This is a genomic window from Rhodobacter sp. SY28-1 (genome assembly GCF_005222785.1).
Lineage (GTDB): Bacteria > Pseudomonadota > Alphaproteobacteria > Rhodobacterales > Rhodobacteraceae > Tabrizicola.
Genome location: NZ_STGH01000001.1, coordinates 108,936 through 221,713, shown reverse-complemented (window position 1 = coordinate 221,713; position 112,778 = coordinate 108,936). Strand labels below are relative to the sequence as shown.

Annotated in this window: 103 protein-coding genes, 1 tRNA gene and 1 riboswitch (2 of these 105 cut by a window edge); of the genes, 56 read left to right on the top strand and 48 right to left on the bottom strand. The window is 65.2% G+C overall.

Annotated features, from left to right (window positions below):
* Both E8M84_RS01075 and E8M84_RS01070 read left to right on the top strand, forming a co-directional pair.
* On the top strand, positions 1-1,178 hold the 3' portion of the coding sequence (locus E8M84_RS01075; protein WP_170971807.1) for a sensor histidine kinase. 67 nt of this gene lie to the left of the window's left edge; only the last 1,178 of its 1,245 coding nucleotides appear in the window; its start codon lies beyond the left edge, outside the window; it ends in the stop codon at positions 1,176-1,178.
* Positions 1,175-1,906: a response regulator transcription factor gene (locus tag E8M84_RS01070; RefSeq protein WP_137109327.1), complete on the top strand. Its 732-nt coding sequence runs from the start codon at positions 1,175-1,177 to the stop codon at positions 1,904-1,906. The genes E8M84_RS01075 and E8M84_RS01070 overlap by 4 nt, the downstream gene beginning before the upstream one ends.
* Here the strand turns inward: E8M84_RS01070 and E8M84_RS01065 are convergent.
* Positions 1,903-2,790 carry a GntR family transcriptional regulator gene (locus E8M84_RS01065; protein ID WP_137109326.1) on the bottom strand — a complete coding sequence of 296 codons (888 nt, stop codon included), beginning with the start codon at positions 2,788-2,790 and terminating at the stop codon, positions 1,903-1,905. The two genes, E8M84_RS01070 and E8M84_RS01065, sit on opposite strands and share 4 nt — an antisense overlap.
* A gap of 113 nt (positions 2,791-2,903) precedes the next feature.
* Here E8M84_RS01065 and E8M84_RS01060 point away from each other — a divergent pair, with 113 nt between their 5' ends.
* From E8M84_RS01060 to E8M84_RS01050, 3 genes are all read left to right on the top strand, one after another.
* On the top strand, positions 2,904-3,956 hold the full coding sequence (locus E8M84_RS01060) for an ABC transporter permease (RefSeq protein ID WP_205914554.1): 1,053 nt from the start codon (positions 2,904-2,906) through the stop codon (positions 3,954-3,956).
* On the top strand, positions 3,953-4,714 hold the full coding sequence (locus E8M84_RS01055) for an ATP-binding cassette domain-containing protein (RefSeq protein WP_137109325.1): 762 nt from the start codon (positions 3,953-3,955) through the stop codon (positions 4,712-4,714). The genes E8M84_RS01060 and E8M84_RS01055 overlap by 4 nt, the downstream gene beginning before the upstream one ends.
* A gap of 70 nt (positions 4,715-4,784) precedes the next feature.
* Positions 4,785-5,705 carry a sugar ABC transporter substrate-binding protein gene (locus E8M84_RS01050; RefSeq protein ID WP_137109324.1) on the top strand — a complete coding sequence of 307 codons (921 nt, stop codon included), beginning with the start codon at positions 4,785-4,787 and terminating at the stop codon, positions 5,703-5,705.
* Positions 5,706-5,754: 49 nt separating this feature from the next.
* On the opposite strand, the gene E8M84_RS01045 is transcribed toward E8M84_RS01050, so the two are convergent.
* Positions 5,755-6,657 carry a GntR family transcriptional regulator gene (locus E8M84_RS01045; RefSeq protein ID WP_137109323.1) on the bottom strand — a complete coding sequence of 301 codons (903 nt, stop codon included), beginning with the start codon at positions 6,655-6,657 and terminating at the stop codon, positions 5,755-5,757.
* Positions 6,658-6,831: 174 nt separating this feature from the next.
* Here E8M84_RS01045 and E8M84_RS01040 point away from each other — a divergent pair, with 174 nt between their 5' ends.
* The 3 genes from E8M84_RS01040 to E8M84_RS01030 all read left to right on the top strand — a co-directional run bounded on the left by E8M84_RS01040 (position 6,832) and on the right by E8M84_RS01030 (position 9,270).
* On the top strand, positions 6,832-7,611 hold the full coding sequence (locus tag E8M84_RS01040; protein WP_137109322.1) for an SDR family oxidoreductase: 780 nt from the start codon (positions 6,832-6,834) through the stop codon (positions 7,609-7,611).
* 63 nt (positions 7,612-7,674) lie between these two features.
* On the top strand, positions 7,675-8,415 hold the full coding sequence (locus E8M84_RS01035; RefSeq protein ID WP_137109321.1) for an SDR family oxidoreductase: 741 nt from the start codon (positions 7,675-7,677) through the stop codon (positions 8,413-8,415).
* A 9-nt stretch (positions 8,416-8,424) separates the two neighbouring features.
* Positions 8,425-9,270: a fumarylacetoacetate hydrolase family protein gene (locus E8M84_RS01030; protein ID WP_137109320.1), complete on the top strand. Its 846-nt coding sequence runs from the start codon at positions 8,425-8,427 to the stop codon at positions 9,268-9,270.
* 16 nt (positions 9,271-9,286) lie between these two features.
* On the opposite strand, the gene E8M84_RS01025 is transcribed toward E8M84_RS01030, so the two are convergent.
* Positions 9,287-9,976 (bottom strand): GntR family transcriptional regulator, encoded by a 690-nt coding sequence (locus E8M84_RS01025; RefSeq protein ID WP_137109319.1) that lies wholly within the window; start codon positions 9,974-9,976, stop codon positions 9,287-9,289.
* A 212-nt stretch (positions 9,977-10,188) separates the two neighbouring features.
* Here E8M84_RS01025 and E8M84_RS01020 point away from each other — a divergent pair, with 212 nt between their 5' ends.
* The 8 genes from E8M84_RS01020 to gltB all read left to right on the top strand — a co-directional run bounded on the left by E8M84_RS01020 (position 10,189) and on the right by gltB (position 21,604).
* Positions 10,189-11,169 carry a substrate-binding domain-containing protein gene (locus E8M84_RS01020; protein ID WP_205914553.1) on the top strand — a complete coding sequence of 327 codons (981 nt, stop codon included), beginning with the start codon at positions 10,189-10,191 and terminating at the stop codon, positions 11,167-11,169.
* A 57-nt stretch (positions 11,170-11,226) separates the two neighbouring features.
* Positions 11,227-12,003, top strand: coding sequence for an ATP-binding cassette domain-containing protein (locus E8M84_RS01015; RefSeq protein WP_137109317.1), 777 nt, complete (start codon positions 11,227-11,229; stop codon positions 12,001-12,003).
* The gene (locus E8M84_RS01010; protein ID WP_137109316.1) at positions 12,000-13,058 is read left to right on the top strand and encodes an ABC transporter permease; all 1,059 of its coding nucleotides are present in this window, start codon (positions 12,000-12,002) and stop codon (positions 13,056-13,058) included. The genes E8M84_RS01015 and E8M84_RS01010 overlap by 4 nt, the downstream gene beginning before the upstream one ends.
* Positions 13,058-14,140 carry a mandelate racemase/muconate lactonizing enzyme family protein gene (locus E8M84_RS01005; protein ID WP_137109315.1) on the top strand — a complete coding sequence of 361 codons (1,083 nt, stop codon included), beginning with the start codon at positions 13,058-13,060 and terminating at the stop codon, positions 14,138-14,140. Before E8M84_RS01010 ends, E8M84_RS01005 begins: the two co-directional genes overlap by 1 nt.
* Positions 14,141-14,384: 244 nt before the next feature.
* Positions 14,385-15,821 (top strand): NAD(P)-dependent oxidoreductase, encoded by a 1,437-nt coding sequence (locus E8M84_RS01000; protein WP_137109314.1) that lies wholly within the window; start codon positions 14,385-14,387, stop codon positions 15,819-15,821.
* A 105-nt stretch (positions 15,822-15,926) separates the two neighbouring features.
* A complete protein-coding gene (locus E8M84_RS00995; protein ID WP_137109313.1) occupies positions 15,927-16,622 on the top strand; it encodes a hypothetical protein in 696 nt (231 codons plus the stop codon).
* Complete coding sequence (locus tag E8M84_RS00990) at positions 16,612-17,055, top strand: GFA family protein (protein ID WP_137109312.1); 444 nt, start codon at positions 16,612-16,614, stop codon at positions 17,053-17,055. The genes E8M84_RS00995 and E8M84_RS00990 overlap by 11 nt, the downstream gene beginning before the upstream one ends.
* A gap of 10 nt (positions 17,056-17,065) precedes the next feature.
* Complete coding sequence (gltB, locus tag E8M84_RS00985) at positions 17,066-21,604, top strand: glutamate synthase large subunit (RefSeq protein ID WP_137109311.1); 4,539 nt, start codon at positions 17,066-17,068, stop codon at positions 21,602-21,604.
* 44 nt (positions 21,605-21,648) lie between these two features.
* Here the strand turns inward: gltB and E8M84_RS00980 are convergent, their stop codons facing one another.
* Complete coding sequence (locus tag E8M84_RS00980; RefSeq protein WP_137109310.1) at positions 21,649-22,155, bottom strand: hydrolase; 507 nt, start codon at positions 22,153-22,155, stop codon at positions 21,649-21,651.
* Positions 22,156-22,248: 93 nt separating this feature from the next.
* Positions 22,249-23,274, bottom strand: coding sequence for an L-glyceraldehyde 3-phosphate reductase (gene mgrA, locus E8M84_RS00975; protein ID WP_137109309.1), 1,026 nt, complete (start codon positions 23,272-23,274; stop codon positions 22,249-22,251).
* A gap of 86 nt (positions 23,275-23,360) precedes the next feature.
* On the opposite strand from mgrA, the gene E8M84_RS00970 reads away from it, so the two are divergent.
* The gene (locus E8M84_RS00970) at positions 23,361-24,194 is read left to right on the top strand and encodes a YihY/virulence factor BrkB family protein (protein WP_137109308.1); all 834 of its coding nucleotides are present in this window, start codon (positions 23,361-23,363) and stop codon (positions 24,192-24,194) included.
* On the opposite strand, the gene E8M84_RS00965 is transcribed toward E8M84_RS00970, so the two are convergent.
* On the bottom strand, positions 24,195-24,746 hold the full coding sequence (locus E8M84_RS00965) for a DUF4202 domain-containing protein (protein ID WP_137109307.1): 552 nt from the start codon (positions 24,744-24,746) through the stop codon (positions 24,195-24,197).
* 433 nt (positions 24,747-25,179) lie between these two features.
* On the opposite strand from E8M84_RS00965, the gene urtA reads away from it, so the two are divergent.
* From urtA to urtE, 5 genes are all read left to right on the top strand, one after another.
* Positions 25,180-26,415 (top strand): urea ABC transporter substrate-binding protein, encoded by a 1,236-nt coding sequence (gene urtA / locus E8M84_RS00960; protein ID WP_394347393.1) that lies wholly within the window; start codon positions 25,180-25,182, stop codon positions 26,413-26,415.
* A 56-nt stretch (positions 26,416-26,471) separates the two neighbouring features.
* Positions 26,472-28,409 carry an urea ABC transporter permease subunit UrtB gene (gene urtB, locus E8M84_RS00955; protein WP_137109305.1) on the top strand — a complete coding sequence of 646 codons (1,938 nt, stop codon included), beginning with the start codon at positions 26,472-26,474 and terminating at the stop codon, positions 28,407-28,409.
* Positions 28,410-28,585: 176 nt separating this feature from the next.
* Positions 28,586-29,818, top strand: a complete 1,233-nt coding sequence (urtC, locus tag E8M84_RS00950; RefSeq protein ID WP_137109304.1) for an urea ABC transporter permease subunit UrtC — start codon at positions 28,586-28,588, stop codon at positions 29,816-29,818.
* Positions 29,815-30,558: an urea ABC transporter ATP-binding protein UrtD gene (urtD, locus tag E8M84_RS00945; protein WP_137109303.1), complete on the top strand. Its 744-nt coding sequence runs from the start codon at positions 29,815-29,817 to the stop codon at positions 30,556-30,558. The genes urtC and urtD overlap by 4 nt, the downstream gene beginning before the upstream one ends.
* Positions 30,558-31,253, top strand: a complete 696-nt coding sequence (gene urtE, locus E8M84_RS00940; RefSeq protein ID WP_137109302.1) for an urea ABC transporter ATP-binding subunit UrtE — start codon at positions 30,558-30,560, stop codon at positions 31,251-31,253. The genes urtD and urtE overlap by 1 nt, the downstream gene beginning before the upstream one ends.
* Before the next feature lie 15 nt (positions 31,254-31,268).
* Here the strand turns inward: urtE and E8M84_RS00935 are convergent, their stop codons facing one another.
* The 3 genes from E8M84_RS00935 to E8M84_RS00925 all read right to left on the bottom strand — a co-directional run bounded on the left by E8M84_RS00935 (position 31,269) and on the right by E8M84_RS00925 (position 36,213).
* Positions 31,269-32,852 carry an FAD/NAD(P)-binding protein gene (locus tag E8M84_RS00935; RefSeq protein ID WP_137109301.1) on the bottom strand — a complete coding sequence of 528 codons (1,584 nt, stop codon included), beginning with the start codon at positions 32,850-32,852 and terminating at the stop codon, positions 31,269-31,271.
* A 104-nt stretch (positions 32,853-32,956) separates the two neighbouring features.
* Positions 32,957-35,002 carry a glycogen debranching protein GlgX gene (gene glgX, locus E8M84_RS00930; protein ID WP_137109300.1) on the bottom strand — a complete coding sequence of 682 codons (2,046 nt, stop codon included), beginning with the start codon at positions 35,000-35,002 and terminating at the stop codon, positions 32,957-32,959.
* The gene (locus tag E8M84_RS00925; protein WP_137109299.1) at positions 34,999-36,213 is read right to left on the bottom strand and encodes a glucose-1-phosphate adenylyltransferase family protein; all 1,215 of its coding nucleotides are present in this window, start codon (positions 36,211-36,213) and stop codon (positions 34,999-35,001) included. The genes glgX and E8M84_RS00925 overlap by 4 nt, the downstream gene beginning before the upstream one ends.
* Before the next feature lie 197 nt (positions 36,214-36,410).
* On the opposite strand from E8M84_RS00925, the gene E8M84_RS00920 reads away from it, so the two are divergent.
* Positions 36,411-36,905, top strand: coding sequence for a DUF2383 domain-containing protein (locus E8M84_RS00920; RefSeq protein ID WP_170971806.1), 495 nt, complete (start codon positions 36,411-36,413; stop codon positions 36,903-36,905).
* An 84-nt stretch (positions 36,906-36,989) separates the two neighbouring features.
* Here the strand turns inward: E8M84_RS00920 and E8M84_RS00915 are convergent, their stop codons facing one another.
* The 14 genes from E8M84_RS00915 to E8M84_RS00850 all read right to left on the bottom strand — a co-directional run bounded on the left by E8M84_RS00915 (position 36,990) and on the right by E8M84_RS00850 (position 55,594).
* Positions 36,990-37,907, bottom strand: a complete 918-nt coding sequence (locus E8M84_RS00915) for a LysR substrate-binding domain-containing protein (protein WP_137109297.1) — start codon at positions 37,905-37,907, stop codon at positions 36,990-36,992.
* 12 nt (positions 37,908-37,919) lie between these two features.
* A complete protein-coding gene (locus E8M84_RS00910; protein WP_137109296.1) occupies positions 37,920-39,128 on the bottom strand; it encodes an FAD-binding oxidoreductase in 1,209 nt (402 codons plus the stop codon).
* The gene (locus E8M84_RS00905) at positions 39,125-39,946 is read right to left on the bottom strand and encodes an NAD(P)-dependent oxidoreductase (RefSeq protein WP_137109295.1); all 822 of its coding nucleotides are present in this window, start codon (positions 39,944-39,946) and stop codon (positions 39,125-39,127) included. The genes E8M84_RS00910 and E8M84_RS00905 overlap by 4 nt, the downstream gene beginning before the upstream one ends.
* Entirely contained in the window at positions 39,943-41,556 is a 1,614-nt protein-coding gene (locus E8M84_RS00900) for a hydantoinase B/oxoprolinase family protein (protein WP_137109294.1), read from the bottom strand. The genes E8M84_RS00905 and E8M84_RS00900 overlap by 4 nt, the downstream gene beginning before the upstream one ends.
* Positions 41,553-43,640: a hydantoinase/oxoprolinase family protein gene (locus tag E8M84_RS00895; protein ID WP_137109293.1), complete on the bottom strand. Its 2,088-nt coding sequence runs from the start codon at positions 43,638-43,640 to the stop codon at positions 41,553-41,555. The genes E8M84_RS00900 and E8M84_RS00895 overlap by 4 nt, the downstream gene beginning before the upstream one ends.
* Entirely contained in the window at positions 43,637-45,301 is a 1,665-nt protein-coding gene (locus tag E8M84_RS00890; RefSeq protein WP_137109292.1) for a thiamine pyrophosphate-dependent enzyme, read from the bottom strand. Before E8M84_RS00890 ends, E8M84_RS00895 begins: the two co-directional genes overlap by 4 nt.
* A 139-nt stretch (positions 45,302-45,440) precedes the next feature.
* Positions 45,441-46,472 carry a proline racemase family protein gene (locus E8M84_RS00885; RefSeq protein ID WP_137109291.1) on the bottom strand — a complete coding sequence of 344 codons (1,032 nt, stop codon included), beginning with the start codon at positions 46,470-46,472 and terminating at the stop codon, positions 45,441-45,443.
* Positions 46,473-46,568: 96 nt separating this feature from the next.
* Positions 46,569-48,236 carry a glycoside hydrolase family 3 protein gene (locus E8M84_RS00880; RefSeq protein ID WP_240790254.1) on the bottom strand — a complete coding sequence of 556 codons (1,668 nt, stop codon included), beginning with the start codon at positions 48,234-48,236 and terminating at the stop codon, positions 46,569-46,571.
* Positions 48,237-48,336: 100 nt separating this feature from the next.
* Positions 48,337-49,638 (bottom strand): xylose isomerase, encoded by a 1,302-nt coding sequence (gene xylA, locus E8M84_RS00875; RefSeq protein ID WP_137109290.1) that lies wholly within the window; start codon positions 49,636-49,638, stop codon positions 48,337-48,339.
* On the bottom strand, positions 49,635-51,074 hold the full coding sequence (gene xylB, locus E8M84_RS00870) for a xylulokinase (protein WP_137109289.1): 1,440 nt from the start codon (positions 51,072-51,074) through the stop codon (positions 49,635-49,637). The genes xylA and xylB overlap by 4 nt, the downstream gene beginning before the upstream one ends.
* On the bottom strand, positions 51,074-51,838 hold the full coding sequence (locus tag E8M84_RS00865) for an ATP-binding cassette domain-containing protein (protein WP_137109288.1): 765 nt from the start codon (positions 51,836-51,838) through the stop codon (positions 51,074-51,076). The genes xylB and E8M84_RS00865 overlap by 1 nt, the downstream gene beginning before the upstream one ends.
* A gap of 12 nt (positions 51,839-51,850) precedes the next feature.
* Positions 51,851-53,242 carry a sugar ABC transporter permease gene (locus E8M84_RS00860; RefSeq protein ID WP_137109287.1) on the bottom strand — a complete coding sequence of 464 codons (1,392 nt, stop codon included), beginning with the start codon at positions 53,240-53,242 and terminating at the stop codon, positions 51,851-51,853.
* 151 nt (positions 53,243-53,393) lie between these two features.
* A complete protein-coding gene (locus tag E8M84_RS00855; protein ID WP_137109286.1) occupies positions 53,394-54,419 on the bottom strand; it encodes a substrate-binding domain-containing protein in 1,026 nt (341 codons plus the stop codon).
* A 149-nt stretch (positions 54,420-54,568) separates the two neighbouring features.
* The gene (locus E8M84_RS00850) at positions 54,569-55,594 is read right to left on the bottom strand and encodes a substrate-binding domain-containing protein (protein WP_137109285.1); all 1,026 of its coding nucleotides are present in this window, start codon (positions 55,592-55,594) and stop codon (positions 54,569-54,571) included.
* Between the two features lie 213 nt (positions 55,595-55,807).
* Here E8M84_RS00850 and E8M84_RS00845 point away from each other — a divergent pair, with 213 nt between their 5' ends.
* Positions 55,808-57,088 (top strand): ROK family transcriptional regulator, encoded by a 1,281-nt coding sequence (locus tag E8M84_RS00845; RefSeq protein ID WP_137109284.1) that lies wholly within the window; start codon positions 55,808-55,810, stop codon positions 57,086-57,088.
* Positions 57,089-57,094: 6 nt separating this feature from the next.
* On the opposite strand, the gene E8M84_RS00840 is transcribed toward E8M84_RS00845, so the two are convergent.
* Entirely contained in the window at positions 57,095-57,940 is an 846-nt protein-coding gene (locus tag E8M84_RS00840; RefSeq protein WP_137109283.1) for an SDR family oxidoreductase, read from the bottom strand.
* A 90-nt stretch (positions 57,941-58,030) separates the two neighbouring features.
* Between E8M84_RS00840 and E8M84_RS00835 the strand changes: the two genes are divergently transcribed.
* The 5 genes from E8M84_RS00835 (at position 58,031) to E8M84_RS00815 (ending at position 62,008) form a co-directional block, all read left to right on the top strand.
* Positions 58,031-58,666 (top strand): class I SAM-dependent methyltransferase, encoded by a 636-nt coding sequence (locus tag E8M84_RS00835; RefSeq protein ID WP_137109282.1) that lies wholly within the window; start codon positions 58,031-58,033, stop codon positions 58,664-58,666.
* Between the two features lie 79 nt (positions 58,667-58,745).
* Positions 58,746-60,224, top strand: a complete 1,479-nt coding sequence (locus E8M84_RS00830) for an AMP nucleosidase (protein WP_137109281.1) — start codon at positions 58,746-58,748, stop codon at positions 60,222-60,224.
* A 163-nt stretch (positions 60,225-60,387) separates the two neighbouring features.
* Positions 60,388-60,675 carry an HU family DNA-binding protein gene (locus E8M84_RS00825; protein WP_137109280.1) on the top strand — a complete coding sequence of 96 codons (288 nt, stop codon included), beginning with the start codon at positions 60,388-60,390 and terminating at the stop codon, positions 60,673-60,675.
* A 69-nt stretch (positions 60,676-60,744) separates the two neighbouring features.
* Positions 60,745-61,107 carry a VOC family protein gene (locus tag E8M84_RS00820; RefSeq protein ID WP_137109279.1) on the top strand — a complete coding sequence of 121 codons (363 nt, stop codon included), beginning with the start codon at positions 60,745-60,747 and terminating at the stop codon, positions 61,105-61,107.
* Between the two features lie 31 nt (positions 61,108-61,138).
* Positions 61,139-62,008 (top strand): DMT family transporter, encoded by an 870-nt coding sequence (locus tag E8M84_RS00815; protein ID WP_137109278.1) that lies wholly within the window; start codon positions 61,139-61,141, stop codon positions 62,006-62,008.
* 4 nt (positions 62,009-62,012) lie between these two features.
* Here the strand turns inward: E8M84_RS00815 and E8M84_RS00810 are convergent, their stop codons facing one another.
* The gene (locus tag E8M84_RS00810) at positions 62,013-62,633 is read right to left on the bottom strand and encodes a glutathione S-transferase family protein (protein ID WP_137109277.1); all 621 of its coding nucleotides are present in this window, start codon (positions 62,631-62,633) and stop codon (positions 62,013-62,015) included.
* Positions 62,634-62,702: 69 nt separating this feature from the next.
* On the opposite strand from E8M84_RS00810, the gene E8M84_RS00805 reads away from it, so the two are divergent.
* The 7 genes from E8M84_RS00805 to E8M84_RS00775 all read left to right on the top strand — a co-directional run bounded on the left by E8M84_RS00805 (position 62,703) and on the right by E8M84_RS00775 (position 70,684).
* Entirely contained in the window at positions 62,703-63,407 is a 705-nt protein-coding gene (locus E8M84_RS00805) for a YafY family protein (protein ID WP_137109276.1), read from the top strand.
* A 52-nt stretch (positions 63,408-63,459) separates the two neighbouring features.
* A complete protein-coding gene (locus tag E8M84_RS00800; protein ID WP_137109275.1) occupies positions 63,460-64,371 on the top strand; it encodes a glycosyltransferase family 2 protein in 912 nt (303 codons plus the stop codon).
* A 20-nt stretch (positions 64,372-64,391) separates the two neighbouring features.
* Entirely contained in the window at positions 64,392-65,204 is an 813-nt protein-coding gene (locus E8M84_RS00795; protein WP_240790253.1) for a hypothetical protein, read from the top strand.
* On the top strand, positions 65,201-66,991 hold the full coding sequence (locus E8M84_RS00790) for a glycosyltransferase family 2 protein (protein WP_137109274.1): 1,791 nt from the start codon (positions 65,201-65,203) through the stop codon (positions 66,989-66,991). The genes E8M84_RS00795 and E8M84_RS00790 overlap by 4 nt, the downstream gene beginning before the upstream one ends.
* Positions 66,992-67,359: 368 nt before the next feature.
* Positions 67,360-67,460: riboswitch (TPP riboswitch) on the top strand.
* A gap of 35 nt (positions 67,461-67,495) precedes the next feature.
* Positions 67,496-68,479, top strand: coding sequence for a thiamine ABC transporter substrate binding subunit (gene thiB / locus E8M84_RS00785; RefSeq protein WP_137109273.1), 984 nt, complete (start codon positions 67,496-67,498; stop codon positions 68,477-68,479).
* Positions 68,455-69,999 (top strand): thiamine/thiamine pyrophosphate ABC transporter permease ThiP, encoded by a 1,545-nt coding sequence (locus E8M84_RS00780; RefSeq protein WP_137109272.1) that lies wholly within the window; start codon positions 68,455-68,457, stop codon positions 69,997-69,999. The genes thiB and E8M84_RS00780 overlap by 25 nt, the downstream gene beginning before the upstream one ends.
* The gene (locus tag E8M84_RS00775) at positions 69,986-70,684 is read left to right on the top strand and encodes an ATP-binding cassette domain-containing protein (protein ID WP_137110785.1); all 699 of its coding nucleotides are present in this window, start codon (positions 69,986-69,988) and stop codon (positions 70,682-70,684) included. Before E8M84_RS00780 ends, E8M84_RS00775 begins: the two co-directional genes overlap by 14 nt.
* Positions 70,685-70,732: 48 nt before the next feature.
* Here E8M84_RS00775 and E8M84_RS00770 read toward each other — a convergent pair whose 3' ends face one another.
* The 10 genes from E8M84_RS00770 to E8M84_RS00725 form a co-directional block, all read right to left on the bottom strand.
* Positions 70,733-71,521: a cytochrome c1 gene (locus tag E8M84_RS00770; protein WP_137109271.1), complete on the bottom strand. Its 789-nt coding sequence runs from the start codon at positions 71,519-71,521 to the stop codon at positions 70,733-70,735.
* A gap of 13 nt (positions 71,522-71,534) precedes the next feature.
* Positions 71,535-72,857 (bottom strand): cytochrome b, encoded by a 1,323-nt coding sequence (gene petB, locus E8M84_RS00765; protein WP_137109270.1) that lies wholly within the window; start codon positions 72,855-72,857, stop codon positions 71,535-71,537.
* An 11-nt stretch (positions 72,858-72,868) separates the two neighbouring features.
* Positions 72,869-73,441, bottom strand: a complete 573-nt coding sequence (petA, locus tag E8M84_RS00760) for a ubiquinol-cytochrome c reductase iron-sulfur subunit (RefSeq protein ID WP_137109269.1) — start codon at positions 73,439-73,441, stop codon at positions 72,869-72,871.
* Between the two features lie 179 nt (positions 73,442-73,620).
* The gene (locus E8M84_RS00755) at positions 73,621-74,229 is read right to left on the bottom strand and encodes a glutathione S-transferase (protein WP_137109268.1); all 609 of its coding nucleotides are present in this window, start codon (positions 74,227-74,229) and stop codon (positions 73,621-73,623) included.
* Entirely contained in the window at positions 74,226-74,531 is a 306-nt protein-coding gene (locus E8M84_RS00750; RefSeq protein WP_137109267.1) for a hypothetical protein, read from the bottom strand. The genes E8M84_RS00755 and E8M84_RS00750 overlap by 4 nt, the downstream gene beginning before the upstream one ends.
* Before the next feature lie 319 nt (positions 74,532-74,850).
* A complete protein-coding gene (locus tag E8M84_RS00745; RefSeq protein ID WP_137109266.1) occupies positions 74,851-75,321 on the bottom strand; it encodes a sodium/calcium exchanger protein in 471 nt (156 codons plus the stop codon).
* Positions 75,318-75,938 carry an FMN-binding negative transcriptional regulator gene (locus E8M84_RS00740; RefSeq protein WP_137109265.1) on the bottom strand — a complete coding sequence of 207 codons (621 nt, stop codon included), beginning with the start codon at positions 75,936-75,938 and terminating at the stop codon, positions 75,318-75,320. Before E8M84_RS00740 ends, E8M84_RS00745 begins: the two co-directional genes overlap by 4 nt.
* A 142-nt stretch (positions 75,939-76,080) precedes the next feature.
* Positions 76,081-76,827, bottom strand: a complete 747-nt coding sequence (locus E8M84_RS00735; RefSeq protein WP_137109264.1) for a hypothetical protein — start codon at positions 76,825-76,827, stop codon at positions 76,081-76,083.
* A 78-nt stretch (positions 76,828-76,905) separates the two neighbouring features.
* Positions 76,906-77,031 (bottom strand): type B 50S ribosomal protein L36, encoded by a 126-nt coding sequence (ykgO, locus tag E8M84_RS00730; RefSeq protein WP_023666132.1) that lies wholly within the window; start codon positions 77,029-77,031, stop codon positions 76,906-76,908.
* A 72-nt stretch (positions 77,032-77,103) separates the two neighbouring features.
* Positions 77,104-77,178: transfer RNA gene (locus E8M84_RS00725), tRNA-Val, on the bottom strand.
* 178 nt (positions 77,179-77,356) lie between these two features.
* Here E8M84_RS00725 and E8M84_RS00720 point away from each other — a divergent pair.
* Positions 77,357-78,220: an N-formylglutamate amidohydrolase gene (locus tag E8M84_RS00720; RefSeq protein ID WP_137109263.1), complete on the top strand. Its 864-nt coding sequence runs from the start codon at positions 77,357-77,359 to the stop codon at positions 78,218-78,220.
* Between the two features lie 275 nt (positions 78,221-78,495).
* Here E8M84_RS00720 and E8M84_RS00715 read toward each other — a convergent pair whose 3' ends face one another.
* From E8M84_RS00715 to E8M84_RS00705, 3 genes are all read right to left on the bottom strand, one after another.
* Positions 78,496-79,263 (bottom strand): TerB family tellurite resistance protein, encoded by a 768-nt coding sequence (locus E8M84_RS00715; RefSeq protein WP_137109262.1) that lies wholly within the window; start codon positions 79,261-79,263, stop codon positions 78,496-78,498.
* Positions 79,264-79,701, bottom strand: a complete 438-nt coding sequence (locus E8M84_RS00710; protein ID WP_137109261.1) for a hypothetical protein — start codon at positions 79,699-79,701, stop codon at positions 79,264-79,266.
* Positions 79,702-79,857: 156 nt separating this feature from the next.
* Positions 79,858-81,114, bottom strand: coding sequence for a DNA polymerase IV (locus E8M84_RS00705; protein ID WP_137109260.1), 1,257 nt, complete (start codon positions 81,112-81,114; stop codon positions 79,858-79,860).
* A gap of 116 nt (positions 81,115-81,230) precedes the next feature.
* On the opposite strand from E8M84_RS00705, the gene E8M84_RS00700 reads away from it, so the two are divergent.
* From E8M84_RS00700 to E8M84_RS00670, 7 genes are read left to right on the top strand one after another with little or no spacing between them, the layout of a single operon-like run.
* Complete coding sequence (locus tag E8M84_RS00700; protein WP_137109259.1) at positions 81,231-82,325, top strand: GSCFA domain-containing protein; 1,095 nt, start codon at positions 81,231-81,233, stop codon at positions 82,323-82,325.
* Positions 82,318-83,061 (top strand): hypothetical protein, encoded by a 744-nt coding sequence (locus E8M84_RS00695; RefSeq protein WP_137109258.1) that lies wholly within the window; start codon positions 82,318-82,320, stop codon positions 83,059-83,061. Before E8M84_RS00700 ends, E8M84_RS00695 begins: the two co-directional genes overlap by 8 nt.
* 59 nt (positions 83,062-83,120) lie before the next feature.
* Positions 83,121-83,867 carry a hypothetical protein gene (locus tag E8M84_RS00690; RefSeq protein ID WP_137109257.1) on the top strand — a complete coding sequence of 249 codons (747 nt, stop codon included), beginning with the start codon at positions 83,121-83,123 and terminating at the stop codon, positions 83,865-83,867.
* On the top strand, positions 83,848-84,810 hold the full coding sequence (locus tag E8M84_RS00685) for a hypothetical protein (RefSeq protein ID WP_137109256.1): 963 nt from the start codon (positions 83,848-83,850) through the stop codon (positions 84,808-84,810). The genes E8M84_RS00690 and E8M84_RS00685 overlap by 20 nt, the downstream gene beginning before the upstream one ends.
* A 51-nt stretch (positions 84,811-84,861) precedes the next feature.
* Positions 84,862-85,752, top strand: a complete 891-nt coding sequence (locus E8M84_RS00680) for a glycosyltransferase family 2 protein (RefSeq protein ID WP_137109255.1) — start codon at positions 84,862-84,864, stop codon at positions 85,750-85,752.
* Positions 85,752-87,167: a hypothetical protein gene (locus E8M84_RS00675; RefSeq protein WP_137109254.1), complete on the top strand. Its 1,416-nt coding sequence runs from the start codon at positions 85,752-85,754 to the stop codon at positions 87,165-87,167. The genes E8M84_RS00680 and E8M84_RS00675 overlap by 1 nt, the downstream gene beginning before the upstream one ends.
* The gene (locus E8M84_RS00670; RefSeq protein WP_137109253.1) at positions 87,167-89,479 is read left to right on the top strand and encodes a sulfatase-like hydrolase/transferase; all 2,313 of its coding nucleotides are present in this window, start codon (positions 87,167-87,169) and stop codon (positions 89,477-89,479) included. The genes E8M84_RS00675 and E8M84_RS00670 overlap by 1 nt, the downstream gene beginning before the upstream one ends.
* Positions 89,480-89,542: 63 nt before the next feature.
* On the opposite strand, the gene E8M84_RS00665 is transcribed toward E8M84_RS00670, so the two are convergent.
* Positions 89,543-90,565 carry a TerC family protein gene (locus tag E8M84_RS00665; protein ID WP_137109252.1) on the bottom strand — a complete coding sequence of 341 codons (1,023 nt, stop codon included), beginning with the start codon at positions 90,563-90,565 and terminating at the stop codon, positions 89,543-89,545.
* A gap of 306 nt (positions 90,566-90,871) precedes the next feature.
* On the opposite strand from E8M84_RS00665, the gene aroC reads away from it, so the two are divergent.
* The 4 genes from aroC (at position 90,872) to E8M84_RS00645 (ending at position 95,448) form a co-directional block, all read left to right on the top strand.
* On the top strand, positions 90,872-91,972 hold the full coding sequence (gene aroC, locus E8M84_RS00660) for a chorismate synthase (protein WP_137109251.1): 1,101 nt from the start codon (positions 90,872-90,874) through the stop codon (positions 91,970-91,972).
* 567 nt (positions 91,973-92,539) lie between these two features.
* Positions 92,540-93,565 carry a TRAP transporter substrate-binding protein gene (locus E8M84_RS00655; RefSeq protein WP_137109250.1) on the top strand — a complete coding sequence of 342 codons (1,026 nt, stop codon included), beginning with the start codon at positions 92,540-92,542 and terminating at the stop codon, positions 93,563-93,565.
* A 48-nt stretch (positions 93,566-93,613) separates the two neighbouring features.
* Positions 93,614-94,138, top strand: a complete 525-nt coding sequence (locus E8M84_RS00650; protein WP_240790252.1) for a TRAP transporter small permease — start codon at positions 93,614-93,616, stop codon at positions 94,136-94,138.
* Entirely contained in the window at positions 94,135-95,448 is a 1,314-nt protein-coding gene (locus E8M84_RS00645; RefSeq protein WP_137109249.1) for a TRAP transporter large permease, read from the top strand. Before E8M84_RS00650 ends, E8M84_RS00645 begins: the two co-directional genes overlap by 4 nt.
* Before the next feature lie 57 nt (positions 95,449-95,505).
* On the opposite strand, the gene pobA is transcribed toward E8M84_RS00645, so the two are convergent.
* Positions 95,506-96,669 (bottom strand): 4-hydroxybenzoate 3-monooxygenase, encoded by a 1,164-nt coding sequence (pobA, locus tag E8M84_RS00640; protein ID WP_137109248.1) that lies wholly within the window; start codon positions 96,667-96,669, stop codon positions 95,506-95,508.
* Between the two features lie 82 nt (positions 96,670-96,751).
* On the opposite strand from pobA, the gene E8M84_RS00635 reads away from it, so the two are divergent.
* The 3 genes from E8M84_RS00635 to E8M84_RS00625 all read left to right on the top strand — a co-directional run bounded on the left by E8M84_RS00635 (position 96,752) and on the right by E8M84_RS00625 (position 99,727).
* Positions 96,752-97,603, top strand: coding sequence for a helix-turn-helix domain-containing protein (locus E8M84_RS00635; RefSeq protein WP_170971805.1), 852 nt, complete (start codon positions 96,752-96,754; stop codon positions 97,601-97,603).
* Between the two features lie 188 nt (positions 97,604-97,791).
* Entirely contained in the window at positions 97,792-98,730 is a 939-nt protein-coding gene (locus E8M84_RS00630) for an aldo/keto reductase (RefSeq protein ID WP_137109246.1), read from the top strand.
* A 10-nt stretch (positions 98,731-98,740) separates the two neighbouring features.
* A complete protein-coding gene (locus E8M84_RS00625; protein WP_137109245.1) occupies positions 98,741-99,727 on the top strand; it encodes a bile acid:sodium symporter family protein in 987 nt (328 codons plus the stop codon).
* A 15-nt stretch (positions 99,728-99,742) separates the two neighbouring features.
* Here the strand turns inward: E8M84_RS00625 and E8M84_RS00620 are convergent, their stop codons facing one another.
* The 6 genes from E8M84_RS00620 to E8M84_RS00595 form a co-directional block, all read right to left on the bottom strand.
* On the bottom strand, positions 99,743-100,714 hold the full coding sequence (locus E8M84_RS00620; protein ID WP_137109244.1) for an acetylxylan esterase: 972 nt from the start codon (positions 100,712-100,714) through the stop codon (positions 99,743-99,745).
* Between the two features lie 413 nt (positions 100,715-101,127).
* A complete protein-coding gene (locus tag E8M84_RS00615) occupies positions 101,128-102,537 on the bottom strand; it encodes an amidase (RefSeq protein WP_137109243.1) in 1,410 nt (469 codons plus the stop codon).
* Between the two features lie 161 nt (positions 102,538-102,698).
* On the bottom strand, positions 102,699-103,727 hold the full coding sequence (locus tag E8M84_RS00610) for an extracellular solute-binding protein (RefSeq protein ID WP_137109242.1): 1,029 nt from the start codon (positions 103,725-103,727) through the stop codon (positions 102,699-102,701).
* A gap of 21 nt (positions 103,728-103,748) precedes the next feature.
* The gene (locus E8M84_RS00605; RefSeq protein ID WP_137109241.1) at positions 103,749-104,552 is read right to left on the bottom strand and encodes an ABC transporter permease; all 804 of its coding nucleotides are present in this window, start codon (positions 104,550-104,552) and stop codon (positions 103,749-103,751) included.
* On the bottom strand, positions 104,545-105,456 hold the full coding sequence (locus E8M84_RS00600) for an ABC transporter permease (RefSeq protein WP_137109240.1): 912 nt from the start codon (positions 105,454-105,456) through the stop codon (positions 104,545-104,547). The genes E8M84_RS00605 and E8M84_RS00600 overlap by 8 nt, the downstream gene beginning before the upstream one ends.
* A 1-nt stretch (position 105,457) precedes the next feature.
* A complete protein-coding gene (locus E8M84_RS00595; RefSeq protein ID WP_137109239.1) occupies positions 105,458-106,519 on the bottom strand; it encodes an ABC transporter ATP-binding protein in 1,062 nt (353 codons plus the stop codon).
* Between the two features lie 87 nt (positions 106,520-106,606).
* Between E8M84_RS00595 and E8M84_RS00590 the strand changes: the two genes are divergently transcribed.
* Genes E8M84_RS00590 through E8M84_RS00570 form a run of 5 tightly spaced genes read left to right on the top strand, consistent with a single transcriptional unit; the run spans position 106,607 to position 111,112 of the window.
* Positions 106,607-107,287, top strand: a complete 681-nt coding sequence (locus tag E8M84_RS00590) for a TetR/AcrR family transcriptional regulator (protein ID WP_137109238.1) — start codon at positions 106,607-106,609, stop codon at positions 107,285-107,287.
* Entirely contained in the window at positions 107,284-108,933 is a 1,650-nt protein-coding gene (locus tag E8M84_RS00585) for an amidohydrolase (protein ID WP_137109237.1), read from the top strand. Before E8M84_RS00590 ends, E8M84_RS00585 begins: the two co-directional genes overlap by 4 nt.
* Entirely contained in the window at positions 108,923-109,408 is a 486-nt protein-coding gene (locus E8M84_RS00580) for a DUF3237 family protein (RefSeq protein ID WP_137109236.1), read from the top strand. Before E8M84_RS00585 ends, E8M84_RS00580 begins: the two co-directional genes overlap by 11 nt.
* Before the next feature lie 16 nt (positions 109,409-109,424).
* Positions 109,425-110,675 carry a flavin-dependent oxidoreductase gene (locus E8M84_RS00575; RefSeq protein WP_137109235.1) on the top strand — a complete coding sequence of 417 codons (1,251 nt, stop codon included), beginning with the start codon at positions 109,425-109,427 and terminating at the stop codon, positions 110,673-110,675.
* The gene (locus E8M84_RS00570; protein ID WP_137109234.1) at positions 110,672-111,112 is read left to right on the top strand and encodes a DUF3237 domain-containing protein; all 441 of its coding nucleotides are present in this window, start codon (positions 110,672-110,674) and stop codon (positions 111,110-111,112) included. The genes E8M84_RS00575 and E8M84_RS00570 overlap by 4 nt, the downstream gene beginning before the upstream one ends.
* A gap of 37 nt (positions 111,113-111,149) precedes the next feature.
* On the opposite strand, the gene E8M84_RS00565 is transcribed toward E8M84_RS00570, so the two are convergent.
* Complete coding sequence (locus E8M84_RS00565) at positions 111,150-112,553, bottom strand: aminomethyltransferase family protein (RefSeq protein WP_137109233.1); 1,404 nt, start codon at positions 112,551-112,553, stop codon at positions 111,150-111,152.
* Between the two features lie 79 nt (positions 112,554-112,632).
* A protein-coding gene (locus tag E8M84_RS00560) for a GntR family transcriptional regulator (protein WP_137109232.1) crosses the window boundary here: on the bottom strand, positions 112,633-112,778 show its final stretch. It continues 538 nt past the right edge of the window; 146 of the gene's 684 nt are visible here — the last part of the coding sequence; its start codon lies off the right edge, out of view — the gene reads right to left on this strand; it ends in the stop codon at positions 112,633-112,635.

Sequence of the window (112,778 nt, the reverse complement as noted above, 5' to 3'; positions counted from 1 at the left end):
AGCTGAACTTTCGCGCCGTGATCCGGGCGGCCTCGAACGAGATCGCGGGCCTTCTGCCGCACGACCATGTGGACATCGCGCTGATGTCGCCGGATGGGCAGGCGGTCACGGCCTGGGAGACGGGCCTTCACACCGAATGGGATGCCGAGACGACGGCGACAAAGGCGGTCGATGTCAGTCCGATCCGAGATCTGTTTCGCGGTCGGGTGGATCACATCATCACCAATGATGCACAAAGCGACCCGCGGTTTCATTTCGAGGGCGCCTTCTCGACCCCGATCTTTGCCGTCGGCCTGCACAGCCGCCTGCATGTGCCGCTAAAGGTTGAAGGGCGGGTGTTTGGCGCGCTGTCGTTCTCGACGCAAGAGATCGGCAGCTATCTGGCCGAAGACATCGGCAATGCCCGGATCGTGGCGGACATCCTGTCCGGGTATATCTACGCGCTGCGTCAGGGCGAGCTGGCCCGCAAGATCGCTGTCCAGCAGGCCGAAACCGAGGCGCGGGCCGAAGGGTTGCGGTTGGGCGCGCGGCAGCTGGCCGAAGCGATGGAAGAGGCGCGGCGCACCATCGGCATGGACCTGCATGACCAGACGGTTGCCGACCTGTCGCGGATTTCCCGGAACATCCGGCGGTTGGCCGAGCGGGGCGGGGCCGTCGGGGGCGAGCTTGAGGCGCTGGAAGACGATGTCAGCCATTGCCTGCGTGAGCTGCGGGTGATCGTCGATGACGCGCGGCCGTCGGTCCTGGAGCTGTTCGGGTTCGTCGAGGCGGTCGAGGCCTTGATGAGCCGCTCCGCCTCGCAGACGGCAGGCCCGGTAAACTGGCAGATGACGGACGACAGCGGCGGGATGATCAACCGGATGCCGGCCCGGGTTCAGGTTGCCCTGTACCGGATCGTGCAAGAGGCGCTGAACAACGCCTTCCGGCATTCCGGGGCGGAACGGATTGCGGTTCGCATTTCCGCTGTCGGCCCGCGCGTGACGATCCGGGTGCAGGATGACGGCACCGGGTTGGCACCCGAGTCGCGGCGGCCCTCATCCGGCATCGCGAACATGCGGACGCGAGCTGCCCTGATCGATGTCGGCTTCAAGCTGAAATCCGGACCGCAAGGCACCGAGATCCGGCTTGAGATCGACAACGCTGCCGCCTTGCAGACCGCTGAAAGCGAGAAGACATGACGACCTTCCTGATCGCCGAGGACGACCCCCTGCACCGAGGCTTTCTGCGTGAGGTGCTTGGTCAGTGCGACATCGGAGACTATCGGCTGATCGAAGTCGACAATGGCGAGGACGCCATCCGGCAGATGGAAGAAGAGGACGCACGCGGCGTGATCCTGGACTTGCAGATGCCGCGTCAGACGGGGGTGCAGGTTGCCCGCTGGCTCTGGGCGCGGTCCCCGACGACCCCGATCCTGTTCTGGTCCAACTATGCGGACGAAGCCTATGTGCGCGGCATTTCCCGGATCGTGCCTGCGAACACTGCCTACGGCTATCTGCTGAAATCCGCGTCGCGGGACCGGCTGTCGCGCGCGATCCAGTGCGTCTTCGTCGATGGCCAGAACATCATCGACCGCGAAGTCCGTTCGGTGCAGGAACGGCGTCAGGCCCGCACCTCGTCGCTGAGCGAAACCGAATACGAAGTGCTGCTGGACATCGCGATCGGGCTGACCGACCACGCGATTGCCGAACGCCGCCACATCTCGCTTCGGTCGGTGCAGGGGCGGTTGCAGCAGTTGTACCTGAAGCTTGGCCTTGACGAACGCCCGCCCCCGGGCGCCGCGCCCGCCGTCTACAACAGCCGGGGACGGGCCGTGGCACTGGCCCTGATCCGGCGGTTGATCAACGGGCGGACGGTCGAGATCGCCGAGACCGAATATGCAGAGGAACTGAAGAAGACGCGCAGCTAGCCCCGGGTCGCGCGCAACAGGGTGTGTCGCGCCGAAGCGAGGTGCGCCTTGCAGGCGGCCTCGACCCTGTCGGGGTTGCGGGACACAAGCGCGTCGATGTAGGCGACGTGTTCGGCCAAGGCGACGGCGTTCCGCTGCCGTTCGTCCGCCTTGTTCCATTGGTAGTGATAGTGGAAGATCAGCGTGATGATGTCGAAGAAGCCCTCGATGAACCGGTTGGGATGGGCGGCATTGATCAGCTGATGGAATGCGCTGTCCAGGTCCGGAAACTGCGCGAAATCCCGTTCGATCCGGGCCATGAGCGAAACATGCCGGTCCCGCAGGTCGATCAGGCTTGACCAGAACGGATCGCCCTCGGGCAGTGCCGCCGCCAGGCGGGCGGACCGCAGTTCGAACATCTCGCGGATCTCGAACAGTTCTATGGCAAAGCGGGCTGTGAAGCCCTTGAACACCCAGCGGCCGTTGGGTCGTTTGTCGATCAGGCCGACGCGCTGAAACCGATTCAGGAATTCGCGGACCAGGGTCGTCGCCACGCCGAAGCGGCGGGCCAGGTCGAGCTCGTTGATCAGCGTCCCCGGCCTTGCATTGTCGCGCAGAAGGTAGGTCATCACCTCCTGCTCGAACCGTTTTGCGCGGGGGATCGTCTCGGATTCCTGGAACCGGATCGAGCTTGCCGCGGCGGTAGGCAGGCGCCGCTTGGTGGCGGGATCGGAGATCAGGCTGGCTTCGGCCAAGGCCCGCAGCACCTTGCGCACCGTCGTGCGGCTGACGTCCAGCGCCAGACACAACCGCACTTCCGACGGCAGGCAGTCCCCGGGCGGGACCTTCGCCACTAGGTCAAGCGCGTCGTTGTAGGACCGTTTGAAGATCGTATCGGCTTTCATGGCTGCGCCCGTCCGTACCAGCAGGGTCAGTATTTTACCGGGAAAGATACAGTTTGTTTTTTGTCTGACAAATAGGATTTTATTAGAGAAGAAACTGAGCGGGAGTGCCCCTTGTGGCGCGTCAGACGGAAAATGGTCTTGGGACGACGAACCTTGCCCAGTCGGCGCAGGGTCCCAAGGGGGACGCGACGACCAGACTGGCTCTGCGGCTGCTTTCTGCCGGGCCGTTGCTGATCCTTGTGCTTCTGGTCCTTGGCATCGCGGCCGTGACTCCGGCCTTCGCCAAGCCGATCAACCTGGGCAACATCCTCGCGCAGACCTCGGTCATCGCAATCGTTGCGATGGGGCAGCAGCTGGTTATCCTGACCCGCGGCATCGACCTGTCGGTCGGGTCCAATCTGGCCCTGTGCACGGTTGTGGGCGGTCTGGCGTATCAGGCCACGGGTGGCACCCTGCCTGTCGTCCTGGCCATGCTTGCGACCGGCGCACTGGTCGGTGCGGTCAACGGGTTGGTCTATGTCCATGGCCGCCTGCCGCATCCGTTCATCATCACGTTGGCAACGCTGTCGATCTGCCGCGGCCTAGCCCTGGCGCTGGCCCCTGGCCATACGACGATGCGCGGGATGCCCGACCCGATTGCCGCGCTGGGGTCCCAGACGGTCCTCGGACTGCCGCTGGGTGTTCTGGTCGTGGTGCTGGTGGCTGGCCTTCTTCTGGTGATGACCCGGATGATGGTGGTCGGGCGCTGGATCACGGCAGTTGGCGGCAACCCGCAGGCGGCGCTTGGCATGGGGATTCCGGTCAAGGGTGTGCTGGTTGCGGTCTATGTGATCTCGGGCCTCTGCGCCGGGATCGGAGCCGTCGTCTTGGCAGGGCGGACCGATGCGGCCAGCCCGGTCTACGGGCAGCTTCTGGAACTGGACACCATCGCGGCGGTCATCATCGGGGGCGCCAGCTTTCTTGGCGGGCGCGGTCACCTTGGGCACGCGCTGATCGGGGCCGTGCTGATCGGGGTGATCCGCAACGCGCTGAACCTGCACAACGTCGAGGTGTTCTACCAGATGGTCGCCATTGGGCTCATCATCGTCCTGGCGGTCGAGGCCGATGTCCTGCGGTCCCACCTCGAAGCCCGGGCGCGGGTCCAGCAGGCGCGGGGGACGGCATGACCGAGCCATCGCAGCCTGTCCTGTCGATCCGCCATGCGCACAAGCGGTTTGGCGCGATTCATGCCTTGCAGGATGTCAGCCTGGATGCCTGGCCGGGGGAAGTGCTGGCGCTTCTGGGTGACAATGGTGCAGGCAAATCGACCCTGGTCAAATGCATAAGCGGACTCCATGCGCTGGATGAAGGCGAAATCCACCTGCACGGTCGCCCCGTGACACTGGCCTCGCCGACCGCAGCGCGGGCTGCCGGGATCGAGACGGTGTACCAGGACCTGGCCCTGTTCGATAACCTGTCCCCGGCCCAGAACTTCTATGCGGGACGCGAGCTGTCCTATCCAGCCTGGCTGCCGCGCCCGCTGCGGTTTCTCGACAAGGCGGCGATGCGGAAGACTGCGGCCGAGGTGATCGACCGGCTTCAGGTCAGGCTGCCGCATCCGGATGCGCCGGTGGCGATGATGTCGGGCGGACAACGGCAGGCCATTGCTGTCGCCCGCGCCACGGTCTTTGCCCGCAACATCGTTCTGCTGGACGAACCCACTGCGGCTCTTGGCCTCCGTGAGGCCCGCAAGGTGCTTGAACTGATTGCCCGGCTGCGGGCCGAAGGCAACGCGGTGATCCTGATCACCCACAACATGGATCACGTCACCGAACTGGCGGACCGCGCGGTGGTGCTGCGGCAGGGCCGCAAGGTCGGCGATCTGAAGCCGGACCAATCCAGCCGACAGGACCTCGTCTCGCTGATTGTCGGAGGCGAGGCGTGAAAGACCCACGTTCGTTCCGGGCGTGGCAAGGCAATGGATGCCAAGGGCATCCGCAACATGGGAGGACAGGATGAGACGACTGGGACGACAGCTCGTCGCCTTGGCGCTTGCGGCATTCGCGGCAGGTCCGGTGGCGGCACAGGATGCAGTGAAGATCGGGTTCATTACCAAGTTCCCGGTGCCCTTCTTCGCGTCGATGGAGGATGCCGCAAAGGCCTATGCCGCGGCGAATCCGGGCGTTGAGATCACCTTCGGGCAGGGCGCCTCGGCCACGGACATCGAAGGGCAGATTGCCCTGATCGAGTCCATGGTGGCGCAGGGTGTGCAGGGCATTGCTCTGACCCCCGTCGACCCGACCGTGGCTGCAGCGCTGGACAAGGCGGTGGCGGCCGGCGTCAAGGTCGTGCTGATGGACAACAACATCCCGGACTGGACGAACGGCACGGCGCTGGCCACGACCAACAACTATGAGGCAGGCAAACTGGCCGGGCAGTACCTGGCGACCGTCCTGAAGGAAGGCGACACGCTGGGAATCCTGGAGGGTGTCCCCGGTGTCCCGGCGCTGGATGATCGGGTCAATGGAATGCTGGAAGGGCTTGGCGGGCTGAAGGTCGAGATCGTCGGTCGCGGCGCCACCAACTGCACCGAAGAGCTTGGCATAAGTGTGGCCGAAGACCTGCTGACCAAGACGCCCGAGCTGAAGGCGATCTATGCCGCCTGCGGTCCGCCGGCCGCCGGGGCCGCCCGTGCGGTCGCCAATGCCGGGATCGCCCCCGATGCGATCCAGCTGGTCGGCTTTGACTTCTGCTGCGGCGAGGCTGAGGCGATGGCCGATGGCCTTGAAGACGCGACGATCGCGCAGTTCCCGACCAAGATGGCCGAGTACGGCGTCGATGCGCTGGTCAAGGCGATCCGTGGCGAAACGGTCCCGTCCCTGATCGATTCAGGGGCGGCACTGGTCACCAAGGCCAACATGGCCGAGTTTCAGTAGGTCACGATCCGGGCCCTGTCCGATTTCGTCGGGCAGGGCCTTTTCCCGGCTAGCCCAGCCGGTTGGCCCGGAACGACGCGATCAGGGTCTTCTTCGAGGTCGCCAGATGCGTCTGCATCGCTAGTTGCGCCATGTCCGGATCACGGGTGCGGATCGCCCGGATGATGGCGCGATGTTCGCCGATGGCCGCGCGGTTCCGCTCACGCTGGCCGCTTTTGTCCCACTGATAATGATAGTGGAAGATCAGCGAGATGACCTTCTGGAAATGCGTGACGAAGCGGTTCTTGACCAGGGCGATGATCGTGACGTGAAACCGTTCGTCAAGTTGCGAGAAGTCGCGGAAGTCGGTGTCGATCCGTCCCAAAAGGTCGTGGTGCAGCCGCTCAAGCTCTTCCAGTTCCGCCCAGAAGGGATCGCTTTCTGGCAGGGTGCAGGCGGTGCGGACAGCGTTCACTTCCAGCAGGGTGCGGAAGTCGGACAGCTCCATCGCGTAGTCCACGGTGAAGCCCAGAAGACGCCAGCCCCCGCGCGGACGTCTTTCGACCAGACCGAAGTGGCCAAGGCTGGCCAGAAACTCTTGCAGAAGGTGCGGCGGGACGGAAAACTGCTTGGCCAGTTGCGCGACGCTTAGCGGCGTGTCCGGTGGGATGTCGAACCGAAGGACCCAGTTCAGAAAGCGGCTTTCAAGCTGGGCCAGTGAGATGTACTCGTCGGGTTCGACCAGAAAGTCCGCCTCACGCGGGACCCGCAGCAGCGGCTTGCGTCGCCCGTCCAGGCGGACGATCCCCTGCGCATCCAGTCGCTGCAGGATCGCCCTGACGACAGTCCGGCTGACCTTCAGCCGCTCGGCAAGCTTCAGCTCGGACGGCAGCGACGTGCCGACCGGCATGTCCGCAAGGCTGGAAAGCGTCAGGTTGTAAGCGGCACGAAAGCGGATGTCGGTGCGGGCCACGCGCTGGTCTTTTGTACGATTTCGATTAAAAACAATTTACATCGCTGCTGCCCCCCGTCTAGTCCTCATCAGGATTGACGCCCGTTTCCTGGGGGATGGCCAGAGTGACCGCAATGATGGTTTCCGGCTCCTCAAGGATAGCGGGCACGGACCTGGACAGTCGGGGAGTGTGCCATGGACCTGGGGCTTGGGGGAAAGGTTATCGTCGTGACCGGCGGTGCCGCGGGCATCGGGCAGGCGATCTCGGAAGATCTGGCGGCCGAAGGTGCGGTTCCCGTGATTTTCGCCCGCCGCGCACCGGATGCGGCATGGTTGGCAAACCTTGGGCCGCGGGCCAGTTGGGTCGAGGTTGAACTGTCTTGCGATGACCAATGTCGGCGGGCGGTCGCAGAGACCAAGGCGCGCTACGGCACAGTCTACGGCCTCGTGAACAACGCCGGCGTCAATGACGGCATCGGGATCGAGGCGGGGCCAGAGGCGTTTCGCGCGTCGCTCGACCGCAACCTGATCCATTACTACACGATGGTTCACCTTCTGGCGGATGACATCAAGGCGGCCTCTGGCGCGATCGTGAACATTAGCTCGAAGACCGCCGTGACCGGGCAGGGCAACACGTCGGCCTATGTCGCGGCCAAGGCCGCGCAACTGGGCCTTACCCGGGAATGGGCGGCGGCCTTCGCGCCCTATGGTGTGCGGGTGAACGCCGTCCTACCCGCAGAAGTCATGACACCGCTTTACGACCGCTGGATCCGGACCTTTGACGATCCGGAGGCCAAGCTTGCCGAAATCACCGCTCGCATTCCCCTTGGTCAGCGCATGACCGAGGCTGCTGAAATCGCCGCAATGACGGTCTTTGCCCTGTCCGACCGCGCGCGGCACCTGACCGGGCAGTGGCTTTTCGTGGATGGCGGCTACGTCCATCTTGACCGCGCCCTGGCCGGGGTCAGCAAGTGACGTGCAAGCGCATCTTGCCCAAGATTGTGCGAAGGGCGGGCCAAACCGAAGGAGGGCTTCATCTTGTCTGAACGGTTGAAGGGAAAACGCGTGCTGGTCACGGCGGCCGGTCAGGGGATCGGGCGTGCCAGCGCATTGGCGATGGCACGCGAAGGTGCACATGTCCTAGCCACGGACATCAATGCGGCCACGCTGGACAGCCTGAAGGACCATGGCATCGAAACCCGTCTGCTGAATGTGCGCGACCCGGCCGAGATCGCCAGGACGGTCGAGGCCGCCGGACGGGTGGATGTCCTGTTCAATTGCGCGGGATTTGTCGCAAACGGCACCATCCTGGACTGTGACGACGACCAATGGGCCTTCAGCGTCGATCTGAACATGACGGCCATGTACCGGATGTGCCGGGCCTTCCTGCCCGGGATGCTGGCGCAGGGGGGCGGGTCCATCATCAACATGGCCTCGGTCGCGTCCTCGGTGATCGCGGCGCCCAACCGCTTTGTCTACGGTGCGACCAAGGCCGGGGTGATTGGCCTGACCAAATCCATCGCCGCCGACTTTGTCGGCAAGGGTATCCGCTGCAATGCCATCTGCCCGGGGACGGTGGAAAGCCCGTCGCTGGATGATCGTCTGCGTGCGATGGGAGACTATGACGCGGCGAGAGCCGCCTTCGCTGCGCGACAGCCCATCGGCCGCATGGCGCGGGCGGAAGAGATCGCGGCGCTTGTCGTCTACCTTGCGTCCGACGAAGCCTCGTATACCACTGGCGTCGCACATGTGATCGACGGCGGCTGGGCCAACATCTGAGGATATGACATGAAGCTTTTGCGTCACGGGACCGCAGGGTCCGAAAAGCCCGGACTGCTGCATACTGACGGCACGATCCGCGATCTAACCGGCCTTGTGCCCGACATCGGCGGCGGCGTTCTGTCGGATCCCGGACTTGCGATGCTGCGCGGTGTCGATGCCGGAGCGCTTCCCGTGGTGGATGCCAGCACGCGGCTTGGTCCCTGTGTCGCGGGCACGGGCAAGTTCATTTGCATCGGCCTCAACTACGCTGATCACGCGGCGGAAAGCGGCATGGCGGTGCCACCCGAGCCGGTGATCTTCATGAAGGCCACCAGCGCCATCTGCGGACCCAACGATCCGATCATCATTCCGCGCGGGTCGCAGAAGACCGACTGGGAAGTCGAGCTTGCGGTCATCATCGGGACCAGAGCGAAGTACGTCAGCGAAGCGGATGCGATGGCGCATGTCGCGGGTTTCGCGGTTGCCAACGACGTCAGCGAACGCGCTTTCCAGGCCGAGCGTGCGGGTCAATGGACCAAGGGCAAAAGCTGCGACAACTTCGGTCAGATCGGCCCCTGGCTGGTGACGCGGGACGAGGTTGCGAACCCTCAGGCGCTGGACATGTGGCTGACGGTAAACGGCGAGAAGATGCAGAACGGCTCGACCCGGACCATGGTCTACGGCGTGGCGCATCTGGTCAGCTATCTGTCGCAGTTCATGACGCTGCATCCCGGCGACGTGATCTCGACTGGCACGCCGCCCGGCGTGGGACTTGGGCAGAAACCGCCGCGCTATTTGAAAGCCGGGGATGTTGTGGAGCTGGGAATCGCCGGTCTTGGCCAGCAGCGGCAGGACGTGATCGCGGACAGCTGACCACTCGTCGGGGCGCCTAGAACAGACCGATGTGCCTCTGGAACGCGGCAGCGAAATGCGCCTGCACCGCCGCGTCCGCTGCGTCCCCGTCGCGGGCGGTACAGGCGGCAATGATCGCCAGATGCTCGCGCAACGACTTGAGCGCAATCGGCGGCGTCAGCTTGCGGTCCAGCCGCACCAGCCGCAGGTAGTTGTGAATCCGCCGGTAGCTGGATTCGATCAGCGGGTTGTCCAGAATGTCGACAATCGACCCGTGCAACGACACCTCAAGCCGCTCCAGTTCGGCCAGCGTGTCCTGGTCTAGCCCCTTGGCCTCGATCTGCCGACACAAGGCCTCGTGTTCGGACGCAAGCTCCTCGAACACCCTCGCCTGTGCCGTCTCGGCAAAGATGCGCACGGCCGCCCGTTCGATGATGGTACGGAACTGATAGGTGGAGCGGGTCAGCTCCAGGCCCGGCTTGACGAATTCGATCCCGGACCGGGGGTGAATGGTCACCACACCCTCGGCTTCCAGGACCCGCAGGGCATCACGAATCGGCGCGACCGGAACGTCGAGCAGGGCCACCAGATCGGCCTGCGACAGGAAGGCGCCCGCAGGAACCCGCCGCGCATACAAGGCCTCAAGGATGCGTTCGTACGCCAGATCGCTGAGCGTGCGATTGGCAGACGGACCTGTCCGCCCTGCGGCCGTCTTTACCACTTGCATCCTGCCGCCCCCATCTGATAGGTCTGACAGCCAATCTGATATATCAGATTCGGATCGTGATCCATCTACCTGTACTCGTTCTGCTACATTTGCGAAGTTCTGGCAGATCAGAGGGTGCGCGGCAAGCGATGGAGCACTGTCGGCAACAGCAGGCGCCGGAGCCAACCGGTCGTGTCACAGCGGACGCTCTGCACAGAGCACGGGAGGAAATGATGCTGAAGAAATCCATGCTTGCGGCTTGTGCCGTTCTTGCCCTCGTCGGCCAGTCCGGTGCCGACACGCTGCGCGACGACTGGTGCAGCGGCGTGAAACTGCGGTTCTTTGCTGGTGGCGCGGAAGGCGATGCCTTCGCCTCGATCGTCTACAATGGAGCGGTTCAGGCGGCGGCCGACACCGGGGCTGACGTTGAGTATGTCTTCTCGGGCTGGAGTTCCGAAAAGATGGTGCAGCAACTGCGTGAGGCCCTGGCGGCCGGACCGGCTGGTATCGCGATGATGGGGCATCCGGGCAACGCGGCGATCATGCCGCTGGCCAAGGACGCCGCAGAGGCCGGGATCAAGATGATGTACCAGAACGTCCCGGTCGATGAGGTGACGGCTGCCTTCGGGGGTGGATATGTCGGCGCGCAGCAGAACCCGCAGGGTCGCGCACTGGGGGAAGAGGCCATCCGCCGCTTTGGCCTGAAGGAAGGCGACGTGGCCATCGTCCTTAGCGACTGGTCGCAGGAAGAACGGTCCGAGCGCGAACTGGGCACGATCCAGGCGTTTGAGGCCATCGGCATGAAGGTGGTCAAGCTGCAATCGCCGCAGGAGCTTGGCACCGACCCGAACACCGGCATCCCGGTCATCACCGCAGCGATCACCGCCAATCCCGACGTCAAGCTGATCGCCTATCCCGGCGGCCAGCCCCTGGGGAATGCCAAGGTCTACATGGAGGCCGCCGGCAAGGGGCCTGGCGACATCATCAACATCGGCTTCGACACCAGCCCGCAGATCGTCGAGGCGTTCAAGGGCGGCTGGGTGCATCTGACCTCGGACCAGCAACCGTTCCTGCAAGGCTACATGCCGGTCCTGAGCCTGTGCCAGCAGGTGGTCTATGGTCTGGGTGCGATCAACGTCGATACCGGCGCGGGCTTCGTGACGGCGGACAACGTCGATGCCGTTGCCGGGTTGGCTGCGGAAGGCCTTCGTTGATGCGTTAAGATCGGGCCGGGCGTTGCGCTCGGCCCACCTCTGGCTGTGCAGGCAAGAATGACAGATCGCATCATCGAACTTCGCGACATCCGCAAATCCTATGGTCAGGTCTATGCCCTGGGCGGGGTCGACCTGCATGTGGACCAGGGCGAGGTCGTGGGTCTGGTCGGGGACAACGGCGCGGGCAAGTCCACGCTGATCAAGATTCTCGCTGGCGCCGTCCGACCGACCAGCGGCGAGATCCTGGTGCGCGGCAGGCCGGTACACGGCTGGGACGCCGCCCAGTCCCGCGCCGCCGGGATCGAGACGGTCTTCCAGGATCGCGCCTTGGCCGTCCAACAGTCGATCACCTGGAACATCTTCATGGGCCGGGAAATCACCGGGCCCTTTGGTTTTCTACGGGCGGGAAAGCAGCGCGAGGAAGCATCACGGCTGATGCGAGAGATCGGGTTCACCTCCAAGGTCTTCGGGCCGGATTCCATCGTCGGGCAGTTATCCGGTGGCGAACGTCAGGGCGTGGCCATCGCCCGGGCAATCTACAACCGAAGCGACCTGATCATTCTTGATGAGCCCACCACCGCCTTGTCCCTGACCGAGACGGCAAAGGTCTTCCACTTCGTCGAACAGGCGCGGGCGGCGGGCCGGTCGATCCTGTTCATCGGCCACAACATCCACCACGTCTACGACATCTCTGACCGGTTCGTCGTACTGGATCGGGGAAGGGTCGCCAGCCAGATCACCAAGGCCGAACTTGGCAGTGCGGATGCGCTGGTCCGGTTCATGGAAGAACTGGCGCACCCGTCGCCGAAGACAGAAAAGGCCGGAAAAGCATGAGCTTGAACCCCACCGATGATCCGGTCTCGCAAGCTCCGCAAAAACTGGACGCAAATGCTGTCCGGCGCGTGGCCGAAGGGCGCCATGCCGATCAAAGCCCCCTGCGCCGGTTCTTGCGCGCCAACCGTCCCGCCTTGGGCGCGCTGGCGGTCGCGGTGCTGATGCTGCTGATCTTCCTGATCGGTGACCCCACGGTCTTTACCAGCTGGAACGTCTACCGCGCCGTGCTGATCGGCCTGCCGGTGGTGATCTTCGTCGTCGTGCCCCTGGTCTTTGTCGTGACCGTGGGAGAGATCGACCTGTCCTTCCCGGCCACCATCGGGATGACCGGCTGGGTCTTTGCCCTGATCGTGCAGGCGGGGTTTGATCCCTTCCTTGGCCTTCTGGGGGCAATGGTGACGGGCGTCGGGCTTGGGTTCTGCGTCGGCTGGCTGGTGGTCTATGCCAACCTGTCGTCGCTGATCGCCACGCTGGGGATGAACTTCATGCTGCGCGGGCTGATCCAGATCCGGACCGAGGGCAAGTCCATCGCGCTGCCCAATCTACCCGACAGCCTCGCCTACCGCATCTTCGCGGATCAGTACCTGGGCATTCCGGTCAGCGTGTTCTGGATCGTGATCTTCGTTGCCGTCTGCTCGCTGATCTACAACCGGCACCGCTTTGGTTTGCGGGTCCATGTCGTGGGTGACAACCCCGATGCGGCCCAGCAGATGGGGATCAATGTGCGCCGGGTGCGCCTGCTGACCTTCGCCTTTGTCGGCTTCGGGGCAAGCCTGGCCGGGGTTTTCGCGGTCTTCATCAACTACACCTGGTGGCCCACCTCGGGTGAAAGCTACCTCTTGCCCGGTCTCGCCTCGGTCTTCGTCGGAGGCACCGCACCCTGGGGCGGGATCGGCACGGTCATCGGCAGCGCCATCGGGGCCTTCACCGTGTCCTTCATCCAGACCGGGGTGGTCGGCGTCGGGTTGTCAGGCTTCTACGTCCAGTTCTTCTACGGCCTCATCATCATCCTGTCCCTGCTGGGCCACCGCTGGAACCAGATCCGGTATCGCTGATGCGCATCGTCGATTTCCGCATCACCCGTATCCAGTTTCCCCGCGACCGGGTGATCGGGGACAGCCAGGTCCGGACCGACCTGGTCAGCATCGCGGCGCTGGAACTGATCGACCAGAACGGCCAGTCGGGCCTTGGCTTCATGCAGTCCCTGTTCACGCCGATGCCGGCCCAGGCCGAAATGGAGCGGTTGTTCCTGCAGGACGTCTGGCCCGGGCTGGACGGGCAGCATCCGGCGGGGCTTGTCCACCGGATCAACCGCCCGCGGGGTGGAAACATCCGGCCGTTGTCCCTGCCTGCACACGAGGCAGTGCAGGTCGCGCTGTGGGATCTTGCGGGCAAGCAGTTGGGTCTGCCGCTGTGGCAGCTTCTGGGGGGCATCGCTCCGAAACCCGTGCCCGCCTACGCCAGCGGCTTGGACTTCCATCTGTCGGATGACGACTTCTGCGACCTGTTTGGCAAGGCAAATGCGCAAGGCTATTCGGCCTTCAAGATCAAGGTTGGTCATCCCGTCTTCGAGCGTGACCTTCACCGACTTGCACTGTTGCAGAAGACCGTGCGCAAGGGCGCAAGGATCATGGTCGACGCAAACGAGGCCTGGGGGGCCAAGGAAGCGGCGGTCAAGGTAACTGCGATCCGTGACGCGGGCTTCGACCTGACTTGGGTCGAGGATCCTATTCTGCGGAACGACTTCGAAGGCCTGCGCCTGCTGCGAAAGACCCTGCCGTTCACGATGATAAATTCGGGTGAATACCTGGATGCCTCGGGCAAGTTGGCCCTGATGAAGGCCGGTGCAACCGATGTCCTGAATGTGCATGGCCAGATCAGCGACGTGATGCGGGTCGCCTGGGTTGCGGCAGAGTGGGGCGTACCGATCAGCCTGGGCAATACGTTCCTTGAGGTCGGGATTCACCTCGCCCTTGCGCTGCCCGAGGTTGGCTGGCTGGAGTATTCGTTCCAGAACTTCGATCACCTTGTCGACCAGACGCTTTCCATCCGCGACGGGGTGGTCGGTATCCCCGAAGCCCCGGGTCATGGCCTGACCCTGAGCGAGGCAGGCCGGAAAAGCGCCCGGGATTTGTGAGGCCACGGGCCGAACTGCCCGGCGCAACAGATTCCCCGAAACCGGATTCTCCCTGTGAATCCGTGCAGAAGGACCTCTCGCCAGGTCATTTCGGAAACCATGCTGACCTATTTTGCGAAAAATGGGGCAATATTTCTGCCGTTTTCAGATTAAAACCGATATATAGGTCAATCATACTGACTTTTACTCTGGTGCGATCCGCTGTATCCAGCAGGCCCGACAGATTCCGGTGAAAGGCGCAGCCATGGCCACGCAGAAGATGCTGAAGTTCGTCACGGTCGGCAAGGAGATGCCGGAAAAGCGTGACGCATCCTCGCGCGCGCAGGATTTCCACGAGATTTACCGGGAGTACGCGGATCGCAAGGCCGCCGAGCAGGCCAGCCGCTGCAGCCAGTGCGGCGTGCCCTACTGCCAGTCGCATTGCCCCCTGCACAACAACATCCCCGACTGGCTGAAGCTGACCGCCGAGGGCCGTCTGCAAGAGGCTTACGAGATTAGCCAGGCCACCAACACCTTCCCGGAGATCTGCGGTCGCATCTGCCCGCAGGACCGCCTCTGCGAAGGCAACTGCGTGATTGAGCAGTCGGGGCATGGGACCGTCACCATCGGGTCGGTCGAGAAATACATCACCGACACGGCGTGGGAGGAAGGCTGGGTCAAACCGATCCGCCCCCATGCCGAGCGGTCGGAGTCAGTCGGCATCATCGGCGCGGGGCCAGGGGGTCTGGCGGCGGCGGACATGCTGCGGCGGCAGGGCGTGCAGGTCACGGTCTATGACCGCTATGACCGCTCGGGCGGGCTAATGACCTATGGCATTCCCGGATTCAAGCTGGAGAAGGACGTGGTGGAGCGTCGGAACGCCCAGCTGGCGGACGGGGGCGTGAACTTTGTCCTGAACTGCAACGTGGGCGAGGACATCACCTTTGACGCGATCCGCGGCCAGCACGATGCGGTGTTGATCGCGACGGGCGTCTACAAGGCGCGGGACATTGAGGCTCCGGGTGTGGGCGCGAAGGGGATCGTGAAGGCGCTGGACTATCTGACAGTGTCGAACCGCAAGGGCTTTGGCGACGACGTTCCGGAGTATGAGAGCGGAGAGCTGAACGCCTCGGGCAAGCGGGTGGTGGTGATCGGCGGCGGCGACACGGCGATGGACTGCGTGCGGACGGCGATCCGGCAGGGCGCGCTGTCGGTGAAGTGCCTCTATCGCCGCGACCGGGCGAACATGCCGGGGTCGCAGCGCGAGGTGCAGAACGCTGAAGAAGAAGGCGTTGAATTCGTGTGGCTTTCCGCGCCGAAGGGGTTCACCGGCGGGACGGAAGTTGACGGCGTGATGGTGCAGAAGATGCGCCTTGGTGCACCCGATGCCACGGGCCGCCAGACGCCCGAGATCATCGAAGGTGCGGATTATGTCGAACCCGCCGATCTGGTGATCCAGGCGCTGGGCTTCGAGCCGGAGGAGCTGCCGACGCTCTGGGGGGTGCCAGAGCTGAAGGTCACCCGCTGGGGCACGATCAAGGCTGACTTCCGCACCCATGAGACCAGCCTGCCGGGCGTCTATGCGGCGGGGGATATCGTGCGCGGGGCGAGCCTGGTCGTCTGGGCGATCCGCGACGGGCGCGAGGCTGCGGAGGCGATCCTGGGGTATCTGAGCCAGACTGGGGCCGTGGCGGCAGAGTAGGCTACACCCCGTCTACAACGCGTATGCATCCCATGCATACGCGCGTAGGAGGCGGGAAGCGTTAAACGTCAGGTGTATTGACCTGATTGCAGTGGTGAAACGGCGATGCGGAAAGTTCTGATCCTTGCCTGCCTGACCGCCCCGGCCGCCCCAGCGCTGGCCGGCACCTGGACGGCGCCCGTGGGGTGCGAGGCGTTTCTGACCGTGCAGTCCAAGGCCTGCCGCGTGTCGCACTACTACCGCTGTGCGGCGGACCAACCGGGCGACCAGTGGCGGGTCGACATGGATCAGGAGGGGCCATTCTTCTATTCGAAGATCGACGCCGAGGGGCAGTGGGTCGAAAGCTACGATCCGATCAAGCAGACGCTCGACCCCGCCCCTGCCGATCCGGCCAGCATGACCGAGTTGATCGGCGAAGGCATGGATACCTGGAGCTTCAGCCTGTCGAAGGCTGACGGGACGGGCAGCCGGGCCGAGGGCTATGACCGGCTGACCGGGAAATCGGTGCTGATCGACGGCATCACGCTGAGCCAGACCGAGGTCGACTTCACCGAATACGATCTGTCTGGCAACGTCCTGCGCCGGTCGCGGGGCAACGAATATATCCACCCAGACTGGCGGCTGTTCTTTGCGGGGCCGGGCGAGACCGATCTGGGCGATGGCCAGTGGCTGCCGATTGATGGCTCGCCAGTGCAGTTTGTCTTCCCGGGGGAGGAGGGGTTTCTCGCGATGCAGCCGATCTACGACTGCGACGCACTGACCGCCTCGCTTCCGGTCTGGAGGGTGAGCCATGAGCCTTGAACGCGAGGGCGGTTGCCTCTGCCGCGCGGTGCGGTTCAAGGCCACGCTGACGGGGACGAATTTCGGCGTCTGCCACTGCCCCATGTGCCGGAAGTGGACCGGCTCGGCGCTGTTGGGGATCACGGTTCCCACCGCAAGCGTGGAGTGGACGGGCCTTGAGCATGTGGCCAAGCGCCAGTCCTCGGCCTGGGGCGAGCGGGCCTGGTGCGCCGATTGCGGTTCGGCCCTGTGGTTCCGGGTGACGGCGGACGGGCCATACGCGGGCAACCTGGAACTGCCGATTGGCACGTTCGACGATGCGAACGGGCTGACCATGACGAATGAGATCTACATCGACCACAAGCCCGACAGCTATGCTTTCGCGGGGACCGGTCGGAACGTTTTGACGCGAGCGCAGTGCGTGGAGAAATTCCCGCTTCTGGCCAGTGAATGAGGGGCAAGCCATGACCAAATACGATGCCGCCTGGGTAAAGGCCGAAGAGGAAAAGCGCGCTTGGCTGGACGCGAACGGGCTGTACAAGACCGAGGATGAGCATTCGTCCTGCGGCGTGGGGCTGGTGGTTTCCATTTCGGGCAAGCCGTCGCGCAAGGTGGTTGAGAACGGCATCAATGCGCTGAAGGCGGTCTGGCACCGGGGCGCGGTGGATGCGGACGGCAAGACCGGCGACGGGGCGGGGATCCATGTGCAGATCCCGGTGCGGTTCTTCTATGATCAGGTGCGTCGGACGGGGCACGAGCCAGATGTCAACAAGCTGATCGCCGTGGGGCAGGTCTTCCTGCCGCGGACGGACTTTGGCGCTCAGGAACGCTGCCGGACCATCGTGGAGACCGAGGTCCTGCGGATGGGGCATTACATCTACGGCTGGCGGCATGTGCCGGTGGATGTCTCGGTCCTGGGCGATAAGGCCAATGCGACGCGGCCCGAGATCGAACAGATTCTGATCCGCTGCGAGAAGGACATCGATCAGGAGCAGTTCGAGCGCGAGCTGTACATCATCCGGCGGCGGATCGAGAAGGCGGCGACGGCGGCGGGCATCCAGGGGATGTATCTGTGTTCGCTCTCCTGCCGGTCGATCATCTACAAGGGGATGATGCTGGCCGAGCAGGTGGCGACCTTCTACCCCGACCTAATGGACGAGCGGTTTGAATCCGCCTTCGCGATCTATCACCAGCGGTATTCGACGAACACCTTCCCGCAGTGGTGGCTGGCCCAGCCGTTCCGGATGCTGGCCCACAACGGCGAGATCAACACGCTGAAGGGCAACGTCAACTGGATGAAAAGCCACGAGATCCGGATGGCTTCGAACAACTTTGGCGAGGCGGCCGAGGACATCAAGCCGATCATCCCGGGCGGCACGTCGGACTCGGGTGCCCTGGACGCGGTGTTCGAAGTTCTGGTGCGGTCGGGGCGGTCGGCTCCGATGGCCAAGACGATGCTGGTGCCGGAAGCCTGGTCGAAGCAGACGGTGAACATGCCCAAGGCCTGGGCGGACATGTATTCCTACTGCAACTCGGTTATCGAACCGTGGGATGGGCCGGCGGCTTTGGCCATGACCGATGGCCGCTGGGTCTGCGGGGGTCTTGACCGCAACGGTCTGCGGCCGATGCGCTATGTGGTGACCGGCGACGGGATGCTGATCGCGGGGTCGGAGGCCGGGATGGTGCCGGTCGATGAGTCGACGATTCGCGAAAAGGGCGCGCTGGGGCCGGGGCAGATGATTGCTGTCGATATGGCCGAGGGCAAGCTGTACCACGATGTGGAGATGAAGGACAAACTGGCGGCCGCGCAGCCGTACAGCGAATGGGTCGGCAAGATCGTCGACCTGAACAGCCTGCTGAGGGACGTGCCGGAGACGCAGACATTCACGGGCGGTGAGCTGAGGAAGCGCCAGATCGCGGCGGGGTTCACCATCGAGGAGTTGGAGCAGGTTCTGGCCCCGATGGCCGAGGATGGGAAAGAGATGGTCGCCTCGATGGGTGATGACACGCCGCCTGCGGTGCTGTCGTCGGTCTATCGGCCGCTGTCGCATTACTTCCGGCAGAACTTCAGCCAGGTGACGAACCCGCCCATCGACTCGCTGCGCGAGGGGCGCGTGATGTCGCTGAAGACGCGGTTCGGCAACCTGCGGAACGTGCTGGACGAGAACAACAGCCAGACCGAAATCCTGGTCCTCGAAAGCCCCTTCATCGCGAACCGCGAGTTCGACGTGATGGTGCAGCGTTTTGGCGATCAGGTGGCGTTCATCGACTGCACCTTCCCGGTGGGCGAGGGGCTGGATGACCTGCGGCAGGGGCTGGAGCGCATCCGGGCCGAGGCCGAGGATGCGGTGCGGTCCGGCGCTGGGCAACTGGTCCTGACGGATGAGCATCAGGGGCCGGACAAGGTCGGGATGCCGATGATCCTGGCAACCTCGGCGGTGCATTCCTGGCTGACGCGGAAGGGGTTGCGGACGTTCTGCTCGATCAACGTGCGGTCGGCGGAATGCATCGACCCGCATTACTTTGCCGTCCTGATCGGCTCGGGCGCGACGACAGTGAACCCTTACATCGCGCAGGACTCCATTGCCGACCGGATCGACCGGGGGCTGCTGGACGGCTCGCTGACCGACGCAATGCGGCGGTATCGGGATGCCATCGACGCGGGGCTTCTGAAGATCATGTCGAAGATGGGGATCTCCGTAATCTCCTCCTATCGCGGCGGTCTGAACTTTGAGGCCGTGGGGCTGTCCCGTGCGATGGTGGCTGAGTATTTCCCGGGGATGCAGGCGCGCATTTCGGGCATCGGCCTGACTGGCGTGGAGCAGAAGCTGGAGGAAGTCCACAAGCGCGGCTGGCTGGGTGGGGCGGACGTCCTGCCCATCGGCGGTTTCTACAAGGCGCGGCGGTCGGGCGAGAAGCACGCTTGGGAAGCGCAGACGATGCACATGCTGCAATCGGCCTGTGACCGGGCGTCTTATGACATCTGGAAGCAGTATTCCGCCGCGATGCGGGCGAACCCGCCGATCCATCTGCGGGACCTTCTGGACATCAAGACCCTGGGCAAGCCGGTGCCGATTGAGGAGGTGGAGAGCATCACTTCGATCCGCAAGCGGTTCGTGACGCCGGGGATGTCGCTGGGGGCGCTGTCGCCCGAGGCGCACAAGACTCTGAACGTGGCGATGAACCGGATCGGGGCGAAGTCGGACAGCGGCGAGGGTGGCGAGGACCCGGCGCATTTCACGCCGGAGCCGAACGGGGACAACCCCTCCGCCAAGATCAAGCAGGTCGCGTCGGGGCGCTTTGGCGTGACGGCGGAGTATCTGAACGCCTGTGAAGAGCTTGAGATCAAGGTCGCGCAGGGCGCGAAGCCCGGTGAGGGCGGCCAGCTGCCGGGGATGAAGGTCACGGCGCTGATCGCGCGGCTGCGGCATTCGACGCCGGGGGTGACCCTGATTTCCCCGCCGCCGCACCACGATATCTACAGTATCGAGGACCTGGCGCAGCTGATCTACGACCTAAAGCAGATCAACCCGCGCGCCAAGGTTACGGTGAAGTTGGTGTCGTCGTCGGGCGTTGGCACGATTGCGGCGGGGGTGGCGAAGGCCAAAGCCGACGTGATCCTGATCTCGGGCCATAACGGCGGGACCGGGGCTTCGCCTGCGACCAGCATCAAGTATGCGGGCCTGCCGTGGGAGATGGGCCTGACCGAGGCGCATCAGGTTCTGGCGATGAACAACCTGCGCGAGCGGGTGACCTTGCGCACGGACGGTGGGCTGCGGACCGGGCGCGACATCGTCATGGCGGCGATGATGGGGGCCGAGGAATACGGGATCGGCACCGCCGCGCTGATCGCGATGGGCTGCATCATGGTGCGCCAGTGCCAGTCAAACACCTGCCCGGTGGGGGTCTGCACCCAGGACGAACGCCTGCGGGCGAAGTTCACCGGGTCTGCGGACAAGGTGGTGAACCTGATCACCTTCTATGCGCAGGAAGTGCGGGAGATCCTGGCGTCCATCGGTGCGCGGTCGATGGACGAGATCATCGGGCGGGCCGATCTGCTGACGCAGGTTTCGCGCGGTGCGGCCAACCTTGACGACCTTGACCTGAACCCGATGCTGATCAGCGTCGATGGGGCGCGGTCGATCACCTATGACCGGTCGAAGCCGCGGAATGCCGTGCCGGATACGTTGGACGCCGACATCATTCGCGACGGGCATCGCTTCTTCGAAGACGGCGAGAAGATGCAGCTGTCCTATGCCGTGCGGAACACGCTGCGGACCATCGGGACGCGGGCCTCATCACACATCGTGAAGAAGTTCGGGATGCGGAACGCGCTGCAGCCGGACCATCTGACGGTGAAGCTGACCGGGTCTTGCGGGCAGTCGCTGGGCGCGTTCAGCGTCCGGGGGCTGAAGCTGGAAGTGCAGGGCGATGCCAACGACTATGTCGGCAAGGGCCTGTCGGGCGGCACGATCACGGTGCGGCCGCTGATGTCCTCGCCGCTGAAGGCCGAGGAGAACACGATCATCGGGAACACCGTTCTGTACGGGGCGACCGACGGGTTCCTGTTCGCCAGTGGTCGGGCCGGGGAGCGCTTCGCGGTGCGGAACTCGGGTGCTTCGGTGGTCGTGGAAGGCTGCGGGTCGAACGGGTGCGAGTACATGACTGGCGGTGTCGCGGTGATCCTGGGCCGGATCGGCGCCAACTTCGGGGCGGGGATGACGGGCGGGATGGCCTATGTCTACGATCCCGACGGCGTGGCCGAGGACTTCATGAACCTGGAGTCGATCCTGACCTGCGCGGTGGAGCATCCGCACTGGGAGATGCAGCTGAAGGGCCTGATCGCCCGGCATCTGGAGGAAACCGGCAGCCGGATCGCCGACCGTATCCTGCAGAACTGGGACCGCGAGCGGCTGAACTTCCTTCAGGTCTGCCCGAAGGAGATGGTGGACCGGCTGCCCTATCCGCTGTCGGACGAGGTGGCGAAGGTTCCGGCCGAGTAAGACATTCAAGGGCGGCTCGATTGCTTCGGGCCGCCCTCTGGACCTCAGACTTCGGCCAGGCCGACGACGTAGTTGCTGCCATAGGCCTTCGCGCAGTTCGGGCATGTCGTGTAGAAGAACCACACCTTGCCGTCTGGCTTCCCGTGGCTGGCGCTGAGGGCCTTGAGTTCCCCATACCAGTCCTTGGCATCGCTGTAGGGCCCTTCGAATACCTTCGTGACATAGTCACCGGACAGGCGGGTCATCTCTTCCTCGGGCACGTCCTTGGTGACTGCGAACAGGTGTTCGCCCTTGAAGGCCGAGAGGTCGCGCGACAGGACGATCACCTGTTCAGGGTCCATCGCGGCAGCGTCGTCGATATGGCCCTGCACGCGGGTGAAGACCTTGCCCATGTTCAGCGGGATGTGCATCGCGGACAGGGTTTCGGCTCGCAGGAAGGGCTTGTCGCGGAAGTGAAGCTCGGCCCCGTCCCAGCCTTCCGGGTTGAAACGAGGGCAGCAGCCGGTGGTGTTCACGGACTGGTCGTATCTGGGAAGTGCGTTGGTTTGCATCGTCCTTCTCCTTCGGCGGGTTGCCGACTGGAAGGTTAGCCGAACGCCGGGCTGGCCGCCTTGACGGGGGTCAAAACGGCCAGTCGATCGGGCCTAGTCCTCGGAGGACCGGGCCCAGAGGTTGATGTCCTTTTCTTCCGAGATGGCGTCGATCTGGGCCAGTTCCTTGGCGGTGAAGTCGAGCTTTTCCAGCGCACCGACGCAATCCACCACCTGCTCGGGCTTCGACGCCCCGATCAGGGCGCTGGTGATGCCGCCGTTTCGCAGTACCCAGGCCAGCGCCATCTGCGCCAGCGTCTGGCCGCGGGCTGCGGCCATGTCGTTCAGCTTACGCACCGACCCAAGCGCCTTTTCCACTACCGACGGGTGCAGCGACTTGTCCTGCGTCGCGCGGCTCCCTGCGGGGATGCCGTTCAGGTACTTGTTGGTCAGGATGCCTTGCGCCAAGGGCACGAAGGCGATGGAGCCGACGCCAAGTTCCTTCAGCGTGTCCTTCAGCCCGTCGGTTTCGACCCAGCGGTTCAGGATGTTGTAACTGGGCTGATGGATCAGCAGGGGAGTCCCCAGATCCTTCAGGATCGCCACCGCCTCACGCGTGCGCTGGGAGTTGTAGCTGGAAATGCCGATGTACTGCGCGCGGCCCGACCGGACGATGTGGTCCAGCGCACCCATGGTTTCTTCCAGCGAGGTGTCGGGGTCGAAGCGGTGGGAATAGAAGATGTCGACATAGTCGAGGCCCATCCGCTTGAGGCTCTGGTCGCAGGAGGCGATGACGTACTTCCGGCTGCCCCATTCGCCGTAGGGGCCATCCCACATCAGGTAACCGGCCTTGGAAGAGATGACGAGTTCGTCACGATGGGAACGGAAGTCGGTTTTCAGAAGTTCCCCAAAGGCTTCCTCGGCGCTGCCGGGTGGGGGGCCGTAGTTGTTTGCGAGGTCGAAGTGGGTGATCCCGAGGTCAAAGGCGGTGCGGCAGATCGCCTGTTTCGTGGCATGTGGCGTGTCGTGACCGAAGTTGTGCCAGAGGCCGAGGCTGATCGCCGGAAGCTTGAGGCCCGACGTTCCACAGCGGTTGTAGATCATCCGCTCATAGCGGTTGGCGGCGGGGATATAGGTCATGGGGGTCCTCCTGTTGGGGTCAGCATTCCACGCGAAGACGGCGGCTACAAGTTGCGCGGCGCGACGATCCGGGGGAAGGTAGAGACATGAAGCAGCTTCGGCAGGTTTGGGACTTTCTGGGTGCCGTGGCTTTGCGGGTCAGCGACGGGCATTTTGGTCTGATCGCCGCCGGAGTGGCCTTCTTTGCGATGTTTGCCGTTTTCCCCGGTCTTGCAGCCGCCGTGGCAGTCTGGGGGATGTTTGCCGATCCGGGCATCATCCAGGGCTACCTGACCGTGGCAGAGCGGTTCCTGCCGCCCGAGGCTGGCACTTTGATCCACGATCAGGTGATGGGCTTGATCACCGCTCCGCGGACGGCATTGCAATGGACGACACTTCTGTCGCTGATGATTGCGCTTTATTCTGCGCGGGCCGGGGTTTCGGCCCTGGTGCAGGGGCTGGATGTCGTTCACCGTTCAACCCCGCGCGGCTGGATCAGGGGCTGGGCCGTCGATTTCCTTCTGACCGGCGCGCTGATCGGCGCGCTGTTCGTGGCTTTGGTGACAGTCGTGGTGGTGCCCATCCTTCTGTCCTACGTCACATTCGGTACGTTCGAGGCCTGGTTGATCAGGGTGCTGCCTTGGGCGGCGATGTTCCTTCTGGTCGTGACGTGCCTGTCGATCCTGTATCGGTTCGGACCTAACGTGCCGGGCGGATTCCGGTCGCCCTGGATCACGGTGGGGGTGCTTGTGGCGTCGCTGGCCTGGGCGGGCGTGTCGATCGGGTTTTCGGTCTACCTGGCGAACTTCAACAGCTACAACGCGATCTACGGGTCGATTGGCGCCGTGATCATTCTGATGATGTGGTTGTACCTGAGCGTCTGGGCCGTCCTGCTGGGCGGCGCGATCAACGCCGAGCTGGACGCGCGGATGCGGCGTTGATCAGGTAGGGGCGAAGGCGGCGGCCAGTGGCGCGGGCAGACTAAACTCGGCCAGAACGCGGGCGCGACCGGCCTCGGACATCTTCCGCGCGGTCTTTTCGACGATTTCGAGCACCTGAGTTTCTTCGTGCTTTGCGGCGAAATCGGCGAAGTACCAGCGCAGGAAGACGAAACAGATCACATCCTCCAGCGCCTGAACCTCGGGGTCGCGCTTGATCCCTTCCTTGCGCAACAGGACACCCACCCGGACGCAGACGGCTTGGGGGTAGCCCGCAGCCTCCATGATCCCGGCGACGCGCTCGGCATGGCGTCGGCCCTGCTCTCGGCGCCATTCCAGATATCCCGCCTTGCCGTCCGGGTAGTCCGAGCGTGGCAGAAGCCAGCGTTCCACATGCTGGCCGCGCGCCGCGATCTGCAACACGTCCGAGGCTTGCGGGAACAGCCTGTTCAGTTCGGCCGTCATCCGTTGGCCATAGGACAGCGCCTCGCCCTTGGGATCGGCAGAGTTTGCCGCGTCGATCTGTGCAAGCGCAGTCTGCAGCCGGTCTGTCATGGCGTCCCCGTAGATGGTTCAAATCCCTGCGGTCAAAGTCTGACGGCAGACGCGGTTCTGTGCAACTCTGCCCGAAAGCAGGGGCGCGTTCGCCTTTGGGCGCCTTGCCCGGGAATCAGGCGGAGGTCCCAATACCGCCCATTTTCTGCACCGCAGCGACGAGTGGCAGCCCCTTTTTTGGGCAAAGGGGCCGAATCCCCCGGAATCTGCTGCTGGCTTGCTGGGCAGAATTTGCCGGTTGCCGCCTGCGCCAAGCATCACTGTCGCTGACGCGGGGGAAACCGTCGCGCCTTGACCGCCTAGCGGGGTAACCAGCTGCCCGGGATGGTCCCGTTCCTTCACGGACGGATCGCCACGGAAAGCCCAAACGGGGATAGTCCAAATGAAACTCAACAGACGTGCACTTCTTGCCTCCGGCATCGCGGCCCTTGCCATGCCGCGTGTGTCCTTTGCTCAGGCCGAAACCATCAAGGTCGGGGTCCTGCATTCGCTGTCCGGGACGATGGCGATTTCGGAAACCACGCTGAAAGACACCATGCTGATGCTGATCGAGCAGCAGAACGCCAAGGGCGGGCTGCTGGGCAAGCAGCTGGAAGCCGTCGTGGTCGATCCGGCTTCCGACTGGCCGCTGTTCGCCGAAAAGGCGCGGGAACTCCTGACCGTGTCGAAGGTCGACGTGATGTTCGGTTGCTGGACCTCGGTGTCGCGCAAGTCGGTGCTGCCGGTGATCGAAGAGCTGAACGGCCTTCTCTTCTACCCCGTCCAGTACGAGGGTGAGGAATCGTCGAAGAACGTGTTCTACACCGGCGCTGCGCCGAACCAGCAGGCGATCCCGGCGGTCGACTACTATCTGGAAGAGCTGGGCGTGCAGAAGTTCGCGCTTCTGGGCACCGACTACGTCTACCCGCGCACGACGAACAACATCCTGGAGGCCTACCTGATTTCCAAGGGCATTCCGAAGGAAGACATCTTCGTCAACTACACGCCGTTCGGTCACTCGGACTGGTCGAAGATCGTGGGCGACGTGGTGGCGCTGGGCGCGGATGGCAAGAAGGTCGGTGTCATCTCGACCATCAACGGCGACGCAAACATCGGTTTCTATAAGGAACTGGCCGCGGCTGGCGTCTCGGCGGAAACCCTGCCGGTCGTGGCCTTCTCGGTTGGCGAAGAAGAACTGTCTGGTCTCGACACCTCGAACCTCGTCGGGCACCTCGCGGCCTGGAACTACTTCATGTCGGCCGACACCCCCGAGAATGCGGCGTTCATCGAAGCCTGGAAGGCCTTCATAAAGGACGATAAGCGCGTCACCAACGACCCGATGGAGGCGCATTACATCGGCTTCAACATGTGGGTGAACGCGGTGACCGCCGCCGGGACCACCGAAGTTGACGCCGTGTCGGCGGCGATGATCGGCCAGGAATTCCCGAACCTGACCGGTGGGATGGCCAAGATGCTGCCGAACCACCACCTGACCAAGCCTGTGCTGATCGGCGAAATCCGCGCCGATGGCCAGTTCGACATCATCAGCCAGACCGAGCCGGTCCCCGGCGACGCATGGACCGACTACCTGCCGGAATCGGCGGTGCTGGAGGCCGACTGGGCCGAGCTGAAATGCGGGATGTACAACACCGAGACGTCCACCTGCGTCCAGCTGAAGTCGAACTACTGAGCCTTGCCTGCGGGAGGGGGTCACCCCCCTCCCGCACCCTTCATCCCGGATGTCCCATGCGCCTGACCGCCCTTCTTGTCGCGGCCCTGACGTGGCTTGCGCCGTTGCCTGCCCTTGCGCAGGAGGCCGCCGCCATCGTGGCGGAAAACCGCGACATGATCGAAAAGCCCTCGCGCCAGACCATCGGCCCGGTGATCTCGGCGATTGCCGTCAGCGGCGACCCGATGGCCGACGACATCCTGTCCGCCTGGGCCGACAAGCGTCTGGTGATCCGGAAATCCGACGATGCGATGTTTCTTGCCGCGCCAGAGGGGGACGGGTTTGCCCTGACGGACCTCGATGGCTCGACCGCAGGGAACGCCGCGAAAGGTGATTTCACCGAGCTTAAGCCCAACGCCGGGGTGCGCGGGCTGATCGAGACGGCGCTGGTCCAGTTCACCCTGTCCGACCCCGATCCTGCCCGCCGCACTGCCGCGCTCACCTCCATTGCCCGCGACCCGACGCCAGAGGCGCTGGAACCGCTGCGTGCCTCGCTGGCAACCGAGGAAGACCCGGCCCTGAAGGCGCAGAAGGAACGGCTGGAGCGGTTTCTGACCCTGCGCTTCGATCCTGACCCCGCCGCCCGTGTCACGGCGATCGAGAGCCTGGCCGGGGATATCTCACTGGACACCCGCGGCGCGCTGAACCCGCTGGTCGCCACTACCCGCGCGGCCTTTGCGGGCGATCCCGCCGGCAACGTGGCGCGCACGCTGGCCGTAGGCCGCGACCTGACCGAGGCGGAGGCTTATGATCTGCTGGTTGCGGCCAACCTTGCCCCTGCCCGCCTGACGCTGGAGGAACAGCGCGCGGCGCTTGCGGCGAACATCGTGGACGGCTTCGTCGGGGGCATTCCGGTGGCCGAGCTGAATATGCAAGCCGCCCGCGACCGCGCCTATACTGCGCTGGAAGCCGCGGGAACCGTCCCCAGCGCTGCCACCGACGACGAGGCGAAGGCTGCGCTTGCCGCCCATCGGTTCTTCGAGGTCTTCGTCGAGCCGGATGCGACCGTCACCACTGCCGCGACCGCAACCCTGGCAAGCATCGACCGCAAGGTCGCCGCGATGCAGGCCGCCGATCTTGGCCTCGATGCCCTGTCGCTGGCCGCGATCTACTTCCTGGCCGCCATCGGCCTTGCCATTACCTTCGGCGTGATGGGCGTCATCAACATGGCGCATGGCGAGTTCATCACCATCGGCGCCTATACCGGGTTCGTGGTCCAGCTGTATGTGCCGGACTACACGCTGTCGATCCTGATCGCTCTGCCCTTGGCCTTCGCCGTGACCTTCGCCGCCGGGGTCGCGATGGAGCGTTTGGTCATCCGTCACCTCTACAAGCGCCCGCTGGAGACGCTGCTGGCTACCTTCGGCATCTCCATCGCGCTGCAGCAGATCCTTAAGAACGTCTTCGGGACGCAGGCCCGCCCGCTGACGGCCCCCGGCTGGCTGGACGGGGCGCTGACCTTCAACGATGTCGTGTCGATCAGCTATATCCGGATCGCGATCTTCGTGCTGGCGCTGATCTTCCTTGGCTTCTTCCTGTATCTGATGAAGCGCACCCGACTGGGACTGGAAGTCCGCGCCGTGACCCAGAACCCCGCAATGGCGGCAAGCATGGGCATCAACCCTGACCGCATCAACATGCTGACTTTCGGCCTCGGCTCGGGCATCGCGGGCATCGCCGGGGTGGCCATCGGGCTGTACGCCAAGGTGACCTCGGAAATGGGCGCGGACTACATCGTCCAGTCCTTCATGACCGTCGTTGTGGGCGGGGTCGGCAACGTGTGGGGCACGCTGGCTGGGTCGACGATGATCGGGTCGCTGCAAAAGGTGATCGAGTTCCTGAACCCCTCGAACACCCTCGCGGCCCAGACCTACATGATCCTCTTCATCATCCTCTTCATCCAGTTCCGGCCCCGGGGGATCATCGCGCTCCGCGGCCGCGCGGCAGGAGACTGAGCCATGGACCTGTTCCTGACTGGCCGATTGGGGCCGCCCGCCTCCCATCCGTGGAGCGAGGATGGTGAGCAAGGTGGAGCCAGGCGCGGCGCGACTGACCGCATCCCCACGGCCCCGTCCCAAGGCAAGGCGTCAGACCTCGCATCGTGGCGCGCGCTGCTCCGAGAGTTGGCTCCATGACCCGCAGCTTCTTCGCCCGCAATCCTTCGGCGCTGATCTTCATCGCCTTCCTTGCCCTCTTTACCCTGGCCGTGACCCTGATGTCCGAAGGGCTTGGCGCGGGCCTCATCTCGACCTCCTTCGTCAAGACGCTGGGCAAGACCCTGTGCCTCTGCCTTGTCGCGCTGGCGATGGACCTGATCTGGGGCTATGCGGGCATCCTGTCCCTTGGTCACATGGCGTTCTTCGCGCTGGGCGGATACATGATCGGCATGTGGCTGATGTATGCCCGGACCGAAGAGATCGTGGTCGCGGCGCTGTCACAGGGTGGACTGCCCGCCACGCCCGAGGAGGTGCAACAGGGCATCGCCACGCAGATTTTCGGGGTCGTCGGGTCATCGGACCTGCCCGCGATCTGGAGCTTTGCCCACAGCCTGCCCTTGCAGCTGATCCTTGCGCTGGCGGTTCCCGGCCTTTTGGCGCTGGTCTTCGGCTGGCTTGCCTTCCGCAGCCGGGTGACCGGGGTCTACCTGTCGATCCTCACGCAGGCGATGACGCTGGCCCTTGCGCTGTACCTGTTCCAGAACGACAGCGGTCTGCGCGGCAACAACGGGTTGTCCGGCTTGCAGAATCTTCCCGGCCTTGGGCAGACCTCGCAGGACCTGATTTCGATCTGGTTCTTCTGGGCCTCGGCCCTGGCCCTTGCGCTGGGCTACCTGACGCTCAACTGGGTTGTCTCGGGCAAGTTCGGCAGCGTGATCCGTGCCATCCGCGATGACGAAGCGCGGGTGCGCTTCCTTGGCTATCCGGTCGAGACCTACAAGCTGTTCGTCTTTACCCTGACCGCGCTGATCGCGGCGCTGGCGGGGGTGCTTTACTACCCGCAGGCGGGCATCATCAACCCGGCGGAATTGGCGCCCATCGCAAGCATCTACCTGGCGGTCTGGGTCGCCATCGGCGGGCGCGGGCGGCTGTATGGCGCGGTGATCGGCGCGGCCTTCGTGTCGCTTCTGTCCAGCCTGTTCACCTCGGGCCGCCTGCCGGACATTCCCCTCGGCCCCGTCTCGCTCAACTGGGTCGACTGGTGGCTGGTGCTTCTTGGACTTGCCTTCGTTGCTGTCACGCTTCTGGCGCCGAAGGGCATCGGCGGGCTGTTCGACCGGTTCCAGGGCGTCATCCCGCCCGACCGCAAGGGTGCCCCGCTTGGCCCCGATGACGGAAGCCTGCAGGAACAGGAGGCGCAGCAATGACCGCACTGCTTGAGGTTTCGGGCGTCTCGGTCACCTTCGACGGCTTCCGCGCCATCAACAACCTGTCGTTCGAGATCGGGAACGCGGAACTGCGCGCCATCATCGGGCCGAACGGGGCGGGCAAGACCACCTTCATGGACATCGTCACCGGCAAGACCCGGCCGGACCAAGGCAGCGTCACCTTTGGCGAACGCTCGATCCCGCTGATCGGCATGAACGAGTCGCGGATCGCCCGCGAAGGCATCGGCCGCAAGTTCCAGCGCCCTACGGTGTTCGAGGACCAGACAGTCGAGGCGAACCTGATCCTGGCGCTGAAAGCCAACCGCAGCCCGTGGCGCGTGCTGTTCTGGCGCCCGAAGGCTGCTGATCTGGAGCGGGTGAAAGAGCTGGCGCAAGAGGTGGGTCTTGGGGAGCATCTGCACCGCAAGTCGGGCGAACTGAGCCACGGCCAGAAGCAATGGCTGGAAATCGCGATGCTGCTTGCGCAAGAGCCGCGCCTTCTTCTTGTCGATGAACCCGCCGCAGGGATGACCCCGGCGGAACGTGAACAGACGACGGATCTGCTGGTCAGCCTTGCCAGGACCCGCGCGGTGGTGGTGGTCGAGCACGACATGGAGTTCATCCGCCGCCTGAACTGCCGGGTCACCGTCCTGCATGAAGGCTCTGTCCTGGCCGAAGGCTCGCTGGACCATGTCACCCGCGATCCACAAGTGATCGCCGTCTATCTGGGGCGCGGCTGATGCTTACGACGACCGGACTTACCCTGCACTACGGCGGCAGCCAGATCCTGCACGAGATCGACTTTCAGGCGAAGGCGGGCCAGATCACCTGCATCATGGGGCCGAACGGGGTGGGCAAGACCTCATTCCTCAAGGCGCTGGCCGGGACGCATCCCAGGTCTGGCGGCTCGATCACGCTGGATGGCCAGAGCCTGCCGGTGTCCCGCGCCCAGGACATGGCGCGGCGGGGGTTGTCGGTTGTGCCGCAGGGCAGGATGATCTTTCCGCTGCTTACCGTGCGCGAGAACCTGGAAACCGCCTTTGCGGTCCTGCCGCGATCCGAGCATCGCATCCCGGACGAGATGTTCACCCTGTTCCCGATCCTGAAGGACTTCCTGGATCGTCGCGGGGGCGACCTGTCCGGCGGGCAGCAGCAGCAGCTTGCCATCGCGCGGGCGCTTATCATGAAGCCGAAGGTCCTTCTTCTGGACGAGCCGACCGAAGGCATCCAGCCCAGCATCATCCAGGACATCGGCCGCGTGCTGACCTATCTGAAGGCCAAGGGCGATATGGCGATCATCCTGGTCGAGCAGTATTTTGAATTCGCCTGGGGCCTGGCGGATCAGGTCTATGTCTTCCGCCGCGGGTCCGTATCGGTGCATGGCCGGGCCGAGGAACTGGACAAGGCCGAGGTGCGGGCGGCGGTTTCCGTCTAGACTGGGGCGGAGTTTTCAGGCCGGGCCGTCAGGTCCTAGAATACCCGCGACAACGGTGGCGGCCATGTCGGCGCTGGCGGTGATCCCCTGCACGAAGGGCAGTCTGGACAGAAGGTAGGGCGCGGCAGGCAGGAAGATCCGGCCCTCGCCCAGGTTTTTCAGCGCAAAGTAGTGGTCTACCGCGACGTCGCCGTTCTCCAGCGCGGCACGCAGGCTGGGAAACGGAAGGTCCTCGGCCTGCAGCGCCTGTTGGCCTCGGGCGTCGATCAGGACGTCGAATTCGGTCGTGCTGCCGGTTTCGGTGACGACCCGGGTCACGTCGCCGACCTTGTCCATCCGGTAGTCGTTCCCAAGGGACAGGACCTTCAGGCAGCCCGCCCGATGCAGGGCCAGTAGCCGCCGGATCGACTGCGGCGGCACGGCGGCGTAGTTGTCGATGGACACGCGTTTCAGCGCGTCGAAACGGGTGCGGTCGGTATCGGTCAGATGCGCGACCATGCGTTCCATCGGTTCGTGAATCCGCAGGATCGCATAGCGCCATTCGACCACGCGGCGGGACCTCGCGTTCTGCAGCGTCTCGGCCAGGTTGGCCTTGGCCCAGGCGAAGGGATCGGTCGTCAGGCGCTGGGCGAAATAGGTCTCGGCAAACCCTTCGACAGACAGATGCGCGACGCCGGTGGATTCGGTCCAGGCCGGATCGACCAGAGCGAATTCCGCGACCATCAGCTGCCAAAGCCGGTCAAGCAGCCCATCGGTGCCAGCCTGCAGTGCGCGATCAAGCGCCGCCTCGGTAAAGCGTTGCAGGGGGCGGTAGGGCAGCGGGCACCAGAAATCCGCCTCGGGCAGAAGTCCCTGCCGCGACATCAGCGTGACCTGCAGCGTCTCGGCCCCCGGTTCAAGCTGGAAGGACTGGGTGTCGTCATCGAACCTGCCGTGCTGGCAGGCCACCGCCATCGCCGCGTCGATCGCGCTGAGCGAGGTGCCGATCACCCCGACCCGTCCGGGAGGGATCGGCGTGTCGATCAGGCCGCTCCAGGGTGAAACGAAAAGCCTGCCGTCATCGGGGTCCTCGGGCCAGCTGTGCCCGGTCGCAAGGATCACATGGGTGAACAACTGGCTGTCCTCGCCCCGCGCGTCCTGAAACGTCACGCGGATGTCCGGGTCGGCCATGGACACATCCGTCACCCGTGTCGCCTCACGCAGGGCAACGCGATGGCCGCGGTCGGGGGCGGCGGCAAGCATGCTTTCCAGAGCGTCGCGAAACCAGGCGCCCAGAAGGAGTCGCGGCAGGAACTGGCGGTCGTGCAGGGTGGCGGGGTCGACACCGTAAAGCCGCAAGACGGCTTCGGGCTGGCGTTGCAGCCAGTCGAGATAGGGTTCGGCCAGCGGTGGAATCTCGATGCTGGCGATGTTGGCAAGCATCGTGACAGCCGCGGACTCAGGACTGTAGGGCGAGCCTACGCCGGCCAGAAGACCAGCCTCGAACAGGGTCACGCTCAGGGGCCGGTCGCACCGCAAGAGATGGTCCAGCACGTAAAGCCCGGTTGGCCCGGTGCCGACGATGGCGACATTGAGGAAGGCAGGCGCATCGGCGGGCATGGTATGTTGCGTTCCGTTGGAGGTGATTGGCGTTCACTGTGGACTGGCGGTGGTGATGTCAGGAAAGGCCCCCGCGTCGACAAGACACGGAAGCATTCGTTTCATCACGGGGCGACGGACTGAAAGACCACGACGCTTTGCCAGCCGATCGCCACGCTGCCGCTTTCGACGACATCCACCGTGACGGGGTCCTGCGCGGTGTCGATGCGGCGCTGCCAGTCGCCCTCGGGCAAGGTGATCGTCGCATCGTCGCCCGCGTTCAGCACGATCAGCAGGTCGGGCGCATCCGCGCGGTGATAGCGCAAGGCGAATGGCGCGTCGCTGCCCCAGTCCCCCTCGGCCATCGGGCCATCCGCACCGCACCAGGTGATCGCAGGCCCCTCGCCTTCGCCCGGGGCACGGGCAAAGCGGGCGTCGGCAAGGCCAGCCTCGCGGCGGAAGGCCGTCAGGGCCGCGACTGTGCCGACCAGCCGGTCATCGGCCCGGTCCCAGTGCAGCCAGGCCACCTCGCTGTCCTGGGCATAGGTGTTGTTGTTCCCGCCCTGGGTCTGGCCGAACTCATCCCCCGCCAGCAGCATCGGCACGCCCTGAGACAGCAGCAGCGTCGCCAGCATCGCCTTGGATCGGCGGTGCCGCGCCTCAAGGATGCGGGGGTCGTCGGTCTTCCCTTCGGCGCCAAGATTGTGGCTGAGGTTGTGGTCGTGGCCGTCGCGGTTGTCCTCGCCATTTGCCTCGTTGTGCTTGCCGTCATAGCTGACCACATCGCGCAGGGTGAACCCGTCATGCGCGGCCAGGAAGTTGATCGACGAAGTTGCGGGCCGCTGCGAATGGTCGAACTGGACGGGCGAGCCCAACAGCCGCTGCGCCAGATCGCCCTTCAGCCCCGGGTCGCGCCGCCAGAACGCGCGCATGTCGTCGCGCGCCTTGTCGTTCCATTCCCGGAACGGGAAGGGGAAGCCGCCGACCTGATAGCCACCTTCGCCGATGTCCCAGGGTTCGGCGATCAGCTTGACCTGCGCCAGCACCGGGTCCTGCCGGATCGCGGCGAAGAAGGCGCCTTCGCGTTCGAACCCCTGTGCCTCGCGGCCAAGGGTCGACGCGAGGTCGAAGCGGAAGCCGTCGACATGGCAGACCTGCACCCAATAGCGCAAGCTGTCGATCACCATCCGCAGCACCATCGGATGCGCGACGTTCAGGGTATTGCCGCAACCCGTCGTGTCGAAACAGTGGCGCTTGTCTTCCGCCAAAAGGTAGTAGCTGGCGTTGTCGATGCCGCGGAAGGACAGAGTCGGCCCCAGCTCGGACCCTTCGGCGGTGTGGTTGTAGACCACGTCCAGGATCACCTCGATCCCGGCCTTGTGCAGGCGACGCACGACAGACTTCACCTCATCGGCGCGGCCGGTCTTCAGGTAGGCGCGCTGGGGGGCGAAGAAGGACAGGGTGTTGTAGCCCCAGTAGTTCTTCAGCCCCTTGTCCAGCAGCATCTGGTCATGCAGGAAACCGTGGATGGGCAAAAGCTCGACCGCCGTGACGCCGATCCTCTGCAGATGGTCGATCACCGCGTCCGACGCGAGGCCTGACAGGAACCCGCGGTCGCCTTCCGGGACATCGGGATGCAGCATGGTGGCCCCCTTGGCATGGGCCTCCCAGATCAGCGTCTCTTCCCAGCGGTGATGCAGGGCCTTGTCGGCGTCCCAGTCGAACTCGGGATCTGCGACGACGGCTTTCGGCACGAAGGGGGCGGAATCGCGATCATCCCGCGTCAGGTCATCGCCCACATGGCCGAAGACCGCCGGGTCCCAGACCATGTCGCCGCGGATTTCGCGGGCATAGGGGTCGAGGAGCAGCTTTGCCGGGTTGAAGCGATGGCCCGCCTCGGGCTCCCACGGGCCATGGACGCGGTAGCCGTAGACCTGACCGGGACGGATGCCGGGCAGGTAGCCGAACCAGATGCCACCCTGCATTTCGGGCAGGTCGTGGCGGGCGGTTTCGGTCTTGCCCTCGGGATCGTAGAGGCAAAGCTCGACCCGCGTCGCGCTCTCCGAAAAGAGGGCGAAGTTTGTGCCTTCGCCGTCAAAATTCGCGCCAATCGTGTCGGGCCGCCCTTTCGTCGGGTCAAAGCCGGTGGAGGGCAGGGTATCGTGGATCATGATGTTCTCATTCTGCTGCGAAAGAGGCCCGGTTTCAGCGCGAGGATGCTGTGACTGCGGGGCCGAAGTGCGCCGCGACGCGCCAGCATCGCGACTGTGACCAGCGTGGTGTCCCCGGCGATGCGGAACCAGCGGCGATCCTCGTCGGGGTCCTCGCCGATCTGTATGCCGTCGGCGATGATCGCACCCGGTCCCACGATGACGTTGGTCAGCCGGACCCCGGGCCCGATCTGGGCGCCGGGCATCAGGATCGATCGGTCGAGAGCGGCCCACCGGACGGTATCCGCGCTGCCCAGAAGCGGGGACATCAGCTTGAGCCCGCCCATCGTGACGCGGGCGCGAAAGCGGTCGCGGGCCAGGAAGTGGTCCAGATCGGGCAGCGACATGCCCGGGACGAGCGGTCGTCGGCAGGGCGTCGGCCCGGTGTCGAAATCAAGCCAGCTTTCGCGCAAGGCATCCAGCGTGCCGACATCGCGCCAGTAGCCGCTCCAGCGGAAGGCTGCCGCATCGCCTTGGGCGACGGCGTGTGGAATGACGTCCATGCCGAAATCCTGCTGCTGCGGGTCCTGCAGCGCGGCCTTCAACCAGGGCCAGTCAGCGACGTAGATCCCCAGCGAGGCAAGCGACAGCTCCGGCTCGCCCGGAATGGATTCAGGTATCGCCGGTTTCTCGGCAAAGCGCGCGATGCGGCCGTCAGGTCCTGGGGTGACGATGCCGAACCGGCCCGCGTCCGCAATCGGCACGGGCATGGCGGCCAAGGTCACGGCAGCGCCGCTTTGCCGATGGCTGGCGACGAGGTGCCGGTAATCCATCGAATAGACGTGGTCCGCCGCAAGGATCAGGATCTCGCGGGCACCCATCTCGTCCAACAGCGCGGCGTTGGCGCGCAACACGTCTGCCGTGCCGCGATAGCCCTGCCCCGGGGCCACGTCGGGACCATGCCGCAGCATCAGCTTGCCGTCTGCGACAGACTGCCCCCAGGTCGACATGATATGAGAGTTCAGATTGGCGGGGCAGTATTGCGTGGCAAGGATGGTCCGGCCGACGCCCGACCGCTGCAGCCCCGCCATCGCGAAATCGACGATGCGGTGAAAGCGGGTGAAGGGCAGCGCGGGCTTGCAATCCCGCTGGGTCAGCTCGTGCAGCCGACTTCCCTGGCCGCCGGCCAGAACGACGGCCATGGTTCCGGAAAGGTCGACATCTTCGAACATCGTGGCCTCGCTTTTGGCTCGGGAATTTCAGGACGGGTCGCGGCACAACGACGAAACTCTTGGGACGGTTCCAGAATTTCGAACGCTGCGCTCCAGCCAGCGCATATTCGCGCCTGGTCTGCGGACAGCGCAGCCAACGGAACCGGCGGGCTGTCCGACACGTTCTTGGGCCAGACCCGAACCCGATGGAGAGCCCGATGCCCGTACCCCCGATGCCCGTATCCCCGATGATCGACGCGACCCTTCCGGGGTCTGAACCCGAGGCCACCGCCGCGCGCAACAGGGCCTGGGAGGCCGTCGCCATCGCCCGCACCCGAACGCTGGACGCGCTGGCTGGTTTCGAGAAGATGGCCGAGCATGCGGAGCCCGATTTCGCCCCCATCGTCCGCGCCTTTGTCGAACTGCACCGCCGTCACGGCGAAGAGTTCACCCGGCTTCTGGCCGACAATGCCGTAGCGCCCGACGAGGGCGGTTCGATCATGGGCACTGTGAACCGCGTCGTGGTCGCGACCCGTGCGCTGTTCGACGAGATTGACGAGGACGTGCTGACCCAGATTCATTCGGGTGAGCGCCATGTGGTGGATGCCTACGCGGAGGCCGCTGACACCAATCTTCCCGAGACCGCGCGCGACAAGGTCGCGGAGATGCTGGTCGAACTGCGCGAAATCCTTACGGACACGCGCCCAAGCTGAGGCGTGTCTCTGCCGCGTCACCGAAGAGGAGTGGGCGCCCCAAATGACTCGGGCGGTCGGGCACAAAGGCCCGATCCGCCCGGATCAAGGGGCGTCCGTGCTCCAGTCCTGGGCAGAAAGCCAGTCACAGAAGGCGGCGATTGTCTTCACCCTCCGATGCGCCTTGGGCAGGATCAGGTAGAAGCCGGGGATTTCCGCTTCCGGCATGGTCATCATCACGTCCTTGCCGAAGGGCGCGACGAGGCGACCCAGCTGCAGATCCTCGGTCGCGTCGATCGTCGACAAGAGACCGATCCCAAGCCCTGCCAATGTGGCGCGTCGCGCAGTCGAGGCGTCCTGCAACTGCATGTCGGCCTTGGACGGGCCGCGCTCGACGCCAAGATGGCGCAGGACGTTCGGCCAAAGCTCGGGCGAGAGGACGGGATGCAGAAGCGGCATGCCCGCAAGATCGGTCGCCCCTGCCATCCGCCGTGCGAGGTCGGGTGTGCAGCAGATCACCTTGTAGTCGCGGACGAGAAGCATCGCCTCCACCCCGCGCCAGCCGCCATAGCCCCACTGGATCGCCACATCCACGTCGTCGGCCACGAAATCCGGCAGGTCCACCATGGTTGTCAGGCGCAGGTCCGCGTCCGGCACCAGATCGCGGAACCGGGTGATCCGGTCCAGCAGATAGCGGATCGCAAAGTAGGGGCTGGCGTTCACGTTGATCCGGTTGCGGTGGTCCTGTCGCGCGACGCGACGGACGCCCTCGGACAATTCGTCAAACGCTGCCTGTACGAAGTGCTGCAACAGGATCGCCTGTTCGTTCGGCTCGACACTGCGGCCCTTGCGTTCGAACAGGGTCAAGCCAAGCGTGTCTTCCAGAAGCTTGATCTGTTGGCTGACCGCCTGCGGGCTGACCGACAACTCCTCGGCGGCACTGCGAAAGCTGCGATGCCGCACGACGACGTGGAACACGCGCAGAGCGTTGAGGGGCGGAAGTCGTCTGGTCAGGTCGATCATCCTGGCCCCCTGTCAGATCACGGCTTTTTCCAGGAAGGGACGGTTTGCCAAAATGCGGTCGTAGCCGACTTCGGACAGGTCCAAGGTGCGGAACTGGCCATAGGTGATCCACTCGCTGATCGCCCGTCCAACAGCCGGACCTTGCTGAAGCCCGTGCCCGGAAAAGCCGTTGGCGAACAGGAAGTTCGGCACCTCGGGATGCGGGCCGACGATCAGGTTGTGGTCCAGCCGGTTGAAGTCGTAGTGCCCGGCCCATTGGTTCACCAGCTTGATGGCCTCGAACGCGGGGGATCTTTGGGCAAGGGCGGGCCAGACGATGTCTTCGAATTCCTCCCAGCGCGGCTCGAAGTCGTCCCAGTTGACGGCGGGGTCCTCGACCGGGGGCGCCCCGCTCAGGAAGTAGCGACCTTCCGGGCGGCAGAAGACACCCGTCGGGTCGATCATCAGCGGCAGCCGCCCACCGTTCACCGTGGCGCTGCCTTCGGGAGAGGCGGCGCAGTCAAACACAAAAACAGTGCGCTTGCGGGGTTCGACCGGCACATCCAGCCCGGCCATGCGCGCGGTCAGGGCGGCACGGGGGCCGGAGGCGTTGACGACCGTCCCGGTCACGATGACCGCCCCGGTTTTCAGCGTGATAGAGGTGACGCGCGCACCGTCGCGCCCGATTGCCACGACCTCATCGGTCACATAGTCCGCGCCCAGTTCGCGCGCCTTGGCTTTGAAGCCGTTCATCAGCCCGGTGTTGGAAAACCAGCCCTCGCCCGACTGGCCGTAGCTTGCCAGAAGGATGTCATCGACTTTCAGATGCGGGAAGGCGCGGGCAAGCTGGTCCTGATCCCACAGCACTACATCCGCCCCGCAGGCCCGCTGCACTTCGTTGTTCTCGCGCAGGATGGTCGCGCCGTCTTCGCTATTGGCCAGGAACAGGTAGCCGCCGGGATGGAAGTTCAGGTCGGGCGGCGCCTCTCCCGTCACCTGCATAGTTTGTGCGAAATCCTGGATGAAGGCCGATCCGAACTGGCTGATCTTCACGTTGATCGGGTTGGAAAACTGCACCCGGATCGAGGACGCTGACAGTGAGGTTGACGCAAAGCGATAGGTCGGGTCGCGCTCCACCACCAGGACCGAACCGTTGAAGTCGGGGTTTGCCATCAGGAAATAGGCCACCGCCGATCCGATCACCGCCCCGCCGACTATGACAACGTCATACTGCGGTTTCATGCCTTGGCCTTGTCGTCCGGATGGCCAAGGTCGATGAACCAGCCGCCAAGGTGCTGGACGGATGGAGCCTTGGGATCAGGTGTCGGAGTATTCGCCTCGACCCCGGCGCGGAAGGTTTCGGTGTTGTCCTGCGGGTGAAAGCCAAGATGGCCAGCCAGCCGGTTGTCGACCGGCTTGACTGTATTGTCCGAGATGCCGAAGGACGTGGTGAACCCTACACGCGGAGCCGTGACGGCGGCAGTCACCAGCCGGATGCAATCCTCGAACGACAGCCAGGACCACAGCATCCGCCGGTCCCCCGGTTCGGGAAAGCTGGAGAAGATGCGCAAGGCAGCCGTCTCGATCCCGAACTTGTCCCAGTACAGGCGGCCAAGGTCTTCGGCAAAGCACTTCGACAGACCATACAGCCCGTCGGGACGATGCGGGGCGTTGGCGTCGATCTGATCCTCAAGCCGGTGGTAGCCGATGGCGTGGACCGAACTGGCATAGACCACGCGCCCGACGCCGTGCTGCCGCGCGCCTTCGTAGACGTGATAGCTGCCGCGGATATTGGCGTTCAGGATCGCGTCCCAGCCTGCCTCCATGGCGATGCCGCCGAAGTGGACGATGGCATCGACGCCTTCGCAGGACGCCACCGTCGCCGCCATGTCGGCGAGGTCGAACTGCAGCGCGGTCTCGTTCGATTGCAGGTCGGTGATCGGGGCCATATCGGCCAGCCGCAACTGATTGCACAAGGGGGCGAGGCCCCGGCGCAGATGGGTGCCCAGCCGACCTGCGGCTCCGGTCAGAAGGATGCGGTTGTAGCGGGGAGAGGTCATTTCGTCACATAGCCCTTCGACAGATCGTTTGCCCGAGCCTCCCGCTCGCGTCCGGCGGGATCGCCAAAGCCGCCGCCGCCGGGCAGGTGCAGCACCAACCGCCGCCCGGCAGGCACATGCTGCCATCCCTTCGGTTTCAACTGTGTGCCGTCGTCCAAAGCCACGCCGCCCGGCGCGCCGGGTTGTCCGCCGTCGCGCCCCTTGGCGGCGTGACCGACCCGGTCGAACATGGCGGAAAAGTCGAACTCATGCCCCGGGGCGGGTTCGATCTCGATGATCTGGCCCAGACCCCCGCGATGCGTCCCGTCACCGCCGCTGTCGGGCCGCAGCTCCTTGCGCCAGATCACCACCGGGCCGGTCTGTTCCGTCGCCTCGATCGGCATGGTCATCACGCCGGACGGAAAAGCGGTGGCCGACAACCCGTCCAGCCCCGGCCGCGCGCCCATGCCGCCCGAGTTGAACATCAGGATCTCGGCACGGCGCCCAGCCTGACCGGCAACGGGGCGCACCGACATATGGATGTTCCACAGTGCCGCCGCGCCTTCGGCGAGCACCTGACCGGGAAGCGCCTGCGCCAGTGCGCCCAGCACCAGATCGGGGACCAGATGGCCGATGACGTGGCGCACCGACACCGGGGCGGGCCGGGGGGCGTTCAGGATATTCTCGGGCGAGGTGATCGTGAACGCCTCCAGCGAGGCCCAGTTGTTCGGGATGTCCGGCGCGACGACGCATTTCAGCGCGTAAGAAGCATAGGCCTTGGTGTAGATCACCGGCACGTTGATGCCCTTGGCGTTCACCGGATCGGACCCGGCGAAGTCCACATTCACCCGGTCGCCACCGATGGTCACCGCACAGGCCAGCCGCACCGGGCTGTCATAGCCGTCGGTCAGAAGATCGTTGGACCAGCTTCCGACCGGCAGCGCGCGGATGCGGTCCAGCGTGGCGTTGCGCGTGCGGGTGAAGATGAAATCGCCCAGCGCATTCAGCGTTTCCAGCCCGATCTCCTCCATCATCGCGATCAGGCGGCGGTGGCCGACATCGTTGCAGGCGGCCAGCGAGTAGAAGTCGCCCACTACCTGATTGGCCTCACGCACGTTGGCGCGCAGAAGCTGGATCAGGACGCTGTTCACCACCCCCCGTTCGGCGAACTTCATGATCGGGATCTGGATGCCTTCCTCGTAGACCGACTTGCCGTCGGCCCCGAACCCGCGCCCGCCCACATCGACGACATGCGCCGTGCAGGCAAAGAACCCGACCAGCCGGTCGCCCTTGAAGCTGGGCGAGACCATGGTGATGTCGTGCAGGTGGCCGGTCCCCTTCCAGGGATCGTTGGTCACATAGGTATCGCCCGGGAACATGTTCTGCCGACCGATTTCGTCGATGAAATGCAGGACCGCCTCGGCCATCGTGTTCACATGGCCCGGCGTGCCCGTCACCGCCTGCGCCAGCATCCGGCCTTCGGGGTCGAAGACTCCTGCCGACAGATCCCCCGCCTCGCGCACAGAGGTCGAAAAGGCGGTACGGAGCAGCGTCATCGCCTGTTCCTCGACGACCGAGATCAGCCGGTTCCACATCACCTGCATGCGGATCTCAAAAGTGGCGTCGGTCATTTGACCATCTCCTTGCGGATCAGCAGCAAGCTGCCATCGCTTTGCATCACCACGTCGAAGGGCGACGTGACGACGGTCGAGGTTTCGCGTTCCACCACCACGGCCGGGCCGGGCAACCTGTCGCCCGGTTTCATCGCATCGCGCTCGACGATACGGGTCGCGATGGCCTTGCCTTGGGTCGGGTCGAACACGGAACGTGAGAGCGTGTTGCCCTCCGTGATCCGGCCCAAGTTAATCTTATGACGGTCCGGGGCAGGGCGGATGTCCTGCGCCTTGACCGAGAAGGTGACGATCTCGATCTCCAGATCCTCCAGCCCGTCGATGGCGCGACCGAAGAAGCGGGCATAGGCCGCCTGGAATTCGCGGCGCAGTGTCGCGGCATCGCCTTGGACAAACGCACGGTCAGGCAGGGGCAGCGGAATCTCCCAGCCCTGCCCGACATAGCGCATGTAGGCGGTGATCTCACGCTGGATGGTGCCCGAGGTGCCCGAGCGGACAAAGCCTTCCGCCGTGGTCTTCAGATCGGAAATCAGCCCATTCATCGCATCGGCATCAAAGATGGACAGCCGGATGATCCTGGAGGCCAGCGCCTCATACGCGAAGGGGGCTTTCAGGAACCCGATGGCAGACCCTACCCCCGCACCCGGCGGGATCAGGCACTGGTCGATCCCCAGCTTTTCGCACAGCCGCGCGGCATGCAGGGGGGCGGCACCGCCAAAGGCCACCATGATGTTGTCCGAGATGTTCTTGCCGTTTTCCACCGCGTGGACGCGCGCGGCGTTGGCCATGTTCTCGTCCACCACCTCGACGATGCCGAAGGCCGCCGCTTCCGCCGCAAGGTTCAGCCGGTCGCCCACATCGCGGGTGATTGCGGTTCGCGCCGCGTCCAGCGACAGCCGGATCGCGCCACCGGCAAAGTTGTCGGGGTCCAGCTTTCCCAGCACCAGATCGGCATCGGTGATTGCAGGCCGGAGGCCGCCGCGCTGGTAACAGGCCGGTCCCGGCTCCGACCCCGCACTTTCCGGGCCGGTCTGGATGCGACCCAGACTGTCGACCCAGGCGATGGATCCGCCCCCCGCGCCGATCTCGATCATCTCGATCACCGGGATCGAGATCGGCATGCCCGACCCCTTGGCAAAGCGGGTGGACCGGGCAACCTCGAAGGTGCGGGCGGTCTTCGGCTGATAGCCCTCGATTAGGCAGATCTTGGCCGTCGTGCCGCCCATGTCATAGCTGACCACCTTCTCCAGCCCGAAGCGCTGCGCTACGTCGGCGGCAAAGATCGCCCCGCCCGCAGGCCCGGATTCGACCAGCCGCACCGGGAACTCGGCGGCGGTCTCGACGCTGATCAGCCCGCCGCCGGAGTGGATCATGAAGACCGGGCACGTCGCGCCCTTTTCACGCAGACGGGTCTGCAAGCGGCCAAGGTAATCGGCCATCTGCGGCCGCACATAGGCATTGGCGCAGACCGTGTTGAAGCGTTCGAACTCCCGCATCTGGGGCGAGACTTCTGACGAAATCGAGATCGGCAGGGCAACCCTCGCTGCGATGATCTCGCGCGCCCGGCGTTCGTGCGCGGGGCTGGCATAGGAATGGATGAACCCGATGGCGACCGCGCCATAACCCCCGGCCGCAATCCGGTCGGCCAACGCCACCAGCGCCACCTCATCAAGCGGGGCAAGTTCCTGCCCCTGTGCGCCGATCCGGCCCTTGATCGGGAACCGGTCTTCGCGCGGGACCAGCGGGGTCGGCAGCACCAGGTTCAGGTCGTATTGGTCAAACCGGCTTTCGGTCCGCATCTCGATCACGTCGCGGAAGCCTTCGGTCGTGACAAAGGCAACCTTCGCCCCGCGCCGTTCGATCAGGGCATTGGTGGCCAACGTCGTGCCGTGGATCAGGATATCCAGATCGCCATAGCCGATCCCCGCCTCGGCCAGCACGATGTCCATGCCGTCAAGGATGGCCTGTTCCGGCGCTGCATAGGTCGTCAGCACCTTGGTCGAGTGCATCGCGCCGTCCTGTTCCAGCGCGACGTCGGTGAAGGTGCCGCCAATGTCGGCCCCAAGTCTGATCTGGCGGGTCATTCTCTTGCCTTCGCGGCCAGTGCGGCGGCACGCATCTGCGACAGGGTTTGCCGGGGTGTCAGCGCCTCGGCCGAGATGGCAAGGTCCAGGACCGCGCCGGAGCGGCTGGCCCGGGCGCGGGCGAAAGCGGCGGGGAAGTCCTCGGTCCGCTCCACCTTCTCGGCGTGGAAACCGTAGGACTGCGCCAGCATGACGAAGTTTGGGTTTTGCAGGTCGGTGCCCGAGACCCGCGCCGGGTAGTGGCGTTCCTGATGCGCGCGGATCGTGCCGTAGGTGCCGTTGTTCAGGATCAGGATGATCGGCTGGGCGCCGGCCTGCATCGCCGTGCCAAGCTCCTGGCAATTCATCTGAAAATCGCCGTCCCCGGCAAAGCAGACCACGGTGCGGTCCGGGCAGGCGACCTTGGCCGCGATTGCGGCGGGCACGCCATAGCCCATTGCACCAGACTGTGGGGCCAAGAGGCGCCCCTTGGGGCCGAACTTGAAGAACTTGTTCGGCCAGACCGTGAAGTTCCCGGCCCCATTGGTCAGGATGGCATCCTCGGGCAGCACCTCGCGCAGGTGGGCGGTGACAAGGCCCATGTCGACGGGTGAGGGCTGCGCGGGCAGGGTGAAGGTTGTCTCGTAATCCGCACGCGCGCGTTTGCGCCACTCGGCCCAGTTGCCCCGGACCGGGGGCAATGCCGCGACAAAGGCGTTGGGACCGGCGGGGATGCCCAGTGTGGGGATATATACCTTGCCGATCTCGGCCGCCGAGCCATGCACATGAATGATCTTCTGGCGCGGGGTCGGCACTTGGAACAGCGTGTAGCTTTCGGTCGAAATTTCGCCGAACCGGGTATTCAGCGCGAGGATCACGTCGGCCTCGGCCATCGTCTTGCGCACACCCGCCGCAAGGCCCAGACCCAGATCGCCCGCATAACAGGGCGAGTGGTTGTCGAACATGTCCTGATAGCGCAGCGCCGCCACGACAGGGATATCCGACGCCTCGGCAAAGGCTTGCAGGGCGGCCTTTCCGGCTTCGGTCCAGTTGCAGCCACCCAGCAGGATCGCGGGGCGTTCGGCCCCCGCAAGCAGCGCCAGCGCCTCGGCCAGTGCCGCAGGCTCGGGCGCGGGCTCAGTGATGCGGGCGGGGCCGGTCAGGGGCAGGGCGGTGGCAGGGCCGCTCAGCATGTCTTCGGGCAGGGCGATGACCACAGGGCCGGGGCGGCCCGTCGTGGCGGTGATCCAGGCGCGGGACAGGATTTCGGGAAGACGATCCGCATCGTCGATCTCGACCGCCCACTTGGCCATCGTGCCAAACACCGCGCGATAGTCGATCTCTTGAAACGCCTCGCGCCCGCGCATGTCGGTGCCGACTTGCCCGACGAAGACGATCATCGGTGCGGAATCCTGCATCGCGGTGTGGATGCCGATCGAGGCGTTCGTCACCCCCGGCCCCCGCGTCACAAAGCACAGGCCCGGCTGGCCGGTCAGCTTGCCCCAGGCCGCCGCCATGAAGGACGCGCCGCCCTCGTTCCGGCAGAGGACGAAGTCCAGCTTGCCTTGGGTATCGTGCAGCGCGTCCAGCACTGCCAGATAGCTTTCCCCCGGCACGCCAAACCCGTTCGTCGCGCCTAGCGCAACAAGGCATTCCACCAAAAGCTGCCCGCCGTTCTTCATCTGATTGCCCAACCCTGCTGCTGCGGCAGTCTTGCACCCCGCGTCGGTGACAGAAAACCAAGAAATTCCGAGAACCGACAAGATTTACTTGTCAGAGATGCATAGAGGAGTGGCCTGAGGCAGTCCGTCCGGGACGGGCCTAAAGGATGTCTTCCACCCCCGGACCCCAGGTATCCGAGAGCGCAAAGCCTCGCGGGAAGGGGTCTGACGGGTCAAGCCCCAGCTGCGAAATACCATAGACCCAGGCCCGCCCCGTCACCCGAGGCAGGACAGCGGCGCGGTTGCCGACGGTGGTTTCGCCCAGCATCTCAACCCGGAAGCGCGAGCCGATGATGGATTCAGAGGTCAGCACATCGCCCGTCCTTACCTGCCCCCGTGCATGCATCGCCGCCAGGTTCGCCGAGGACCCGGTTCCGCAAGGCGACCGGTCCACCCGGCCCGGCTTCAGCACCGTGCAAGTCTTGACCGTGTCGCCGCGCCTGTCACGGAACATGGCATAGGAGAACTGGTTGATCTTCGGCCGCTCGGGATGCTGGACCGGAACCTTTGCCATCAGGTCGTTCAGGATCGACACCCCGGCCAGCATCAACGCCTGCGCATTCTTCGGCTCGATGGTCAGGCCGACCTGATCCACGTCGATCAACCCGTAGAAGCAGCCGCCATAGGCCACGTCCACCTTGATCCGGCCGAACCCCGTCGTCTCGACCACAAGGTCCAGGTCCTGCACGAAGGACGGCGAGGTGTTGATCGAGGCCGAGGTCACCTTGCCGTCCTGACAGGCTGCCGTCACCGTCACCAGCCCGGCCGCGGTGTCCAGGCGCAGCACCGTTTCGGGTTCCCGCATCTCCAGCATCCCGGTCTCCAGCAGTGCTGTCGTGACGCAGATCGCGTTCGACCCTGACATCGGATGCGCCCGGTCGGGCTGCAGCACGATGAACCCCGCATCGGCATCCGGGCGCGTCGGCGGCAGCATCAGGTTGACCGACATCTGCGCAAAGCCGCGCGGTTCAAAGCAGACCATGCGGCGCAAGGAGTCATCCACGGTGTTCAGATGCACCAGCTTGTCCAGCATGGTCGCCCCGGGCACATCCAAGGTGGTCGAAGTGATGACCTTGCCGATCTCGCCCTCGCAATGGACATCGACAACCTGCAGCGTCTTCTTCCAGCGCATTGCGGCCTCTCGGGGCTGGCATTGTGTAGACTGGATGTAGACACAAATCCGCTCTAGCCCGCAAGAGGCTCCGGCCCCACGGTCAGGAAGCAGCTGTCAGTAGCGGGCGTCAGGCAGGCCGCAGAACGGGTCCACCGGATTCTTGCCCCGGAACGGCGCTCGGCCAAGGATGCAGTCCAGCACCGCGCGCTGCATGCTGTCCATCGTGGCATAGGCGTTGACCACGCAGGGCATCCGGGGGGCGTCGTACAGGTAATAGGGATAGCCGAACGAGATGAGCATCGTCGGCACTTCGTGCCAATGCCGCGCCATTGCGCCGAACATTCCCCCGGTCAGCCGGTTCCAGTCCAAGAAGATGCGGCCCCGGGTCAGCAACGTCTCTTCGGCCATCAGGTACAGGACCAGATCGAACGCGCGTTGATCCTGCCGCGCTTCGGGCGAATAGAACGAGACCTCGAACCCCTCGGCGCGCATCAGGTCGGCGAAGATCATCTCCTGCCCCATGCCATGCAGCGGGGTGACGATCCCGGTGGTATAGACCAGCACCCGACGGTGACGGTCGGGCGACAGCGGCAAGATTCCCTGCACGTCCTTCACCAGCGTCGGGGCGCGGGCCGTCACCTCCTTGGCAATGGCGGCGTTCCTCGGGTCGAACAGCCTGTCGCGGCGGGCAGGGTCACGCCCCGTGCGATGCAGCCCCAGCGCGGCCTTCAGCCCAAGCACCCGGATTATTGCCTCGTCCAGCCGGGCCGAGGTCAGGCGGCCGTCGTCCAGTGCCGCCTCGATCCGGGCGATGTCCGCCTCGGGTTCGTCAGAGAACAGGATGACATCGCACCCCGAGGACACAACTTCGGGCAGGGCCACATCCCGGTGCGCCCAGGCCCCAAGGCCCGCCATCGACGTGGCATCCGACACGATCACCCCGTTGAACCCCAGCTCCTCGCGCAGCAGCGTCTGGTTCAAGAGGCGCGATACCGAAGCCGGACGATAGGCCTCGACCCCCGCGTTCGGGTCATGGTCCAGCACATAGGCCGGCAAGGCGATATGCGCCGACATGACCGACATCACCCCCGCCTCGATCGCCGCACGGTAGAGGGCACCGTGGGTGGCGTTCCACTCTTCCATGGACAGAGGGTTGATCGTCGTCACCAGGTGCTGGTCGCGGTCGTCATGCCCCTCGCCCGGCCAGTGCTTCACCGTCGCCGCCACTCCGTTCGCCTGCAGCCCGGCGATATGGGCCAGCGCATGAGCGCGGATTCGGGCGGGGTCGGAGCCGAGGCCGCGCGTTGCGACGATGGGCGAGCGGAACAGCGCGTTGATGTCGATCACCGGAGTAAACGACCAGTTCACCCCAGCCGCCCGCGCCTCTTCGGCCATGATCCGGGCGATGGTGCCTGACGCCTGCACATCGTCCACCGCCGCCAGCGCCAGCGGGTTCGGCACCTCGGTCCCGAAGGGCGGGCTCATCCGGCTGCCTTCCAGATCGGCGCTAACGAGGTAGGGGATCGCCGCTGCGCCGCGCAGGGCGTCCAGCGTGTCGAGTTCCGCTTGCGCATCCGGACCGAAGAACTTGGTGAACCCGCCGGGGGCGAGGGCAGTGATGCGGTCTACCACCTCGGGCCCGGTGCCAAAGCAGATGTGGACGAAAAGCTGGCGCACCTTCGCCGCCCGCTCCATCGCGCCAAGTGTGGACCGCACCCAGCCGCGCCCCTCGGCGTCAAGGTTGAACGGCGCGGCGGAAAGGATGCGGTCGATCTGGTCCAAATCAAGGTCCTCGGCTTGGCGATGTGCGTGGTGTCGAAAGATATGCACCGGAGCCTAGACAGGCCCCGGTGCAATGTCTTGGTCGAATTCGCCGTCTTCGTCAGACGTAGCGGTTCCAGAGGTTCTCCAGCCGCTCCTGACGGCCAGACTTCGGCTGTGGCTCGATCTTCTCGTCGATCACCCGCGCCGCTGCGGCCTCCAGCGAGCCCTTCAGCATGGCTTGCGCCTTCGGATCATTCCAGCCCGCGTAGCGTGCCTTGACCGCGGCCTCCATCTCGTCCGATTCCAGCAGCGCCGCCGCCGATTTCAGCGCGCGGGCGCAGGTGTCCATGCCGCCGACATGGGCCAGAACCAGATCTTCCGGGTCGAGCGACTGACGGCGGATCTTGGCGTCAAAGTTGGTGCCGCCAGTGGTGTAGCCGCCCGCCTTGAGGATCTCGTAGAAGGCCACCGCCTTTTCGGCGTGGTTGTTCGGGAACTGGTCGGTGTCCCAGCCGGACTGATAGTCGTTCCGGTTCATGTCGATCGACCCGAAGATCCCCAGCGCGGCGGCCAGACCGATTTCGTGTTCGAACGAGTGACCGGCCAGAATGGCGTGACCCTGTTCGATGTTGGTCTTCACTTCCTTTTCCAGACCGAAGTCCTTGAGGAAGCCGTAAACCGTCGCCACGTCATAGTCGTACTGGTGCTTCGACGGTTCCTGCGGCTTGGGCTCGATCAGGATCGTGCCCTTGAAGCCGATCTTGTGCTTGTATTCGACGACCTGCTGCAGGAAGCGACCGGCATGGGCGCGTTCGGCCTTCAGGTCGGTGTTGAGGAGCGTCTCATACCCCTCGCGCCCGCCCCAGAGGACATAGTTCTGCCCGCCTAGACGATGCGTCACGTCCATGTTCGCCTTCACCGTCGCGGCGGCGTAGGCATAGACATCCGGATCGGGGTTGGTGGCCGCGCCCGACATCCAGCGGCGGTGGCTGAACAGGTTCGCCGTGCCCCACAAGAGCTTCGCCTTGTGCTTGGACTGCTTCTCCTGAAGGTAATCGGCGATCTCATTCAGGTTCTTCAGGCTTTCCGCGAAGGTTGCGCCCTCGGGCCGGGCGTCGGCGTCGTGGAAGCAGTAGAACGGCACGCCAAGGATATCGAACAGCTCGAACGCGACATCGGCCTTGAGCTTGGCCAGCGCCATGCCGTCGCCGAACCAGGGTCGCTCGAACGTCTGACCGCCGAACGGGTCACCGCCAGGCCAGGCAAAGCTGTGCCAGTAGGCGACGGCAAAGCGCAGGTGGTCCTCAAGCCGCTTGCCCAGAACGACCTCATCGGGGTTGTAGTGGCGGAAGGCGAACTCGTTCTTTGACGAGGGGCCTTCGTATTTGATTTGCGGGATGCCTTTGAAAAAGTCTGTCATTTCAGATCCTTGATAGCTGCCTGGGCGGCGCGGAAGCGGGCATGCCCCGCGTCAAATGCGTCTGTGAGGGTCGGGTCGGGTTCAACGACCCGGGCGATCTGGGGGAGGGTGGCGATCTCGGCCCCGGCCCCGGTCGCGGCCATCAGGCCCAACCGGGCGGCCCCGTAGGCACCGCCGAAATCCCCGGCGACCGGCAGTTGCACCGGGCAGTCCAGCGCCGTCGCGATCAGCCGCAGCCAGTAGTCCGACCGCGACCCGCCGCCGACGGCCAGGAGATGCTCCAGCTTGGTGCCCGTGGCCGCCAGCGCATCGCGGCTGTCGCGGATGGCAAAGGTCACGCCTTCCAGCACCGCGCGCGTCGCGGACTGACGGTCGGTCGCATGTTCCAGCCCGGTGAACGCGCCCCGGACGCTGGCCGAATTCAGCGGCGTCCGTTCACCGCCCAGATAGGGCAGGAACACCGTCTTGCCCGGCTCGCGCAGCGGCCCAAGTTCCCGCGTCAGGGTCGAAGCGTCCGACCCGACCAGCTTGGCATACCAGTTCAGGGCATCCGTCGCGGCAAGGATCACACCCATCTGGTGCCAGGTGTTCGGCAGCGCGTGGCAGAAGGTATGCACCGCCGTCTCTGGATCGGGCTGGTAGCCGTCGTTCGCAGCGAACAGGACGCCCGAGGTGCCAAGCGACACGAACGCCTCACCCGCCCGCACCACGCCGACGCCCACGCCCGAGGCCGCGTTGTCGCCGCCGCCCCCGGCCACGACCACGCCTTTCGGCAGGCCCCAGCGGGTCGACAAGGCTTCTCGCAGGTAGCCCGAAACCTCGGACCCTTCGACCAGGCTCGGCATGTGACTGCGCTCAAGCCCGGTGGCCTGCAGAAGATCGTCCGACCAGTCCCGCTTGCCGGTATCCAGCCAGGAGGTCCCGGCTGCATCGGACATCTCGCCGACATGCTCTCCGGTCAGCCAGAGCCGCAGATAGTCCTTGGGCAACAGCACCTTCGCCAGCCGCTCCCGGATCGCGGGCTCGTGCTTGGCCACCCAGACCACCTTGGGGGCGGTAAAGCCCGGAAACACGATGTTGCCGGTCAGCCGCCGGAACATCGGGTCGCCGTCCAGTTCGGCTGCCTCTTCAAAGCTGCGGGTGTCGTTCCACAGGATGCAGGGCCGCAGCACCTCGTCCGCGGCATCCAGCAGCGTCGCGCCGTGCATGTGACCCGACAGCCCGATCCCGCGGACCTGTCCCAGCGACTTCTGTGCGGCAAGCCGGTCGAACACCGTCTCGGCTGCCGAAATCCAGTCCGAGGGGGCCTGCTCGCTCCACCCTTTTGCCGGTCGCTGAACCGTCAAGGGGGCCGTGGCTTCGGCAAGGAGCTGCTGGTCCTCGCCGATCAGGATCCCCTTGATCCCTGACGTCCCGAGATCGAGCCCGATATACATCACGCGGCCAGATGCTGGGGTTTCTTGCCCAGAATGATCATGCCCAGGATGTCGTCGTCGGTGACCTCATCCACGTTCACCGTGCCGACCAGCTGGCCGTTCTTCATCACCGAGGCCCGGTCGCAAAGCTTCATCACGTTGTGGATGTCATGCTCGATCAGGAAGATGCCCAGGCCCTGCGCCTTCAGTTCCTGGATCAGTTCGGCCACCATCTGGGTCTCGTGCGGACCAAGCGCAGCGGTCGGTTCGTCCATGATCAGGATCTTGGCGTTGAAGTACACCGCACGGGCGATGGCGACTGACTGGCGCTGCCCGCCCGACAGCATGTTCACCGGCACGTTGAACTTTCGGAAGTTCGGGTTCAGGCGACCCATGATCTTCCGCGTCTCGGCCTCCATCTTCGATTCGTCCACGAAGCCGAAGCTGTTCACCAGTTCGCGCCCAAGGAACAGGTTCGACGCCGCATCAAGGTTATCCGCCAGAGCGAGCGTCTGGTAGATCGTCTCGATGTTCTGCGCGCGGGCGTCGCGGGGGTCCTTGATCTCGACCTCCTGGCCATTGATCAGGATCTGGCCGCTGTCCTTTTGATACGCGCCCGACAGGCACTTGATCAGCGTCGACTTGCCTGCGCCGTTGTGGCCCAACAGGCCCACGACCTCGCCGGGGTAAAGGTCGACCGTGACGTGGTCCACGGCCTTGATCCCCCCGAAGGAAATCGAGATGTCGCGCAGTTCGACAAGCGGGGTTCCGGTTCTGTCTACCATGATATCAGCCCCTTACTTGATGCGTTTGCGGTAAACGATGTCGAGCCAGACGGCCAACACCAGTGCGATGCCGATCACGATGCGCTGGTAGGACCCGTCACCGAAGCCGATCAGGACCATGCCGGTCTGCAGGCTGGTCAGGATCAAGGCGCCGATGATCGCGCCGTAGATCGTGCCCACGCCCCCGGCCAGCGAGGTGCCGCCGACCACGGCCGCCGCGATGACGTACAACTCGTCAAGGTTGCCCATCGCGTTGGTGGCGCTGTTCTGGCGGGCCGCGCCGATCACGGCGGCGACCCCGGCAAGCGCGCCCATCAGGGTGAAGATCTTCACCGTCATGGCACGGGTGTTGATGCCCGACAGGGCCGCGGCCTCGGGGTTGCCCCCGATGGCAAAGACATAGCGGCCGAACCGGGTCCGGGTCATCAGGATCGTCATGCCGATGGCCACGATGATCATGATGAGAACTGGATAGGCAAAGCCGTGGCCAAAGCTGGCGCAGACGTCCGAGTAGATGTCACCGCCCCGCTCGGCGCAGGCCGGGATCTCCTGGCCCAGGGCCTGGTAGTATTTCTGGATGTTGCCGGTCGGCCAGATGTAGGAATTGACGATGGCTGCCGCCCCCAGGATCACCGCGCAGACCAGACCTATCACGAAGGTCTCGGCCCAGACCGGGCGCAGGGCGAAGCCGTGGGTCTTGCGCGCCCGGCGGCCGTTCAGGAAGGCCCAGACCACAAAGACGCAGGCGATGATTGCGAAGATCCAGCTTCCCGTCTTGCCCAGGGCCCCGAAGGACCCGCCGCCGATCAGGGCGAAGGTGTCATCCAGCGGTGCAATGGTCTTGCCGCCTGCCACCAGGAAGGCCGCGCCGCGCCAGACCAGCAGGCCGCCCAGCGTGACGATGAAGGCCGGAATTCCAAGGAAGGCGATCAGCACGCCCTGGAAGGCCCCGATCAGCGCACCCATCGCGATGCCGAAGATCACCGTGATGATCCAGATCGACGGGTGACCCAGGCCAAGCGCGGGCGTCAGATATTCCACCTGCAACAGGCCCATGTACATGCCGACCATGCCCATGATCGAGCCCACGGACAGGTCGATGTTCCGGGTGATGATGACCAGCACCATGCCCGTCGCCATGATGCCGATATAGGCGGTCTGGACCGACAGGTTCCACAGGTTGCGCGGGGTCAGGAAGCCGTTCGCCTCACCCTGCGATGCGCCCAGCAGCATCGAGGGGCGGCCGAGGACGAAGGTCGAATAGGCCTCGAAGGCCAGCCAGATCAGCAGAAGGGCGCCGACCATGCCCAGAAGGCGCGGGTCGATTTCGGTTGCGCGCAGAAAGCGGGTGAACCCACCTTCGTTCGGCGAATGGGTTGCAGGGGAATGGGGTGTATCGGTCATGTCCTCGTCCAGCCTGAGAGGGATGGGGCTGTGCTGGTGCCGGGCGCGTCCATACGCACCCAAGTCGTCCCGCTTCGGGACACGACAGGCGACCTGCCAGGAAAAGAACCGGCGCCGCCCCTTGGGGAACGGCGCCGGAGATCAGATCAGATCACTGGCAAGCAGCGACGTCGGGCATCGCGCCTTCGCAAGCCTGCTCTTTCGAGATGTGGCCTGCATCGATGGCGACACCGATCGTTTCCTTGGTGATCGGGGTCGGGTTCAGAAGGATCGCGTTCATTTCAACGCCCTTCTCGCCGCCTGAGAACTTGGTCGCACCCGGGATCGCGTCCAGAGCGGTGCCGTCAGCCATCGCCGAAGCGATTTCGCCAGCGGCCTTGCCGAGGTCACGTGCGTTCTTCCAGACCGAGACCGTCTGCGTGCCACGGGCAACGCGGTTGATCGCGGCAAGGTCGCCGTCCTGGCCACCGAGCGGAACGTTCAGGCCCTGAGCGGCCAGCGCAGCAGCGGCACCACCGGCCATGCCGTCGTTCTGCGACAGAACGGCGTCAACGGCGTTGTTGTTGGCGGTCAGGATCTGCTCCATGTTCTTCTGAGCATTTTCCGGCTTCCAGCCGTCCGAGTTGGCTTCGCCGACGATCACGATGTCGCCTGCAGCCACGGCTGCACCGATGACTTCTTCCATGCCCTGACGCAGGAAGCCGACGTTCGGGTCACCCGGGTCGCCCTTGATGATCGCGTAGTTGCCTTTCGGAGCGACCTTGAAGACTTCCTGAGCAATGATCCGGCCCACGCCGACGTTGTCGAAGGTCAGGTAGAAGGTGCGGTCGTCTTCGATCAGACGGTCATAGCCGACGACCGGGATGCCTTCGGCAGCGGCTTTCTCGATGGCCGGCCCGATGGCGTCCTTGTCCCAGGCGTTGATGATCAGCGCGTCAACGCCCTGGGCGATCAGCGCGTCGATGTCCGACAGCTGCTTTTCGGCCGAGGACTGGGCGTCAGCCGAAACGTATTCGTTGCCAGCAGCTTCGATGGCGGCCTTCATCGCGGCTTCGTCGATCTTCCAGCGCTCTTCCTGGAACTGGGCCCACGAAACGCCGATCTTCTTGCCTTCGGCCAGAGCAGCCGACGAGAAGCCAGTCACCGCCAGAACGGCGGCGAGAATTGCGGTACGCATATGTATCCTCCCTATGGATCGGCCTCATTGGACCGGTCCGGCAGATTCGCCGGAACAGGCGGGAAGATGCCGCGAATAATTTCAGTTGTCAAAAAATAAAAGCGCCGACCCCGGAAGGGATCGGCGAAAAGCGCTTTGGGGCCTTGCGTTTACTGGCAGGCCGCGACTGTCGGCAGGGCGTTCTTGCAGACGTCCTTCTTGGTGACATGGTCGGCTTCGATCACCAGATCCAGAGTCTCGGCCGTGATGGGCGTCGGGTTCAAGAGGATCGACCAGACCGGCACGCCCTTCTCTCCGCCGCTGAACTGCCGCGCCTCGGGGATCAGGTTCATCGGCGTCCCCTCCGCAAGCTGGACGGCCACAAGCCCGGCCTGCTTGGCCAGATCGAAGCTGTTCTTCCAGACCGAGACGGTCTGCGTTCCCTGCGCCACCCGGTTCAGTGCGGCCGGGTCTCCATCCTGGCCGCCGATCGGAACGGACAAGCCCGCAGCCGCAAGCGCCTCGACGGCGGCACCGGCCATATTGTCGTTCTCGGCCAGGACGGCATCGACCTGGTTGCCGCTCTCGGCCAGGATCTGTTCCATGATCGCCTTGGCCGAATCGGGGCTCCAGCCATCTGCATAGGCTTCGCCGACGATCTTGATCTGCCCACCCGCGACCGAGGCGCCGATCACCTCTTCCATGCCCTGACGCAGGAAGTCCGAGTTCGGGTCGCCGGGATCGCCCTTGATGATCGCATAGTTCCCTGTCGGCTTCTGCTCCTTCACGATGGCCGCGATCAGGCGACCGACCCCGACGTTGTCGAAGGTGATGTAGAAGACACCCGGGTGTTCGATCAGCCGGTCGTAGGCAAGCATCGGGATCCCGGCCGCGGCGGCGCGTTCCACCGAGGTCATGATGACATCCTTGTCGACGGCCTGGATCACGATGGCATCCACGCCATCGTTGATCATCTGCTCGATGTCCTGCAGCTGCTTCTCAGCCGATCCGGCCGCGTTGAACGGAAGATACTTGTTTCCGCGCCGCTCGATGATCGACCGCATCGCGGTCACATCCCACCGCCAGCGCGGCTGAGCGAGGTCCCCCCACGCCACACCAATCTTCTTGCCTTCCGCAAAGGACGGCGAAACCAGACTCGTCAGTACAAATGTTAGCGCTAAGATCAAGATCCGCATCAGGCGGTCCTCCCGTGATTGCAGTGCCCGGAATGGTTAATCCCACAGTTGAGCAAAACTATGGCCACGCTGCCACATCAATTTCAGTTGTCAAAATTATTGTGCTGGCCTTAGCTTAAGTTCAGGCAGAACCCGCGAACATCCGGCAAAATTGCGGCAAGCGAGCCTCTGGCCGCAGCAGATTCGGAGGGTTTTACTTCGGGGAGTGAAAGAATGCCGACCAAGGCGACTCGGTCCGCCATCAGTGAGGGGCGCAAGGGCGTGGGTCCGCTGATCCCGCCGCTTACCGAGAGCCAGCGTCCGCTGCGTCAGCAGGTGTTCGAACTGGTCCGCGCCGCCGGGCTGATCCCCCGCGTGCAACTGGCCAAGGACCTTGGCGTTAGCCCGGCTTCGGTGACCACGATGTCGTCGGAACTGATCGAGGCGGGCCTGATCGAAGAGGTCTCGGTTCCCCGCGAAGGTGAGGCCGGGCGCGGCCGTCCCGCCGTATCGCTCGGGGTCAGGGCGGGCGCGCATCTGGTGGCCGGGATGAAGCTTTCCGACCGGGAACACACCGCCGTCGTCGTCGATTTCGCCGGCAAGCTCATCGCTGACGAGGCGATTCCCCGTCGCCCCGGTCCGATGCAGGTCGACGAGATCCTCGAGGCGATCCAGACCCTGCTCGACCGGGTCTGTGACAAGGCAAGGATCGACCGGGCCCAGCTGTCCGGTGTTGGCATCGGGCTGCCCGGTTTCGTCGACTGTGCCGAAGGCATCGCCCTGTGGTCCTCGATCCTGGCGGAAAGGTCGGTGCCGGTTGCCGCCCTGGCCTCTGCCCGGCTTGGGATTCCGGTTCATATCGACAACGATGCCAACCTGGTGGCGCTGGCGGAACTGTGGTTCGGCGCGGGCCGCAGCCTGTCGGACTTTGCGGTGGTGACCATCGAACATGGCGTCGGCATGGGCTTCGTGATGAACCACCGCATCTATCGTGGCGCCCAGCGGCTGGGGATGGAGCTTGGTCATACCAAGGTGCAACTGGACGGCGCCCTCTGCCGCTGCGGCCAGCGCGGCTGCCTGGAGGCCTATGTCGCCGACTACGCCCTGGCGCGCGAGGCGACGACCGCGCTGAACTGGGGTCACAAGGAAAGCCAGCCGATCAACGTGCTTCTGGAAAGCCTGTACGACCACGCCAAGGCCGGCAATTCCACCGCCAAGTCGATCTTCCGGCGCGCGGGGCGCTACCTTGCTGTTGGGCTGTCGAATGTCGTCAACCTGTTTGACCCCGCGCTGATCATCCTGTCGGGCGAACGGATGCGCTATGACTATCTCTACGCCGCCGAAACCCTGTCCGAGATGGACAACCTGACCATCCAGACCGGCCGCCCGCGTCCGCCGATCGAGATTCATGCCTGGGGCGACCTGCTTTGGGCACACGGTGCGGCAGCGCTGGCCCTGTCGGCAGTGACCGAGGCGATCCTGGCCACCCAGCCGCGCGATCTTGCCGCCGAGTGACCTGCCTCAGTCCTGACCGCCAGCCAGCAGCGCGGCCAGACCTTCGGGGTAGTCGGGGTACAGAAGCTTTACCCCAAGCTCGTCCTTGATCCGGTCGTTCCGGACCTTCTTCGATTCGCTGTAGAACCCAAGCGCCATCGGGGTCATCGTGGGGGCGACCTCATCAAAGGGCACGGCGGGCGGTTCCGGCATCCCCAACAGCTGCGCCGCATAGCCGATCACCTCTTGCGGCGGGCAGGGGTTGTCGTCGCAGACGTTGTAGGCAGCACCCGGGTTAGGCTTGCGGATCGACGCCTCGAGCACCTGCGCGATGTCGTCCACATGGATGCGGCTGAACACCTGCCCCGGCTTGATGATCCGCCGCGCGGTGCCGTCGCGGACCTTCTCGAACGGGCCGCGGCCGGGGCCGTAGATCCCCGCCAGCCGGAAGATGTGCACCGGCAGACCCGTCGCCTGCCATTGACCCTCGGCCACCACCCTCTGTCGGCCCCGGTCGGACTGCGGGGTCAGCGGCGTCGCTTCATCGACCCAGCCGCCGTCATGGTCGCCGTAGACTCCCGTGGTCGAGAGGTATCCGACCCATTGGGCCTTTGACCTTGCGATCTCCGGCACGGCTTGCAGGAACGGGTCCCCCTTCGCATCCGGAGCGGCTGAACACAGGATATGCGTCGCCTTCTCCAGTGCGGGTCCCAGATCGCCGGGCCAGATCAGGGGCTCAACCCCTTCGGCGCGGAACTGATCGGCCTTGGCCGGATTGCGGGTGGTGCCGATCACAGTCCAGCCTTGCGGCACAAGACGGCGGGCAAGGGCGCGGGCGGAATAGCCGTGGCCAAGGGATAGAAGCGTTGACATGGCGCGACTATCGGGAAGCGGGCAGGGGGGCGCAAGGGCTTGCAGGCCAACCCCCCGCATTCCATGCTGACCCCGACGCGGAGGTGCCACATGGATCAAGGTCTGAAAGGCGCATTGGGGCTGACCGGGCCAGAGGCCTGCCTCGCCTATTACCGCGACTGGGCGGCGAACTACGATTCCGGCTTTGCCAGCGAAATGCAGTACCTGCTGCCCGCCCATGTCGCCGCCACCTACATGGCCACTGGGGCAGGAGGGCCAGTGCTGGACGTGGGTGCCGGGACCGGACTTCTGGCGCAGGCCCTTCGGGACATGGGCTTCCGCCCCGACATCGACGCCGCCGACTTCTCGGCCGAAATGCTGGAGCGGGCGGCGCAGAAGAACATCTACGCGGGGACCTTCCGCGTCGACATCACCCAGCCCATCGACCTGCCCCGCCGCTATGCCGGTCTCGTCTCCTCGGGCACCTTCACCGCCGGCCACGTCGGCCCCGAAGCCCTGCCGCATCTTCTGGCCATCGCCCTGCCGCAGGCCCAGTTCGCGCTGTCGATCAACCGGCGCGTCTGGCAGGCCCGGGGCTTTGATGTCGCCCTTGACGACCTTGCCCGGCAGGCCCGCATCACCGACCTGCAACTGATCGAGGTCGAGGTCTACGGTGCCGCCGCAGCCCGCATCGACGCCGACCATGCCGCTGACCGCGCCCTGATCGCGCTTTTCCGCGCCGCCTGACCTGCCGCCGTCATAATGGCTTCACTTGCGAAGGGCCCCCGCTTTCGGCTTATATGCCGGATCAACCGCGGGACCCAGAATGCAAGACGAAAACACCAGCGCGATCCTCAGCCCCGACGCCCCGGCGATGGAAAGCTTTACCAGCGCCGCCGCCGCCGTAGACCGGCTTGAGGCTCTGTATAGACAGGCCACGCAGTTCCTGTCCGACCAGTTCCTGCAGACAGTCTCGAAAGGCCACCCCGGCCGCCGCATCCGTGCCTTCTACCCGGAAATCCGCATCACCATCACCAGCTTCGACAAGGTCGACACCCGTCTGGCCTTCGGCCATGTCTCCTCGCCCGGAACCTATGCCACCACGGTCACCCGGCCCGACCTCTTCCGCAACTACCTGATCCAGCAGATCGAACTTCTGATCCGAAACCATGGCGTGACGGTGGAGATCGGCCTGTCGGAAACGCCGATGCCGGTGCACTTCGCCGTCTCCGGCAGCACGGTCGCCATCCCGCAGGAGGGGGTGATGGACTTCTCCCTTCGCGACGTGTTCGACGTGCCGGACCTTGTCACCACCAACGACGACATCGTCAACGGCGTGATGACCCGCTATGACGACGGCTCCTCTCCGCTTGCGCCGTTCACAGCGCAGCGCGTCGACTACAGCCTGGCCCGGCTGGCCCATTACACCGCGACCGACCCGACGCATTTCCAGAACCACGTCCTGTTCACCAATTACCAGTTCTATGTCGACGAATTCGAAGCCTACGCCCGCTCGGTTCTGGGCGACGCGGCATCGGGCTACACCGCATTTGTCGCCACCGGAAACCAGGTGATCGAAACGCCGGACGGGGTGATCCAGCCCACGGCGAAGATGCCGCAGATGCCGACCTACCACCTGAAACGCGCCGACGGGAACGGGATCACCCTGGTCAACATCGGTGTCGGCCCGTCGAACGCCAAGACCGCCACCGACCACATCGCCGTCCTGCGCCCGCATGCCTGGCTGATGGTCGGCCACTGCGCCGGGCTGCGGAACAGCCAGTCGCTGGGAGACTTCGTCCTCGCCCACGCCTACCTGCGCGAAGACCACGTCCTCGATGCTGACCTGCCCGTCTGGGTGCCGATCCCGGCGCTGGCCGAAATCCAGATCGCGCTGGAAAAGGCGGTGGCCGAGGTCACCCAGCTGGAAGGCTATGAGCTGAAGCGCATCATGCGCACCGGCACGGTCGCCACCATCGACAACCGCAACTGGGAACTGCGCGACCAGTCCGGCCCCGTCCGCCGCCTGTCGCAATCCCGCGCGGTCGCGCTGGACATGGAAAGCGCCACCATCGCCGCCAACGGCTTCCGCTTCCGGGTGCCCTACGGCACGCTTCTGTGTGTCAGCGACAAGCCCCTGCATGGCGAACTCAAGCTCCCCGGCATGGCATCCGACTTCTACAAGACGCAAGTCAGCCGCCATCTCCAGATCGGCATCCGCGCGATGGAGCGCCTGCGCGAGACGCCCATCGAGCGCCTCCACAGCCGGAAACTGCGCAGTTTTGAGGAAACTGCCTTCCTGTGAAGGCGCGAAAAAGCCGTCAAATGCACAGTCCCTGCGGTTCAGGGCTTGATTCCGGCCGTCAAAACGTGTGTCTGGGCCGTGGCCCTGAAACCGGGGGACACCCGCCATTTGCGGGATAAAACGTGCATATGACACGAAACGAATAACAACGAAGGATGATCAAATGTCCAAACCGATGACCAAGACCCAGCTGGTGGCTGCCGTTGCCGAAGCCATGGGCCAAGACAAGAAGACCGCGAACGCGGCTCTGGATGCGATTGCCGCCGTCGTGGCGCGCGAAGTCGCCGCTGGCGGCACCGTTACGATCCCCGGCCTCGGCAAGGTCGCCTGCAAGGCCCGGCCGGAGCGTCAGGTCCGCAACCCGGCCACCGGCGAGACGATGACCAAGCCCGCCGACAAGCAGGTCAAGTTCGCCATCGCCAAGGCGCTGAAGGACGTGGTCAACGGCTGATCCTTTCCGCACAAGCGAAAATGTGAGAGGGTCGCCATAAGGGCGGCCCTTTTGCTTTCGGAGGTGTGCATGGCCAAAGTCACCGGCATCGGCGGCATCTTCTTCCGCGCCCGCGACCCCGCTGCACTGAACGACTGGTATCGCCAGCATCTCGGCATCACCCAACCCGATGTCGCGCTCTGGATGCAGGATGCGGGACCGACGGTCTTTTCGCCCTTCAAGGCGGACAGCGACTACTTCGCCGCCGACAAGCAGTGGATGCTGAACCTGCGAGTCGATGACCTGCCTGGCCTTATCGCCCAACTGCAGGCCGCGGGCATTGCGGTGGAAACCCGCGCTGACTGGGACGGCGATGGCAGCTACGGCACCTTCGCCCGCATCCACGACCCCGAAGGCACCCCGATCGAGCTTTGGCAGCCCCCCGCCGGTTGACCTTCCCCGCCCCACCGGGCACCAAGCCCGCATGGATGTCCGCGCGCTTCTCCTTGGAACCGTCTTCGCCGCGATGTGGTCCTCGGCTTTCGCCACAGCTCGGGTCATCGTCGCCCATGCGCCCCCGCTTGCCGCCCTTTCCGCGCGCTTTCTGATTTCCGGCCTTCTCGCGGTGATCGTCGCCCGCGCGCTGGGCCAAAGCTGGCGGCTGACCGGGCCGCAAACCCGCGCGGTGATCCTCTTTGGCCTCTGCCAGAACGCGGCCTACCTCGGCCTCAACTTCATCGCCGTGCAATGGGTCGAAGCCTCGGTCGCCGTGATCATCGCCGCCTCGATGCCGCTGATGGTGGCCGCGCTGGGCTGGGCTTTCCGCGGAGAAACCGTGCCGCCCCTCGGTGTCGCAGGCCTTGTGACCGGACTGGCGGGGGTAGGCCTGATCATGGGCACACGGCTGTCCGGCGGGGCCGATCCGCTGGGCGTGGCGCTGTGCGTTCTGGGTGCACTCGCGCTGGCCATCGCCACCCTGACGATCAAGGGAGCGTCCACCGGCGGCAATCTTCTGATGGTTGTCGGCCTGCAGATGCTGGTGGGCGCCATTACCCTGGGGCTGGTCTCTGCCGTGACCGAGACTCTGACAATTCACTGGTCCCCGGCCTTCCTGGCGGCCTTCGCCTACCAGATCGCCGTGCCGGGGCTGGCCGCGACGCTGATCTGGTTCGCGCTGGTGGGCCGGATCGGGGCGGTGCGTGCCGCCACGTTCCATTTTCTGAACCCGTTCTTCGGCGTCGCCTTCGCGGCCGTGCTTCTGGGTGAACGGGTGGGGCTTCTGGACGCCGTCGGGGTCGCCGTCACAATGGCGGGGATCCTTGCGGTCCAGCTGTCGCGCCGACAGCAAGGATAGTCCTTCAGGCCGCCTGCAGCCGCGCCATGCCCGCCGCATCGGCGTCCATAACCTTCGCCCTCGCCGGGCGGGCCATGCAGCGCCCGATCCAGTCGCGCAGCACCGGATCGTCCGGTGTCGCCTCGGTGAACCAGGCATAGGGCGCGTGGCACAACAGGTCAGCGGCGGAATAGCTGTCCCCCATAAGCCACGGCCCCTTGTCCAGCGCCGCCCGCAACCGGGCCACCGCCGTCTTGTGGTCGCGGATCGCCGCCGTCATCCACGGATGCGAAAGGCCCGTGGCCTCCATGATGAAGGTCGGTTCCAGCACGCCCTGATACCAGGCCATCCACGCAGCAAAGACGCCCCACTCTGGCGTGCCGACCTTGGGTGCCATGCCGCTGTCGGGGAACAGGCTGGTCAGGTGCAGGATGATCGCCGCGCGCTCGGTGATGACATGGCCATCATGCACCAGCGCCGGGACCTTTCCCTCGGGATGCGGGTTGGCCGGGTCACGCCCGCCACTTCCGTCCATCCGCGGGATCGTCACCTCGCGCACTTCCACCCAATCTTGGATGCCCATCTCCTCGATCAGGGCGACGATGGCCGAGGACCGGCTTTGCGGCGAATGAAACAGGGTCAGCATCTTTCTCTCCTTTGCTTTCCGATGTCCTCAGACTAGCCTTCCGCTCCTGCCAGAACCTGTCAGGATATCATGCCCAAGTCCGACCGTCTGTTCCGCCTTCTGTCCGCCTTCCGGATGTTGCCGCAGCCGGTGACCGCATCCCGGCTGGCCGAGGAAACCGGCGTCTCTGACCGCACGATCTATCGTGACATCCAGTCGCTTCGCGCTGCAGGTGCCCTGATCGACGGCGAGGCTGGCACCGGCTATACCCTGACCGAAGACCCCGCCCTGCCGCCGCAGATGTTTACCCGGCTGGAAGTCGAGGCGCTGGTTCTTGGCCTGGCCGAAGTGGCGATGTCGGGCGATGCCATGCTGGCCAAGGCCGCAGCCGAGGCGCAGGCGAAGATCATCGCCACCCTGCCCGACCGCGTCCAGCGCCAGGCCATTCACGCCGTCACCCGGTCCTATCGCTACGAGCCCCGCAAGCCCGCCCCGCCGCACCTGCACCTCCTGCGCGAAGCGGCCTGGGACGAACGCGCCGTCGACCTCACCTACCGCGATGTCTCCGGCCAGTTGACCGACCGCCGCATCTGGCCGCTCGGCACCGCCTTTCTCGACCGCGAGGTGATGGTGCTGGCCTGGTGCTGCCTGCGTCAGGACTTCCGCCGCTTCAAGGTGCTGGAAATGTCGAACATCCGCCCTACCGACGAAAGCTTCCGTCCGCGCCGCGTGCCCCTGTTGCGGCAGTTCCTCGACCAGTTGCGGGAAAACGGCACCCGGTCCGGCCCGGCTTGAATCCGCGCGAATCCGCGTGATACCGTCCGGCCCGCAGCCCAAGGAAGGCCCGATGACCGACGCCCCCGCCACGCTTGACCCGACCAAGAAGCCTGCCGGGGCGATGACGATGGTCTACAAGGACTATTACTTCCTGCAGCGCTGGGTCGACTACTATGGCCGCCAGTTCGGACGTGAGCATCTGTATGTCCTCTCGCACGGCGGCGACCCCGAACACGACCGCATCTGCGAAGGCGCCAACGTCATCCACCTGCCCCGCGACCCCACGCTCTGGCGGCTGGAGCGCAGACGCTGGGGCATCAACAGCCAGTTCTCCGCCGGGATGCTGCGCTATTACAACTGGTTCATAGTAGGCGACGTGGACGAGGTGGTGATCGTCGACCCCGCCGTGGCGCCCGACCTTGTCACCTACCTTGGCACCTACACCGGCAAGCGAGTCCCCGCATCGCTATGTCCCTTCGGAATTGAACTGATCCACAACCCCGAGGCCGAGCCCGAGCCCCTGTCCGACGACGCCACCATCCTGTCCCGCCGCCGGGTGTTCCGGGCGAACGCCAACTACGCCAAGCCCTGCGTCTTGCGCAAGGAAACCGGCTTCACCATCGGCGGCCACGCGAACAGCCACCAGCCCCGCGTGCTGGACCCGCATCTCTACCTGATCCACCTGCGCTTTTTCGACTACGACATGGTCACCGAACGTCTCAAGGGCCGCAAGGAACTGCGCGCCACCATGGCAGGGGACCGCGACCTGAAAGACGTCGGCAAGGCCTGGGGCAAGGACCTGGAAACCTTCCTCGCCCTGTCCAAAAGGGTGGCCGAACGCGAGGACGCCGAGCTGCCCGAGTTCCGCAAGCGCATGATCGACGAACAGCAGCACCTGCACGACGGCAAGATCACCTTCTTTGGCGGCGGGCGCACCAAGTCGCTTTTCCGCCTTCCCGACCGCTTCGCTTCGGTCTTCTGAGACCGCCCAAAGGACGCCCAATGGACCTGAACCGCCGCCCCGTCGCCTCGCTCTGGATTGGCGAAAGCCTGCACTATGTGAACCAGCTGTGCCTGAAGTCGCACCTCGTCATGGGTCACCCGGTCACGCTTTACTGCACCGACGCCGTCCGCAACGTCCCCAAAGGCGTCGAGGTCCGCCCCGCGACCGAGATCATGGACATCGACCGCGCCATCGTCGCCGAAACCTCGGCCTCGTTCCTGTCGAACGTCTTCCGATACAAGATGATCGCCAAGACCGGGGCAATCTGGATCGATTGCGACGCTTACTGCTACCGCCCCTTCCCTGAGGGGCAAGAGCATATCTACGCTGGCCACGGCATGCGCGGGGCGCTGAACTGCGGCGTGGTCGCCATGCCGAAGACGGGCCGCTTGATCGAAAGCCTCCTCGACTACTACGACAACCTGCCCGACTACCCCGCCTGGTGGGGCAACAAGCAAAAGCGCAAGATGGACAAGCTCGACCGGTCGATCCCCAAGGCCGTCCGCATTTACCAGACCGAACGCACTGCCTTTGGCCCGCAGGCCTTCACCCATTTCGCGCAAAAGACCGGCGACATCGAAAACGCCATGACGGCCGACACGCTCTACCCAGTCCCGTTCCAGCTGAACGACGTCTTCTACGACCCCCATTCCAACGTCGAGGGCCACTTCACCGACGCGACCCTTTCGGTCCACATCTACACCAACGCCGCCCGCCCCTGGTGGCGCAAGAATCCGCCGCTGAAAGGCAGCTACATCGCCCGGATGTGCGAAAAGCTGGACATCGACCCCACCGCCGCGCTGGAAGAATGACCTTCTCCAAGCAGACCAGCCCGCACGGGTCCCTGGTGGCGCTGTCGACCATGAAGGACGAAGGCCCGACCGTCGTCGAATGGGTCGCCCACCACTTCGCCGTCGGCTTCACCGAGCTGATGGTCTACACCAACGACTGCTCTGACGGCACCGACACGCTTCTCAAGCGGCTCGAAGCCATGGAAATCGGCGTCCACCACCGGGAAAACGTCATCCCCGAAGGCATGAAACCACACCCATCGATGCTGAAGGCGGCGGCGGACGAAGATCTCATCATCAACTCCGACTGGCTCCTCGTCCTCGACGCCGACGAATTCCTCTGCATCAACCATCCCTCCGGCACGCTGGACGGGATGGTCGCCGACCTGAACGCGATGAACGCCAGCGCCATGGTCCTGACCTGGCGCATCTTCGGCTCCTCTGGCATCCGCGCCTGGTCGCGCGAACCCATCACCGACCAGTTCACCCGCGCCGCGCCCGAGTTCTGGAACAAGGGCTGGGGCACCAAGACCATGCTCAAGTTCGACCCGAAATATCTGCGGCTGGGGATGCACCGTCCGATCATCAAGTCGCAGCACAAGGAAACCGATTACCCCGATTCCGTGCTGTGGGTGAACGGCTCGGGCCGCCCGCTGGAAGACTGGTTCAAGTTCCGCGGCTGGCGATCCATCCGACGGACGGTCGGCTACGACTGGGCGCAGATCAACCACTACGCCATCAAGTCGATGGACGCCTATTCCCTCCGCAAGTTCCGCGGCAACGCGAACCTCAAGAAAGACAAGTACAACTCCGACTACTGGTCGCTGCAGGACCGGAACGAGGTCGAAGATACCCGCATCTTCCGCCACCGCGACCGCCGCGCCGAGATCATGGCCGCCCTTCTGCAGGATGACGAAGTCCGCCGCCTGCACGAAGCCGCCCATGCCAGGGCGGAGGCGCGGCTTGCCGAATACCAGCAATCGCCCGACTATCAGGCCTATGTCGCGAACCTGATCGCCGCCTCCGACGTCCCGATCACCCAGGTCACCGCCAAGCCGCCCAAGGCCCGCGACCCCGAGGCGGTGAAAGCGGTCCAGACCAAGCTGGAACAACGCCGCAACGCCCAACCCAAGGAAGACCGCCGCACCCCGCCCCCGCCCGGCTGGGGCTCCCCCTTCGCTTCGCCCTATGTCTCCGGCTCTGCCGACATCGCCGCCGACATCCCGCTGGAGATGGTCGAAAACCAGACCCTGAAAATCCCGCTCGACTCCCGGATCTTCACAGCCGCGACGCTGGAGGTCCTCAAATCCGGCAAGTTCGACCGCCGCCACGCCCGCAACATCACCGGTTTCCTGACCGGCTGCTCCCGCCTCCTCGACCTTGACTGTGGCATCGGCTTCGTCGCCTTGCGCGCCAAGGCCGCGACCCCCGACCTGCAGGTCACCATCCACGAGGAGCGCCCCTCGCTCCTCCTGATGTCCCGCCGCATCGCCGCGCTGAACTTCCAAGGTGCGACCGGCATCGCCTGGTCACAAGCGACGTTGAACCCCGACGGCATCTGGTCCGGCCTGCACAGCCTCCTCGCCACCGCCAAGCCTGAGGTCCTGCGCCTCTCCGGCCCGCTCCTCCCGGCCGAGGCCTTCACCGAAGCCCCCCTCACCAGCGTCCGCCGCATCCTGATCCCCTTCCTCGACCCGTCAGAAGTCACCGCCGCCCGCCAGAAACTCACCCCCGCCCTCACCACCCTTGGTTTCACCGAGGACCTGAACGGCGAGCCGAACGGAACGCTCTACCTCCGCCGCGAATAGCGCTTGCCCTTTGCCCAAATACTCCCGCCGGAGGCATCCACCGCCACCGCAAGCCTGACCGTCACAGGTCAGGAACCGCCGCCCGCCCCAAGCGTCCCCTCTCCCCTCGGGGGAGAGGGTCAGGGTGAGGGGGACGCCCCCCAAAGCCCGCCCCGCCTCCGATTCGCGCACCCCTCGCATCACGGTTAACGCCCGGCGCTGCCAGACAGGTGCCCGACGGATGCCAGACAGGAAGCCGACGGAAAGCAGACCAAAATTGTCCCGCCATTTCCGCGGATCAACACCCCGTTCCCCGGCCCTTCGGCGACATCCCGTCACACTTCCCAAACCAAAGCCCCCTTGCACCCCCGGCCCATTCCCCTATGTTCGCCCTCACCTCGGGGTGCCCGTCACACGGCTGAGATGCGCAAGCGAACCCGTCGAACCTGAACCGGATCATACCGGCGGAGGGAAGGTGCATGGGTTCTCCATCCCCGACCATTCCGTCGCAACATGGAGAAAATCATGCAAAAACAATTCCTTGCTGCGGGCCTTCTGTCCATCGCAACCCCTGCGCTGGCCGAAACCCCCATCCTACAAGTCCTGACCTACGACAGCTTCACCTCTGAATGGGGCCCCGGCCCGGCAGTGGAAAAGGCGTTTGAGGCGACTTGCGCCTGCGACCTGCAATTCATCCCCGCCGGTGACGGCGCCGCCCTCCTCGCCCGCATCCAGCTGGAAGGCACCGCCTCCGACGCCGACGTGGTCCTTGGCCTCGACACCAGCCTCACCGCAGCAGCCACCGCCACGCAACTCTTTGCGCCACATGAGAAAAATCCGGCGCTCAACCTTCCAGTCGACTTTGCCGATCCGAATTTCCTGCCCTTCGACTGGGGCTGGTTTGCCTTCGTCTACGACAAGACCAAAGTCACGGACGCCCCGAAATCCTTCGAGGCCCTCGCCGCCTCCGACCTCAAGATCGTCATCCAAGACCCCCGCTCCTCTACCCCCGGCCTCGGCCTTCTTCTCTGGGTCAAAGCCGCCTCCGGCGACCGCGCGGGCGAAGTCTGGCAGGCCTTGGCCGACAACATCGTCACCGTCACCCCCGGCTGGTCCGAGGCTTACGGCCTGTTCCTGGAAGGTGAGGCGGACATGGTCCTGTCCTACACAACCAGCCCGGCCTACCACCTGCTGGCCGAAAGCGATGACACAAAATCTGCCGCGCTTTTCGACGAAGGCCACTACATGCAGATCGAGGTTGCGGGGAAACTGGCCGCTACAGATCAGTCCGAACTGGCGGACCAGTTCCTGGATTTCATGCTGAGCGATGCCTTCCAGTCGGCCATTCCGCAAACGAACTGGATGTATCCCGCCGTCACCCCGGCGGCTGGCCTTCCGCAAGGCTTTGATGCGTTCCGCCCGGCGAAGTCGCTGCTGATGTCGTCCGACGAAGCGAAAGCCGTCCGTGACGCTGCACTGGCCGAATGGCAAGCCGCGCTCGCCCGCTAAGCCTGGCTGCACCGGCGCTGGCGGTCCTGCTGCTGGCGCTGGTCCTCGCCCCTCTGCTGGCCGTCGGCTTGCGGGGGGCGGGGATGTCGCTTGGTCCGGCGGACTGGGCGGCTGTGCGATTCTCGGTCACCCAAGCCCTTCTTTCCGCAGCATTTTCCACAGTCCTTGCCATCCCCGTTGCCCGCGCTTTGGCCCGGCGCCGCTTCCCCGGCCGCACGGCCCTTATCACCCTGATGGGCGCTCCGTTCCTCTTGCCCGCCGTCGTCGCCGTGCTTGGTCTTCTCGCCGTCTTCGGCCGCTCCGGGGTTCTCAACCAGGCGCTGATCCAGCTCGGCCTGCCTCCCATCTCGATCTACGGCCTGCACGGCGTTGTCCTGGCCCATGTCTTCCTGAACCTCCCCCTTGCGACCCGGATGATCCTGCAAGGCTGGCTTGCCATCCCGGCCGAACGGACCCGGTTGGCCCAGTCCCTGGGCTTCGGCCCGCGCGAGACCTTTCGCCACCTCGAAGCCCCGATGCTGCGTGAGGTCTTGCCCGGCGTCGCGCTGGTGATCCTGATCGTCTGCCTGACCAGTTTCGCGGTGGTCATCACCCTTGGGGGCGGGCCGAGGGCTACCACGATCGAGCTGGCAATCTACCAGGCCGTCCGGTTCGAGTTCGACCTTGGCCGCGCCGCCGGTCTGGCCGGAGTGCAACTGCTTATCTGCGCGCTGGCGGCGCTGATTGCCTGGCGGTTTGCCCGCCCGGCAGGGTTTGGGGCGGGTCTGGATCGCGATCTTGCCCTGCCTGCCCCCGGGGGCTGGCGGACCTGGGGCGATGGCACTGCGCTGGTCGCTGTCACCCCGTTCCTGACCCTGCCACTTCTTTCGGTTCTCTTGCGCGGCCTTCCCGGCCTGACCGACCTTCCTGCCTCTGTCCTGCCTGCGGCGGGCCGTTCGATCATCGTGGCACTGGTGTCTTCAGGGTTGACGACCGTGGCGGCCTTGACCCTTGCCCTTGCCTCGGCCCGCCGCCCTAAACCGCTCATCGAGGCAGCTGCCACCTTGCCGCTCGCCACGTCCGGCCTTGTCCTGGGCACCGGACTTTTCCTTATGATTCAACCCTTGGCGCCGCCGATGACGCTTGCCTTGCCGGTTACCGTGCTGGTCAACGTGGCCTTGTCGCTGCCCTATCTCTACCGCATCCTTCTGCCAGAGACGCGCGCCCTGCAGGCTGACTACGGCCGCCTCGCCGACAGCCTGTCACTGTCCGGCTGGGCCCGGTTGCGCTGGCTGATCCTGCCGCGTCTGGCGCGCCCCCTGGGCTTTGGCGCCGGGGTTGCTGCTGCCTTGTCCATGGGCGATCTCGGCGTGATCGCCCTCTTTGCCGGAGAGCGTCAGGCCACCCTTCCCCTTGTCGTCGCGCAACTGACCGGCGCATACCGGATGGAGGCCGCCGCCGCCGCCGCGCTTATCCTTGTCACCCTGTCCTTCGCCCTTTTCTGGGCCTGCGATGCCGGAGGCCGCCGTGCTGCAGCTTGACCGCCTGATCCTGATGCAGGGCAGCTTCCGCCTGACCGCCGACTGGAGCGCGAGCCCCGGCCAGCGCATTGCCGTCATCGGCCCATCTGGTGGGGGGAAGTCCACGCTTCTGTCTGCGATCGCCGGGTTCATCGCTCCGACGTCGGGCCGCATCCTCTGGAACGGTCAGGAGATCGCAGCGGTTCGGCCCGGGGAAAGGCCGGTCACGATCCTGTTTCAGGACCAGAACCTGTTTCCGCATCTGACCGTTACCCAGAACCTGGGCCTTGGCCTGCGTCCCGATCTGCGGCTGACGCCAAAGGACCTCGAGCGGATCGAAGACGCCCTGGGTCGTGTCGGGCTTGCCGGGCTGGGTGCGCGTCGTCCGGCGCAATTGTCGGGGGGGCAGGCCAGCCGGGCAGCGCTGGCCCGTGCCTTGCTGCGCGCCCGGCCGATCCTGCTGCTGGACGAACCCTTCGCGGCGCTTGGCCCGGCGCAGCGGCGGGAAATGCTGTCGCTGGTGAGCGAGGTGGCCGAGGCGACGGGTGCGCTTGTCCTGATGGTCACCCACGACCCGGAGGACGCGCGTGCGCTGCAGGGCGCAACCGTCTTTGTCGCAGATGGCGTGGCGCACCCCCCGGTCGAGACCGAGGCACTTCTGGCCGCACCACCCCCTGCTTTGCTGGATTACCTCGGACGGAAATGAAAAACCCCGCCAGGAGGGCGGGGTTTTCAAGGTCATTCTGTCAAAGGATCAGGCGGTCTTCTTGCCCTTGATCCCGGCCCAGAGGCGCTTGTTGGTCAGGTACAGAAGCGTCGACAACAGGACCAGGAACAGCACGCTGACGAAGCCTGCGCTCTTGCGGTCCATCAGCTTCGGCTCGGCCGCCCACATCAGGAACGACGCGACGTCCTCGGCCATGTGATGCACCGTAGCCCGATGTCCGTCCGCATAGGTCACCTGGTCATCCGACAACGGCGGAGCCATGGCGATCCAGCCGCTGGGGAAGGCAGTGTTTTCGTAGAAGTACGAGCCGAATTCTTCCTTCTCCTCGCCGGTATAGCCGGTCAGGATCGAGTAGATGTACTCCGGTCCGCCCATGCCGCGGAACAACTGGTTGATCCCGGTGCCGTAGGGTCCGTGGAAGCCAGCGCGTGACTTGGCCATCAGGGACAGGTCCGGTGCGCCGGCCCCGGTGTTGGCCGGGAAGTTGTCGGTCGGCAGGCCTTCGCGGTCTTCACCGGTTTCCTTGTCGGTCACCGTGAACTGCGTGGCATAGGCCCGGACCTGGTCTTCCGGAAGGCCCGGCCCGCCTTCGTCCGACAAGGTGCGGATCGGAACGAACTTCAGCCCGTGGCAGCCCGAGCAGACCTCGGTATAGACCTGAAGGCCGCGCTGTAGCTGGAACTGGTCGAACTTGCCGAACGGGCCTTCATGGGCGAAGGCCACGTCCTCGATATGGCCCTCCCCACCGGCGGCGAACACGCCACCGGCAGTCAGGGTGAGGGCCGATGCGGCGATGAGTGCGATGTTGCGGAACATGGTCGGTTTCCTCTCACTCGGCCGGATGGGCTTTGGAGCCGTAGTGGGCGTTGAAGTCTTCCTCGATGGTCGCGGGCTGGGCCAGAGGCTTCTCGATCACGCCCAGAAGCGGCAGGATGACCAGGAAGTAGGCGAACCAGTAGGCCGAGGCGATCAGCGAGATCGTGGCGTAGGGTTCATCCGCAGGCATCGCGCCGCACCACATCAGGACGACGAAGTCGATGACGAGGAGCGCGAACCACCACTTGAACATCGGGCGATAGCGGCCCGACCGCACCGACGAGGTGTCGAGCCAGGGCGCCAGCGCCATGACCGCGATCGCGCCGAACATCGCCAGCACGCCGAAGAACTTGGCGTCGATGATGCCGAAGGACAGCCAGTTGGCCGCGATCACGACCCAGACGTCCGCGGTGAAGGCGCGCAGGATCGCGTAGAACGGCAGGAAGTACCATTCCGGAACGATGTGCGCAGGCGTCGCCAGCGGGTTGGCCTCGATGTAGTTGTCGGGGTGACCCAGGTAGTTCGGCATGAAGCCGACCACGGCGAAGAACAACGTCAGGATCACCGCCAGCGCGAACAGGTCCTTGATGACAAAGTAGGGCCAGAACGGCACGGTATCGCGCTCGGCCTCTTCTTTCGACCCACGGCGGACTTCAACACCCGTCGGGTTGTTGTTGCCAGTGGTGTGGAAAGCCCAGATGTGCACCGCGACCAGCGCCGCGATCACGAACGGAAGCAGGTAGTGCAGCGAGAAGAAGCGGTTCAGCGTGGCGTTGTCGACGGCAGGGCCGCCCAGAAGCCAGGTCTGGATCGGCTCGCCGATGCCCGGGATCGCGCCGAAGAGACCGGTGATCACGGTCGCACCCCAGAAGGACATCTGGCCCCAGGGCAGGACGTAGCCCATGAAGGCGGTGCCCATCATCAACAGGTAGATGATCATGCCGACGATCCAGGTGATCTCGCGCGGGGCCTTGTAGCTGCCGTAGTAGAGGCCGCGGAAGATGTGCAGGTAGACCGCGAAGAAGAACAGCGAGGCGCCGTTGGCGTGCAGGTAGCGCAGCATGTAGCCGCCGTTCACGTTGCGCATGATGTGTTCGACGCTTGCGAAGGCCTTGTCGACATGCGGGGTGTAGTGCATCGCCAGGATGATGCCGGTGACGATCTGCAGCGCAAGGCAGAAGGTCAGGATGATGCCCCAGATCCACATCCAGTTCAGGTTCTTGGGCGTGGGAATCATGATGGTGTCGTAGAGAAGCCCGACGATGGGCAGCCGCTTGTGCAGCCAGCGCTCACCTGAAGTCTTGGGCTCGTAATGGTCGTGCGGAATTCCGGCCATGATGTTGATCCTTACCCAAGCTTGATCGTGGTTTCGTCGAAGAAGGTGGCCACCGGAACCGGCAGGTTGCGCGGGGCGGGCCCTTTGCGGATGCGGCCGGCGGTGTCGTAGTGCGAGCCATGGCAGGGGCAGAACCAGCCGCCGAACTCACCCGCGCCGTCGCCCAGCGGCACGCAGCCGAGGTGGGTGCAGACGCCCATCATCACCAGCCACTCGCCCGCTTCGTCCAGCGTGCGGTTTTCGTCAGCAGCGTCGGTGCCGGGCTTGTTGGCGTTTTCCGACGCGGTGTCCGGCAGGTCGGTCAGCGCAGTGCCGCGGGCAGCCTCGATCTCTTCCGGGCTGCGGCGGCGGATGAAGACCGGCTTGCCAAGCCATTTCACCGTCAGCTGCGTACCGACCTCGACCGCCGAGATGTCGACCATGATCGAAGCCAGGGCGCGGGTATCGGCCGAGGGGTTCATCTGGTTAACCAGCGGCCAGACGGCAGCCCCGGTGGCCACCACCCCGGCACCCGCGGTCGCGTAGTACAGGAAATCCCGCCGAGTGCCTTCGCCGGTGCCTGCGTGATCGTCTGCGTGGGACACGAGATATTCTCCCCTTTCGGACCGGAGGCGCCGGTCCATATGGTTTGAGGGGCAATGGAAATCCATGCCCCGCCGGGCGCGTGTTTAGCCAAGGCTTTCCGCCTCGTCCAGCGGACATAGCCCAAGATCGACGCATTTCTCTGCGGCAGACTGTCCCGTGTGACGCCTTTGACGCGGGTTCAGGCCGTCGGAGCGGTCGCCTGCATCGATGGCCGGGCGGCAAAGCCCGCATACCAGGCGGCCAGCGCGGGATGGGTGCTGTGCCAATCCCGATCCGCGTGGCGCAGGTCGAGATAGCCGAGGGCGCAGCCGACGGCGATCTGGCCCATGTCGACCGACCCCGCGAGGTGGCTCATCCAGCGATCCTCCAGCGCGTCGAGGGCGCGGGCGATCTTCTGCCACTGTGCCTCGGCCCAGGCGGCGGACCGGGTACCTTCGGGGCGGACATGCATCTCGTACCGCATCAGGACCGCGGCCTCGGCGATACCGTCGCCGGTGGCTTCGATGACCAGCGTGTCCCACAGGTGCGGAGCGGCAGGATAAAGGTGCGCCGTCAGAAGGTCGTCGAGGTAGCGGGCGATCACCCGGCTGTCGTAGAGGGTAGGGCCGTCAGGGCGTTCCAGCGCGGGGATCTTGCCCAGCGGGTTGCGGTCGACCGGCATCGTGCCGGGATCGAGCGGGTTGCCCGAGACGGGGACCAGCGTGACACGATCGGTGGCCTTGGCTTCGTGAAGCAGGACCATGACCTTCCGGACAAAGGGCGAGGCGGGGGCGTAGTAAAGCTTCACTCTTCCCGCTCCCGCAGACGGAGACGGGCCATCAGGCCGGCGTCGACCTCGTAAGTCCGGCCCCGGAAGCGGATCACCCGGCGGAGCCTTGCGGTCGCGTTGGTCTGGCGGTCCTCAGCTCGGTCGGCAGGACGGTGGAGGGAGAGGCCCTCACCGAGGTCATCCAGCGCGTCCTCGGCCCGCTGGTCGGTGCGGCCGGGGTAGGTCGCTGATCGGACCCAACGGGAAACGGCCCAGGTTGTCGAGGCAACGAGGCCGAGGCGGACGGCGAGGGGGAGCAGGGGGGCGAGGGGAAGGGGCATGGGAACCTCCGGGATGGAGAGGAAAGTGTAGGGGTGAAGGGGGTGGGGTGTAAACGGGTCGCAGACGTGTCCACGGTGGACAAAACCGATATAGACAATGATTTCTGATACTTGCTCGCGGACGGTAACGGAAACTTAACAAATGGCCGCAGGAGCTTCAGCAATGCGGATTGCCTGTTGCGGGCGCACCCATCCGGACAGGGCAAGTCTGATCGTGCGGACGACAGTTGCGGGCGGGTCCCCCCAACCCAATCCACTCCACTCGCGGGGGATGGGAGGCGCATGACGAAGGGCGACGGCCTTGCGTGCCCGCCCCCGCTCAGCGCGCCGTGCCCAGCCAGCCATTCACCGTCTGGGCCATCGCTTCGGGCCGCTTGCCGCTGGTGTGATAGCTGGTGAAGGGCACGATCTCGGGCGGGTCACGCAGGTCCAGCTCCATCCGGTAAGTGGTGCCGTCGCTGTCGGTGCTGACGCCCACACGCGCCCGGTCCAGCCGGTCCAGCGGGTGCACAGTCTGGGTCAGACCAAGAACCGAGCGCCGGGTCCGGCTCACGGTGCCGGCGCTGCGGTCGAACGTCAGGCGGACCCGCTGCACCATCAGCGCGCCAATCAGGACCGGCACACCGACGCCGATCAGAAGCATCATCAGTCCGCCGAAAACCTCGCCGGACGCCAGAATCGCCATGCCGCCGAAGGCAAAGATCAGCGCCATGACGATCATCATGATGCCGATGAACCAGGGCTGATCTTCCAATATCAGCAGCTGTTCGGTGTTGTGGATGACCTTCATGGCAGTTCGCGCATCAGCGCCGCGATGTCCTGGGCGGTCGCGTTGCCGCGCGCCAACGCCTCGGCCGCGCGGGCGCGGACTTCGGGCGTCTTGTTCTGGTTCAGCTTCCAGGTGCCTTCGACCGAGGTGACGACGAAGCGGAAGGGCAGAATCATCCGCATCATCCGGGGCATCGCGCCTTCGGTCATCTTGGCGCTGGTCCAGGGGCGCTTGCCGGTGATTCGGGTTTCATGTTCGGCGGAAAGCGCCTCGACATGGGGACGCAGGGCGTCGTCGGGCAGGGGTTCCAGATGCCCTCGCAAGTGGACGGCAACGTAGTTCCAGGTGGGCACCTGGTCGGGTACCTGGTCGTGCGGGCCATACCAGTCGGGCGAGATGTAGGCGTCCGGCCCCGAGACGGCGAGCAGCGCTGGGGCGGGCAGCCCGGTGCGGGCGATGGGATTCGACCTGGCGAGGTGAAGCTCGGCAATGCTCGCGTCGTCGTTCAAGAGGAACGGCACATGCGAGGCATGGGGGCCATCCGGGCCGTTGAGGGTCAGGACGCCGAAGCCCCGGGCACGGGCGAAGGCAAGGTTCCGTTCGCGGGGGTCCTGCCGGAAGGCTGGGTTGCTGTGCATGGAACGTAACCGCAAAAGTAATTCGACGCGCCTTTATCCTGTGCCGAAAATCACGGCACAAGCGTGTTCGTTCCAGTCAATCCAAGAGTTCGCCGTTTTCCAATCGCGGGCCCAACGCCTCAACCAAGGAACAGTTTGGCCGTCAGCTGACCTGAAGCTCGCAGTTGAAAGCATACTTCAGGTTGTCGACAAATATCCCACCGTCATCCACGGACTCGATCAGAATCCCGCTGATCTGCGGCGGCAAGCCGGTTTCGGTGCCGTAAGCCACCGAAACGCCGCCTGTCGCGTCTATCCCCCGCTGGCCAAGCAACTTTCCCTCGGCCGAGAAGAAGCTGACCTGCACGGAGCCGGGTTCTGCAAACCCGGTCGTACCGGGCGGCATCATTCCTTCAAGGACAGTCTGGAAGCCTACAGTGCAAACCGGTCGGTTAAACAGTACGGCAATCGACCCTTCTCCGATGCCGTCCCTTCGTCCGGCCCCGGCTGGCCCGATCCCTTGAAGTGCCAAAGAGGCCGCATCGTCCTCATAGGCCCAGAACAGGTTCTGTCCCGCAGGATCCATCTGCAAAGCAAGGGGTTTTCGCGGTGTACCTGCAACCAGATCGAATCGTGTTGTGCCAATCTGCCGGTCGACAAGGAACTGTCCGTGAAAGTGGCTGGCGAAGGTCGCAGAACCCGAGGTCACCGGCTGATCAATCACCCAGGGTGCGTTGCCGCCGAACGCAGTGAACGGTTCGAGAATTGCCGATGGTGCGACGAGATTTTCGTATCGCTCTTCAAAGATCGTTTCGCCCGACACTGCCTGCGGAATGGCGCAAATGGCAAGAACAACGAGATGCAGATGGGTCAATCCGGGCACCGACGGAGAAGGCAGGTTCGAAAGCATTGAAGGAACAGATGCGGAAAAGCAAAGGCCGCCCAGGTTTCCCCTGAGCGGCCCTGAGTCCGTTTGCCGGAAGCAGCCTCAGCCCTGGCGGGCCTTGTAGCGCTTCTGCGTCTTGTTGATCACATAGACGCGGCCTTTGCGGCGCACGACCTGGCAATCGCGATGACGCGTCTTCAGCGAGCGGAGCGAGTTCGCAACCTTCATCGACCTTCTCCTTGTTCGCGGCGCGTCTGCGCCAGTGAAAACAACGTGCCCCCCTTGGCGGGAAGCGGTGAATGGTGGGCGGTACTGGGATCGAACCAGTGGCCACTACGATGTCAACGTAGTGCTCTACCGCTGAGCTAACCGCCCACTTTGCCGTCTGGTCCGCACCCTGCCCTCTTCGATGAAACGAAAAGGACGCGGGGCGAACCGCGTCGACAGGCCGGGTCTATACTGACAAGCGTCGGGGGCTGCAAGGGGTTTTGGCTTTCGGGAAACTGCGGTTATATCGAAAGGGAGACGACGGAGCAGCCACCAGAGAGGGTCCATGTCACGGACCGAGACCGAGGCCTATGTCCTGACCCGCCCGGAGCGCCGGACGTCGTCGCTGATCTTTGCCTCGCCGCATTCGGGGCGGGACTATTCTCAGGATTTCCTGGCGCAGGTGGTGCTGGATCGCCGGATGGTCCGGTCGTCGGAGGATGCCTTCGTCGACCGGCTGTTCGACAGCGCGCCGGGGTTGGGGGCGCCCCTTTTGTCGGCGCGGGCGCCACGGGCCTATATCGATCTGAACCGGTCGGCGGACGAACTGGATCCGGGGGTGATCGAGGGAATCGCCCGGGCGCCGCACAATCCGCGCATCTCCTCGGGGCTTGGGGTGATTCCCCGGGTGGTGGCCGGGGGGAGGGCGATCTATCGCGGCAAGCTTTCGCTGGCAGAGGCAGAGGCGCGCATCCGGCGGTTCTGGCATCCCTACCACCAGGCCCTGGCCAAGGTGGTCGAGGAGACCCGGGCGGAGTTCGGCGAGGCGGTGCTGATTGATTGCCATTCCATGCCGCACGAGGCGATCGAGGCGCATACCCGGCCGGGGCAGGTGCGGCCCGAGGTGGTTCTGGGCGACCGCTATGGCGCCACGGCGGGGCGCGAGGTGATGGACCGGGTCGAGGCGGCTTTTGCCGGGGCGGGGCTGCGGGTGGGACGGAACGCTCCGTTCGCCGGGGCCTATGTGGCGCAGGCCTATGGGCGCCCGTCGCGGGGGGTGCATGTGGTGCAGGTCGAAATCGACCGGGCGCTGTACATGGATGAGGTCCGGGTCGAGCCGCTGGCGGGGTTTGAGGGATTCCGTCGCTTGATCGCGGGGGTGGTTGCCGAGCTGGTGCAGCCCTCGGGTGTGGCGCTGGCGGCAGAGTGAGCCGGGGCTGTCCTGCGTGGACAGGGTTGCAGGCTTAGGCATTTCAAGGGGTTGGGTGTGGGCGTTTACGGGGTTTTTGCCTTGTTGGGGCGGGCCCGGTGCCGACCGCTCGTATTGAATTGAGCGCTGACGCGCGAAGACTCTTTGTCTCGCCTCTGGCCTGCGGCCAACCGGTTCGGGAGGGCCTCCGGCGGGGATATTTGGAGAAGGGAAAGGTGGGGGGTTCGGAGGGTTGAGGCCTTCGGCCCCGGCTTACCAGACGCTCGCTCCGGCGATCAGCCTTTGAACGCCCGCTCTATCGACTCGATTGCAAGTTCCTCCCGCTCATCCAGCTTTCCATCAGCCTCGGCGATCTCACGGAGCAGGGCGATGAGGTCGGCGTAGAACGCATGGGCATTGCAATCGGGATGTTCCCTCACGAATCGGCCAATTGCCGTGGTCGTTTGCTTGATGGGTTGGGACAGCGCCCCCTCCTCAAGCAAGGCCAGGGCGCGCTCGGTATAGGCGGGATCGAACCCCCATTCAGCAACGAAGTAGTCGCGCATGGAGGCTCGCTCAGCCGGATCAATCATTCCATCGATGTTTGCAACCTTCAGTGCGAGCGTCCCCATCATGTCGAGGAGTGCAGCTCCAAGTTGGTCGATTGGGGAATTGATGAAGCGCGGAATGACTTCTACACGAGACTTTGCATAGCGACCAATTGCGCGGGTTACGCCGTAGTAGACCCCTCCTGAAACGACAGCCGAGGCGACAACCCAACCGATGGGCGTCGCCGTGAAGGCCGCGCCGATCCCGATCCGGGCGAGGATGCCCGTCGAGGCAAAGAACGTGCTTGCGACGGCGGACGATGAGGCGATCCCCGCTCCGGTCGCCGCGACGCCGCCGACATCCCAGATCGTCGAAAGCGCGCGCCCTACCTTTAGCGACGTATACGCGTCTTCGCCAATGGCCAGCTTGCGCTTGAATCGCAGGCTGTCAGCCACAACTTTGGTAACGCCCTCAAACCGTTTGAGAACCTCGGCGGGGGACTGAGCCTTGGTCATTCAGGCGTGCGCTGCAAGGATGGACATGCGTTGCTTCAAGCCATCGATTTCTCGTTGCACGGACATGTTCTTGAAGTCTTCGGTCGCCCCGCGTCCAACGCCTAGGGCTACCATCAAGGGGGTAAGCAGCGCCGCAATTGTAGGGCCGAGCAAGGGGAGCGTTGCAAGCACCATTGACATGATAAGCGCGATGATCACACCGAAGATCACGTTCTGAAATTTCCCAGCAAGTTCGATGGCGAAGGCGAGTATCTTGCGCCCGATGGCAATCACCTTGCCGCCGACTGCCAGTGTCACCTTGGCCACGTCCATGAGGATGGATTTCGCATCGGCAGAGATCGAGAGCCGATCTACCTTTTCCTGAAGTCCGCGAAGGGTGGGGGCCTTTTCAAAATCGACGAGCACGTCGGATAATGAATTCGGAACAGCACTACTCATCATTATCTCCTTGAAATATCGGTGCTGAAGTTCGCAACAACCTTGCTGTGCGTCAAGTTCCGTGAAGTTCCGGTGCGCTGTAGCGCACCCTACGTTGTCGTGCCGTAGCGCCCCACGATCAGCGAGGAGCGATGCGGGACTCGAGCGAGGAGCGGGTTAGCGCAGGGCGCGGCCTTTGATGATGGCTTCCGCTCCGAACTTCGCGCGGATGGCGTCCGTCGCGCGTTCGGCGGCGGCGCGTTTGGTGGCGTTGGGGTCGAGGAGGTCGGCGGAGAGGTCGGCCTGGTCTTCGGGGGCGAGGTCGGAGATGCCGACGCCGATCAGGCGGAAGGGGCCGGTGGTGCCCGCGTGGTCGAAAAGATCGCGGGCGGCGCGGTAGATGCGGTCGGTGAGTTGGGTTGGGTCGCTCAGGGCGTGGCGGCGGGTGACGAGTTGGAAGTCGCCCTTCTTCAGTTTCAGGGTCACCGTGCGGCCGGAGAGACGCTTGGCCTTGGCGCGGTCGGCGACTTGCTCGGACAGGCGCCAGATGTGGCTGTCGAGGAGGTCGGGGTCGGAGGTGTCCTCGAAGAAGGTCGTCTCCTTGGAGATCGACTTCAGCTTCTCGTCGCGGTTCACCCGGCGGGTGTCGAGGCCCCGCGCCAGATGCCAGAGGCGGTCGCCCATGCTGCCGAAGCGCGCGCCAAGGTCGGCGCGGTCCCAGCGGAGGAGGTCGGCGATGGTGCGGATGCCTGCGCCTTCCAGCGCGGTCTGGGTGGCGGTGCCGACGCCCCAGATGATGCGGACGGGTTTGGGTTTGAGGAAGGCCTCGGTTTCGGCATTGCCGATCACGGAGAAGCCACGAGGTTTGTCGAGGTCGCTCGCGATCTTCGCCAGGAACTTGTTGTGCGACAGGCCGATGGAGCCGGTGAGGCCCAGCTCATCCTCCATCCGTTTGGTCAGTCTTGCCAGCAGGACGGCGGGGGGTGCGCCGTGCAGGCGGGCGGTGCCGGTGAGGTCGAGGAAAGCCTCATCCAGTGAGAGGGGTTCGATGGACGGCGTCAGCTCCTCCATCATCGCGCGGATGGCGCGGGAGGCTTCGGTGTAGGCGGGGAAGCGGGGCTTCACCACCACGGCCTCGGGGCAGAGTTTCAGGGCCTGGAACATCGGCATGGCCGAGCGGACGCCCTTGATCCGGGCGATGTAGCAGCAGGTAGAGACGACGCCTCGGGTGCCGCCGCCGACGATGACGGGCTGGTCGCGTAAGCTGGGGTTGTCGCGTTTTTCGACACTGGCGTAGAAGGCGTCGCAGTCCATGTGGGCGATGGAGAGGCCCGTCAGTTCGTCATGCGCGACCATGCGCGGGGACCGGCAGGACGGGCAGCGCGAAACCGGGCTGTCGGTCAGGGTCAGGCAATCGCGGCAGAGGCTGGGCATGATGGGGCGAGGCTACCACGCTGGTCGCGGACTGTGGAAGGTGGTGGTGGAAAGCGGTTGACCTTCCCGAAACCTGTCCGTCCTATCCTGAGCCGAACCACAGGACCCGTTCGCGCATGACGCACCCGTATGAGAGCCTGCCCGAGGACCGTTTCTGGCGGACCGCCGTCGCGGAGCGGGACGCGCTGGAGATCGCGGGGCTTTGGAAGCCGAAGCACGCCATCGCGCGGCGGACGCGGATCGTGACGGCGGGGTCCTGCTTTGCGCAGCATTTCTCCAAGGCGCTGGTGGCGCGGCGCTATCGCTGGCTGGATTTTGAGCCGGGGCCGGCCGGGCTGACGCCCGAGCAGCGGAAGGATTACCACTACGGGACCTTCAGCTTTCGGACCGGCAATATCTACACGCCGAAGATGCTGCTGCAGTGGCTGACCTGGGCGCTGACCGATGCCGTGCCCCCCGATGAGGTGTGGGAGAAAGACGGGCGGTTCTATGATCCGTTCCGGCCGGGGGTGGAGCCGGGCGGGTTTGTCTCAGTGGAGGAACTGCATGCCTCACGCAGGGACACTTTACGCGCGATTGCCGAGGCGGTGCGGGGGTCGCATGTGTTCGTCTTCACCATGGGGCTGACGGAGGCCTGGGCCGAGAAGGCCACGGGCGTGGAATATGCGGTCTGTCCGGGGACGGTGGCGGGGTCGTTTGACGAAGGGCGGCATGTCTTTGTGAACCATGGCTTCCGCGCGCTGATGGATGACATGACGGCGGCGCTGCGGCTGATGTTCCGGGCGAACCGGCGGCTGATCGTGTTGCTGACGGTGTCGCCGGTGCCTTTGACCGCGACGGCCTCGGGCCAGCATGTGCTGACGGCGACCAGCCATTCGAAGTCGCTGTTGCGGGCGGTGGCGTCGGAGCTGGTGGCGACCCAGGCGCGGGTGGATTACTTTCCGTCCTACGAGATCATCACGCATACTGCCTATCGGGGACGGTTCTTTGCGCAGAACATGCGGTCGGTGCTGCCCGAAGGGGTGGACCATGTGATGGCGCAGTTCTTCCGCGATCAGGCGGCGGCCTTTAGAGGCGAGGTGGCGGTGGCCCCGGCTGTGGCTCCCGCTGCGCCCGAGGAGGTCCTGGAGCCGGAGATGACCGAGGCGGAGGAGTTGCGCTGCGAAGAGGAGATCCTGGCCGCGTTCGCTCCGGATCAGCGGCATGCCTGACCTGCCCCGGTTCTGCATTTTCGGCGACAGCCATTACGCATGCCTGCGTCAGGCAGAGGCAGAAGGGCTTGCCGATCTGTCGGGGGTCGAGCTGGAGTATTGGGGACACGTCGGCAGCGGGTTCCGCTTCCTGCAGGTGCGCGACGGCGCGGTGCATCCGGGCGACGACAAGGTGGCGCGCAGTTTTGCGCGGTTCAACGCCAAGCGGCGTATGGTGCTTCCGGCGGCGGACTTCGACGCGATTCTGGTGATGGGCGCGCGGGTCTATGTCTGGCGGCTGTTCATCTCGGTCCTGCGGGCGCTGGAGTCCGGGCCGTTCCTGAGCCAGGGGCTGATGCGGCGGATGCTGGTGGATGGGTTCCGCTGCCAGGTGGGCTATCAGGTGACGGCAGGGCTTGCCGCGACTGGAACGGCACGGATTTTCCTGGCTCCGGTCGCCTATTACACGGAAAACCCGGCGGTTCTGGCCGAACTGGTGACGCCGGGCATGCAGCGGCTGATCCCCGAACGGGTGCCCGAGTTCTGGCGCATCTTGCAGGAGGCCGCGGCCGAGGATGGGATCGACCTGGTGCCGCAGCCGGACGAGACGGTGACGCAGGGCATCTTTACCGGGGCGGAGTATGCGGTGGCGGATCATCTGGCGAAAGCGGATTATGAACACCGGAACGCAAGGTATGGCGCGGTGATCCTGTCGCGGGTGATGCCGGTGGCCCGTAGCCTTGCAAGGCGCGGCTAGGCAGGTGGGGTTGCGGTGGCCGGGTGCGCTGGGCAAGATGGCGGGACGAAGGAGGCGCGATGCTTGAGATCGCTGCAATACTGCCACCCGGCGCGTTGATCGGGGGGGATGAGCGCCTACTGGCCGAGGCGGTCCTGCGCACGGGTGGCGCACGTTTTGTCGCGCGGGAGGGCGACATCGTCCGTACCGATGGCCGCATCACCGGCTGGCGTGAGCAGCACGGCGCGGTCGAGGCGGTCACGGCGGGTCCGAACAGCGGCAACAGCCGGTTTCAAGCCGGGCCACCAGCGGGCGTGGTCTGTCAGGAGGGGATGAACTGCGGGTTCACTTTGCCGGGCTTTGCGCCGGAGGTGGAGGCGTTCACCGTGGCGGTGGTCTACTGGTCGGAGGGTGAGGCGAAGACGCTGGCCTCGGTTTCGACGGGGCAGGCGAACAACATGATCTTCCTTGCCGAAGCCGAGGGACGGGTGCTGGCGAAGGATCGGGCCGGTGCCATGGAAGTCTCGCTGCCCGTGAACCGGGGCGCAGGGGCAAAGCTGGCGCTTCTGGGCTATGACGGACGGTCGCTGCGGCTGGGTCTGGGCGACCGGCGGGCTGAGGTCAGCGGGACCATCCCCGGCATGGCGCATCCGGCGGATTTCTTTATCGGTTGCCGGTCGAACCGGGCGGGGCTGGCGAAGACCTTGGGCCAGTCGCTGCTGCATGAGGTGATGTTCTGGCCGGACCGCTGCCTTCCGGGGTCCTCTGACCCTGAGGATATGGCCGCTTTGGCCACGCTGAACGCCCATGTCCGCTGGACCTACTGACACCGGGGAGGAGGCCGGGCCTCCGCTGGAGGTGCCGCCCGAGATGGGGCTGGACGACGGCGCGGGTGCGCGCAGGTTCCTGATCCGCGGGGATCACGCGAACCTGTGGTTCGAGGGCGGGCGTGGTGACGCGCTGATCGTGTCCTTCGACAATCTGGCGACCATCGACGAAGGCTGGCCGCGCGGGCCCTGGGCCTGGAAACGGCTGGAGCCCATGGGCCATTCGGTGCTGGGGGTGCAGAGCCACGCCAAAGACTGGTTCCGCCAGCCGACGGCCCCCGCGCTGATCCGGGGGCTGGAGGAGCGGGAGTTTTTCCGCCGGTTCAGCCGGGTGGTGCTGACCGGGGCCTCGATGGGGGGCTTCGCGGCTCTGAACTTTGCGCCGCTGATCCCCGAGGCGCGGGTGCTGGCCTTTTCGCCCCAGTCGACGATGAACAAGGTGATCGCGCCGTTCGAGCAGCGGTTTCCCTTCGCCGTGCGCAAGTCGAACTGGGAGGGGATGCCGTTCCTCGATGCCGCGGCGGCGGTGCCCTACATTCGGCGGGCGGTGGTGGTCTATGACCCGTTCGTCCCCGAGGATCGCGCCCATGCCGCGCGGCTGGCGGGGCCGAATGTGCACCTGCTCCGGCTGCCCTTTACCACGCATGAAGCGATCCGGGTGATCCTGAAATCGGGGACCTTCCCGGTGCTGATCAACCGGATGGTCGAGGCGGATGAAATCGGGACCGAGTTCTGGTCGGCCTACCGGGCGCGCCGCCACGTCACCAAGTGGCAGCGCGCGGTGCTGGCGGCGGCGGCGAACCGGGGGCGGCATGCGCTGGTGATGCTGGCGGCCGAGGGGATGCTGGAACTGGGCGCAGACCTGCCGGACGAGGACAAGGTCTTCATCCGCCGCGCCAGGCGGGCGGCGGTGAATGCGCTGCGGGCGGCACAGGCGGGCTAGGCCTTGGCTTTGGCCTTGTGCTAAGCCGTTGGCGGCAGACAGGATCGGGACATGGACCAGACGCGCGGCCGGATGATGGCGATGACCATGGTGGGCGGGGATCACTTCTTTCTCCGCCGCTGGGTCGACTATTATGGTCGGCAGCTTGGCCGCGAGAACTGCTTTGTCCTGAGCCACGGTGGCGACCCCGAGCACAAGAAGATCGCGGAAGGCTGCAACGTCATCTACCTGCCTTTCGACGAGACGCGGAACTGCTTTAACCAGCGGCGCTGGCAGATGCTGTCGCGGCTGACGACGGGGTTCACCAACTTCTACAACTGGGTGCTGGTGGGCGATGTGGACGAGATCGTCTGCGTCGATCCGGCGGTGTCGGACAGCCTGCCGGATTACATGGAAAGCCTGGTGGTGAAGGGCGGGCCGCGGGTGGTGACCCCCTTTGCCATCGAGATGGTGCACAACCCCACGCTGGAGCCGGAGCCCTTGACAGAGGGGCGCAACATCCTGGACGTGCGGCGGATCTTCCGGCTGAACGCGAACTACGCCAAGCCCTGCATCACCTGCGACAAGATCGACATCGCTCCGGGCGGGCATTTCGCCAACCATCCGAAGCTGCATCTCGACCCGCATCTCTACCTGTTCCACCTGCGCTTCATCGACCATGACATGACCGAAGCGCGGCTGGCCAAGCGGCGCGAGCAGCGGGTGATCCAGAGCGGCGCGCTGGAAGAGGTCGAGCGGCAGAAGACCGGCTGGGATACGGCGTGGGAGACGTACAAGTCGCTGTCGAAGGAGAAGCCCCGGGCCGAGACGGTGGATTTCCCCGAGTTCCGGCAGGAAATGGTCGACGGCTGGCGCGAGAAGAAGGTGGTCTACTATGCCCCCGGCGGGGCGCGGCCCAAGGGGGTCTACCGGCTGCCCGAACGGTTCAAGGTGCTGTTCTGATGGCTGAAAAGATTCCCCCCGAAGGCGTCATCATCCGGGCCGAGAATGGCGATGTCATCCGCTATGACGAGACCGGGCTGGTGCTGCGGCTGTCGGACAAGGTGATTGCCGATATTGCCGCTCGGCTGGAGCTGAAGCCGCAGCTGGTGGGGGCCGAGGCGCTGCCGCTGCCGGACCTGCCCGACGATGTGGACCTTTGGGCCGCGCGGCGGGAGGGGGACTGGGTGTTCTTCCAGGCGAACCTGCCGGGGGCCGACAGTGCGCGGGGATACCGGCGGCATATCTCGGGCGGGGCGGTGGTGGCCGAGGCGAGGGGGCCGCTGCTGGCGGTCATGGGGATTGGCGGGGCGCGGGCTGGGCTGGGCTCTCCCGGTCCGGCGCGGTTCCGCTGGCATGTGCTGGGCCCGGCGGATGATATCGGGGCGGTCGGTCAGGGCGGCCTTGGCGAGGCGGTGGCGACCGACGCTCTGGAGCCTTTGCGCGAGCTGACGGTCGAGGCGCTGATCGCGGATGAACTACTGGCCCGGAGACGGGCGGCGCACCAGTCGCTGCCGCTGATCGTGGTGCGGACCGAGACCGACATGGCCGCGACGGCGCATGATCTGGGTGGGGGTTCGGCGGTGGCGAATCTGGACCGGGGCTTTGCCAATCTGGTGGCGGCGGCCGGGCGGCTGGGCGTGAGTGCTCAGGTCCTGGCGGTGGTGCTGGACTACACGCTGGAGGACCTGACGGGCGACCCGGTGGCCTACCGCGACGGGATGATCGCGCTGATGGAGCGGATCACGCGCGGTATGGCGAAACAGGGGCTGGCGCGGCCGATCTTCTTGTCGGCCTTCGACTGCGGGACGCGGGACGTTACTCGCGGGCCGGGGCTGGAGGGTCAGTGGGAGCTGTCGTGGAACCACGGCGACCACCAGCTGGTGTTTGCGGCTCCGTCCTATGCCTTCCGGATGGATGATACCGGGCGGTTGACTGACGAAGGCCGGGCCGAAAAGGCGGTGCTGCTGACCGAGGCGCTGCTGGCGGTGCATGGCGGGGGCAAGTGGCTGTGCCCGGTGATCCAGCTGGCGGAACGCAGCGGGGCGGATATCCGGCTGATCTGCGAGGCGCAGGATTCGCTGGTGATCGACCCGGGCGATCCCTTTGGCGCGGGGCCGCTGGCCGGGTTCGCGCTGGAGGGGGTGACGAACGGGGCGAAGATCGCGTCGGTCGGGGTTGATCCGTCGGATGCGAAGGCGGTGGTGCTGAAGTGTTTGAAGCGGCCGGAGGGGGAGGTGTTTGTCACCTATGCCCATGCGGCTTCGCCCGGTGACGGCCCCTACCCGGCGAACCGGGGGGCGTTGCGGGGGGATTTCGGTGAGGGCGCGGTGCGGCGCTGGGCGCTGCCTGCCCGCCTGAAGCTGACGGGCGGCTGATGGCGTTCAACGCGGACAGCATCAAGGACGACAACATCTGTGTCATCTGGGTGGATGACATGATCGACGTCTTCACCTGGCGCGACACCTTCGGCATTCGCATCCAGACGCCGAACCTGGACCGGCTTTTGAACAACGGGGTGCGGTTCGGTAACGCCTATGCGACGATCCCCTTGTGCGCGCCGTGCCGGGCAGAGCTGGCCACCGGGCTGTCACCGTTCCGGACGGGGCTGGTGGACCTCAACCGGTTCTGGCGGCAGGTGCTGCCGCCAGAGAAGGCCTGGGTCTACGACCTGCGGCGGGCTGGGTTCTACACCTTTACCACCGGCAAGGTGGATGCGACCTACAAGCCGATGCCCGAACGCTATCGCCGGGTGCTGTTCCATGAGGACGTGACTGCACAGGATTCGGCCGGGCGGGAGAAGGTGCACCTCTACCTTGACCGGGGGCCGGGGATCGCGGGGGTCAACCATCCCGACGATGACGGGTCGCAGGATCATCTGTTCTACGACTTTACCGTGGCGCAGAACGCGATTGATTTTCTTGGGCGGGCTGACCCGAAGCGGCGGCACCTGATCCAGTTGGGTTTCAAGCATCCGCATTACAATCTGGAATGCCCGGACCGGTTCTATCAGCTGTACGACCCCGCGCAGATCCGTTGGCCCGACATTGCGGCGCCCGAGGATTACTACGGCCCGCCGCCCGGCTTTGCGGTCTATGAGGCGGCCTATATCGCCAACGGCAACTGGACGCCGGAAAAGGGCGGGGACGATGGCTGGCGGCAGGTGGTCCGCGCCTATTTCGCGGCGATCAGCCATGTGGATCACGAGATCGGGCGATTTCTGGACGCGCTGGAGGCCTCGCCTCTGGGGGGGAAGACGACGGTGATCTTCCTGTCGGACAACGGGTTCAACCTTGGGAACCACGACAGCTTTCACAAGATGAGCCAGTGGGATTCCGCTGCGCATGTCCCTTTGGGCATCTGGTCGCCCCGGATGACGGAAGGCCGGGTGATCGACCTGCCGGTCTCCTTGCACAACTTCCCCAAGACGGTGATGCAGTTGGCCGGGTTGCCGCCGCGCCCGGACTGGACCTCGGGGCAAAGTCTGCTGCCGCTGGTGGACCCGAGTTTCGGGAGCTTCGACACGACGAAATCGCCGATTACTTCGGTCTTCGGGACGCTGTCGGTGCGGCCCTCCATCGAAGGCTATCGGCAGTTCCGCTACTTCCGCTATCCAAACGGCGAGGAGCATGTCTACGACGTGGTCGCCGACCCGGGTGAGACGGAGAACCTGATCGCGACGGCCCCGATGGACGTGCTGCGGGGCGAGTTGGTGAAGGGGGCCTTGGACCTTGGGTTGGACCTGCGGGGGTTTGAGAACCCGGCGGATGGGGTCAACGCGATGATGGCGGTCGATGGGTCCGTGGTGCTGGAGGGCAAGCGGGGCAACGACAACTACTGGGCCTACGGGGCCGAGGCCGAGAAGATCAAGGAGGCCAAGGACGGCGGCACCGATACTTTGTGGTATCTGGGCGGGCCGGATGGCTATGTCCTGCACTGTCCGATGAACGTGGAGAACATCCGCATCGCCACGGTGCTGGCCCGGCACGAGGACGCGGAGGCGGCGAAGAAATCACCCCGCGTGATGCGGATCGTGGCGCATCCCGAAAGCCCGATCCATTTCGAGACGACCGAGCGGGTGATGGTCGATGTCCGCGGATCGCGCGGGAACGACGTGATGATCGGGCCGAAGTATGGCGGGGCCACGTTCTACGGCGGGGAAGGCGACGATGTGCTGCGGGCGATTTCGGTGTCGGAAAGCTCACTCCATTTCTTCTATGGCGGGGCGGGGAATGACCGACTGGTCGGTGGTGGCGGACGCGATGTGCTGGACGGCGGCACGGGGGATGACACGATCATCGGCACGGCGGCACGGAACCGGATCTTCGGCGGGCATGGCAATGACGAGATCCACGACGGAGACGGGTCATCCGTCGTCCATACTGGGCCGGGGCGCAACCGGGTGCGGCTGGGCGGCGGGAACGACACGGTGCATGCAGGGACGGGGATCAATCTGATTGACCCGGGACCGGGGGCGGTGGTTTTCGTGCTGGCCTATGGCGGGGTGACGCATGTCAGCCAGTGGCAGGCGGGGCAGGTCTATGACCTGTCGGCCTGGCCGAAGCCGCCGCAGGTTACGCGTCGCCCGGATGGGCTGGTGGACGTGACGCTTGGGCTTTCGGTCCTGCGCATCACCGGGGTGCCCGAGGGGCATGACGTTCTGTCCCAGATAAGGCAGGGCGCGGAATAGGAACGCCCGCCCCGTGAGGACACACGGGACGGGCGACTGCTCTGCCTGCCTCTGCCAGCGGCCTTATTCGGCCACCTTGACCTCGGTCCCGTGCCCGTCGTCATCGCCACGGGTTTTCCAAAGCGAGTAGAAGATGCCCGCCGCAATGATGCCGATGGTGATCGCCAGCGACAGGTAGGGGTCGAACTTTCCGAAGAAGTAGCTGTAGAAGCCCTTCAACCCGATGAAGATCAGCACCACGGCCAGCGCGTATTTCAAGTAGTGGAAGCGGTGCACCAGTGCGGCCAGCGCGAAGTAAAGCGCGCGCAGGCCAAGGATCGCCATGATGTTCGCGGTGTAGACGATGAAGGTGTCGGTGGTGATCAGGAAGATCGCGGGCACCGAGTCGACGGCGAAGATCAGGTCGGCCACGTTGATCACGAGCAGCGCCACGAAGAGGGGCGTTGCGTACAGCATCAGCTTGCCGGTCGCGGGGTTGGTTTCACGGACGAAGAACTTTTGCCCGCGCAGCTCGTTCGTGACGTTCATGTGCCTGGACACGAACTTGACCACCGGGTTCTTCGATACATCCATGTCGCCTTCGGGGACCACCAGCATCTTGATGCCGGTGAAGGCCAGGAAGGCGGCGAAGATCAGGGTCACCCAGCTGTAGGTCGAGATCAGCTCGGCCCCGATGGCGATCATGATGCCGCGCAGGATGATGACGCCGATGATGCCCCAGACGAGGGCGCGGTACTGGTACTTTCGCGGAATGGCGAAGTAGCCGAAGATCAGCGAGATGACGAAGACGTTGTCGATCGAGAGCACTTTCTCGATGATGTAGCCTTGGAAATAGCTTGCCACGGGGTTTGACCCGTCGCTGGTGACCAGCGTTCCGTTCTGCCAGGCCCACCAGATATAGCCGCCGAAGGCGATGGCTATGGCGATGTAGAAAGCCGACAGCTTCAGGCTTTCTGCAACGCCAAGCTCGTGGTCGTCGCGGTTCAGAACGCCAAGGTCAAAAACCATCAGCGCAACAACGATGGCCAGGAACATCAGCCATAGCCAAAGCGGCTTGCCGACGAAAAGCACGAAGAGGAATTCCATCCCCATTTACCTCTTGATTGATGCGTCGAGAGGTCAGCCTTTTCAGGAGCAGGGCGCCGGGCATGACATCGAGCACGATTTCTCGATGCGGTCCGACATCACGAGGCCACGCAGGGGTGGCAACGTCAGAGGGGCCCGGCCCGCAGATCGGTAGGTGGGGGCGGGGTGCGACAATTCAACCCCGACGATCAAGGTTTTTTCACGGAACCGTGACCTGACGGCGCCGGTTGGCCGGTTTTCGCGGGCATCGGGGCTTGTGGCAGGGGCGGCGTGGCCTGTATGCCCAAGCGGCAGCGAGGACATGCCATGAGCCTGAACACCTTCGGACATCTTTTCCGCGTCACCACCTGGGGCGAAAGCCACGGGCCGGCGATTGGCTGCACGGTGGACGGCTGCCCCCCGGGCGTGGCGCTGGCCGAGGCTGACATCCAGCCCTGGCTGGACAAGCGCAAGCCCGGGCAGAACAAGTTCACCACCCAGCGCAAGGAGCCGGACGAGGTTCGCATCCTGTCGGGCGTATTCGAGGGCAAGACCACGGGCACGCCGATCCAGCTGATGATCGAGAACACCGACCAGCGGTCGAAGGACTATGGCGAGATCGCGCAGTCCTTCCGGCCGGGGCACGCGGACATCACCTATCACCAGAAGTACGGCATCCGGGACTATCGCGGCGGCGGGCGGTCTTCGGCGCGGGAGACGGCTTCACGGGTGGCCGCGGGCGGGGTGGCGCGGCAGGTTCTGACGGCACTGGTTCCCGGACTGAAGATCACGGGCTACATGGTGCAGATGGGAACGAAGACCATCGACCGCGCGCGTTTTGACACAACCCAGATCGAGCAGAATCCCTTCTGGGTGCCCGATGCGGTGGCCGCCGTGGAATGGGCCGAGTATCTGGATGAGTTGCGGCTGTCCCACAACTCGGTCGGCGCGGTGATCGAGGTGGTGGCGGAGGGCGTCCCGGCGGGGCTGGGCGCACCTCTGTATGGGAAACTGGATAGCGATCTGGCCAGCGCGATGATGTCGATCAACGCGGTGAAGGGTGTCGAGATCGGCGAGGGAATGGCAGCTGCCGCGCTGACCGGCGTCGAGAATGCTGACGAAATCCGCATGGGGCCGAACGGGCCGGAGTTTCTGTCCAACCACGCGGGCGGCATTCTGGGCGGGATCTCGACGGGTCAGCCGGTGGTGTGCCGGTTTGCGGTGAAGCCGACCTCGTCTATCCTGACGCCCCGGCAGACGATCACGGCTGCGGGGCAAGAGACCGACCTGATTACCAAGGGCCGCCACGACCCTTGCGTCGGCATCCGCGCGGTGCCGGTGGGTGAGGCGATGATGGCCTGTGTCATCCTGGACCATCTGCTGCTGGACCGGGGCCAGACCGGTGGTGCGCGCGGCCGGATCGGCTGACCCCCGGGCGGGGTGCTGGCGTCCGTTTTCCGGTGGCTGGCGCGCGACGGACGAGCAGTGCCGTCCGGCACGGGTCCGATGGCTGAAAAGTGCAAGTTTTTTCCCGTTAAGTCCATTTTTCAGGGCCGATTTGCGCCCTATCCTCCCACGCCTGCGGCGCATTGTCACAGAGTTTGGACCGGGATGGAGGCGGAGGAACACAGGATGGACGGACGGACTTGCTCCTGATCCGGCAGAGACCCGAGCAGTAAGCGGTTGAGAGGGCTGACCTGATTGGAAGACTGCCCTATGATCCGTATCACGTCGGATGGTGGGGCTAGGCCGGAAAGGGAGTGCGGGCACCTGCGGCACAGGTCCCGGTCGGAGGAGCGAGACCGGGTCAAGTCCCCGAAACTGGGTGGCGAACGCTGAACGACCGGACCGTGTCTTCTGGCAGAGGCCGCAAGTTCCCAAGGCCGAACGGACCGCCGACCCTTTGTGACCCTGACCGGGAACTGGTCAGTCAATGCACTGGAATATCAGGAAAAACAGAAAGGCCGAAAGTTTGGCCGATGATGGGAGGATACCATGACGACCCTACGCAAAATCGTCCGGCTGGCGGCGACCACCGCTGTGGCTTCGCTGCTGGCGCTGTCCGCTTCGGCCCAGGATGTGGTGCTGAAACTGCACCAGATGCTGCCCGCCCAGGCCCCGGTTCCCGCCAAGATCCTGGAGCCCTGGATGAAGAAGATCGAGGCAGAGTCCGGCGGTCGCATCAAGTTCGAGCACTATCCGGCCATGCAGTTGGGGGGCAAGCCGCCCGAGCTGATCGACCAGGCGATTGACGGTGTCGCGGACATCGTCTGGACTCTGCCCGGCTATACGCCCGGCCGGTTCCCGCGGACCGAAGTGATCGAGTTGCCGTTCATGATGACCGACGCCGAGAGCGCCTCACGCGCGCTGTACACGCTGGGCGAAAAGTACATGTTCGACACCGAATACAAGGACATGAAAGTCCTTGGGATGTGGGTGCATGGCCCGGGGTTGATCCATTCGAAGGACCCGATCCTGGCCCCGGCCGACCTTGCCGGCGTCAAGCTGCGCGCCCCGACCCGCGTGACCAACATCATGGTCTCGGCGTTGGGCGCGACGGCCGTGGGGATGCCGGTTCCGGCAGTGCCGGAATCCCTGTCGAAGGGCGTGATCGATGCGACGATCATTCCGTGGGAAGTGACCGGCGCACTGAAGACGTCCGAGCTGGTGAAGAACCATACCGAATTCACCGGCAAGGCGCTCTATACCGGGGCCTTCGTGCTGGCGATGAACAAGGCGGTTTATGACGGCCTGCCCGATGACCTGAAGGCGATCATCGATGCGAATACCGGGGTCGAGTTTTCTGCGATGGCGGGCAGGATCGGGCAGGAAGCCGATGCGGGCGCGCGGCAGATGGCGGTCGATCTGGGCAACAACATCGTGACCCTGACGGCCGAGCAGTCCGCCGAATGGGAAGCGGCGGCGCAGTCGACCTATGCGGCCTGGCTGGAGGAGATGACGGCTGCCGGGATCGACGGGCAGGCGCTTCTGGACGAGGCGAAGGCCCTTCTGGCGCAGTAAGGCAGTGTGCCGGGGCCCACTGCCCCGGCGCCATTCGCAGAGGTGGCCGTGACCAAATTCGTGCTTCGACTGGCCAACATCTCGGCCATGGCTGGCGGGATCGTGCTGGTCCTGATCATCCTGATGACCTGTCTCAGCATTCTGGGCCGGGCTCTGATCCCGCTGGGGCTTGGCCCGGTACCGGGGGATTATGAGCTGGTGGAAGCCGGAATCGCCTTCGCGGTGTTCAGCTTTCTGCCGCTGGCCCAGGTCCAAGTCGCGCATGCGACGGTGGATGTCTTCGCCGGGGCGATGAGCCTGCGGACGAATCGGATCATCGTCGCCTTCTGGGAGCTGGTCGCGGCTGCCGTGATGATCTTCATCGCCGCACGGCTGTGGGAGGGGATGCAGGGCAAGCTTGGCAATGGCGAAACCTCGATGTTCCTGCAGTTCCCGATCTGGTGGTCCTACGCTCTGTGCATGGTCCCGGCGACGATCGGGGTCCTGGTGGGCCTATGGTCCGCCTGGGACCGCATCCAGGCCGCCCTGACCGGGCGCGAGACGCGGCCCCTGGCCGGGGGAGCAGACCATTGACGCCGTTTGAGATCGGGCTTCTCGCCTTCCCCGTGCTTCTCGGGATGATCTTCCTGCGCGCGCCCATCGGATTGGCGATGCTGGTCTGCGGGGTTGCGGGCATGTGGATCATGACGGGCAGCCCGAACACGGTCCTGTCGAAGTTCAAGACCGAGACCTATACGACCTTTTCCAGCCATTCGCTGTCCATCGTGCCGATCTTCCTGTTGATGGGGCATCTGGCCGGTTTGGGCGGGATGAGCCGGGCCCTGTTCAAGGCGGGCGAGGCCTGGCTTGGGCATCGCAAGGGTGGCATGGCGATGGCCGCGGTCGGGGCTTGTGCGGGGTTCGGGTCGATCTGCGGATCGTCCCTGGCCACGGCGGCGACCATGGCGCGGGTGGCGTTGCCCGAATTGCGCTCGGCCGGTTATTCCGGGGGGTTGTCCACGGCCGCGCTGGCGGCCGGGGGGACGCTGGGCATCCTGATCCCGCCGTCGATCGTGCTGGTGATCTATGCTTCATTGACCGAAACGAACATCGCCAAGCTGTTCCTGGCGGCCTTCGTCCCGGGGTTCCTGGCGGCGCTGGGCTACATGCTGGTGATCGCGCTCTATGTTCGGCGCCATCCCGAGGCGGCGGGGCGCGGGCCACGTCTGCCCTATGCCGAAAGGTTCCGCGCCCTGCGGGATGTCTGGCCGGTGCTGATCATCTTCGGGGTGATGGTCGGCGGCATCTACCAGGGCATCTTCAACCCGACCGAGGGCGCGTCGGTCGGCGCCCTGGGCGTGGCGATCCTGGCCTGGCTGCAGGGCGGCCTGGACTGGCCCAGGCTGAAGCAGGCGCTGCTGGCCACGGCGGGCGGCACGGCGATGATCTTCTTCATCGTGCTGGGCGCGGGGTTCTTCAACGCCTTCCTGTCGCTGACCCGGATGCCCGACCTGCTGACGGAATGGGTGATCACGCAGGGCTTTGGTCCCTGGACCGTGCTGACGATCATCCTGGTGATCTATCTGGTGCTGGGCTGCCTGATGGACAGCCTGTCGATGATCCTGCTGACGATCCCGATCTTCTTTCCGGTGATGCAGGCGCTGGATTTCGGCATGTCGCCCGACCTGATGGCGATCTGGTTCGGCATTCTGGTGCTGATCGTGGTCGAGGTCGGGCTGATCACGCCTCCGGTCGGGCTGAACCTGTTCGTCATCAACGCGATGGATCGCAGCACGCCGATCCGGCAGACCTATGGGGCGGTGATCTGGTTCGTCGCCTCGGACATCCTGCGGGTGATCGTGCTGGTGCTGTTCCCGGCGATCAGCCTGTTTCTGGTCTGGTAGGGGCGGATCGGATGACCGGCAAAGGCGCCCCTGTGAGGGTGCCTTGGCCCGGGGCTGTCAGTACGGCAAACCCGTGTAGTTTTCGGCCATGAGGCGCCGCGCTGTTTCCGAGGTTTCCAGCTGGGCCAGATCGGTGTCCTGCATGCGGCGGTCATAGTCGCTGGCACCCGGGAAGCGGTGCATCATCATGGTCAACGACCACGAGAAGCGCATCGCCTGCCAAACCCGTGCAAGGGCGCGCTGCGAGTAGGCCTCGATCCCGCGGTCGTCGCCGCGATAATGCGCGGTGAGGCCTTCATAGAGGTAATGCACGTCTGAGGCCGCAAGGTTCAGCCCCTTGGCACCGGTGGGCGGCACGATGTGCGAGGCGTCGCCGCAGAGGAAGAGCCTGCCCCAGCGCATCGGCTCGGACACGAACGAGCGCAAGGGCGCAATGGATTTCTCGATCGAAGGGCCGGTAATCAGGCGGTCGGCGACCTCGGCAGGCATCCGGGCCTTGAACTCGGTCCAGAAGGCGTCGTCGGACCAGTCTTCGACGCGGTCGGTCAGCGGGACCTGGATGTAAGAGCGGGACAGAGTCGCGCTGCGCATCGAGGCCAGTGCGAAGCCTCGGTCGTGGGCGGCATAGATCAGCTCGCTGTCGGCCGGGGGCGTGTGCGAGAGAATGCCAAGCCAGCCAAAGGGATAGATCTTCTCGAACTCGCGGCGGACATCGGTGGGGATGCTCTGGCGGCTGATGCCGTGAAAGCCATCGCAGCCGGCGATGAAGTCGCAGTCCAGCCGGTGGCTGCCGCCGGCGTCGGTCCAGGTCACAAAGGGCGTGCCGGTCAGGTCATGCAGCGCGACGTCTTCGGTGTCGTGGATCACCGTGGCGCCGATGGCGTCCTGCGCGGCGTAAAGGTCGCGAGTCACCTCGGTCTGGCCGTAGACCATGACCTGCCTGCCGCAGGCCTGCCGGAAGTCGATGCGGAACATCCGGCCGTTCTGCGCCAGCTTGCAGCCGTCGTGCAGGTGCCCTTCGCGGTCCATCCGGTCCCCGGCGCCGGCCTCGTGCAGAAGATCGACCAGCCCGGTTTCGAGAACCCCGGCGCGGATACGGCCCAGCACATAGTCGCGGCTTTTCCGTTCCAGGACGACCGTCGCGATCCCGGCCCGGTTCAGAAGTTGCGACAACAGCAGTCCCGACGGGCCGCCCCCGATGATGGCTACCTGAGTGCGCATGGGTCCCCCTTGATACCACTTGTGCCCGATGCCGGGCGGATGGCGAATGGACGCAGAGGAGGAATGCTGGTATTTTCCGGCCATGAACACGATTCCGGTCTGGCATCTGTACGGAGAGGCGAGCCCCTTTCCTGACATCCTGCACATCGAACGCATCGTTGACCGCGCCGCCGGGATGGATTGGCGCATCGCGGCGCATCGGCATGTGAACCTGCATCAGATCTTCCTGATCCGGCGTGGCAGCATCGCGGTGACCATGGACGGACGCACGGTCAGGCCCGAGCCGCCGGTCGTGCTGAACATCCCGCCGGGGATCGTGCATGCCTTTGTGTTCGCGGCGGGGACTGATGGTCATGTGCTGACCCTGCCCACGGCGGATTTCCCCGAACTGTTCGGCCCCGATGTGGCGCTGCTCGCGGCCCCGTTCCACGTTGAAGGAAGCGGTCTGTCCGCCGCCTTCGAGAGGATTTCGGCGCTGCATGGCGAGACGTCCGCGCTGCGCAACCTGCGCCTGCGCGCGGCGGCGACCGATCTGGTGTGCGATGTCTGCGCATTGACCGGGGCGCCCGATCCGGCAGCGCGGCAGCCAAGGCTGGCCCGGCTGGAAGAACTGATCCGCAGCCATCTGGCGGATGGATGGTCGGTGGCGGACTATGCGTCGGCCTTGCATCTGTCGGACCGTCACCTGCGGCGGCTGTGCCTTGAGGCCTCGGGCCTGTCGGCGCATGGCTTCATCGAGCAGGTCCGCCTGCGCGAGGCCTGCCGCATGCTGGCCTATACTCGGATGCAGGTGCAGATGGTCGCCTATGCGCTGGGCTTCGAGGACCAGGCTTACTTCACCCGCACATTCCGGCGCTGCACTGGCTTGTCGCCAACGGAATACCGCAAGAAGCTTGATGCGGACGAAGCGGCGGGTCAGCCCTTGGTGCAGTAGGCGCCGCGCATGTTGCGCTTATCTGTTGCAGGCCGAGAAGGCCGCGGCGGGCCTGGTTGATGTGCGGGCGACTGCGGTCGCAGGCCCAGGCCGCATCGCGGGTGGCAGCCCTGTCGGCGGCTGCGCCGCGTGCTATGGTCACTGAAGACCGGATCAGGCAGGCCTGAGCGGCAAGGAAAGGCAAGAGAATGCAGAAGAAGCGCACACTGGGCCGATCGGCGCTGACCATTGCCCCTGTGGTATTCGGGGGCAATGTCTTTGGCTGGAACCTGGACGCCCGGCAAAGCCATGCCTTGCTGGATGCCTTCGTCGATCATGGGTTCGATGCCATCGACACGGCCGATGTCTATTCGACCTGGGCCCCCGGCAATCGGGGTGGGGAAAGCGAGACGATCATCGGCGAGTGGCTGAAGGCGAGGCCGGGGATGCGCGAGCGGATCACGCTCTGCACCAAGGTCGGCTCGGACATGGGAGGGGCGGAGCGGAAAGGCCTGTCGCGGCGCTGGATTCTGGAGGCGGTCGAGGCATCTCTGCGGCGGCTGCAGACCGATGTCATCGACCTTTATTTTGCCCATCGCCCTGATGCGGGCACACCCCTGGAGGAAACATTCGCGGCCTTCGACAGTTTGGTTCAGGCGGGAAAGGCCCGGGTGATTGGCGTGTCGAACTTCGACGCCGACCTTCTTGGCCGCGCCCTGGCCCTGACTGGCGTGCCAAGGGTCGAGGTGCTGCAACCCGAATACAACCTGATGGACCGCGCCGGCTTCGAAGGCCCACTGCAAAGGCTATGCGTGGCGAAGGACGTAGGCGTGGTGACGTACTTCAGCCTCGCTTCGGGGTTCCTGTCGGGCAAGTATCGTGGGACGGCGGACCTTGGCCAGTCGGTGCGCGGCGGGGATGTCCAGCAATATCTGAACCCCCGCGGGTTTGCGGTGCTGGCTGCCCTGCATGCAGTGGCCGAGCGGCACGCCGCCAAACCGGCAGAGGTTGCGCTGGCCTGGCTTCTGGCGCAGCCCGGGGTGACGGCGCCGATCGCATCGGCCACCAAGCCCGAGCATGTGGCAAGCTTTGCCCGGGCGGTGGATCTGGTACTGACCCCGGCGGACCTTGAAACTCTGAACCTGTAAGGCGCCGCACATGCCCCTGTCTGATCTGGAAGCCCGCCTGCAACGGCTTGGCTTTGACCGCTATCTGGCGGCACTGCTGCTGACCATCGTGCTGGCGGCGCTGCTGCCGGCGCGGGGGGAGTTTGCCGCAGGGCTGTCGCAGGTGACGTACTGGGCCGTGGCGCTTTTGTTCTTCCTGTATGGCGCAAAGCTGTCGCTGGCCGCGATCTGGGCCGGATTGACGAACTGGCGGCTGCAACTGGCGGTGCTTGCCGCGACCTATCTGCTGTTTCCGGTGCTGACGTTGGGGATGCAGGAACTGGCCGTCATGGTGCTGCCGGTGACGGTCGCCATCGGGTTTCTTTACATCGGCTGTCTGCCCTCGACAGTGCAAAGCTCCATCGCCTTCACCTCGATTGCCGAGGGCAACGTGGCAGGCGCGGTCTGTGCGGCGTCGATCTCGAACCTATTGGGCGTGGTTCTTGCACCGGTCCTCCTGGCGCTGTTGCTGCATACGGACGGCGGGGCCATAGACATACAGGGGGCCATGTGGAAAATCGCACAACAGATTCTCTTGCCCTTCGTCCTGGGCCAACTGTGCCGCCCGGTCCTGTCCGGCATCCTGAACCGACACAAGCTGCCGGTGATGCTGGTCGACCGGGGTTCGATCCTGCTGATCGTCTACAGTGCGTTTTCGGCAGGGATGGTGCAGGGCATCTGGTCGCGGCTGGAGCCTTTGGGGATCGCGGTGCTGGTCGGGCTGTGTCTGGTCCTTCTGGCCTTGGTCCTGCTGGCGGTGCAGCAGGGGGCGACCCTCTTGCGGCTGAACCGCGAAGACCGACTGGCGGCATTATTCTGCGGGTCGACGAAAAGCCTGGCGACGGGGTTGCCGATGGCGAGCATCCTGTTCCCGAAGGATCAGCTTGCCCTCATCGTGCTACCCTTGATGCTGTACCATCTGCTGCAACTGGCCGTCCTGGCCGTCTATTCGCGCCGGGTTGCGGGGAGAACGGCGTAAATCCCGCCACCCCTGTCAGATCATGCCGAAGCGGTCGGCGAGCCAGGCCATCTGTTGGGCTTCCTGACAGGCCTGGCCGCCCTCGTGGTTGTTGAATTCGTATTCCACCATCGTTTTCGGCCCGGCATAGGCATTGTAGGCGCCGTAGACGGTTGAGGGCGGGCAGACCTCATCCATCACCGCCACCGAGAACAGGGCGGGGGCCTGCGACTGGCGGGCGAAGTTGACGCCGTCGAAATAGGCGAGCGTGTCGAAGACCTGCGTCTTGTGGCTGCGGTGCTGGGCCAGATAGCGGATGATCTCGCGGTAGGGGTCGGTGTAGGCCATCTGCACGGCGCGCGGCAGGTCGCAGAGGAACGGGACATCCGGCATCGCGGCGCGCACGCGGGGGTCAAGCCCGGCCACGGCCAGCGAGATCGCCCCGCCCTGGCTTCCGCCACAGACCGCGATGCGGGTGGGGTCGATGAAGTCCTGCCCGATCATCGCGTCGATGGCGCGGACCCCGTCGGTGAAGAGGCGGCGATAGTAATGGTCCTGCCGGTCCAGGATGCCGCGCGTCAGATAGCCGGGGATCGCCGCATGCGAGCCTACGGGGTCGGGCGTGTCGCCCATGCTCCAAGTGCTGCCCTGACCACGATTGTCCATCCGCAGATAGGCATAGCCCGAGGCCGCCCAGTGCAACTGCTCGTGCGGATACCCCCGTCCGCCGCCATAGCCGATGTACTGCACCACCAGCGGCAAGGGCCCGGTCCGCTGGCGCGGCAGCATCAGCCAGGCCTTGATCGGGTGGCCGCCGAAGCCGGGGAAAGTCACGTCGAAGACCTCGATCAGGGACAGGGTCGACGGCTGGGGCCGGAGGGTGACCTCGCCGCCGATGGCGCGGGCCTCGGCGAGGGTGGCGGTCCAGAAGGCCTTGAAGTCGGCAGGATGGACCTGCTGGCTGACATAGGCGCCAAGTTCGGGATGGATCAGGTCGGGAAAGGGCATCTTCGGTCCTTACGCTTGCCGCAGGGTGGCGGGCAGTTCGGTCAGCGCCTGGTGCAGCGCGGCGAGGCAGCGGTCGGCATCGGCCCCGCTGAACACCAATGGTGGACGGATCCTGATGCTGTTGCCAAGGGGGGTGGCATCAAGGCGAGGCGATCAGCGGCAGCGGGGATACCGTCGCCGCGTGGCTGTGAAGTCCGTCCTTGGCCAGCAATCGGAAACTCCGTCCACGTCGCCGTCGTGCTTTCGCCGGCAACCCCGCCAGCCCTTGGGCCTGATGCAGATGGTCGGCAATCACCGGGTTGGGCAGAGCCGGGGCGCAGGTGTTGGCAAAGATCGTGCTGTGCCGAGCATCGTCAGGGCGGGCATGGCGGGTCTGACCAGGCGCGGAAACGGCGTGCCTCAGGGGGTGAGGGTCATTTCGGGTCCACCGGCAACAGGGTGCCAAGCCGCCGTTCCATGACCTCGGCTGCGCTCATGCAGCGTTCGTCCTCCCACCAGCGCCCGATGATCTGGACCCCCACGGGCAGGCCATCCGCCTTGCCCGCCGGCACCGTCAGCCCCGGCACCCCGAGGCCCGCCACCAGGGGAAGCGGGCGATAGGCGCGGATGATCCGGCACATGGTTTCCCGGTCGATGGTGTCGTGGTCAATGGGCAGGGGCGGCACGCAGGTCGTGGGCGTCAGCACCAGGGGATAGGTCTGGAAGAACATGGCCCAGGCCCGGCGGATCGCCATCCGGCGCGCAAGGCCCTCTTGCTGGCCCAGCTGGTCCAGCGCGGGCAGGTTGTCGGCGGTGAACTGGAACGAGCGGCGGAACGCCTCGTCGCCAAGATCGAAGAAGGTTTCACGCACCGGACCGATACAGTCGGCGTAGAGAAGCGCCATCCAGAGCTCGGCCATTTCCGCCAGATGCGGGGGGGATGCTTCCTGAACCACATAGCCCGAGTCTTCCAGCCACTGCGCGGCCTGACGCACCACATCGGCCACAGCGGGATCGACCGGGGTGTCGGCATCGCCCAGCCAGAGGGCCACGCGACAGGGCAGCCGCTGCGACAGGGACACCGGCGGCGCGGGCACCTGATCCGGGTCGCGCGGGTCGGGTTGGGCCAGGACGGACATGCCAAGGCGGATGTCCCGGACCGAGCGGGCGATGACCCCTTCGGAGGCGCCAAGCTGCAGGCCGATCGGGTATTCGGCGGTTTGCGAGGGGTTGTAGCTGGGCAGGAGGCCCATCGTGCCCTTCATCGCATAGACGCCGCAGACCGAGCCGGGCAGGCGCAGCGATCCCGCCACGTCGTTGCCCTGAGCCAGCGCGCCGATCCCGGCTGCCACCGAGGATGCGGCCCCGCCGGACGATCCGCCCGGCGAGCGGGTGAGGTCATGCGGATTGCGGGTGATGCCGTGCAGGTCGTTCGAGGCAAACCAGCGGTAGCAGAAGGCGGGGACGTTGGTCTGGCCGATGATGACTGCGCCCGCCCTTTTCAGGTTGGCGGTGGGAATGCCGTCCTCGGTCACACGGACGTCCTTCATCGCGACAAGGCCGGTGGTGGTGGCGTGACCGGCAAGGTCGGTGTCGATCTTGGCTGTGACCGGCACGCCGTGCAGCGGGCCGAGGGGGGCGCCAGCCTGCACTGCGCGGTCGGCGGCATCCGCAGCGGCAAGTGCCTCGTCGTCGAAGCGATGGACCACGGCGTTCAGCGCCGGGTTCACGGCATCCATCCGCGCAAGCGCCGATTCGGTGGCCTGACGGCTGGTGATCCGCCCGGCGCGAATGGCCGCGGCAGTGGCGGTGGCGTCGAGCTTGTAGAGATCGTTGGTGGCCATCGGTGTCCTCATGACGGGCAGCAAAGCGGGGGCGTCCGTTTCCCGGCGCGGCCTTCGCCAGACAGGAAACGGGGCGCGATCGAGTTTGAAATGACGCGGGCGGGGTGGTTTGCCCGCAGGATACGGTCACCCCGGCGCTGACCGGGGCGACCGGGCGCGGATCACTTGGTCAGGTCGGTCCAGATCCGGCTGTAAAGCTCTTGCGTTTCGGGCGGGCAGGTTTCCTGGAACCGCGCCACGGAGGCGAAGTCCGCCGGGATCGTCATTTCCGGGGCCGCCAGCAGGTCAGCGGTCATGAAGGCCTCGCTGCCGCTGATCCCGTTGCCGTAGCCGGTATAGTTCGAGATCAGCGCGGCGTTTTCCGGGTCCATGATGAAGTTCAGGAACAGCCTGGCGTTGTCGACGTTCTGGGCATCGGCCAGGATGGCGACGTTGTCCTGCCATTTCAGGAAGCCCTCCTTCGGAAAGCCGTAGGTAAAGCCGGAATTCTCGGCCCGGATCCGTATCGAAGCCCCGCTCCAGAAGACCGAGGCCTGCAGGTCCTCGTTGATGAACTTCTCGAAGCTGGCGTAGTCGATCGAGGCCCAGTGGGGCTTGGCGGCGACCAGCTTGTCACGCGCGGCCTTCAGCACCTCCTTGTCGGTCGTGCAGGGCTGGCCGCCGACGTACATGATCGCAAGGTCGATCACGTCGTTCATGGACGGGACGACGTTGATCTTGCCCTTCAGCTCTTCCGGCGGGTCAAGGAAGATGGCCGAGGTGTTGATGTCGCCTGCGTAGACGTCCTTGTTGACCATGATCCCGGTCGTGCCCCAGACCCAGGGCACCGTGTAGGACCGGTCCGGGTCCCAGGCGACCGAGGCCCATTCGGGGGCGACGTTCTTGAAGTTTTCCATCGTGTTCGGGTCGGACTTCAGCAGCAGCCCCTTCTCGATGTAGATCGGCACGACCGAGGCCGAGGGCACCACGATGTCGAAGCCGTGCCCGCCGGCCTCGATCTTGGCGATGGCGGTTTCGTTGCTGTCGTATTCGGTCACGGTTACCTTGACGTCGTAGGTCTTCTCGAACTTCTCGATCAGGTCCGGGGGGGTGTAGAGGCCGAAGTTGTAGATGTTCAGCACACCTTCCGAAAAGGCGGGAAGCGCGGTTGCGGAAAGGAGGGCCGTTGTCAGGACAAGTCTGGTTTTCATGGCAGTTTCCTCTGTCGGGTCTCAGGTCTTTTTTCTGGTCAGCAGCCATGACCCCGCCACGATCAGCACGCTGATCAGCAGAAGAAGCGAGGAGATGGCGTAGATTTCCGAGGTCAGGTTCCGTCTGAGCTGGCCCAGGAGGTACGTGGGCAGCGTGTCCTGGCCGGGGGATTTCAGGAACTCGGATATGACGACGTCATCCAGCGAGACGACGAAGGCCAGCATGAAGCCCGCCAGGACCGCGGGGGCCAGAAGCGGCAGAGTGACTTTCCGGAACGTGTAGAACCGGCTGGCGTACAGGTCCGATGCGGCGGTTTCCAGCGTCAGGTCCATGCCCTGCAGCCGTGCGCGGACCGGCATGTAGGCGAAGGGGATGCAGAAGGCGCTGTGGGCGATGATGAGATACCAGAGGCCCGTATAGCCGGTGACCTGCTTGACCTGGGCCAGGATGATGAGGAGCGCGATGGCCAACACGATTTCCGGGACCATGAGCGGCTGGTTCAGGACCAGGTTGATGGTGCCCTCGCCACGGAATCCCTTGCTGCGGGTCGTGGCCAGCGCGGCCATCGTGGCGGTCACCGTAGCGACCAGCGCGGCGGTCGCGGCCAGGATCAGCGAGGTGGAGGCGGCATTCAGGAAGCCCTCGTTCTGCAGGGCCGTCGCATACCAGCGCAGCGAGATGCCTTCCCAGACGTTGATGGCCTTGCCCGCGTTCAGCGAGTTCACCACCAGGATGACCAACGGGATGTAGAGGATCACGAAGCAGGTGATCGCAAGCGTCGCCGCACCGGGCAGGCGGCGGATGTCGAAGCTGCGCCTAGCCATTGCGCCGCTCCTTCGTGGTCAGGCGCGTGTACCAGACCAGCGCCACCAGGACCAAGGCGGTCAGCGCCAGCGACAGGGCCGCGCCCAAGGGCCAGTTGCGGCCCTGGCCGAACTGGGTCTCGATCAGGTTGCCCAGCATCATCGTCTTGCCGCCACCCATGATGCGCGGGGTCACATAGGCGCCAAGCGAGGGGACGAAGACCAGGATCGAACCTGCGATGATCCCCGCCTTGACTTGCGGCAGCACCACCTTGCGCAGGCAGTAGACCCGCGAGGCGTAGAGGTCGTAGCCAGCCTCGGCCAGACGAAAGTCGAACCGTTCAATCGCGGCATAGACCGGCAGGACCATCAGCGGCAGGAAGACGTAGGCCATGCCCAGCAGGATCGCGAAGTTGGTGAACATCATCGGGATCGGGTCGTCGATCAGGCCCAGCCACTGGAACAGCCGGTTGAAGATGCCCTCGTTGCGGATCATCTCCTGCACCGCGATGGTGCGGACCAGAAGGTTGGTCCAGAACGGGATGGTGATGAGGAACAGCCAGAAGGCCCGCTGCCCGGCAGGCCGGGTCGCGATGAACCAGGCCGTCGGCACACCCAGGATCAGCGTGATGAGCGTGGTGGCCAGCGACAGCGCGACAGAGCGGCCGAGGATGGTCAGATGCGCGTCGGACAGGCTGACGGTGTCATCGAAGATGTCGCGCTCGAACAGGACCTGGAACCAGCCGTCCAGTGAGAAGACCCATTTCACGTTGCCGTAGTCGCCGGGGGTCAGGAAGGAATAAACCACGACAACGCCCAGAGGCAGGATCGAGAACAGGCCGATGATCGTGACAGCGGGCAAGGCCAGGGCCCAGCGGCGGCGGGTGTCGGCCCGGATGGCCAGGGTTTCGACATCCGTCGCCATGTCAGGCGGCCTCTTTCGGCAGAAGGCGCAGGGCATCGGCGGGAAGCGTGATGCTGATCGCATCGCCCTCGGCGCAGGGCGCGCCACCGCGCAGGGCGTTCTGGACGCGGGCCACCAGCCCTGCCCCATCGGCCAGCATCAGGTGCACATGCGTATCCGTGCCGAAGTAGACCAGCCTTTCGACCCGGGCGGGAACCGAAAGCCCCGCACCGGGCGCTGGGCCCAGAAACACATGCTCGGGCCGGACCATCAGGGTCACCGGCCCGTCGGGATGGGTGACCGGCAGGGGGGCGCCTGCCTGGGGAAGCACCAGTTTTCCGTGCGCACAGCTGGCGTCGAGGAAGTTGCTTTCACCGATGAAGCCCGCGACGAAGCGGTTGGCGGGTTGGTCATACAACTCGCGCGGGGTGGCGATCTGCTGGATGCGACCGCCGCTCATCACCGCGATGCGGTCGGACATGGTCAGGGCTTCTTCCTGGTCGTGCGTCACGAATATGAAGGTCAGCCCAGTTTCCTGCTGCAGGCGCTTCAGCTCGACCTGCATCTCCTTGCGCAGCTTCATGTCCAGCGCCGAGAGAGGTTCGTCCAAAAGAAGGATCCGCGGCTTGGGCGCCAGCGCCCGTGCGAGCGCCACCCGCTGCTGCTGGCCGCCCGACAGCTCGCCGCTTTTGCGATGCGCAAGGTGGCCAAGCTGGACAAGGTCAAGCATCCGGGCGACGGTCCGGGCGATCTCGTCCTTGGGCCTGCCCTGCGCGCCGAGTGCAAAGCCCACGTTCTGCGCGACGGTCATGTGCGGAAACAGGGCGTAGTTCTGGAAGACCGTGTTCACCGGCCGCCGGTTGGGAGGCATCTGGGCGATGTCCTGCCCGTCAAGCACCAGCGCCCCGCCGCTGGGAGGCTCGAACCCGGCGATCAGGCGCAGCAGCGTGGTCTTGCCGCAGCCAGAGGGGCCAAGCAGTGTGAAGAACTCGCCTTCAGCGATGGTGAACGACACCTCATGCAGCGCCGTCACAGTGCTGTCGCCCTTGCCGAAACTCTTGGTCAGGTCGCGAATGTCAAGCATCGAGGTCCCCCACATCGGCGCCGACGGTATTGACAAAAACTTTTTAGTCAATAAAAATTTTTACTGACACAAGGAAAGCGGATCCAGATGACCGAAACGGCCAGTCCTGCCATCCCCGGGTTGCGCGACCGCAAGAAGGCGCGTCGGCGGGATGAAATCGTCAGCGCCGCCCGGGACCTGTTCGCGCGGCAGGGCATCGACGCCACGACCATGGCGGATATCGCGGCTGCGGCCGATGTCTCGGCCCCCACGGTGTTCAACTACTTCGGGTCGAAGGACGGCATCCTGATCGCGATGATCTCGGAAGGCACTCAGGAGGCCCGCGAGCAGGATCGCGCGCTACACTGGCGCGAGGACGCCGACCTGGCCAGCCTCTTGACCATGCTGTTCCAACGAGTGTCGGCCCGCACGCTGGACATCGCGGGGAAACGGGTCTGGCGCTATGCGGAGGCGGCCGCGATCCGGCATCCCGACACCGATCTTGCCCGGGAATATGTGGCGGTTTCGACGGCACTGGTGCAGGTCATCGCCGACTTCCTGTCCGGTCTGCAGCTGACGCTACGGTCGGGTCGCGCGGTGGATGCCGACTATCTGGCGCGGCTGTTCCACGATCTCTGGATGCCCTGCTTCATCCAGCTGATCACCGATGACGCCCAGACGCTTGACCAGCATGACGTGATCCTGCGCGACCGGATCACGCCACTGGTCGAGCTTTTGTTCACGGACGATTGCGCCCGGCATCCGCGTCGGGCGGACCCCGCCGCATGATCGCCGACCTGATCATCGAGAACGCCCGGGTCCTGACGATGGACGACGCGAACCCGCGTGCCGAGGCGGTGGCAGTGCGCGGCAACCGCATCCTTGCGGTTGGCAAGACGGCCTCGATCCGAGCCCATGCCGGGACCAAGACCCGGGTCATCGACGCAAAGGGCGGCACGCTTCTGCCGGGGTTCGTCGAATCGCATCTGCATCTGTTTTCCGGCGCCTGGGGCTGGACCCTGCTGCAACTGGGCGATGTGCGCGGGTTCGACGCCATGCAGGCGGCGGTGCGCGCCTTTGCCGACAGCAGGCCTGACGAGGGGCTCTTGTTCGCTCAGGGCGCGGATTACGAGATCCTCGGCCCGGGAACGCGACTGGACCGCCATGCTCTGGATGCCATGTGTCCCGACCGGCCGCTGGCGGTGATGACCTACGACTTCCACACGCTGTTCGCCAACACTGCCGCCCTGTCTGCTGCGGGGCTGTTGCAGGGCCGGGACCTGCCGGATGGCAACGAGGTCGTGCTGGGGGCCGACGGGCTGGCGACCGGAGAGCTGCGCGAGAAGTTTGCGCTGCTTCCGGTGCTGGAGCTTCGCACCAGCGGCGGGCGCGAGATGTTGGGCATGTCCGGGATCGAACCACCGGTCCCCCCGACCGATGCCGAATGGCGCGAGGATGTCGAGGTGCTGATGGACGGCCTGCGCTTTGTCGCATCGAAGGGCATCACCTCGGTGCACAACATGGACGGCAACCGGCATCTCTTGGAGCTTCTGCGCACGGTCGAGGAGGAAGGCGATCTGATCGCGCGGGTCTCGGTCCCGTTCCATTACACCCGCGAGATGCCTTTGTCCGAGTTGGACCGGGCCGGCACCATGGCTGGTGCCTTCACCGGCGACTGGCTGAGCAGCAATCGGGTCAAGGTCTTCATCGATGGCGTGATCGAAAGCGGGACGGCGGCGATGCTGGACGATTATGCCAACCAGCCGGGGCACCGGGGCGTTCCGATCTTTGACTCCGCCACCTTCGCCGAGGCCGCGGTCGAAATCGACCGGCGCGGCATGCAGATCACCGTGCATGCCGTGGGGGATGCGGCGGTGCGGATCGCGCTGGATGGATATGAGGCCGCGCGCCGCGCGAATGGCCTGCGCGACAGCCGCCACCGGATCGAGCATATCGAGATGGTGGACCCTGCCGACATCCCGCGCTTTGCCGAACTGGGTGTCATCGCCTCGTTCCAGCCGCTGCATGCGCCGCAGGGGGAAACCCAGACCACGGAGGGCATCGGGCCGAAACGTGCGGCCCATGCCTATGCCTGGGCGGCGCTGCATCGGGCGGGGGCGGTCGTGGCCTTCTCCTCGGATTGGCCCATCGTGCCGGTTGATCCGCTGCTGGGCATCCAGACGGCGCTGACCCGGCAACCGCATCTGCCCGGACTGCCGGACCAGAGGCTGCCGCTGATCGAGGTGCTGAAGGCATTCACCTGCAACGGTGCCCATGCGGGGTTCCGGGAAGACGCGACGGGCCGTATCCGGACCGGGATGCTGGCGGACCTGGTGCTGCTGTGCGGCGACATCGAAGCCACGCCACATGACCGGATCGCCGGACTGGGCGTCCGGCTGACAGTGTGTGGAGGAAGGATCACCCATGCCTGCTGAGGAACTGACCATCGACATGACGACGCTGGGAGCGACGTCCTCTCCGGGCCAACCCCTGTTGCGGCGGGCCTGCGTGATCCGCGCCGATCTTGGCCCGGCGCTGGAGTTTGCGACCTCGATGGGTACGGTGCGGGCGATGTTTCCCATCGTGGGGGGCGTGGCGCAGGGGGTTGGCTGGACGGGCCGGATCCTGCCCGGCGGGGCCGACTTTGCGATCCGCCTGCCTGACGGGACCTATCAGATCGAGGCTCGGTACTGCCTGGAATTGCAGGACGGCACTCCGGTCATGGTGACGAACGCCGGGCGCATGCTGCCGCAGCCGGATGGCAGCTATCTGGGGCGCACCCGGGCTACGCTGGAGGTGCCGGACGGGCCGCACCGGGCACTGGGCGATGCGGTCTACTTCGGCACGGCACTTGCCCAAGCGGGCGATGACGCGCATGTCTACATCGAACTTTGGGAGGCGCCCGTCTGACCGGGCGTGGGGGCACATGATCCTGATCGCCGGGGCCGGTATCGCCGGTCTGTCCTTGGGGCTGACCCTGCACCAGCTGGGCCTGCCCTTCCGCATCTTCGAGCGGGTGGCCGATCTGCGGCCCACGGGTGTCGGCATCAACCTGCAGCCCAATGCCGTGCGCGAGCTGTTCGACCTGGGGCTGGAAGCCGAACTGGACCGGATCGGCATCCGCACCCGGCAATACGGGTTCTACACCAAGACCGGCCTGCCGATCTGGGTCGAACCGCGCGGGTTGGCGGCGGGCTACAGCTGGCCGCAGTTTTCCGTGCACCGGGGCGAGTTGCAGATGATGCTGTTGCGGATTCTGCGCGAGCGGGCCGGGGATGTGGTCGAAACCGACGCTGGCGTGACCGCGTTCGAGACGGACAGCCAAGGTGTCACGCTGGCTCTGGCGGGCGGGCGGCGGGTATCAGGGGATGTCGCGATTGCAGCCGATGGCATCCACTCGGCCATCCGCAAGCAGATGGTGCCGGATGAGGGAGAGCCGATCTGGAACGGTGCGATCATGTGGCGCGGCACTTCGCCCGGGCGGCACTTTCTGGGCGGCAATGCGATGTTTCTGGCCGGGCATGACACCCAGCGTTTCGTCGCCTATCCGCTGACCCCGGAAGACCCGGCGACGGGTCTTGCGACGATCAACTGGATCGCCGAGATGCGGGTCGATCCGGACCGGGCCATGGCCAAGGGTGACTGGAACCGCCCCGCCGACAAGGCCGATTTCCTGCCCGCCTTCGAGGGCTGGGACTTCGGCTGGGTCGATTGCCCCGGCCTGATCCGGGCCTCGGGCACGGTCTACGAATACCCGATGGTCGACCGCGAGCCTTTGCCCGCCTGGACAGAGGGTTGCGTCACGCTGATGGGCGACGCGGCACATGCGACCTATCCCGTCGGGTCCAACGGGGCAACGCAGGCGATCATCGACGCCCGCAAGCTGGGCGCGGCCTTGCGGGCGCATGGGGTCACCCGCGCGGCGCTCTTGACCTACGAGGCCGAGATGCGGCCCCGCGCCGAAGGCATCCTGCGCGCCAATCGCGGCAAGGGCCCCGACGCGGTGATGCAGATGGTCGAGGACCTGTGCGGCGGCGTCTTCGATGACCTGGAACCGATCCTGCCGCGCGAAAAGCTGGCGGCACATGCCGAGCATTACAAGCGGCTGTCCGGCTTTTCGGTCGATGTGCTGAACGCCCAGCCGCCGATCATCGGTCCGATGGAGCCCGTGGCATGACCCTCTTCGCCGAATTCCGCGTGCAGGTCGGCAGCCCGGTGATCCTTGGCAATGACGGCTTCGGCGAAGCGCGGATCGTGCCCATTCTGGGTGGCACCGTCAGCGGCCCGGGCCTCACCGGAACGATCCTGCCGGGTGGGGCCGATGAGCAGCGCATCCGCGCCGATGGCCTGACCCGCATCCATGCGCGCTATGTGATCCGGGCCGAAGATGGCGCGCTGATCCGGGTTGACAGTCAGGGGCTGCGCCATGCTGCCCCCGAGGTGATGGCCGCCCTGATGCGGGGTGAGAGAGTCGATCCTACGCTGGTCTATTTCCGCACGGTGATCCGGTTCGAGACCGCCTCTGCCGCGCATGACGATCTGAACCGTGCCTTGTTCCTGTCGGATGGCCAGCGCGAGCCGGATGCGGTGGTGCTGCGGTTGACCCGGCTGTAGGACCCGCCCCCCAACCGGCAGGGGCGGGGTCCGGGTGTCAGCCCTTGGTGCGCCAGCTGTCGGCGTAATTGGTCCGCGCTTCGGCCGCATAGGGTGTGGGTGCGACGCGAACCCGGATCGGAACCTGGCGGTGCGGTTCGGTCGAGGTCTTGCCGGTAGGTTCGGGTTCCCCCCACAGCAGCGTCAGGATGTCCCCGACCTGCACGTCCTGCGCCACGACCCCCAGCGACAGGACTGCGCGTTCGTTCCAGCTGAAGCCTGCGAACATGCTCATCCCCACGGTCTTGCCGTCGCGCTGGATCGCATCGGCACTGGACGAGGCATAGTTCGACACCGGGAAGTCGATCCACTTGGCGGGCGTGCCCGGTTCAAACGCCGTGGCGATGCAGGCCAGCACATCGTCACGGTTCCATTCGAAGGTCACCTTCTTGCGGTTCCGGGGCGAGCCCTTCATCGCTGCCAGCGCCGCCTTGCCGACAAAATCGGGCTTCTTCCAGCCGATGTAGAAGTCGTAGCCCAGTTCGAACGGGGTGGTGTAGTAGTCCTCGATATTGTCCGAGGCGAGGCTGCCGCCGATGGACCCTGCGGCCTCGTAGCTGTCGGCGCCCAGCCAGTCGCGATAATCGGCCAGCATGCCGTCGCCGGTGTATATCCCCGGCAGGGGCGAGGGAATCCAGCCGGATTCCAGGGTGTTGGTCGAATATGCCCGGCTGCCGCATTGCACCAGGTTCACCCCGGCATCGCGGGCGGCCTGCAGGATGGTGGAGTGGATGTAGTCCTTGTCCTTGTAGGGACCCCAGATTTCCAGCCCCGGCGCGCCGGACATCCCGTGGCGCAGGGCCTGCACTCTCTTCGAGCCGATGTTGATCCAGTCGACGTGGAAGAACTTGATGTCGGGGATCGGCCCGCCGTTCATTTTTTCGAAGACCTTCGGTGCCTCGGGACCCTGGATCTGGAAGCGGTAGTGTTCGCGCAGCACCCGTTCGCCTTCGGGGCGCGAGGGGCTGCGGGGGTCGTAGCGCAGGCGGACGTTCCATTTGCCATAGGCCGCGCAGAACATCAGCCAGTTCGAGGTGGGTGCGCGGCCCACCAGCACGAACTTGTCCTCACGTTCGCGGAAGATGATGTGGTCGCCGATCACATGGCCCGCCGGGGTGACCGGCACATAGTGCTTGGCGCGGTTCAGATCGAAATTGGCAAAGGCGTTGATGCCGTGGTGATCCAGGAATTCGGCCGCCTGCGGGCCTTCGACGATCAGCTCGTCCATGTGGTGACTTTGGTCGAACAGGACGGCCGAGTGGCGCCAGGCCATCTGCTCGGACCGCCAGTTCTGAAACTCGGGGGCGACGACGGGGTAGACGTACTGGCCGATGCGCGAGTTGCGCAGCAGGGGCACGGCGCCACCGGCCTTGGCCATGGCGGACGACAGACTGAATGACATGGGTTCCTCCCTTGGAATGTGTACATTCAGCGCAGATTTCGGGCGGAAATCAAGCCGCAATCGCGCAGATTGCATACATTCAGCGCTGTCGCGCCAGCAGGTCCTCGGCATTGCGGCGGGCGGCGCGGGCGTGCTCGCGGGCCAAGGCCTCGGCCCTTGCGCCTTCGCGGGCGGTGATGGCCTCGATGATCGCGCGGTGCTGGGACTGCGCCAGGGTCAAGGTGG

What these genes read in the sequence shown, in the direction of transcription:
- E8M84_RS01070 (WP_137109327.1), top strand. Translation starts at nt 1,175, where the DNA reads ATGACGACCTTCCTGATCGCCGAGGACGACCCCCTGCACCGAGGCTTT.
- E8M84_RS01065 (WP_137109326.1), bottom strand. Translation starts at nt 2,790, where the DNA reads ATGAAAGCCGATACGATCTTCAAACGGTCCTACAACGACGCGCTTGAC.
- E8M84_RS01055 (WP_137109325.1), top strand. Translation starts at nt 3,953, where the DNA reads ATGACCGAGCCATCGCAGCCTGTCCTGTCGATCCGCCATGCGCACAAG.
- E8M84_RS01050 (WP_137109324.1), top strand. Translation starts at nt 4,785, where the DNA reads ATGAGACGACTGGGACGACAGCTCGTCGCCTTGGCGCTTGCGGCATTC.
- E8M84_RS01040 (WP_137109322.1), top strand. Translation starts at nt 6,832, where the DNA reads ATGGACCTGGGGCTTGGGGGAAAGGTTATCGTCGTGACCGGCGGTGCC.
- E8M84_RS01030 (WP_137109320.1), top strand. Translation starts at nt 8,425, where the DNA reads ATGAAGCTTTTGCGTCACGGGACCGCAGGGTCCGAAAAGCCCGGACTG.
- E8M84_RS01025 (WP_137109319.1), bottom strand. Translation starts at nt 9,976, where the DNA reads ATGCAAGTGGTAAAGACGGCCGCAGGGCGGACAGGTCCGTCTGCCAAT.
- E8M84_RS01020 (WP_205914553.1), top strand. Translation starts at nt 10,189, where the DNA reads ATGCTGAAGAAATCCATGCTTGCGGCTTGTGCCGTTCTTGCCCTCGTC.
- E8M84_RS01015 (WP_137109317.1), top strand. Translation starts at nt 11,227, where the DNA reads ATGACAGATCGCATCATCGAACTTCGCGACATCCGCAAATCCTATGGT.
- E8M84_RS01010 (WP_137109316.1), top strand. Translation starts at nt 12,000, where the DNA reads ATGAGCTTGAACCCCACCGATGATCCGGTCTCGCAAGCTCCGCAAAAA.
- E8M84_RS01005 (WP_137109315.1), top strand. Translation starts at nt 13,058, where the DNA reads ATGCGCATCGTCGATTTCCGCATCACCCGTATCCAGTTTCCCCGCGAC.
- E8M84_RS01000 (WP_137109314.1), top strand. Translation starts at nt 14,385, where the DNA reads ATGGCCACGCAGAAGATGCTGAAGTTCGTCACGGTCGGCAAGGAGATG.
- E8M84_RS00995 (WP_137109313.1), top strand. Translation starts at nt 15,927, where the DNA reads ATGCGGAAAGTTCTGATCCTTGCCTGCCTGACCGCCCCGGCCGCCCCA.
- E8M84_RS00990 (WP_137109312.1), top strand. Translation starts at nt 16,612, where the DNA reads ATGAGCCTTGAACGCGAGGGCGGTTGCCTCTGCCGCGCGGTGCGGTTC.
- gltB (WP_137109311.1), top strand. Translation starts at nt 17,066, where the DNA reads ATGACCAAATACGATGCCGCCTGGGTAAAGGCCGAAGAGGAAAAGCGC.
- E8M84_RS00980 (WP_137109310.1), bottom strand. Translation starts at nt 22,155, where the DNA reads ATGCAAACCAACGCACTTCCCAGATACGACCAGTCCGTGAACACCACC.
- mgrA (WP_137109309.1), bottom strand. Translation starts at nt 23,274, where the DNA reads ATGACCTATATCCCCGCCGCCAACCGCTATGAGCGGATGATCTACAAC.
- E8M84_RS00970 (WP_137109308.1), top strand. Translation starts at nt 23,361, where the DNA reads ATGAAGCAGCTTCGGCAGGTTTGGGACTTTCTGGGTGCCGTGGCTTTG.
- E8M84_RS00965 (WP_137109307.1), bottom strand. Translation starts at nt 24,746, where the DNA reads ATGACAGACCGGCTGCAGACTGCGCTTGCACAGATCGACGCGGCAAAC.
- urtA (WP_394347393.1), top strand. Translation starts at nt 25,180, where the DNA reads ATGCCGCGTGTGTCCTTTGCTCAGGCCGAAACCATCAAGGTCGGGGTC.
- urtB (WP_137109305.1), top strand. Translation starts at nt 26,472, where the DNA reads ATGCGCCTGACCGCCCTTCTTGTCGCGGCCCTGACGTGGCTTGCGCCG.
- urtC (WP_137109304.1), top strand. Translation starts at nt 28,586, where the DNA reads ATGACCCGCAGCTTCTTCGCCCGCAATCCTTCGGCGCTGATCTTCATC.
- urtD (WP_137109303.1), top strand. Translation starts at nt 29,815, where the DNA reads ATGACCGCACTGCTTGAGGTTTCGGGCGTCTCGGTCACCTTCGACGGC.
- urtE (WP_137109302.1), top strand. Translation starts at nt 30,558, where the DNA reads ATGCTTACGACGACCGGACTTACCCTGCACTACGGCGGCAGCCAGATC.
- E8M84_RS00935 (WP_137109301.1), bottom strand. Translation starts at nt 32,852, where the DNA reads ATGCCCGCCGATGCGCCTGCCTTCCTCAATGTCGCCATCGTCGGCACC.
- glgX (WP_137109300.1), bottom strand. Translation starts at nt 35,002, where the DNA reads ATGATCCACGATACCCTGCCCTCCACCGGCTTTGACCCGACGAAAGGG.
- E8M84_RS00925 (WP_137109299.1), bottom strand. Translation starts at nt 36,213, where the DNA reads ATGTTCGAAGATGTCGACCTTTCCGGAACCATGGCCGTCGTTCTGGCC.
- E8M84_RS00920 (WP_170971806.1), top strand. Translation starts at nt 36,411, where the DNA reads ATGCCCGTACCCCCGATGCCCGTATCCCCGATGATCGACGCGACCCTT.
- E8M84_RS00915 (WP_137109297.1), bottom strand. Translation starts at nt 37,907, where the DNA reads ATGATCGACCTGACCAGACGACTTCCGCCCCTCAACGCTCTGCGCGTG.
- E8M84_RS00910 (WP_137109296.1), bottom strand. Translation starts at nt 39,128, where the DNA reads ATGAAACCGCAGTATGACGTTGTCATAGTCGGCGGGGCGGTGATCGGA.
- E8M84_RS00905 (WP_137109295.1), bottom strand. Translation starts at nt 39,946, where the DNA reads ATGACCTCTCCCCGCTACAACCGCATCCTTCTGACCGGAGCCGCAGGT.
- E8M84_RS00900 (WP_137109294.1), bottom strand. Translation starts at nt 41,556, where the DNA reads ATGACCGACGCCACTTTTGAGATCCGCATGCAGGTGATGTGGAACCGG.
- E8M84_RS00895 (WP_137109293.1), bottom strand. Translation starts at nt 43,640, where the DNA reads ATGACCCGCCAGATCAGACTTGGGGCCGACATTGGCGGCACCTTCACC.
- E8M84_RS00890 (WP_137109292.1), bottom strand. Translation starts at nt 45,301, where the DNA reads ATGAAGAACGGCGGGCAGCTTTTGGTGGAATGCCTTGTTGCGCTAGGC.
- E8M84_RS00885 (WP_137109291.1), bottom strand. Translation starts at nt 46,472, where the DNA reads ATGCGCTGGAAGAAGACGCTGCAGGTTGTCGATGTCCATTGCGAGGGC.
- xylA (WP_137109290.1), bottom strand. Translation starts at nt 49,638, where the DNA reads ATGACAGACTTTTTCAAAGGCATCCCGCAAATCAAATACGAAGGCCCC.
- xylB (WP_137109289.1), bottom strand. Translation starts at nt 51,074, where the DNA reads ATGTATATCGGGCTCGATCTCGGGACGTCAGGGATCAAGGGGATCCTG.
- E8M84_RS00865 (WP_137109288.1), bottom strand. Translation starts at nt 51,838, where the DNA reads ATGGTAGACAGAACCGGAACCCCGCTTGTCGAACTGCGCGACATCTCG.
- E8M84_RS00860 (WP_137109287.1), bottom strand. Translation starts at nt 53,242, where the DNA reads ATGACCGATACACCCCATTCCCCTGCAACCCATTCGCCGAACGAAGGT.
- E8M84_RS00855 (WP_137109286.1), bottom strand. Translation starts at nt 54,419, where the DNA reads ATGCGTACCGCAATTCTCGCCGCCGTTCTGGCGGTGACTGGCTTCTCG.
- E8M84_RS00850 (WP_137109285.1), bottom strand. Translation starts at nt 55,594, where the DNA reads ATGCGGATCTTGATCTTAGCGCTAACATTTGTACTGACGAGTCTGGTT.
- E8M84_RS00845 (WP_137109284.1), top strand. Translation starts at nt 55,808, where the DNA reads ATGCCGACCAAGGCGACTCGGTCCGCCATCAGTGAGGGGCGCAAGGGC.
- E8M84_RS00840 (WP_137109283.1), bottom strand. Translation starts at nt 57,940, where the DNA reads ATGTCAACGCTTCTATCCCTTGGCCACGGCTATTCCGCCCGCGCCCTT.
- E8M84_RS00835 (WP_137109282.1), top strand. Translation starts at nt 58,031, where the DNA reads ATGGATCAAGGTCTGAAAGGCGCATTGGGGCTGACCGGGCCAGAGGCC.
- E8M84_RS00830 (WP_137109281.1), top strand. Translation starts at nt 58,746, where the DNA reads ATGCAAGACGAAAACACCAGCGCGATCCTCAGCCCCGACGCCCCGGCG.
- E8M84_RS00825 (WP_137109280.1), top strand. Translation starts at nt 60,388, where the DNA reads ATGTCCAAACCGATGACCAAGACCCAGCTGGTGGCTGCCGTTGCCGAA.
- E8M84_RS00820 (WP_137109279.1), top strand. Translation starts at nt 60,745, where the DNA reads ATGGCCAAAGTCACCGGCATCGGCGGCATCTTCTTCCGCGCCCGCGAC.
- E8M84_RS00815 (WP_137109278.1), top strand. Translation starts at nt 61,139, where the DNA reads ATGGATGTCCGCGCGCTTCTCCTTGGAACCGTCTTCGCCGCGATGTGG.
- E8M84_RS00810 (WP_137109277.1), bottom strand. Translation starts at nt 62,633, where the DNA reads ATGCTGACCCTGTTTCATTCGCCGCAAAGCCGGTCCTCGGCCATCGTC.
- E8M84_RS00805 (WP_137109276.1), top strand. Translation starts at nt 62,703, where the DNA reads ATGCCCAAGTCCGACCGTCTGTTCCGCCTTCTGTCCGCCTTCCGGATG.
- E8M84_RS00800 (WP_137109275.1), top strand. Translation starts at nt 63,460, where the DNA reads ATGACCGACGCCCCCGCCACGCTTGACCCGACCAAGAAGCCTGCCGGG.
- E8M84_RS00795 (WP_240790253.1), top strand. Translation starts at nt 64,392, where the DNA reads ATGGACCTGAACCGCCGCCCCGTCGCCTCGCTCTGGATTGGCGAAAGC.
- E8M84_RS00790 (WP_137109274.1), top strand. Translation starts at nt 65,201, where the DNA reads ATGACCTTCTCCAAGCAGACCAGCCCGCACGGGTCCCTGGTGGCGCTG.
- thiB (WP_137109273.1), top strand. Translation starts at nt 67,496, where the DNA reads ATGCAAAAACAATTCCTTGCTGCGGGCCTTCTGTCCATCGCAACCCCT.
- E8M84_RS00780 (WP_137109272.1), top strand. Translation starts at nt 68,455, where the DNA reads ATGGCAAGCCGCGCTCGCCCGCTAAGCCTGGCTGCACCGGCGCTGGCG.
- E8M84_RS00770 (WP_137109271.1), bottom strand. Translation starts at nt 71,521, where the DNA reads ATGTTCCGCAACATCGCACTCATCGCCGCATCGGCCCTCACCCTGACT.
- petB (WP_137109270.1), bottom strand. Translation starts at nt 72,857, where the DNA reads ATGGCCGGAATTCCGCACGACCATTACGAGCCCAAGACTTCAGGTGAG.
- E8M84_RS00750 (WP_137109267.1), bottom strand. Translation starts at nt 74,531, where the DNA reads ATGCCCCTTCCCCTCGCCCCCCTGCTCCCCCTCGCCGTCCGCCTCGGC.
- E8M84_RS00745 (WP_137109266.1), bottom strand. Translation starts at nt 75,321, where the DNA reads ATGAAGGTCATCCACAACACCGAACAGCTGCTGATATTGGAAGATCAG.
- E8M84_RS00740 (WP_137109265.1), bottom strand. Translation starts at nt 75,938, where the DNA reads ATGCACAGCAACCCAGCCTTCCGGCAGGACCCCCGCGAACGGAACCTT.
- E8M84_RS00735 (WP_137109264.1), bottom strand. Translation starts at nt 76,827, where the DNA reads ATGCTTTCGAACCTGCCTTCTCCGTCGGTGCCCGGATTGACCCATCTG.
- ykgO (WP_023666132.1), bottom strand. Translation starts at nt 77,031, where the DNA reads ATGAAGGTTGCGAACTCGCTCCGCTCGCTGAAGACGCGTCATCGCGAT.
- E8M84_RS00720 (WP_137109263.1), top strand. Translation starts at nt 77,357, where the DNA reads ATGTCACGGACCGAGACCGAGGCCTATGTCCTGACCCGCCCGGAGCGC.
- E8M84_RS00715 (WP_137109262.1), bottom strand. Translation starts at nt 79,263, where the DNA reads ATGACCAAGGCTCAGTCCCCCGCCGAGGTTCTCAAACGGTTTGAGGGC.
- E8M84_RS00710 (WP_137109261.1), bottom strand. Translation starts at nt 79,701, where the DNA reads ATGAGTAGTGCTGTTCCGAATTCATTATCCGACGTGCTCGTCGATTTT.
- E8M84_RS00705 (WP_137109260.1), bottom strand. Translation starts at nt 81,114, where the DNA reads ATGCCCAGCCTCTGCCGCGATTGCCTGACCCTGACCGACAGCCCGGTT.
- E8M84_RS00700 (WP_137109259.1), top strand. Translation starts at nt 81,231, where the DNA reads ATGACGCACCCGTATGAGAGCCTGCCCGAGGACCGTTTCTGGCGGACC.
- E8M84_RS00695 (WP_137109258.1), top strand. Translation starts at nt 82,318, where the DNA reads ATGCCTGACCTGCCCCGGTTCTGCATTTTCGGCGACAGCCATTACGCA.
- E8M84_RS00690 (WP_137109257.1), top strand. Translation starts at nt 83,121, where the DNA reads ATGCTTGAGATCGCTGCAATACTGCCACCCGGCGCGTTGATCGGGGGG.
- E8M84_RS00685 (WP_137109256.1), top strand. Translation starts at nt 83,848, where the DNA reads ATGTCCGCTGGACCTACTGACACCGGGGAGGAGGCCGGGCCTCCGCTG.
- E8M84_RS00680 (WP_137109255.1), top strand. Translation starts at nt 84,862, where the DNA reads ATGGACCAGACGCGCGGCCGGATGATGGCGATGACCATGGTGGGCGGG.
- E8M84_RS00675 (WP_137109254.1), top strand. Translation starts at nt 85,752, where the DNA reads ATGGCTGAAAAGATTCCCCCCGAAGGCGTCATCATCCGGGCCGAGAAT.
- E8M84_RS00670 (WP_137109253.1), top strand. Translation starts at nt 87,167, where the DNA reads ATGGCGTTCAACGCGGACAGCATCAAGGACGACAACATCTGTGTCATC.
- E8M84_RS00665 (WP_137109252.1), bottom strand. Translation starts at nt 90,565, where the DNA reads ATGGAATTCCTCTTCGTGCTTTTCGTCGGCAAGCCGCTTTGGCTATGG.
- aroC (WP_137109251.1), top strand. Translation starts at nt 90,872, where the DNA reads ATGAGCCTGAACACCTTCGGACATCTTTTCCGCGTCACCACCTGGGGC.
- E8M84_RS00655 (WP_137109250.1), top strand. Translation starts at nt 92,540, where the DNA reads ATGACGACCCTACGCAAAATCGTCCGGCTGGCGGCGACCACCGCTGTG.
- pobA (WP_137109248.1), bottom strand. Translation starts at nt 96,669, where the DNA reads ATGCGCACTCAGGTAGCCATCATCGGGGGCGGCCCGTCGGGACTGCTG.
- E8M84_RS00635 (WP_170971805.1), top strand. Translation starts at nt 96,752, where the DNA reads ATGAACACGATTCCGGTCTGGCATCTGTACGGAGAGGCGAGCCCCTTT.
- E8M84_RS00630 (WP_137109246.1), top strand. Translation starts at nt 97,792, where the DNA reads ATGCAGAAGAAGCGCACACTGGGCCGATCGGCGCTGACCATTGCCCCT.
- E8M84_RS00625 (WP_137109245.1), top strand. Translation starts at nt 98,741, where the DNA reads ATGCCCCTGTCTGATCTGGAAGCCCGCCTGCAACGGCTTGGCTTTGAC.
- E8M84_RS00620 (WP_137109244.1), bottom strand. Translation starts at nt 100,714, where the DNA reads ATGCCCTTTCCCGACCTGATCCATCCCGAACTTGGCGCCTATGTCAGC.
- E8M84_RS00615 (WP_137109243.1), bottom strand. Translation starts at nt 102,537, where the DNA reads ATGGCCACCAACGATCTCTACAAGCTCGACGCCACCGCCACTGCCGCG.
- E8M84_RS00610 (WP_137109242.1), bottom strand. Translation starts at nt 103,727, where the DNA reads ATGAAAACCAGACTTGTCCTGACAACGGCCCTCCTTTCCGCAACCGCG.
- E8M84_RS00605 (WP_137109241.1), bottom strand. Translation starts at nt 104,552, where the DNA reads ATGGCTAGGCGCAGCTTCGACATCCGCCGCCTGCCCGGTGCGGCGACG.
- E8M84_RS00600 (WP_137109240.1), bottom strand. Translation starts at nt 105,456, where the DNA reads ATGGCGACGGATGTCGAAACCCTGGCCATCCGGGCCGACACCCGCCGC.
- E8M84_RS00595 (WP_137109239.1), bottom strand. Translation starts at nt 106,519, where the DNA reads ATGCTTGACATTCGCGACCTGACCAAGAGTTTCGGCAAGGGCGACAGC.
- E8M84_RS00590 (WP_137109238.1), top strand. Translation starts at nt 106,607, where the DNA reads ATGACCGAAACGGCCAGTCCTGCCATCCCCGGGTTGCGCGACCGCAAG.
- E8M84_RS00585 (WP_137109237.1), top strand. Translation starts at nt 107,284, where the DNA reads ATGATCGCCGACCTGATCATCGAGAACGCCCGGGTCCTGACGATGGAC.
- E8M84_RS00580 (WP_137109236.1), top strand. Translation starts at nt 108,923, where the DNA reads ATGCCTGCTGAGGAACTGACCATCGACATGACGACGCTGGGAGCGACG.
- E8M84_RS00575 (WP_137109235.1), top strand. Translation starts at nt 109,425, where the DNA reads ATGATCCTGATCGCCGGGGCCGGTATCGCCGGTCTGTCCTTGGGGCTG.
- E8M84_RS00570 (WP_137109234.1), top strand. Translation starts at nt 110,672, where the DNA reads ATGACCCTCTTCGCCGAATTCCGCGTGCAGGTCGGCAGCCCGGTGATC.
- E8M84_RS00565 (WP_137109233.1), bottom strand. Translation starts at nt 112,553, where the DNA reads ATGTCATTCAGTCTGTCGTCCGCCATGGCCAAGGCCGGTGGCGCCGTG.